Origin of the sequence: Providencia sp. 2.29 (genome assembly GCF_015832305.1) — a bacterium.
Lineage (GTDB): Bacteria > Pseudomonadota > Gammaproteobacteria > Enterobacterales > Enterobacteriaceae > Providencia > Providencia stuartii.
On record NZ_CP065420.1, the window covers coordinates 3,799,727 to 3,915,069 of the forward strand.

The 115,343-nt window shown below is 42.2% G+C and carries 112 protein-coding genes (2 of these 112 running past the window's edge); 53 read left to right on the plus strand and 59 right to left on the minus strand.

The features are described 5' to 3' along the window. The 4 genes from sspA to zapE form a co-directional block, all read right to left on the minus strand. On the minus strand, positions 1-177 hold the start of the coding sequence (gene sspA / locus I3B46_RS17905) for a stringent starvation protein SspA (protein ID WP_004925425.1). It extends 465 nt beyond the left edge of the window; only the first 177 of its 642 coding nucleotides appear in the window; its start codon is at positions 175-177; its stop codon lies off the left edge, out of view. Between the two features lie 634 nt (positions 178-811). After that, on the minus strand, positions 812-1,204 hold the full coding sequence (gene rpsI, locus I3B46_RS17910; protein ID WP_004258235.1) for a 30S ribosomal protein S9: 393 nt from the start codon (positions 1,202-1,204) through the stop codon (positions 812-814). A 15-nt stretch (positions 1,205-1,219) separates the two neighbouring features. Continuing rightward, positions 1,220-1,648, minus strand: coding sequence for a 50S ribosomal protein L13 (rplM, locus tag I3B46_RS17915; RefSeq protein ID WP_004925433.1), 429 nt, complete (start codon positions 1,646-1,648; stop codon positions 1,220-1,222). 276 nt (positions 1,649-1,924) lie between these two features. Continuing rightward, positions 1,925-3,058 (minus strand): cell division protein ZapE, encoded by a 1,134-nt coding sequence (zapE, locus tag I3B46_RS17920; RefSeq protein ID WP_036943068.1) that lies wholly within the window; start codon positions 3,056-3,058, stop codon positions 1,925-1,927. A gap of 221 nt (positions 3,059-3,279) precedes the next feature. Here zapE and zapG point away from each other — a divergent pair, with 221 nt between their 5' ends. The 3 genes from zapG to degS all read left to right on the plus strand — a co-directional run bounded on the left by zapG (position 3,280) and on the right by degS (position 6,767). After that, positions 3,280-3,684, plus strand: coding sequence for a Z-ring associated protein ZapG (gene zapG, locus I3B46_RS17925; RefSeq protein ID WP_004925439.1), 405 nt, complete (start codon positions 3,280-3,282; stop codon positions 3,682-3,684). Positions 3,685-4,120: 436 nt separating this feature from the next. Then, positions 4,121-5,515, plus strand: coding sequence for a Do family serine endopeptidase (locus I3B46_RS17930; protein ID WP_164457004.1), 1,395 nt, complete (start codon positions 4,121-4,123; stop codon positions 5,513-5,515). 187 nt (positions 5,516-5,702) lie between these two features. Next, positions 5,703-6,767: an outer membrane-stress sensor serine endopeptidase DegS gene (degS, locus tag I3B46_RS17935; protein ID WP_004925447.1), complete on the plus strand. Its 1,065-nt coding sequence runs from the start codon at positions 5,703-5,705 to the stop codon at positions 6,765-6,767. 94 nt (positions 6,768-6,861) lie between these two features. Here degS and murA read toward each other — a convergent pair whose 3' ends face one another. From murA to mlaF, 7 genes are all read right to left on the minus strand, one after another. After that, the gene (gene murA, locus I3B46_RS17940) at positions 6,862-8,124 is read right to left on the minus strand and encodes a UDP-N-acetylglucosamine 1-carboxyvinyltransferase (protein WP_004925449.1); all 1,263 of its coding nucleotides are present in this window, start codon (positions 8,122-8,124) and stop codon (positions 6,862-6,864) included. Between the two features lie 157 nt (positions 8,125-8,281). Then, positions 8,282-8,536 (minus strand): BolA family iron metabolism protein IbaG, encoded by a 255-nt coding sequence (ibaG, locus tag I3B46_RS17945; protein ID WP_004925453.1) that lies wholly within the window; start codon positions 8,534-8,536, stop codon positions 8,282-8,284. Between the two features lie 140 nt (positions 8,537-8,676). Further along, positions 8,677-8,967 (minus strand): lipid asymmetry maintenance protein MlaB, encoded by a 291-nt coding sequence (gene mlaB / locus I3B46_RS17950; protein ID WP_004925456.1) that lies wholly within the window; start codon positions 8,965-8,967, stop codon positions 8,677-8,679. A 4-nt stretch (positions 8,968-8,971) separates the two neighbouring features. Continuing rightward, the gene (mlaC, locus tag I3B46_RS17955; protein WP_004925458.1) at positions 8,972-9,598 is read right to left on the minus strand and encodes a phospholipid-binding protein MlaC; all 627 of its coding nucleotides are present in this window, start codon (positions 9,596-9,598) and stop codon (positions 8,972-8,974) included. Between the two features lie 34 nt (positions 9,599-9,632). Next, positions 9,633-10,142 carry an outer membrane lipid asymmetry maintenance protein MlaD gene (gene mlaD, locus I3B46_RS17960; protein WP_004925461.1) on the minus strand — a complete coding sequence of 170 codons (510 nt, stop codon included), beginning with the start codon at positions 10,140-10,142 and terminating at the stop codon, positions 9,633-9,635. A 3-nt stretch (positions 10,143-10,145) separates the two neighbouring features. Continuing rightward, complete coding sequence (mlaE, locus tag I3B46_RS17965; RefSeq protein ID WP_004925463.1) at positions 10,146-10,928, minus strand: lipid asymmetry maintenance ABC transporter permease subunit MlaE; 783 nt, start codon at positions 10,926-10,928, stop codon at positions 10,146-10,148. Positions 10,929-10,934: 6 nt separating this feature from the next. Next, positions 10,935-11,738 (minus strand): phospholipid ABC transporter ATP-binding protein MlaF, encoded by an 804-nt coding sequence (mlaF, locus tag I3B46_RS17970; RefSeq protein ID WP_004925466.1) that lies wholly within the window; start codon positions 11,736-11,738, stop codon positions 10,935-10,937. Positions 11,739-12,221: 483 nt separating this feature from the next. Here mlaF and kdsD point away from each other — a divergent pair, with 483 nt between their 5' ends. The 11 genes from kdsD (at position 12,222) to rnk (ending at position 20,055) form a co-directional block, all read left to right on the plus strand. Then, entirely contained in the window at positions 12,222-13,190 is a 969-nt protein-coding gene (gene kdsD, locus I3B46_RS17975; protein ID WP_014657575.1) for an arabinose-5-phosphate isomerase KdsD, read from the plus strand. A 12-nt stretch (positions 13,191-13,202) separates the two neighbouring features. Next, a complete protein-coding gene (kdsC, locus tag I3B46_RS17980; RefSeq protein WP_014657574.1) occupies positions 13,203-13,763 on the plus strand; it encodes a 3-deoxy-manno-octulosonate-8-phosphatase KdsC in 561 nt (186 codons plus the stop codon). Between the two features lie 15 nt (positions 13,764-13,778). Then, positions 13,779-14,372, plus strand: coding sequence for an LPS export ABC transporter periplasmic protein LptC (gene lptC, locus I3B46_RS17985; RefSeq protein WP_004925475.1), 594 nt, complete (start codon positions 13,779-13,781; stop codon positions 14,370-14,372). After that, positions 14,356-14,904 (plus strand): lipopolysaccharide ABC transporter substrate-binding protein LptA, encoded by a 549-nt coding sequence (gene lptA / locus I3B46_RS17990; RefSeq protein ID WP_004925478.1) that lies wholly within the window; start codon positions 14,356-14,358, stop codon positions 14,902-14,904. The genes lptC and lptA overlap by 17 nt, the downstream gene beginning before the upstream one ends. 5 nt (positions 14,905-14,909) lie before the next feature. After that, a complete protein-coding gene (lptB, locus tag I3B46_RS17995) occupies positions 14,910-15,635 on the plus strand; it encodes an LPS export ABC transporter ATP-binding protein (RefSeq protein ID WP_004925481.1) in 726 nt (241 codons plus the stop codon). Between the two features lie 45 nt (positions 15,636-15,680). Beyond that, a complete protein-coding gene (rpoN, locus tag I3B46_RS18000; RefSeq protein ID WP_004925484.1) occupies positions 15,681-17,126 on the plus strand; it encodes an RNA polymerase factor sigma-54 in 1,446 nt (481 codons plus the stop codon). Between the two features lie 22 nt (positions 17,127-17,148). Beyond that, positions 17,149-17,436 (plus strand): ribosome hibernation promoting factor, encoded by a 288-nt coding sequence (gene hpf / locus I3B46_RS18005; protein ID WP_004925485.1) that lies wholly within the window; start codon positions 17,149-17,151, stop codon positions 17,434-17,436. A 260-nt stretch (positions 17,437-17,696) separates the two neighbouring features. Continuing rightward, complete coding sequence (gene ptsN / locus I3B46_RS18010; RefSeq protein ID WP_004925489.1) at positions 17,697-18,164, plus strand: PTS IIA-like nitrogen regulatory protein PtsN; 468 nt, start codon at positions 17,697-17,699, stop codon at positions 18,162-18,164. A 168-nt stretch (positions 18,165-18,332) separates the two neighbouring features. Beyond that, positions 18,333-19,184 (plus strand): RNase adapter RapZ, encoded by an 852-nt coding sequence (gene rapZ, locus I3B46_RS18015; RefSeq protein ID WP_004925493.1) that lies wholly within the window; start codon positions 18,333-18,335, stop codon positions 19,182-19,184. Then, a complete protein-coding gene (gene npr / locus I3B46_RS18020) occupies positions 19,184-19,456 on the plus strand; it encodes a PTS phosphocarrier protein NPr (RefSeq protein ID WP_004925495.1) in 273 nt (90 codons plus the stop codon). The genes rapZ and npr overlap by 1 nt, the downstream gene beginning before the upstream one ends. 188 nt (positions 19,457-19,644) lie before the next feature. Beyond that, positions 19,645-20,055, plus strand: a complete 411-nt coding sequence (gene rnk / locus I3B46_RS18025; protein WP_004925498.1) for a nucleoside diphosphate kinase regulator — start codon at positions 19,645-19,647, stop codon at positions 20,053-20,055. A gap of 196 nt (positions 20,056-20,251) precedes the next feature. Here rnk and pmbA read toward each other — a convergent pair whose 3' ends face one another. Next, positions 20,252-21,592, minus strand: coding sequence for a metalloprotease PmbA (gene pmbA, locus I3B46_RS18030; RefSeq protein WP_014657572.1), 1,341 nt, complete (start codon positions 21,590-21,592; stop codon positions 20,252-20,254). Positions 21,593-21,765: 173 nt separating this feature from the next. Between pmbA and yjgA the strand changes: the two genes are divergently transcribed. Next, positions 21,766-22,311, plus strand: coding sequence for a ribosome biogenesis factor YjgA (gene yjgA, locus I3B46_RS18035; RefSeq protein ID WP_004925504.1), 546 nt, complete (start codon positions 21,766-21,768; stop codon positions 22,309-22,311). Between the two features lie 56 nt (positions 22,312-22,367). Here the strand turns inward: yjgA and I3B46_RS18040 are convergent, their stop codons facing one another. Next, a complete protein-coding gene (locus tag I3B46_RS18040) occupies positions 22,368-23,924 on the minus strand; it encodes a leucine-rich repeat domain-containing protein (protein ID WP_174822187.1) in 1,557 nt (518 codons plus the stop codon). Between the two features lie 490 nt (positions 23,925-24,414). Between I3B46_RS18040 and I3B46_RS18045 the strand changes: the two genes are divergently transcribed. Next, positions 24,415-24,747 (plus strand): low molecular weight protein tyrosine phosphatase family protein, encoded by a 333-nt coding sequence (locus tag I3B46_RS18045; protein ID WP_004925512.1) that lies wholly within the window; start codon positions 24,415-24,417, stop codon positions 24,745-24,747. Between the two features lie 173 nt (positions 24,748-24,920). After that, the gene (locus tag I3B46_RS18050; RefSeq protein ID WP_014657568.1) at positions 24,921-26,504 is read left to right on the plus strand and encodes a hypothetical protein; all 1,584 of its coding nucleotides are present in this window, start codon (positions 24,921-24,923) and stop codon (positions 26,502-26,504) included. Positions 26,505-26,545: 41 nt separating this feature from the next. On the opposite strand, the gene I3B46_RS18055 is transcribed toward I3B46_RS18050, so the two are convergent. From I3B46_RS18055 to I3B46_RS18105, 11 genes are all read right to left on the minus strand, one after another. Next, positions 26,546-27,142, minus strand: coding sequence for an RBBP9/YdeN family alpha/beta hydrolase (locus I3B46_RS18055; protein ID WP_014657567.1), 597 nt, complete (start codon positions 27,140-27,142; stop codon positions 26,546-26,548). 59 nt (positions 27,143-27,201) lie between these two features. Then, positions 27,202-27,489, minus strand: coding sequence for a barstar family protein (locus I3B46_RS18060; protein WP_004925519.1), 288 nt, complete (start codon positions 27,487-27,489; stop codon positions 27,202-27,204). Positions 27,490-27,501: 12 nt separating this feature from the next. Continuing rightward, a complete protein-coding gene (locus tag I3B46_RS18065; RefSeq protein ID WP_004925521.1) occupies positions 27,502-27,987 on the minus strand; it encodes a ribonuclease domain-containing protein in 486 nt (161 codons plus the stop codon). A gap of 14 nt (positions 27,988-28,001) precedes the next feature. Then, the gene (tldD, locus tag I3B46_RS18070; RefSeq protein WP_104873209.1) at positions 28,002-29,447 is read right to left on the minus strand and encodes a metalloprotease TldD; all 1,446 of its coding nucleotides are present in this window, start codon (positions 29,445-29,447) and stop codon (positions 28,002-28,004) included. Between the two features lie 5 nt (positions 29,448-29,452). Next, positions 29,453-30,307, minus strand: a complete 855-nt coding sequence (gene nit1 / locus I3B46_RS18075) for a deaminated glutathione amidase (RefSeq protein ID WP_004925524.1) — start codon at positions 30,305-30,307, stop codon at positions 29,453-29,455. Further along, the gene (yhdP, locus tag I3B46_RS18080; protein ID WP_071821175.1) at positions 30,307-34,101 is read right to left on the minus strand and encodes an AsmA2 domain-containing protein YhdP; all 3,795 of its coding nucleotides are present in this window, start codon (positions 34,099-34,101) and stop codon (positions 30,307-30,309) included. Before yhdP ends, nit1 begins: the two co-directional genes overlap by 1 nt. A 22-nt stretch (positions 34,102-34,123) precedes the next feature. Further along, positions 34,124-35,593: a ribonuclease G gene (gene rng, locus I3B46_RS18085; protein ID WP_004925530.1), complete on the minus strand. Its 1,470-nt coding sequence runs from the start codon at positions 35,591-35,593 to the stop codon at positions 34,124-34,126. After that, a complete protein-coding gene (locus I3B46_RS18090; protein ID WP_004925534.1) occupies positions 35,590-36,177 on the minus strand; it encodes a Maf family protein in 588 nt (195 codons plus the stop codon). Before I3B46_RS18090 ends, rng begins: the two co-directional genes overlap by 4 nt. A gap of 40 nt (positions 36,178-36,217) precedes the next feature. Continuing rightward, complete coding sequence (mreD, locus tag I3B46_RS18095) at positions 36,218-36,706, minus strand: rod shape-determining protein MreD (protein WP_004925536.1); 489 nt, start codon at positions 36,704-36,706, stop codon at positions 36,218-36,220. 39 nt (positions 36,707-36,745) lie between these two features. Then, on the minus strand, positions 36,746-37,714 hold the full coding sequence (gene mreC / locus I3B46_RS18100; protein WP_004925539.1) for a rod shape-determining protein MreC: 969 nt from the start codon (positions 37,712-37,714) through the stop codon (positions 36,746-36,748). Between the two features lie 87 nt (positions 37,715-37,801). Continuing rightward, a complete protein-coding gene (locus I3B46_RS18105) occupies positions 37,802-38,845 on the minus strand; it encodes a rod shape-determining protein (protein ID WP_014657562.1) in 1,044 nt (347 codons plus the stop codon). 632 nt (positions 38,846-39,477) lie between these two features. Here I3B46_RS18105 and acuI point away from each other — a divergent pair. The 11 genes from acuI to fis all read left to right on the plus strand — a co-directional run bounded on the left by acuI (position 39,478) and on the right by fis (position 48,161). Next, positions 39,478-40,461 carry an acrylyl-CoA reductase (NADPH) gene (gene acuI, locus I3B46_RS18110; protein WP_036943050.1) on the plus strand — a complete coding sequence of 328 codons (984 nt, stop codon included), beginning with the start codon at positions 39,478-39,480 and terminating at the stop codon, positions 40,459-40,461. A gap of 231 nt (positions 40,462-40,692) precedes the next feature. Then, positions 40,693-41,136: a type II 3-dehydroquinate dehydratase gene (gene aroQ, locus I3B46_RS18115; protein WP_004925554.1), complete on the plus strand. Its 444-nt coding sequence runs from the start codon at positions 40,693-40,695 to the stop codon at positions 41,134-41,136. Positions 41,137-41,175: 39 nt separating this feature from the next. Then, positions 41,176-41,652 carry an acetyl-CoA carboxylase biotin carboxyl carrier protein gene (gene accB, locus I3B46_RS18120; RefSeq protein WP_004925558.1) on the plus strand — a complete coding sequence of 159 codons (477 nt, stop codon included), beginning with the start codon at positions 41,176-41,178 and terminating at the stop codon, positions 41,650-41,652. Positions 41,653-41,664: 12 nt separating this feature from the next. Further along, positions 41,665-43,011 (plus strand): acetyl-CoA carboxylase biotin carboxylase subunit, encoded by a 1,347-nt coding sequence (gene accC, locus I3B46_RS18125; protein WP_004925561.1) that lies wholly within the window; start codon positions 41,665-41,667, stop codon positions 43,009-43,011. Positions 43,012-43,150: 139 nt separating this feature from the next. Further along, positions 43,151-43,507 (plus strand): YidH family protein, encoded by a 357-nt coding sequence (locus tag I3B46_RS18130; protein ID WP_004925566.1) that lies wholly within the window; start codon positions 43,151-43,153, stop codon positions 43,505-43,507. Between the two features lie 8 nt (positions 43,508-43,515). After that, the gene (locus I3B46_RS18135; RefSeq protein ID WP_004925569.1) at positions 43,516-43,818 is read left to right on the plus strand and encodes a DUF202 domain-containing protein; all 303 of its coding nucleotides are present in this window, start codon (positions 43,516-43,518) and stop codon (positions 43,816-43,818) included. Between the two features lie 141 nt (positions 43,819-43,959). Continuing rightward, positions 43,960-44,202, plus strand: coding sequence for a YhdT family protein (locus tag I3B46_RS18140; RefSeq protein ID WP_004925572.1), 243 nt, complete (start codon positions 43,960-43,962; stop codon positions 44,200-44,202). Next, a complete protein-coding gene (panF, locus tag I3B46_RS18145; RefSeq protein WP_004925575.1) occupies positions 44,192-45,655 on the plus strand; it encodes a sodium/pantothenate symporter in 1,464 nt (487 codons plus the stop codon). The genes I3B46_RS18140 and panF overlap by 11 nt, the downstream gene beginning before the upstream one ends. A 17-nt stretch (positions 45,656-45,672) precedes the next feature. Further along, positions 45,673-46,557, plus strand: coding sequence for a 50S ribosomal protein L11 methyltransferase (prmA, locus tag I3B46_RS18150; protein ID WP_004925579.1), 885 nt, complete (start codon positions 45,673-45,675; stop codon positions 46,555-46,557). Positions 46,558-46,874: 317 nt separating this feature from the next. Next, positions 46,875-47,840 (plus strand): tRNA dihydrouridine synthase DusB, encoded by a 966-nt coding sequence (gene dusB, locus I3B46_RS18155; protein WP_014657558.1) that lies wholly within the window; start codon positions 46,875-46,877, stop codon positions 47,838-47,840. A gap of 24 nt (positions 47,841-47,864) precedes the next feature. Continuing rightward, entirely contained in the window at positions 47,865-48,161 is a 297-nt protein-coding gene (gene fis, locus I3B46_RS18160; RefSeq protein WP_004258438.1) for a DNA-binding transcriptional regulator Fis, read from the plus strand. 140 nt (positions 48,162-48,301) lie between these two features. On the opposite strand, the gene I3B46_RS18165 is transcribed toward fis, so the two are convergent. Next, on the minus strand, positions 48,302-49,549 hold the full coding sequence (locus I3B46_RS18165) for an aromatic amino acid transporter (protein ID WP_036943041.1): 1,248 nt from the start codon (positions 49,547-49,549) through the stop codon (positions 48,302-48,304). A 64-nt stretch (positions 49,550-49,613) separates the two neighbouring features. Beyond that, on the minus strand, positions 49,614-51,017 hold the full coding sequence (locus I3B46_RS18170) for a tryptophanase (protein WP_014657544.1): 1,404 nt from the start codon (positions 51,015-51,017) through the stop codon (positions 49,614-49,616). Positions 51,018-52,195: 1,178 nt separating this feature from the next. On the opposite strand from I3B46_RS18170, the gene I3B46_RS18175 reads away from it, so the two are divergent. Further along, a complete protein-coding gene (locus I3B46_RS18175) occupies positions 52,196-52,912 on the plus strand; it encodes a UTRA domain-containing protein (RefSeq protein ID WP_004925662.1) in 717 nt (238 codons plus the stop codon). A gap of 112 nt (positions 52,913-53,024) precedes the next feature. Here the strand turns inward: I3B46_RS18175 and I3B46_RS18180 are convergent, their stop codons facing one another. The 7 genes from I3B46_RS18180 to hutU all read right to left on the minus strand — a co-directional run bounded on the left by I3B46_RS18180 (position 53,025) and on the right by hutU (position 62,323). After that, on the minus strand, positions 53,025-54,707 hold the full coding sequence (locus I3B46_RS18180; RefSeq protein ID WP_104873207.1) for an electron transfer flavoprotein-ubiquinone oxidoreductase: 1,683 nt from the start codon (positions 54,705-54,707) through the stop codon (positions 53,025-53,027). 12 nt (positions 54,708-54,719) lie between these two features. After that, positions 54,720-55,670 (minus strand): electron transfer flavoprotein subunit alpha/FixB family protein, encoded by a 951-nt coding sequence (locus tag I3B46_RS18185; RefSeq protein ID WP_004925668.1) that lies wholly within the window; start codon positions 55,668-55,670, stop codon positions 54,720-54,722. A gap of 14 nt (positions 55,671-55,684) precedes the next feature. Continuing rightward, on the minus strand, positions 55,685-56,440 hold the full coding sequence (locus I3B46_RS18190; protein WP_040132462.1) for an electron transfer flavoprotein subunit beta/FixA family protein: 756 nt from the start codon (positions 56,438-56,440) through the stop codon (positions 55,685-55,687). 110 nt (positions 56,441-56,550) lie between these two features. Continuing rightward, positions 56,551-58,017 (minus strand): purine-cytosine permease family protein, encoded by a 1,467-nt coding sequence (locus I3B46_RS18195; protein WP_004925674.1) that lies wholly within the window; start codon positions 58,015-58,017, stop codon positions 56,551-56,553. A 265-nt stretch (positions 58,018-58,282) separates the two neighbouring features. Beyond that, positions 58,283-59,422 (minus strand): acyl-CoA dehydrogenase family protein, encoded by a 1,140-nt coding sequence (locus I3B46_RS18200; RefSeq protein WP_104873206.1) that lies wholly within the window; start codon positions 59,420-59,422, stop codon positions 58,283-58,285. Continuing rightward, complete coding sequence (locus I3B46_RS18205) at positions 59,419-60,603, minus strand: CaiB/BaiF CoA transferase family protein (protein WP_004925680.1); 1,185 nt, start codon at positions 60,601-60,603, stop codon at positions 59,419-59,421. Before I3B46_RS18205 ends, I3B46_RS18200 begins: the two co-directional genes overlap by 4 nt. A gap of 52 nt (positions 60,604-60,655) precedes the next feature. Then, complete coding sequence (gene hutU / locus I3B46_RS18210) at positions 60,656-62,323, minus strand: urocanate hydratase (RefSeq protein ID WP_104873205.1); 1,668 nt, start codon at positions 62,321-62,323, stop codon at positions 60,656-60,658. A gap of 493 nt (positions 62,324-62,816) precedes the next feature. Between hutU and I3B46_RS18215 the strand changes: the two genes are divergently transcribed. Beyond that, the gene (locus I3B46_RS18215; RefSeq protein WP_104873204.1) at positions 62,817-63,758 is read left to right on the plus strand and encodes a hypothetical protein; all 942 of its coding nucleotides are present in this window, start codon (positions 62,817-62,819) and stop codon (positions 63,756-63,758) included. Between the two features lie 48 nt (positions 63,759-63,806). On the opposite strand, the gene livF is transcribed toward I3B46_RS18215, so the two are convergent. From livF to I3B46_RS18240, 5 genes are all read right to left on the minus strand, one after another. Then, a complete protein-coding gene (gene livF, locus I3B46_RS18220) occupies positions 63,807-64,508 on the minus strand; it encodes a high-affinity branched-chain amino acid ABC transporter ATP-binding protein LivF (RefSeq protein WP_004925693.1) in 702 nt (233 codons plus the stop codon). After that, positions 64,508-65,275, minus strand: coding sequence for a high-affinity branched-chain amino acid ABC transporter ATP-binding protein LivG (livG, locus tag I3B46_RS18225; RefSeq protein WP_004925696.1), 768 nt, complete (start codon positions 65,273-65,275; stop codon positions 64,508-64,510). Before livG ends, livF begins: the two co-directional genes overlap by 1 nt. Next, positions 65,272-66,555 (minus strand): high-affinity branched-chain amino acid ABC transporter permease LivM, encoded by a 1,284-nt coding sequence (locus I3B46_RS18230; protein WP_004925698.1) that lies wholly within the window; start codon positions 66,553-66,555, stop codon positions 65,272-65,274. Before I3B46_RS18230 ends, livG begins: the two co-directional genes overlap by 4 nt. Further along, positions 66,552-67,478, minus strand: a complete 927-nt coding sequence (gene livH, locus I3B46_RS18235; RefSeq protein ID WP_014657532.1) for a high-affinity branched-chain amino acid ABC transporter permease LivH — start codon at positions 67,476-67,478, stop codon at positions 66,552-66,554. The genes I3B46_RS18230 and livH overlap by 4 nt, the downstream gene beginning before the upstream one ends. A gap of 89 nt (positions 67,479-67,567) precedes the next feature. After that, positions 67,568-68,677, minus strand: a complete 1,110-nt coding sequence (locus tag I3B46_RS18240) for a branched-chain amino acid ABC transporter substrate-binding protein (RefSeq protein WP_004925706.1) — start codon at positions 68,675-68,677, stop codon at positions 67,568-67,570. A 505-nt stretch (positions 68,678-69,182) separates the two neighbouring features. Between I3B46_RS18240 and panM the strand changes: the two genes are divergently transcribed. Together panM and I3B46_RS18250 are read left to right on the plus strand one after the other, a co-directional pair. Further along, positions 69,183-69,587, plus strand: a complete 405-nt coding sequence (gene panM / locus I3B46_RS18245; protein ID WP_014657531.1) for an aspartate 1-decarboxylase autocleavage activator PanM — start codon at positions 69,183-69,185, stop codon at positions 69,585-69,587. Between the two features lie 4 nt (positions 69,588-69,591). Beyond that, a complete protein-coding gene (locus I3B46_RS18250) occupies positions 69,592-69,978 on the plus strand; it encodes a VOC family protein (protein WP_104873203.1) in 387 nt (128 codons plus the stop codon). Positions 69,979-70,071: 93 nt separating this feature from the next. Here the strand turns inward: I3B46_RS18250 and rpoH are convergent, their stop codons facing one another. The 4 genes from rpoH to ftsY all read right to left on the minus strand — a co-directional run bounded on the left by rpoH (position 70,072) and on the right by ftsY (position 74,721). Continuing rightward, positions 70,072-70,950: an RNA polymerase sigma factor RpoH gene (rpoH, locus tag I3B46_RS18255; RefSeq protein ID WP_004925718.1), complete on the minus strand. Its 879-nt coding sequence runs from the start codon at positions 70,948-70,950 to the stop codon at positions 70,072-70,074. 206 nt (positions 70,951-71,156) lie between these two features. Next, positions 71,157-72,134 (minus strand): permease-like cell division protein FtsX, encoded by a 978-nt coding sequence (gene ftsX / locus I3B46_RS18260; protein WP_004925722.1) that lies wholly within the window; start codon positions 72,132-72,134, stop codon positions 71,157-71,159. Further along, positions 72,127-72,792 (minus strand): cell division ATP-binding protein FtsE, encoded by a 666-nt coding sequence (gene ftsE, locus I3B46_RS18265; protein WP_004925727.1) that lies wholly within the window; start codon positions 72,790-72,792, stop codon positions 72,127-72,129. The genes ftsX and ftsE overlap by 8 nt, the downstream gene beginning before the upstream one ends. A 6-nt stretch (positions 72,793-72,798) precedes the next feature. Then, positions 72,799-74,721, minus strand: coding sequence for a signal recognition particle-docking protein FtsY (ftsY, locus tag I3B46_RS18270; protein WP_163762173.1), 1,923 nt, complete (start codon positions 74,719-74,721; stop codon positions 72,799-72,801). 217 nt (positions 74,722-74,938) lie between these two features. Between ftsY and rsmD the strand changes: the two genes are divergently transcribed. Both rsmD and I3B46_RS18280 read left to right on the plus strand, forming a co-directional pair. Continuing rightward, positions 74,939-75,541: a 16S rRNA (guanine(966)-N(2))-methyltransferase gene (gene rsmD, locus I3B46_RS18275; RefSeq protein WP_169342330.1), complete on the plus strand. Its 603-nt coding sequence runs from the start codon at positions 74,939-74,941 to the stop codon at positions 75,539-75,541. Then, positions 75,531-75,815 carry a DUF1145 family protein gene (locus I3B46_RS18280; RefSeq protein ID WP_004925735.1) on the plus strand — a complete coding sequence of 95 codons (285 nt, stop codon included), beginning with the start codon at positions 75,531-75,533 and terminating at the stop codon, positions 75,813-75,815. The genes rsmD and I3B46_RS18280 overlap by 11 nt, the downstream gene beginning before the upstream one ends. A 5-nt stretch (positions 75,816-75,820) precedes the next feature. Here the strand turns inward: I3B46_RS18280 and I3B46_RS18285 are convergent, their stop codons facing one another. Next, on the minus strand, positions 75,821-76,174 hold the full coding sequence (locus I3B46_RS18285; protein ID WP_169342329.1) for a DUF2500 domain-containing protein: 354 nt from the start codon (positions 76,172-76,174) through the stop codon (positions 75,821-75,823). A gap of 106 nt (positions 76,175-76,280) precedes the next feature. Here I3B46_RS18285 and I3B46_RS18290 point away from each other — a divergent pair, with 106 nt between their 5' ends. The 3 genes from I3B46_RS18290 to I3B46_RS18300 all read left to right on the plus strand — a co-directional run bounded on the left by I3B46_RS18290 (position 76,281) and on the right by I3B46_RS18300 (position 80,694). After that, entirely contained in the window at positions 76,281-76,910 is a 630-nt protein-coding gene (locus I3B46_RS18290; RefSeq protein WP_004925743.1) for a lysoplasmalogenase, read from the plus strand. A 142-nt stretch (positions 76,911-77,052) separates the two neighbouring features. Beyond that, on the plus strand, positions 77,053-79,452 hold the full coding sequence (locus tag I3B46_RS18295; RefSeq protein WP_104873200.1) for a zinc/cadmium/mercury/lead-transporting ATPase: 2,400 nt from the start codon (positions 77,053-77,055) through the stop codon (positions 79,450-79,452). Between the two features lie 264 nt (positions 79,453-79,716). Next, positions 79,717-80,694 carry an Rpn family recombination-promoting nuclease/putative transposase gene (locus I3B46_RS18300; protein ID WP_036942981.1) on the plus strand — a complete coding sequence of 326 codons (978 nt, stop codon included), beginning with the start codon at positions 79,717-79,719 and terminating at the stop codon, positions 80,692-80,694. 68 nt (positions 80,695-80,762) lie between these two features. On the opposite strand, the gene tusA is transcribed toward I3B46_RS18300, so the two are convergent. Beyond that, on the minus strand, positions 80,763-81,017 hold the full coding sequence (gene tusA / locus I3B46_RS18305; RefSeq protein WP_004925753.1) for a sulfurtransferase TusA: 255 nt from the start codon (positions 81,015-81,017) through the stop codon (positions 80,763-80,765). A 168-nt stretch (positions 81,018-81,185) separates the two neighbouring features. Between tusA and I3B46_RS18310 the strand changes: the two genes are divergently transcribed. The 3 genes from I3B46_RS18310 (at position 81,186) to dhaL (ending at position 83,827) form a co-directional block, all read left to right on the plus strand. Then, the gene (locus I3B46_RS18310; protein WP_004925758.1) at positions 81,186-81,854 is read left to right on the plus strand and encodes a 7-cyano-7-deazaguanine/7-aminomethyl-7-deazaguanine transporter; all 669 of its coding nucleotides are present in this window, start codon (positions 81,186-81,188) and stop codon (positions 81,852-81,854) included. A 218-nt stretch (positions 81,855-82,072) separates the two neighbouring features. Continuing rightward, a complete protein-coding gene (dhaK, locus tag I3B46_RS18315; RefSeq protein WP_036942978.1) occupies positions 82,073-83,143 on the plus strand; it encodes a dihydroxyacetone kinase subunit DhaK in 1,071 nt (356 codons plus the stop codon). 63 nt (positions 83,144-83,206) lie between these two features. Next, positions 83,207-83,827, plus strand: coding sequence for a dihydroxyacetone kinase subunit DhaL (gene dhaL / locus I3B46_RS18320; protein ID WP_196993103.1), 621 nt, complete (start codon positions 83,207-83,209; stop codon positions 83,825-83,827). 45 nt (positions 83,828-83,872) lie between these two features. On the opposite strand, the gene I3B46_RS18325 is transcribed toward dhaL, so the two are convergent. The 4 genes from I3B46_RS18325 to glpA form a co-directional block, all read right to left on the minus strand. After that, on the minus strand, positions 83,873-84,391 hold the full coding sequence (locus I3B46_RS18325) for a GNAT family N-acetyltransferase (protein WP_036942971.1): 519 nt from the start codon (positions 84,389-84,391) through the stop codon (positions 83,873-83,875). A gap of 133 nt (positions 84,392-84,524) precedes the next feature. Then, positions 84,525-85,718: an anaerobic glycerol-3-phosphate dehydrogenase subunit GlpC gene (glpC, locus tag I3B46_RS18330; RefSeq protein ID WP_014657520.1), complete on the minus strand. Its 1,194-nt coding sequence runs from the start codon at positions 85,716-85,718 to the stop codon at positions 84,525-84,527. Further along, on the minus strand, positions 85,715-87,010 hold the full coding sequence (gene glpB, locus I3B46_RS18335; protein WP_036942968.1) for a glycerol-3-phosphate dehydrogenase subunit GlpB: 1,296 nt from the start codon (positions 87,008-87,010) through the stop codon (positions 85,715-85,717). The genes glpC and glpB overlap by 4 nt, the downstream gene beginning before the upstream one ends. Next, positions 87,000-88,655: an anaerobic glycerol-3-phosphate dehydrogenase subunit A gene (gene glpA / locus I3B46_RS18340; RefSeq protein WP_004925779.1), complete on the minus strand. Its 1,656-nt coding sequence runs from the start codon at positions 88,653-88,655 to the stop codon at positions 87,000-87,002. The genes glpB and glpA overlap by 11 nt, the downstream gene beginning before the upstream one ends. 428 nt (positions 88,656-89,083) lie before the next feature. Between glpA and glpT the strand changes: the two genes are divergently transcribed. Then, a complete protein-coding gene (glpT, locus tag I3B46_RS18345; RefSeq protein WP_004925781.1) occupies positions 89,084-90,433 on the plus strand; it encodes a glycerol-3-phosphate transporter in 1,350 nt (449 codons plus the stop codon). A gap of 99 nt (positions 90,434-90,532) precedes the next feature. After that, positions 90,533-91,609: a glycerophosphodiester phosphodiesterase gene (gene glpQ, locus I3B46_RS18350; RefSeq protein ID WP_036942962.1), complete on the plus strand. Its 1,077-nt coding sequence runs from the start codon at positions 90,533-90,535 to the stop codon at positions 91,607-91,609. Between the two features lie 44 nt (positions 91,610-91,653). On the opposite strand, the gene epmA is transcribed toward glpQ, so the two are convergent. Further along, positions 91,654-92,631, minus strand: coding sequence for an elongation factor P--(R)-beta-lysine ligase (gene epmA, locus I3B46_RS18355; protein WP_004925785.1), 978 nt, complete (start codon positions 92,629-92,631; stop codon positions 91,654-91,656). Between the two features lie 802 nt (positions 92,632-93,433). Here epmA and frdA point away from each other — a divergent pair. Genes frdA through frdD form a run of 4 tightly spaced genes read left to right on the plus strand, consistent with a single transcriptional unit; the run spans position 93,434 to position 96,736 of the window. Further along, positions 93,434-95,230, plus strand: coding sequence for a fumarate reductase (quinol) flavoprotein subunit (frdA, locus tag I3B46_RS18360; RefSeq protein ID WP_004925792.1), 1,797 nt, complete (start codon positions 93,434-93,436; stop codon positions 95,228-95,230). Beyond that, a complete protein-coding gene (locus tag I3B46_RS18365) occupies positions 95,223-95,957 on the plus strand; it encodes a succinate dehydrogenase/fumarate reductase iron-sulfur subunit (RefSeq protein WP_014657515.1) in 735 nt (244 codons plus the stop codon). Before frdA ends, I3B46_RS18365 begins: the two co-directional genes overlap by 8 nt. A 14-nt stretch (positions 95,958-95,971) precedes the next feature. Next, positions 95,972-96,367, plus strand: a complete 396-nt coding sequence (frdC, locus tag I3B46_RS18370) for a fumarate reductase subunit FrdC (RefSeq protein WP_004925800.1) — start codon at positions 95,972-95,974, stop codon at positions 96,365-96,367. A 15-nt stretch (positions 96,368-96,382) separates the two neighbouring features. Continuing rightward, positions 96,383-96,736 carry a fumarate reductase subunit FrdD gene (frdD, locus tag I3B46_RS18375; protein WP_004925804.1) on the plus strand — a complete coding sequence of 118 codons (354 nt, stop codon included), beginning with the start codon at positions 96,383-96,385 and terminating at the stop codon, positions 96,734-96,736. A gap of 790 nt (positions 96,737-97,526) precedes the next feature. On the opposite strand, the gene I3B46_RS18380 is transcribed toward frdD, so the two are convergent. The 3 genes from I3B46_RS18380 to I3B46_RS18390 form a co-directional block, all read right to left on the minus strand. After that, positions 97,527-97,853 (minus strand): cupin domain-containing protein, encoded by a 327-nt coding sequence (locus tag I3B46_RS18380; protein ID WP_060560751.1) that lies wholly within the window; start codon positions 97,851-97,853, stop codon positions 97,527-97,529. A 30-nt stretch (positions 97,854-97,883) separates the two neighbouring features. Continuing rightward, positions 97,884-99,182, minus strand: a complete 1,299-nt coding sequence (locus tag I3B46_RS18385) for an MFS transporter (protein ID WP_104873199.1) — start codon at positions 99,180-99,182, stop codon at positions 97,884-97,886. Between the two features lie 70 nt (positions 99,183-99,252). Further along, entirely contained in the window at positions 99,253-100,413 is a 1,161-nt protein-coding gene (locus I3B46_RS18390; protein WP_004925816.1) for a mandelate racemase/muconate lactonizing enzyme family protein, read from the minus strand. A 241-nt stretch (positions 100,414-100,654) separates the two neighbouring features. Between I3B46_RS18390 and I3B46_RS18395 the strand changes: the two genes are divergently transcribed. Continuing rightward, a complete protein-coding gene (locus tag I3B46_RS18395; protein ID WP_004925825.1) occupies positions 100,655-101,386 on the plus strand; it encodes a GntR family transcriptional regulator in 732 nt (243 codons plus the stop codon). Positions 101,387-101,671: 285 nt separating this feature from the next. Here the strand turns inward: I3B46_RS18395 and sugE are convergent, their stop codons facing one another. Further along, positions 101,672-101,986, minus strand: a complete 315-nt coding sequence (gene sugE, locus I3B46_RS18400) for a quaternary ammonium compound efflux SMR transporter SugE (RefSeq protein ID WP_014657512.1) — start codon at positions 101,984-101,986, stop codon at positions 101,672-101,674. A 357-nt stretch (positions 101,987-102,343) separates the two neighbouring features. On the opposite strand from sugE, the gene I3B46_RS18405 reads away from it, so the two are divergent. From I3B46_RS18405 to I3B46_RS18415, 3 genes are all read left to right on the plus strand, one after another. Then, positions 102,344-103,252, plus strand: coding sequence for an EamA family transporter (locus I3B46_RS18405; RefSeq protein ID WP_053109823.1), 909 nt, complete (start codon positions 102,344-102,346; stop codon positions 103,250-103,252). 328 nt (positions 103,253-103,580) lie between these two features. Beyond that, positions 103,581-105,674: a pyruvate/proton symporter CstA gene (gene cstA / locus I3B46_RS18410; RefSeq protein WP_014657510.1), complete on the plus strand. Its 2,094-nt coding sequence runs from the start codon at positions 103,581-103,583 to the stop codon at positions 105,672-105,674. A gap of 125 nt (positions 105,675-105,799) precedes the next feature. Further along, entirely contained in the window at positions 105,800-105,997 is a 198-nt protein-coding gene (locus I3B46_RS18415) for a YbdD/YjiX family protein (protein WP_004925837.1), read from the plus strand. A 78-nt stretch (positions 105,998-106,075) separates the two neighbouring features. On the opposite strand, the gene efp is transcribed toward I3B46_RS18415, so the two are convergent. Then, positions 106,076-106,642, minus strand: a complete 567-nt coding sequence (gene efp, locus I3B46_RS18420) for an elongation factor P (protein ID WP_004925840.1) — start codon at positions 106,640-106,642, stop codon at positions 106,076-106,078. Positions 106,643-106,685: 43 nt separating this feature from the next. Between efp and epmB the strand changes: the two genes are divergently transcribed. Further along, the gene (gene epmB / locus I3B46_RS18425; protein WP_004925842.1) at positions 106,686-107,714 is read left to right on the plus strand and encodes an EF-P beta-lysylation protein EpmB; all 1,029 of its coding nucleotides are present in this window, start codon (positions 106,686-106,688) and stop codon (positions 107,712-107,714) included. 47 nt (positions 107,715-107,761) lie between these two features. Here epmB and I3B46_RS18430 read toward each other — a convergent pair whose 3' ends face one another. From I3B46_RS18430 to I3B46_RS18445, 4 genes are all read right to left on the minus strand, one after another. Further along, a complete protein-coding gene (locus I3B46_RS18430; protein ID WP_014657509.1) occupies positions 107,762-108,106 on the minus strand; it encodes a DUF4156 domain-containing protein in 345 nt (114 codons plus the stop codon). 638 nt (positions 108,107-108,744) lie between these two features. Continuing rightward, positions 108,745-110,388 carry a chaperonin GroEL gene (gene groL, locus I3B46_RS18435; protein WP_004925846.1) on the minus strand — a complete coding sequence of 548 codons (1,644 nt, stop codon included), beginning with the start codon at positions 110,386-110,388 and terminating at the stop codon, positions 108,745-108,747. Between the two features lie 51 nt (positions 110,389-110,439). Beyond that, positions 110,440-110,733: a co-chaperone GroES gene (locus I3B46_RS18440; RefSeq protein ID WP_008914587.1), complete on the minus strand. Its 294-nt coding sequence runs from the start codon at positions 110,731-110,733 to the stop codon at positions 110,440-110,442. Positions 110,734-110,897: 164 nt separating this feature from the next. After that, on the minus strand, positions 110,898-111,410 hold the full coding sequence (locus tag I3B46_RS18445; protein WP_004925855.1) for an FxsA family protein: 513 nt from the start codon (positions 111,408-111,410) through the stop codon (positions 110,898-110,900). A gap of 507 nt (positions 111,411-111,917) precedes the next feature. On the opposite strand from I3B46_RS18445, the gene aspA reads away from it, so the two are divergent. Together aspA and I3B46_RS18455 are read left to right on the plus strand one after the other, a co-directional pair. Continuing rightward, the gene (gene aspA, locus I3B46_RS18450; RefSeq protein ID WP_004925857.1) at positions 111,918-113,342 is read left to right on the plus strand and encodes an aspartate ammonia-lyase; all 1,425 of its coding nucleotides are present in this window, start codon (positions 111,918-111,920) and stop codon (positions 113,340-113,342) included. 145 nt (positions 113,343-113,487) lie between these two features. Beyond that, positions 113,488-114,810 (plus strand): anaerobic C4-dicarboxylate transporter, encoded by a 1,323-nt coding sequence (locus I3B46_RS18455; RefSeq protein ID WP_004925858.1) that lies wholly within the window; start codon positions 113,488-113,490, stop codon positions 114,808-114,810. Between the two features lie 252 nt (positions 114,811-115,062). On the opposite strand, the gene I3B46_RS18460 is transcribed toward I3B46_RS18455, so the two are convergent. Beyond that, positions 115,063-115,343, minus strand: the 3' portion of a protein-coding gene (locus I3B46_RS18460; protein ID WP_072502743.1) for a glycerate kinase. 859 nt of this gene lie beyond the right edge of the window; the window shows 281 of its 1,140 coding nt (coding positions 860-1,140); its start codon lies off the right edge, out of view; the stop codon is at positions 115,063-115,065.

The window sequence follows — 115,343 nt, forward strand, 5'->3', positions numbered from 1 at the left end:
AACACTCTGGTATGGGTTTAGATCAATCAGATCTTGAGGCAGATGACCTTGTTCGACATGTTCAATCTCAACGCTAACCCCTTTCTCAGCCAAAACGATACGGACTTGATGACTAAAGATGTCGGTTGGCCCTGAAAATAATGTCATTACCGAACGTTTGTTAGGAGCGACAGCCATTAAAACCTCCAAGTTGCATAAAAATGAACTAAACTGTAATAAGTTTTTTAATAATTACGAGCCCGCTCATTTTAAAATCCCCTGTGCTAAAACTCTCATTTATCCATATTGAAAGCCAGCACAACCCTCTCGCAATAATGCTGCGAGAAATAAGAAAATAAAAAGCAGTCGCATATTCTAGCAGATTTTGTGCAACTTAGGGGGATGTTGATGAAAAAATCATAACTAAATGTCTTTTAAGACAAATAAAAACATAAAAAATAGAGCATTAACATACTTAATGAAAACTTACTAGCATATAAACCTTGAAGTTAACTCTAAAGTTATCACTTTCAGAAAGAAAATGGTTTTTCTCAAAAGTGAGTAAATTACCTAAAGATCAGTAATTGAGACTAACAATATACTGTTTGCATAATTTTTATATGCAATAGATTTATATTAGCGAATCACTTACCCTTTTTCACCACAATAAATAATATTCAATCTCTTCCAGCCTAAAAAGATAAAGCGTTACAACATATTGGATACCATTCCCCTAAAAGATCCGCTCCCCCACAACGATAAATTCAAGACAATAAAAAACCCGCCATAAAGACGGGTTTTGTCATCAATTTTATGCCCAAAGGGCAACAAATTAACGTTTGGAGAACTGTGGACGACGACGTGCTTTGCGTAGACCAACTTTTTTACGTTCAACAGAACGCGCATCACGGGTAACGAAACCAGCTTTACGCAAATCAGAACGAAGAGTCTCATCATAAGCCATCAGTGCACGAGTGATACCGTGACGGATTGCGCCTGCCTGACCTGAAATACCACCACCTTTAACAGTGATGTACAGATCCAGTTTTTCCAACATTTCAACCAACTCTAGCGGCTGACGAACGACCATGCGCGCAGTTTCGCGGCCAAAGTACTGTTCCAGTGTACGCTGATTGATTGTGATGTTACCGCTACCTGGCTTAATGAAGACACGAGCGGAAGAGCTTTTGCGGCGACCAGTGCCGTAGTATTGATTTTCAGCCATTGCCTATAATCCCGATTAAATGTCAAGAACTTGCGGTTGTTGTGCCGCGTGGTTGTGCTCGTTACCTGCGTAAACTTTCAGTTTACGGTACATTGCACGACCCAGAGGCCCTTTTGGCAACATGCCTTTAACCGCGATTTCAATCACACGCTCAGGACTGCGAGCAATCATTTCTTCGAAAGTCGCTTGCTTAATTCCACCTACATGGCCTGTGTGGCGATAGTAGATTTTGTCTTCGCGCTTATTGCCGGTAACAGCAATTTTTTCTGCATTCAGAACGATGATATAATCACCAGTATCCACGTGCGGAGTATATTCCGCTTTATGCTTACCGCGCAGACGGCGAGCCAATTCAGTTGCAAGACGACCTAAAGTTTTGCCATCTGCATCAACAACGTACCAGTCGCGTTTTACGGTCTCTGGTTTAGCTGTAAAAGTTTTCATTAAAACTTACCCAATATTGAAGTTACACGTTGGTGAACACTCATGTTCATAAGCTTTGTGAGGTTCACACGACTCTTGTCCAGCAAACCTACCCCTTCGAGCAGCCTAGCCGGCATTATGCGATATTTCTTGGGAAATAAGAAAATATCGCTGTAACGTGGGGTCGCAAGATTATAGAGAAGTCAGCAATAAAAATCGACCCCAAAACACATTTTTTTTCACCACGCGGTGAACTGCTTCTTTTTTGTGCGAATAGCATGCCGGCATTTAATCGACTTAAGCCAAATGCGGAATCTTTAAATACTCTTCGCTTTGCATTTCCTGTAAACGAGAAAGGCAGCGCTGATATTCAAAGGCTAATAAATTACCTTGGTACAGCGATTCCATCGGCACCTGTGCGTTAATGATCAACTTAACCTTACGCTCATAAAACTCATCCACTAACGCCAAAAATCGCCGTGCTGCATTTTCTTGTTTGGAATCTAACGCTGGCACATCATATAAAATGACAGTGTGATAACAATTGGCTAGATAAATATAGTCATTTTGGCTACGAGGCTCATCACACAATGCTTTAAAACCAATCGCAAGTACCCCTTCTGCGCTGCTGATAGCCTGCATTTTGCGATGATTCACTTCTAATACAGGTTGTTGTTCGCCTTGCTTACCTGCCAGCTTCACGAAAATTTCATTGAGATGCTGGCGATTTTCTTCATTTATTGGAGAGAGGAAAAGATGAGCCTGAGTTAATGTTCTTAGCCGATAATCAACCCCAGCATCAACATTCATCACTTCGCAATATTTTTTAATTTGTTCAATTGCAGGTAGAAAACGAGCGCGTTGCAGACCATTACGATACAGCTCATCAGGGATAATATTGGATGTCGCAATAAGCGTGATGCCTCGGGCAAATAGCCCCTCAAGCAATGTGCCTAAAATCATCGCATCCGTGATATCAGAGACAAAAAACTCGTCAAAACAAAGGACATCCGTCTGTTTTTTAAACTCATCAGCAATAATATCTAGCGGGTTTTCTTGACCTTGCAGAGCCATCAAGTCTTCTTGGACTTTTTTCATAAACCGATGAAAATGCAAACGAAGTTTCCGGTTTCCCGGTAAACTTTCATAAAACATATCCATAAGCCAAGTTTTACCTCGACCAACTCCCCCCCACATGTATAACCCTTGTACAGGTTCAGTCACAGCAGCATGCTTTTTGCCTAGTAGACGTTCTAAGCGCATTTTCAACCCAGAAGGCTTTTCCTTTTGTTCATTTGAAGAGGATGACGCGATCAGTTGCTGATAAATTTCATCTAAACGCTCTACAGCACGTTTTTGTACGTCATCAGGCTGGTAGTGACCTTCAGCAAGAGCCTGCTGATAACGCATAGTAGGAGACATCGGCGACATTAACTGAATAATCCTTAAAAAATTTTCGGTTTTTTTACCGTTATATGGTATACACTGCCCTTATTATAACCAGATTCATTTATTATTTAACGTCTAGTTAACGAATGCTAAATAGAGTAAGGAATTTCACCTTAGTATTCCACTCTTTAGTGATTAACAGGTATAGTTATAAGTAGCCAAGCTTAATTTCTGCGAACAGTGAAGTAAACGAAGGAGTCAGCATGACCTGGGAGTATGCACTAATTGGATTAGTTATTGGTTTCATCATCGGCGCATTAGTTGTCCGTTATGGGAACCCAAAACTTCGTCAACAAAAAACAGCACAAGCTGAATTAGACAAGAAAAACACTGAGCTAGAAGAGTACCGTAAGGAGCTAGTCGGTCATTTTGCTCGCAGTGCAGAATTACTTGATAATATGGCTCGTGATTATCGTCAGCTATATCAGCATATGGCTCAAAGCTCATCTGAGTTAATGCCAGATATGCCAGCGCAAGATAACCCGTTCAATTATCGCTTAACAGAATCAGAAGCGGATAATGACCAAGCACCCGTCAAAATGCCACCAAGAGATTATTCCGATGGGGCATCAGGGTTATTCCGTCCTATTGACGAAAAAGAGAAGTAATTATTCATTTATGCTCTAAAGTATTTGAGGGGCAGCGCGCGAACAATAGCTTCATACAGCAAGCTGCAACTTAAAATATAACGAGTCGAACCACCAGCAAAGCAATTTGCTGGTGGATACCAAATATCATTTTCTATTTACACTAAACCAACGAGTTTGCTGCTGTAAATTAATCAGTTAACTCTATTTCACAATATATCGTTTCATATTAAATATTTCTTTTTATTTCAAAACTGTATAGAAATTAAGTCCTCATCTACAATACATGTAAATAGATGTAAAATAATGGATAACCGCTACCCGTTGTATGAACTTTTGCGCATAATCCATGGTCATAGTTATCAGTAAAATCAAATCTGATATGAGAAAAATATCCTGATTGGTGTAGCAAGGCTACAACCTGATAAATTTTATTCTTGAGAGAATCTACGGAATGATGAAAAGAAAAAATTTCTTTCTCACTGCAGTCGCAATGAGCCTAGGGTTATCCCTTTCAATTTTACCTTCAATTAGCAGTGCTGCTTTGCCTGCGACATTACCAGCAACGGCACAAAGCCAAAATATGCCAAGCTTGGCACCTATGCTTGAAAAAGTACTGCCAGCGGTGGTGAATATCCATGTTTCTGGTACGCGCGTTCAAAATCAGCAGATCCCAGAAGAATTAAAATTCTTCTTTGGCCCAAATATCCCTTCACAACAACAAAGTGTTAGGCCATTTGAGGGCTTAGGCTCTGGCGTTATTATTGACGCACAACAAGGCTACATTTTAACGAATAATCACGTGATTGATGGCGCGGATAAGATCCAAATCCAACTGAATGATGGGCGTGAAATTGATGTCAAACTCATTGGTAAAGATGCGCAAACCGATATTGCGTTACTGAAAATCACCAATGCGAAAGATATCAAAAACCTTACCGCCGTTAGCATGGCAGATTCAGATAAACTCCGTGTTGGTGACTTTGCCGTTGCCGTTGGTAACCCATTTGGTTTAGGGCAAACAGCGACTTCAGGTATCATTTCGGCACTGGGTCGTAGTGGTTTAAACCTTGAAGGGTTAGAAAACTTTATCCAAACCGATGCTTCTATCAACCGCGGTAACTCCGGTGGTGCTCTGGTTAACTTAAACGGTGAATTGATTGGTATCAATACCGCAATCTTAGCTCCGGGCGGTGGTAACATCGGTATCGGCTTCGCTATCCCAAGTAATATGGCGAAAAACCTCAGTGAGCAGTTAATTAAGCACGGTGAAGTAAGACGCGGTATTTTGGGTATTAAAGGCACCGAAATGAATTCAGATATTGCTAAAGCCTTTAATATCGATGCTCAACGCGGCGCATTCGTCAGTGAAGTTCTGCCTAAATCTTCTGCCGCAAAAGCAGGCATTAAATCAGGCGACGTCCTCGTATCTGTTGATGGTAAACGTATCAACAGCTTTGCTGAGCTGAGAGCCAAAATTGGTACTAGCCAGATTGGTAAAGAGATCACGATTGGTTTGATCCGTTCAGGAAAACCAATGGATGTTAAAGTGGTTTTAGAAAACAATGAAGGCGAAGCCACTAAAGCGGAAAAACTGAGTGAATCATTACTTGGTGCAACATTATCTAACGCAACAGTTAATAACACCAAAGGTGTACAGATCGATAACGTAACACCTAAATCACCAGCAGCGGCTGTCGGTTTAGTGAAAGGTGACCTCATTTACGGTGTAAACGATGTTCGTGTCGAAACCATCGAACAGTTCCGTAAAGTCATTGATGCTAAACCACCAGTACTTGCTATGAAGGTTCTGCGTGGTGGTGAAACCTTATATCTGTTGATGAAAAACTAATTAGCCCTCTGTACTTCGAGTGAATGTCGGTTACATATGGCTTCCTTTAACTCGAAATATTTAGAGCGTTACACAAAATTGTTGTAAAAGATCAAAACAGGTACAGGACAAACTGCTGTGCCTGTTTTTTTATGTTATGCTCAAGTTCCCTTTATTAACATCAACAACCTGAATAATTCGATATCTTATGGTGAAAAAGCTTATCTGGGCAGCAATGCTAGGCCTATTAATCGCTATGATTATTATCGTTGCGGTTCCTTCCCTACGTCCTCAAGGCTTAGCAGATTTGCTTTATGGTAAAATAGATAGCGAACCTGTCAGTTATAATAAGGCTGTGCGTAAAGCCGCTCCAGCCGTTGTTTATGTTTATAGCAGCTCAAAAGGCAGTTTTTCTCAATCAGGCCGCGAATTGAAATCACTTGGCTCGGGTGTGATCATGAGTTCAAATGGCTATATCATCACCAATAAGCATGTGGTTGATAACCCTGATCAAATCTTAGTCGCCTTACAGGATGGCTCTATTTTTGATGCGCTATTAGTTGGCTCGGATGCTCTGACTGATTTAGCTGTACTAAAAATTGATGCAGAAAATCTTCCCGTTATCCCAATTAATAAATTCCGCGTCACCCATGTAGGCGATGTCGTGCTCGCTATCGGCAACCCATATAATATTGGTCAAACCGTCACCCAAGGGATTATCAGTGCAACAGGTCGTGTAGGGTTAAGCTCCACTCGGAGGCAAAATTTTTTACAAACCGATGCATCGATTAATTCAGGTAATTCAGGGGGAGCTTTGATTAATAGCGAAGGAGAGCTTGTCGGTATTAACACGCTTTCGTTCAGTGCAGGCCAAGGGGTTAGTTCAGAAGGCCTAAGTTTTGCTATCCCAACAGCACTGGCTACAAAAATTATGGAAAAACTGATCCGTGATGGACGAGTGATCCGAGGTTATATTGGGATCACCGCACGTGAATTACCGCAAATTAGAACCAACAACAACAATATCGATCAGATTAAAGGTTTGCGCGTTTTCCAAGTTGCTCCCAATGGCCCAGCGGCTAAATCCGGCATTCTCCAAGGGGATATTATTTTATCCGTCGATAATAAGCCTGCAATATCAGCCGCTGAAACGATGGACTTAGTGGCAGAGATCCGCCCCGGTAGCAAAGTACCAGTAAAAATCTTACGTGATGGTGAAGTAAAAGATGTCGATGTGATCATCGAAGAGATACCTGAAGGGCAAGCGGGCTAGGCTATTTTCTGAGAGTCTCCCCCACAGCAATACAAAAAAAAGTTGTTCAATTTGAACAACTTTTTATGTTTATCTTATCGCTCTCATCCACGAATTAATCGTCAGATTTGATCCGTTCGATATTCGCGCCTAAACCACGCAGCTTATCTTCAATATGCTCATATCCGCGGTCAATATGATAGATACGATCAACCGTTGTAGTACCTTCCGCGATACAACCTGCAATGACTAAGCTTGCTGATGCACGCAAATCTGTCGCCATGACTTGTGCTCCAGTTAGCTTTTCCACACCATGGCATAACACAGTATTACTTTCGATTTCAGCATGCGCGCCCATACGAATTAATTCAGGAATATGCATGAAACGATTTTCAAAAATTGTTTCTGTGATCATCCCTGCACCCTCAGCCACTAAATTCAATAGGCTAAATTGAGCCTGCATATCTGTTGGGAAGCCAGGATGCGGTGCAGTACGCAAAGTAACCGCTTTAGGGCGTTTGCCTTGCATATCAAGACTGATCCAATCTTCGCCTACCTCAATTTTAGCACCTGCTTCGCGCAGCTTCGCCAAAACGGCATCTAGTGTATCTGGACGAGCGTTACGGCAAACCACTTTCCCTTTTGAAACTGCTGCTGCAATAAGGAAAGTACCTGTTTCAATACGATCAGGCAGTACACGATAGGTACCACCACCTAGGCGCTCAACCCCTTCAATAACAATGCGGTCAGTACCAGCACCGGTAATTTTGGCACCTAATGTATTTAAGAAATTAGCCGTATCTTCAATTTCTGGCTCGCGAGCGGCATTCTCAATAGTTGTCGTGCCCTCAGCTAATGTTGCCGCGGTCATAATAGTCACCGTAGCGCCAACACTCACTTTATCCATGACAATACAAGCGCCTTTTAAACGCCCATCAACCGTCGCTTTCACATAGCCGTCTTCTAGGATAATGTGCGCGCCGAGCTGCTCTAAGCCTGAGATATGTAGGTCAACAGGACGAGCGCCAATCGCGCAGCCTCCCGGTAAAGAAACTTCCCCGTGACCAAAACGAGCGACTAGCGGTGCGAGAGCCCAAATGGAAGCACGCATGGTTTTGACCAGATCATAAGGTGCACAGTATTCAGTGACATTTCTGGCATCAACATAAATGGAACCATTACGTTCAACTTTCGTTCCGAGTTGATTCAGCAACTTAATCGTTGTATCGATATCCCTAAGCTTAGGTACATTTTGGATCTCTACCGGCTCTTCAGCCAACAGCGCAGCGAACAGAATTGGTAATGCGGCATTTTTCGCACCAGAAATTGTTACCTCACCTTCTAAGCGGGTAGGCCCTTTAACTAAAAATTTATCCATTCGGTTACTCTCGTATTCACACTCGCCATACTTCAAGTTGCGGATGTAATCGACTTCCTTAGTCCAGTGGCTTGCTAGAACTTCCTTTTATTGAGCGACGACAGGCAACGTGAAATATTTGGAGTATAGATTTTAAATACTGTTCGCGGATTTTTTATCAAAAACCGTTTAGCTTGCGGTCGCGAGCCCACTCTGCTGGGGTATATGCTTTTATTGAAAGCGCATGAATACGATTATCCGCGATATACTCCATTAAAGGGGCATAAACAGCTTGTTGCTGTTTGACTCTGCTCATATTTTCAAACATGGCACCGACGGCAATAACCTGAAAGTGGCTGCCATCACCATTAACAATTACCTCATCCAGAGATAGCTTATCCATCAATACTTGTTTTATTTCGTTGGGTTCCATATATGACTCAATTTTATAATCATTGGTTACGGGTATAAATAGACGTCTATCCTAAAGGATCCGTCACAATTCTTAAACCAAAGAAAACGCCTCTGGTGCACAAAAACACGCAGAGGCGCCTTTCTTTACACAAACTGACCTTAACTTAGCAATAATGACTTAACACCATAAAGCTCCATCAAGGTTGTTAGATTATCACTCATACCGACTATCTTCAGTGAGCGTTTTTCTGTTGCCAATTCGCCTTTTAGGCGCACTAGCATTGCTAGCCCTGTTGAATCAACGTGTTCCAAGCCCGAAACATCGATTTGCTCAACCTCAGCAAGTAATGATTTTCGCTTTTCCCAGAACACCAGCAAAGAGTCTCGGCCTAATGTGCCGGACAGTAACAATGCCGATGATGACTTTTCCCACGTAAGATCATGACTCATTTGATTATTTCTCTTCCAGCGTAATAGGTGCTTTCGCACTGATTTCTAACTGTTTTGTTAAGCCATCAATGCCTTGTTTACGCAGGATATCACCCCATTCGTTTTGTTTGGTCGTGATCATACTGACGCCCTCTGCAATCATATCATAGGCCTGCCAGTTACCTGTTTTACTGTTTTTGCGCCATTGGAAATCAAGGCGTACTGGTGGACGGCCATTTGGATCTATGATGGTGACTCGAATAGCAACAATGTTTTTATTCCCAATAGGTTGCTCTGGTGCTATCTGATAAGTTTGACCATGGTACATCGCGAGTGCTTGACCATAAACTTGCTCAAGATACGCTTCGAAAGCAGTAAAGTAAGCGTCACGCTGCGCAGGCGTCGCGTTCTTGTAGTAAGTGCCTAAGACTAAAGCCCCTGCATATTTAATTTGTACATATGGCAATAATTCTTCACGAACAATAGTTCTCAGGTAGTTAGGGTCTTTACGAATTTGCGGCTGCTCATTCTTTAAACGGGTAAAGGTTTTTTCAGCCGCTTCATCCATCAGCTTATACGGGTTGGTTTGATCTATCGCCATTGCAAATGGTGCAATCGCTAACATTGCTATCATCATTAAGCGCTTAAACATAAGTTATTCCTTCTAAATTCGTCTTAACATCGAATCAATTAGCAGCAGGAGCAGGTTGAGATTCAGCGCCTTGGCTATCGCCGCTCTTATACAAGAATTGACCTATCAAATCCTCTAAAACCATCGCAGGTTTGGTATCTTCAATACGTCCACCATCTTTCAATAATTCTGCATCGAGACCTTCACCATAGGGCCCGATATTCATCGCAATATATTGCTCACCGAGTAAGCCGGAAGTACGAATAGATAATGAGCTGGTATCAGGAATATTATTATATTCACTTAGTAGGTCAATTTTAACATCAGGCACATAGGTCTCTTTGTTAAGCGTAATGCTAGCAACGCGCCCAATCACAACGCCCCCCACTTTCACTGGGGAACCTTCTTTTAAGCCACCAATATTTTCAAAAGAGGCCGAAATCTGATAAGTCGATTGGCTACCGAGCGATTTTATATCCGCCACTTTTAGGCACAGAAAAATAATTGCCGCAATCGCTAGCAATATAAAACAACCTACCCATACTTCACTTTTTTTACTTTGCATGACTTAGTTCCCAAACATCAGTGCTGTAAGTACAAAATCTAGACCAAGAACCGCTAACGATGCATGGACCACGGTTCGTGTTGTCGCTTGGCTAATCCCTTCCGATGTTGGGATAGCATCATAGCCGTTGAACAACGCAATCCAAGTCACCGTTATGGCAAACACTAAGCTCTTGATAAAGCAATTTACAATGTCCATCCGCCAATCAACGGAGGATTGCATTGAGGCCCAAAAGAACCCTTCATCAATCCCTTTCCAATCAACGCCAACCAATGCACCACCTAGGATACCTACTGCAACAAATATCAGTGATAGCAATGGCATGCTAATAAAACCAGCCCAAAAACGCGGTGCTATCACTCGACGAAGAGGATCCACCGCCATCATTTCAAGGCTAGAAATTTGTTCTGTTGCTTTCATTAAGCCAATTTCAGCCGTCAATGCAGAGCCTGCCCGCCCTGCAAACAAAAGGGCTGTCACAACCGGACCAAGTTCACGCAACAAAGATAGTGCCACCATCATACCAAGGCTGGCTTCTGCGCTAAACGTTGTCAGAACTAAATAGCCCTGTAACCCAAGCACCATACCAATAAATAGCCCTGAGACAGCGACAATCAAGAGTGATTGCACACCAACAGCATATAACTGCTTAATTAATAATGGCCACTGCTTGGAAAACTCAGGTTTCCCAATTAATGAGCGAAATAGCATATAACCCGCTCGCCCAAAGGCCGAAAAAATTTCAATCCACCGACGTCCGAGGGCAGCAATTGCCTCTACTATCATCTTATTTTACCCTAATAAATCAGCCAGATAATCATTGGCGGGGAAACGGAACGGTACAGGCCCGTCAGCAATACCATCTAAAAACTGCCTAACACGCGGGTCTTGGTTGTTACGTAGTTCATCCCCCGTTCCTTTCGCAATCACATGCTGCTGAGCCACAATATAGGCTTTATCCGCAATGCTCAGTACTTCAGGAACATCGTGAGAAACCACAACACAAGTCACGCCTAACGCCTGATTAAGCTCATCAATCAATTTGACCAAAACTCCCATCGTAATGGGGTCTTGTCCAACGAAAGGCTCATCAAACATGATCAGTTCAGGATCAAGTGCAATCGCTCGAGCTAATGCAGCTCGTCTTGCCATCCCGCCTGATAACTCTGAAGGCATCAATTTCGCAGCACCACGCAAACCAACCGCCTCTAGTTTCATCATCACCGTTGTGTGGATCAATGACTCAGGTAAGTTGGTATGTTCACGCAGCGGAAATGCGACGTTATTGAACACATTCATATCCGTAAACAGCGCACCAGACTGGAAAAGCATGCTCATCTTTTTACGCGACTGGTACAATTTTGAACGTGATAACGCTGGAATATTATCACCATCAAACCAAATTTCACCTTGTTCTGGGCGTAACTGACCACCAATGAGACGTAATAAGGTGGTTTTACCAATCCCTGAAGGCCCCATAATTGCCGTTATCTTACCGCGTGGTACGGTTAGGTTAATATCCTCGAATATTTTCCGACTACCACGGGTAAAAGACATGTTACGTACTTCAATTAAGTTGTCTGTCTGTGCTTGCATTTGTTTGATAGCTCATTACACCATGAATTTTGTCTTTTAGACGCACCAAGAGCACGATCTTACAGAAAGATAAACCGAAAATCGTCTAATATCGCATCTGATTGTATTTATAGTATTATAACGTTCGAAATATGTCTGTTGATGTTCAAAATGTGTATTTATATAACTAAAAGGAACATAAAACAGTTCAACGACTTATAGTTAACCAGATTTTTACGCAATTAAAGCAGATAGCTCTTAGACTTTAAAAATTTGTTATCGTTTGAGAATACTAAAGTTTATCATCTTTTATTTGGTTTATGATGCTAATAAATGCAAAGCGCTCTTTGACTTAAGTTTTTGTTAATCACAACACCGTTAGTATTCATTAAAGTACAATGAATATTCGACTAATTTGACAAAGCACTTACTGATAGTAAGTATTCGTTATACAATTCGCGCTCGCTAATCCGATTAACTGAAAAGCTACGCATGGAACAGAAAATGTCAAACATCGATTTTCAGCAAGTAGGCAAAGAAGTTCTCCATATCGAAAGTGAAGGCCTAAAAAACTTAGAACAATATATCAACGATGACTTTACTCACGCTTGCCAGCGCATTTTTGCCTGCCAAGGGAAGGTTGTTGTGATGGGCATGGGGAAATCGGGACATATTGGGCGAAAAATTGCAGCAACATTAGCCAGCACAGGTACCCCTTCTTTCTTTGTTCACCCCGGAGAAGCCAGCCATGGTGACTTAGGGATGATCACCAATAAAGATATTGTATTGGCGATTTCTAATTCAGGAGAGTCAAGTGAGATCCTTGCGCTGCTGCCTGTTTTAAAGCGAATTAAAGTTCCGCTGATCTGTATGACCAATAATCCCAATAGCAGTATGGGCAAATATGCAGATATCCATCTATGCATCAAAGTACCAAAAGAAGCTTGCCCACTGGGACTTGCACCAACCACCAGTACAACAGCAACGCTGGTAATGGGGGATGCTTTAGCTATTGCGCTACTGACGGCAAGAGGCTTTACGCCAGAAGATTTCGCCCTTTCCCACCCAGGTGGCGCACTAGGGCGCAAACTTTTACTACTAGTTCGTGATTTAATGAACGTTGGCGATGATATTCCGCATATTCCTCAAACAGCAACGTTACGTGAAGCTTTAATTGAGATTACTCGCAAAAAATTGGGGATGACGGTTATTTGTGATGACGAAATGAATATTGCTGGTATTTTTACCGACGGTGATTTGCGTCGTATTTTCGACATGGGCATCGATCTTAATAATGCCAAAATCGCCGATGTAATGACCCGTGGTGGAATTAGAGTGTCACAGAATATGCTAGCAGTAGAAGCACTCAACCTAATGCAGTCTAAACATATTACTTCGTTAATGGTTGCTGAAGGTAATAAATTAGTGGGTGTCTTGCATATGCACGACCTCTTACAAGCAGGCGTGGTATAAAAAGGAATGATTATGGATCCGCACTATCAGGATACCTGTTATGGCCCAGTCGCCGAGACAGTATTGCAGAAAGCCGCTAAAGTTAAATTATTAATCTGTGATGTCGATGGTGTTATGTCTGACGGACTGATTTATATGGGTAATAACGGCGAAGAACTCAAAGCCTTCAATGTCCGTGATGGATACGGTATTCGCTGCTTACTCACCTCTGGTATCGAAGTGGCGATTATCACCGGTCGAAAAGCCAAATTGCTTGAAGATCGCGCGAAGACATTAGGGATTACATATCTTTACCAAGGTCAAAGCGATAAGCTTTTGGCGTATCATGAACTGTTAGATACACTGAAGATAACAGAAGAAGAAGCGGCCTATATTGGGGATGACCTTATTGATTGGCCTGTTATGGCAAAAGTTGGGCTATCGGCAGCGGTTGCTGATGCACATCCATTATTACTACCAAAGGCAGATTACGTCACACGTCTTGGTGGGGGTAAAGGGGCGGTACGTGAACTTTGCGACCTCATCCTTCTAGCGCAAAATAAACTGGAAGAAGCTAAAGGCTTATCGATTTAAAGAATAAAGACACCCATGAGTAACGCTAAAAAGTGGTTAATTATCCTGTTATCATTGATAGCACTTGGTCTGATCGGCTGGAACCTTGCCGGTCTTGACACAGACACGCCCACAAACAGTGTCCTTGATAACAGCCAACCTAATTATCAAACCGATGATTCAGTGACATTTGTCTATAATCCAGCGGGTGATTTGGCCTATAAATTAGTATCAGATAAAATTGATAATTATACGGCTGAAAAAATCACTTGGTTTGCTAACCCTGTTTTAACAACATACAACGAAGTCGGTGTACCCACTTGGACTGTACGGGCGCTAAAAGCCAAGTTAACAAATGATAGAGTGCTCTATCTGTATAACGATGTACAGGCCGATAGTTTAAGCCCGGATTCCCAAATCCAACGGATTTCAACCCAAAGTGCCGTCGTTAACCTGATAACACAAGATGTTTCATCAGATGACAAAGTCACTATTATCGGGCAAGGCCTTAATTCTACCGGTCTAAAAATGCGCGGTAACCTGCGCTCAAGAACCGCAGAGTTAATTGAAGATGTAAAAACACATTACGTGCTACAAAAAGAAGAGCAAAAAAATGAATCAAGTAAATAAAAAGCGTTTTATTCAAGGAGCCGTTGCCAGCGCAATTTTTGCTCTTAGCGTACCAGCTTCTGCATTAAAAACTGACACGCAACAGCCAATGACGATTAATTCAGTCAAGCAATCCCTTGATTTAGAAAAAAATGTCACCACATTTACTGATGATGTCGTTATTAAGCAAGGCTCTATTGATATCCGAGCAAATAAGGTGGTTGTGACGCGCCCTAGCAGTAATTCAGATAAAATTACGATAGAAGCGTTTGGTAACCCAGTGACCTTCTATCAATTACAAGATGATGGTAAGCCAATTAAAGGCCGAGCGTCAAAAGCACGCTATGAGGTGGATAAAGAGCTCCTCACATTAACTGGCAATGCTTATCTTGAGCAGTTAGACAGTAATATTAAAGGTGATAAGATCACCTATATCGTGCCAACGCAGCAAATGGAAGCGTTTAGTGACAAAGGGAAACGTGTCACGACAGTATTATTGCCATCACAGCTACAAGAAAAAGGCCCAGCGGCAAACAACGGAAAGAGTAAATAATCGTTATGGCGACATTAACCGCAGAGAATCTGGCAAAAGCCTATAAAAAACGCAAGGTCGTTGAAGATGTTAGCCTTGAGGTGAAATCTGGCGAAATTGTTGGTCTTTTAGGCCCTAATGGTGCGGGAAAAACGACCACCTTTTATATGGTCGTCGGCATCGTCCAGCGGGATGCAGGCAAAATTACCATTGATGGTGAAGATATTAGTCTCCTTCCGCTTCATGAACGTGCGCGCCGTGGTATTGGCTATCTTCCTCAAGAGGCGTCGATTTTCCGTCGTTTGAGTGTTTATGATAATCTAATGGCAGTGCTAGAAATACGCCATGACCTCAACACTGAGCAACGCAAAGAGCGTGCAGAAGAGTTAATGGAAGAATTTAGCATTACCCATTTGCGTGATAGCATTGGCCAATCGTTGTCTGGTGGGGAACGTCGCCGCGTAGAGATTGCTCGTGCATTAGCAGCAAACCCGAAATTTATTCTATTAGATGAACCGTTTGCAGGTGTTGACCCGATTTCGGTATTAGATATTAAAAAAATTATCCAACATTTACGTGATTATGGCTTAGGAGTACTCATCACTGACCATAACGTACGTGAAACGCTCGATGTTTGTGAAAGAGCCTATATTGTCAGTCAAGGGCACTTAATTGCTCATGGCACACCTGAAATGATCCTAGAAAACGAACAAGTAAAACGGGTATATTTAGGGGAAGGTTTCCGGTTGTAAGTCATTGGTTAAGCATTCAATTGAGGTGGAGATAAAAGCACATTCATGAAGCAAAGTTTGCAGCTCAGAATCAGTCAACAACTTGCAATGACTCCTCAATTGCAACAGGCTATCCGTCTGTTGCAACTTTCTACGCTTGAGCTACAACAAGAGATCCAACTCGCCCTAGAAACTAACCCGCTTCTGGAACAAGAAGAAAACACCTCTGACTTAGACTCCCTTGATAGTCTCGATATTCATACTGACAGCAGTGAAATCGATACTAAAGATGCCCTTGAAAAAAGTGATATGCCAGATGAGCTTCCTTTGGATGCGAATTGGGATGAAATTTATACTGCGGGTACGCCATCGGGTACAAATAATGACTATAGCTTTGATGAGTTACCCGTCTATCAAGGGGAAACCACACAGACGCTGCAAGACTATTTGTTATGGCAATCTGAATTAACGCCTTTTACAGACACAGACAGAGCGATTGCTACCGCGATTATTGACTCAATTGATGATTCTGGCTATCTGACAACGCCAATAAAAGAGATCCACGAAGGTATCAATAACCCAGATATCACACTTGAAGAAGTGGTCGCTGTTTTAAAACGCATTCAGCATTTTGATCCGCTTGGTGTGGCAGCACAAGATCTAAAAGAGTGCTTATTGATCCAGCTATCCCTTTACCCAAAAGATACTGACGGGCTAGATGAGGCTCGGTTGATTATTAGTCAACATATTGATTTACTGGCTAATCGTGATTTTCGCCAGCTCAGTAAACTCACCCGTCTAAAAGAGGATGCTTTAAAAACCGCTATTGACCTGATATTGACGTTGAACCCTAAACCGGGCCAATCTATCAATACCGGAGAGTCGGAATATGTTATTCCCGATGTTTTGGTGAAAAAAATCAACGGGCACTGGCAAGTTGAATTAAATACAGATAGCATCCCTAAATTAGGTATCAATAATCACTATGCTTCTTTGATAAAAGATTCCGTGAACGAAAGTGATTCACAATATATTCGTAGTCACTTACAAGATGCCAAATGGCTGATAAAAAGCTTAGAAAGCCGTAATGAAACTTTGTTAAAAGTGGCGACTTGTATTGTAGAGCAACAACAAGAATTCTTTGAGTTCGGTGAAGAGTACATGAAACCCATGATATTGGCAGATATTGCTTATCAAGTGGATATGCACGAATCAACGATTTCGAGAGTGACAACTCAAAAGTTTCTCCATAGCCCGCGAGGAATTTTCGAGTTGAAGTATTTTTTCTCTAGCCACGTCAGTACCGATACAGGAGGTGAAGCCTCTTCAACGGCAATACGTGCGTTAGTGAAAAAACTGGTTGCTGCTGAAAACCCAGCAAAACCATTAAGTGACAGTAAATTGACAAGCATGCTAGCCGAACAGGGCATTCAGGTTGCACGTCGAACTGTCGCTAAGTACCGTGAATCGTTATCTATTCCGCCCTCAAACCAACGCAAACAGTTGGTTTAATTGATAAAATAAGGAAGGTTGTATGGAATTTCAGATTACTGGACACAATATTGAAGTCACCCCTGCATTACGTGAAACTGTTGAGAAAAAGATCAGAAAATTGGAACAATTGTTTGATCGCATTAACGGTATTCAAGTCATTCTGAAAGTTGAAAAAGTTCAGCAAATTGCTGAAGCAACTGTGCAGGTTAATGGTGCTGAACTCCATGCGTCAGCGGAAGAAAGTGATATGTACGCTGCAATTGACCAACTGGTAGACAAACTGTCACGCCAATTAACTAAACATAAAGAAAAACTGAGACAACACTAATACATTTATGGTGAAATCACAGGTTGATTTCAGGCCTTCACCAGACCTTCAATGTTTAGTGGCGGTCATTAGGGATTGTAAAAATAAGCGTCGAAAGCCAAACGGTTGGTTTTCAACGTATGAAACAACGCGAACAACAGTATGCGTTCTCAGTTTGTTAACAACAATCCCAAATCATACTGTGGTGTATAACTAATAAATGGCTTAAACCAGATGGTGGCATACACCATCTGGTTTTGTAGTCCTAAGTGAACAATAAAATGAACAGTGATATAGAAATCCAATTAAGCGCCGTATTATCTTCAGCTTGTACACGCAATAACCTTACTTGTACTAGTAAAAAAAGAGCACTTGAGATTATTAGTGAACTGGCTGCCGCAGAGTTGGGATTACCGGAAAACACGGTATTTGAAGCTTTACTCACCAGAGAAAAAGTAGGAACAACAGGTATTGGCGGAGGAATCGCCATCCCTCACGGCAAGCTAGCAGAAGGTGAACATACACAAGCTGTTGGTGTTTTTTTGCATCTGGAAGAGCCAATCGCCTTCGATGCCATTGATAACCAACCTGTTGATCTGCTTTTTGCGCTATTAGTGCCCGCAGATCAGTGTAAAACGCATCTACACACTTTATCATTAATCGCGAAAAAATTAGCCGACAAATCTCTTTGTAAGCGTCTGAGATCGGCACAAAGCGATGCAGAGTTATATAGTATTATTACTGAGTAGCCTATAATTAAATAACTTCGTCATCACAGGGTTACATGTCTATGAAATTTTGATATTTTCTATATAGCTGTACTGACATAGACTGTGATGTTCTGATAAGTAAGCAAACGATCTATTCAACTATCGGGGTCCTATGATCACCGAAAAGAAACAAAAGGGAGTTAGCTCATGGTGCTGATGATTGTCAGCGGCCGTTCCGGTTCGGGAAAATCCGTTGCCTTACGTGCGCTGGAAGATATGGGTTTCTATTGTGTGGATAACCTGCCGGTTGTGCTGCTTCCAGAACTGGCCAATTCACTCGCAGATCGTAATATTTCAGCTGCTGTGAGCATTGATGTGCGTAATATGCCTGACAACCCAGAAATCTTTGAAGAGGCTTTAGGTAGATTACCTTCTAGCTTTTCGCCGCAATTGCTATTTCTGGATGCCGATCGCAACACATTAATTCGCCGCTATAGTGATACTCGTAGATTACATCCACTTTCGAGCAAAAACTTGTCACTTGAAAGTGCTATCGATGAAGAAAATGAGCTTTTAGAGCCTTTACGGTCACGCGCTGATTTAGTGATTGATACCTCAGAAATGTCAGTCCATGAATTAGCCGAGATGCTCAGAACGCGTTTGATGGGTAAACGTGAACGAGAGCTAACCATGGTATTCGAATCTTTTGGTTTCAAACATGGTATTCCTATCGATGCAGACTATGTTTTCGATGTGCGCTTTTTACCGAACCCACATTGGGATCCGAAATTGCGCCCAATGACAGGCCTCGATCGCCCTGTTGCCGCATTCCTCGATAGGCACACAGAGGTACACAACTTTATTTATCAAACACGTAGCTACCTTGAATTATGGCTGCCTATGCTTGAGACCAATAACCGTAGTTACCTCACGGTGGCAATCGGCTGTACCGGAGGGAAACACCGTTCGGTCTATGTCGCTGAGCAATTAGCTGATTACTTCCGTTCTCGTGGTAAGAATGTACAATCTCGCCACAGAACCCTAGAAAAACGCAAGTAATGACCTTAAAAGCGACAATCACATTAAAAAACCGGCTTGGTATGCATGCTAGGCCGGCAATGTTACTTTATGAATTAGTTAAAAAATTTAACTCTAAGGTTATTTTACGCAATAATAATCAGATTGAGGCTGAGGCCGATAGCGTTATTGCGATGTTGATGTTAGACTCAGAGCAAGGAAGTACCATTGATATTGAGGTTAGCGGCCCTGATGAGGATCAGGCTTTATCCGCGATTATTAACCTGTTCGAAAGTGGATTTGATGAAAGCTAGTATAATCCACCATTTATTTATGAACTAAATATCAATAATTTTACAAGTATTGGCTCAAAGATCGTGATCATGATCTCTTCCTTTTGGAGCTTGAAGAGCCTAATATTTTATACAATTTTATCACAGCGACACCCCCTACCTTATTGGGTGGGGGGTGTTTGCTTTGTACGTCTCTATTGGAGTGTGGTATGACAAAGCCAACAATTATTATCAATGATTTAGATGCAGAACGCCTAGATGCACTGTTGGAACAAGCAGCTTATGCGGGTACCCCAGTTGCTGACGCACTGAATGATGAACTTGATCGTGCAGACATCCTGTCACCACAGGAAATTCCTGCTGACGTCGTCACAATGAACAGTACGGTGCGTTTTCTTGATTTGATTAGCAATGAAGAACGCACACGCACTTTAGTTTACCCAGCCTCTTTAAAAGATAGTGCTGAGCAGCTCTCTGTTATGGCGCCAATCGGTGCGGCTTTGCTTGGTCTGCATGTTAATGATGAGATCAGTTGGGCATTGCCTAATGGTGTTGAAACACGCGTAAGAGTACTCGAAATTATTTATCAGCCAGAAGCCGCGGGTGAATACCATCGTTAATGGTATAAAATCGCCTAACTTAGCAATAACATCAATGTATTAAATAAGCAGGCTGACGTTAACAGAATAAAAAATGGGTTTCCCACGATAGGCTTTGCAGGCAAAGCGCTTGAAGCCACTTTATCAGGCAAAAAATAAATCTATTCTGTTTATTGATAAGGCACTTCAAAAGGAGTGCCTTATTCATTTGAGCAAATTACTCTCCCGCAATACTCATTTCAGGTAACAATACAGAGCCACACTGAATATTACTGCGAGTTTCAATATCATCGGCAATCGTGACGATATTTGCCCACATATCTTTTAAATTACCTGCTATTGTGATCTCGCTGACAGGATATTGGATCTCACCATTTTCCACCCAAAAACCGGAAGCACCACGTGAATAATCTCCGGTGATCCCACTGACCCCTTGCCCCATCAGTTCAGTAACAACCAGTCCTGTTCCCATTTGTTTTAGCAATGCTTCGAATGACAGCCCCTGACCAGCAATACGCCAGTTATGGATCCCTCCAGCATGCCCTGTACTTTGCAAGCCTAACTTTCTGGCTGAATAAGAGGTCATTAGCCACGTTTGCAACACACCATTTTCAATAATATTGCGCTCAGTGGTGCGAACCCCTTCACTGTCGAATGGCGATGACGCTAATCCACCGATTAAATGCGGCTGTTCAGTGATGGTTAACCAATCAGGTAAAATTTGCTTACCTAAGCTATCGAGTAGAAAAGAAGATTTGCGGTAAATACTACTTCCACTAATTGCCCCAACAAGATGACCAAACAACCCTGTCGCCACTTCAGCAGCAAAAATAACAGGTGCCTTCATCGTTGGCAGCTTTCTCGGTGAGAGGCGTGCCAATGTACGACGAGCGCACTCTTGCCCCACCCATTCAGGCGATTTCAAAGCACTTAAGCTGCGCCCGATGGTATAAGCATAATCACGTTCCATTTCACCATTTTGCTCTGCGATCACACAACTCGACATCGAATAACGGCTTGAGCAATAGCTTTGTAACATACCGTGAGAGTTACCAAAAACCCGCACGCCATAATGACCATTAAAGCTTCCCCCTTCCGTATTCACAATACGCGGGTCAACCTTAAGTGCCGACATTTCCGCTTGTGACGCCAATTTAATTGCTTCTTCAGGAGTGATATTACTGGCTTGGAATAGTTGTAAATCAGGGGCATCAAAGGCTAATAGTGACTTCTCAGCAGGGCCTGCACATGGGTCTTCCGATGTATAACGGGCAATGTCTACCGCAGCTTGCACTGTACGCTCAATCGCTTCGGGGCTTAAATCTGTTGAAGAGGCGCTCCCTTTACGTTGGTTGTGATAAACGGTGATCCCAAGTGCGCCATCACTATTGAATTCAACATTTTCGACTTCACCTTGACGGGTACTGACACTAATTCCAGTGCTTTTGTTCACAGCAACTTCAGCGGCATCACAACGACTTTTTGCAAAATGAAGCGCCCGTGCAACCGCCTCTTCTAAATTTTTACGTTGTTCGCTGACTTGTTCAGTTAAATTCATCGATTCAATCCACATAAAATGGGGGAAACCCGGCTTTTTTTACACCAACTCACAAATGTCGGGTGTCATCAGGGCTTTTTCCCAGTTACAATACATAATATATGAATGTTAACATCCACAACGCGGCAGGTCATGCAATTACACGCTGCGTTCTGTAAAAAGGAAATCGATATATGGCCAAACAGCCTGAAGACTGGCTGGATGATGTCCCAGCGCCGCAAGATGAAGACGATGATGAGATCATTTGGGTCAGTAAAAGCGAAATTAAACGCGATGCTGAAGTTCTCAAAAAACTGGGGGCCGAACTTGTTGAATTAAGCAAAAATGAACTTGAGCGCATTCCACTTGATGCTCAGTTACTCGATGCCATTGAACTGGCACAAAAAATCAAGCGTGAAGGTCGTCGTCGCCAACTACAATATATTGGTAAGTTGCTACGCTCTCGAGACGTTGACCCCATCACAGAGGCTTTAGATAAACTGAAAAATCGCCATAATCAGCAAGTTGTCATTCTGCATAAGCTTGAAGACCTGCGTACACGCCTTATTGAAAATGGTGATGATGTTATCGAAGAAGTCGTTGCTCTGTTTCCCCATACAGATAGACAACAACTTAGGGCATTGGTACGTAACGCTAAAAAAGAGCGTGAAGGCAATAAGCCACCAAAAGCCTTCCGCCAAGTTTTTCAATATTTAAAAGAGCTGTCCGAAAGCGCTTAAATCACCATCCCCTATACCACTCACAATATGCTATAGGGGATGATGTCAAAAATAGATTAAAAACTAACCCCTAAACATTGCCTTGCTTCTTTTATATCAACTTCATATTCACCCATAATGAATTTTTTAAGGTTCTCTCTGAGTACGATTGCATCAATAATTGTTTGATCTTCTAAGACACTATCAATAACCAATGTATTCCAATTTTTGACGGCTAATAGTGCTTGAACCACCTGATTACCATAGAACGGATTATCACTCTTTAGAAAATTAGCGATATATTGTAGCTTAGGAAGTTTTTGTAAAATATTGATATGACTTTCTTCCATATAGAGAATTGAAAAAGAGAGTTTTTTTAATTTTTTTAACTCAGAAAACTCATCAGGTAGCCATCTCATTTTATGATTATAACTCATATCCAAGTGTGTAAGATGTGTTGACTTGGTTAATGCAATTGGAAAAGTATCCATTAGACAATGGCTTATATTCAGTTCATATAATTTGGGTTGTGGTGCAGTAATATTGATATTTGCATTACCCGATAGCAGTAACACCTTTAAACTTTGAAGTGCTTTGTCGATAAGAAATAAGGTTTCTTCATCTTGAAAACCAAGATCTAAATATTCTAAATTGACTACCTGATATAAAATACAAGGGAACTCGGTAAAATTACAATGGCTTAACAGCAGTTTTTTCAGTTGATTGAGTACAGGTAGTCTTTCGGGTAAACTTGAAATAGTGTTAAAACTTAAATCAATGGATTCTATCTGATTGATATTTAATATGTCTATTGGAAATTCAGTCAACGAGCAGCACGCTAAATTAATGGATTTTAAATGGTCAGTCTGCATGCCCTTCAACGATAATTCTTTTAGCGGATTATTTGATAAATCTAGCTCTTTAATATTTTCAAGCTGAAATATTTCTTCGGGTATTTCTGTAAGATTTAGGTTAGACAAATTAAGTTTAGCATTTTTTGATGCTTTAAACTTATCTATTGCCTTCTGAACTTGACTTACTATATTACCATTTTTCTTAATCGAATTACCTTTTTTTATCGCCTCAATGATTTTATCTATTTTGATATTTTCTTCGGCGTCATCATAATACTTTCCAGATAATACGTCTTTTGCATGATACCTTAAATCTTGGAAACCTAAAAAGATACCTTTACTCCCCTTATCATAGATTGAAAAACAGTGGTCATCCGAAATAATATATTCCGCTGTGACTTTACCTGTTATATTTATCACTCCATGATTATAAATTCCTATCATGGTTTGCTCAACAGTCACATCCCCCTTGATGATAATACAAGCTCCCCCAAATGCTATGTTCTTAGCTGATACATTCCCTTTTACAATAACGGTTGGACCATAATCTACATTACTTTGAGTTAACGCATTTTCGATAATAAGGTCTTTTTCAAAAAGAATAATAGTCCCTCCCATCTCGTCTATATCATCAATTTCTAAAGAGTCCAATGTGACACTTTCTTTGACCCGTAAAAGTCGGCCGTTATAATAATCCTCAAGATAACTAGGTAGAAACTCGAGATGGTATTTTTTAACACAATCGGAAAAACTGATGTTTATTCTTTCAAAAAAATTCATTTCCCTTACCTTATTTAGCATTATTTTATTATAATAAATCTAGCTTTAGTCATAAATATTCAATTATCATTAACTTTGCGATAAATGTAAAATGATTAAACCCAATAACAGTAGAATAATCATTATTAGGATATAAATAACGTAATAATCCTAAAAAACGTTAACTATCTTGCATTTGCTTGATAGTCATACAATGTCTCCGTATGATACTGACGTTAATCATATTCTTACCCGTATTATCGCGGCTGCTATCCCCGATAACCTTATGTGGAAGATATGGATAATTCAAGAAATCGAGCATGGCGTAGAGCCAAAAATAGAATCCACTCGCCGCGAAAAAAACGAGATCGCTTTCCCGCTGAGAAAAATTGGAAACAGATGTATGGGCGTAGGAAAAAATTATTCGCGCGACACAGCTAGGTATGGCATACCCCCAAATCAGTAACAGACAGCTTGCTCTGAAAGGTTTGGAGGAAATACATAACAGTAAATGAATATTTTATTTATTTGTAGTCGTAACCAATGGCGTAGCCCAACCGCAGAGCAAATTTGGCGCCACCATCCAAGCTGGTCGGTACGCTCTGCTGGCACCAGTAGCAATGCAAGACGCCGAATTACCGCAGATTTGCTCCGTTGGGCTGATGTTATTTTTGTCATGGAACAAAAACATAAAGATCGGCTAAAAGCCAATTTTACTCGCCTACTCGAACACAAATCACTTTATGTACTCGATATTCCTGATGAGTATCAATACATGGACCCGCAATTAATTGAGATACTTAAAGATATTGTTCCAAGTTATCTCAGCGAGTTTATCCCGTAAGAAATGACGATAAGTGAAACCTTTTTTAATTACCCTTAAAGAAGGTTTTATCACAAAATTGATTGAGCCAACATCGAACCTACCGTGTTATCTATTTTATGATTAAAAAAACATTTTATTGGCTTATTCAATATAAAAACCCATAATTCAAACACAATAGGATGTTATCAAAAATGAAAAAATGGTTAGCCTCTCTTTTTAAAAAAGGACAAGAAAATTATCCTGTCGTTTGGAATACGAATATCACGCCAATCTATCAGCATTTATTGCCTTGGATAAACGAATTATCCCCACTCCCTGAATCACTGTCTGAGCTCCCAGATACAACTGAAGTCGATGAAAATACAATTCGTTGGGCTAATGGCGCTGAAGATGGTGTATTCAGCCACCACGGAATGGGGGCTTCTGAAATCACTGCTAGCGAAATTTACACTTCACTAAAAAGAGCGCTGGAGAAAAACGACAAAGAATCGGTTTATCATTTCTATCAGCAAGTCGCCGAACAAAGCCCGTTATCTTATATCGACGATCTAATCCATTTAATCGTCGATAAACAAGAGATCCATGCGCCAAAATTGGAAGCCTTTACCGACTGGTTACTCCACAATAGCCCCGATACTAATGTGGTTAAATTGGCCATTTCCTTTACTGTGTTTTTTCCAAGTGATGAACGCCTTAAGACACTTTATTGTCTTGCTTGCCATGATGAGTTCACGCTTTACACTATTATCCCAATCCATGCGATGCTCACATCCACATCTGACTATGATGCAATGTGGCTAAAGTTAGCAAAACGTGTTGAAGGCTGGGGGCGCGTACATCTTATTGAACATCTACCCGATGAAATAAGTGAGGAAACCAAGCAATGGATACTGACTACAGGCTATCAAAATAGTGTTATGGTTGAATATACCGCTTGGCACTGTGCAACCTATTGCCACTTGGCAGATGCATTAGAAACACAAAATGATAGCCAATTATTAGTAGCCTCATCCGATATTATTCAAGCGTTGCTAGGCGGTGGGCCGGCACGTGATATCAATGACTATGATGATGCTTTTCGTTGTTGCTTCAATTACTTGAGCCGCATTTTAGAACAAGATTATTTATTAGACTATTATTTTACTGTACTCGGCATTAATGATTATTTTCAAGAAAATAGCGAGAAATTTGAAAATAGCACAGCCATCACTTCATTAGCACAAACTATATTGGATAACCCTATATGGGATAAATTAATCGCTCAAGGTTTAAATAGTGATGATGATATCTTATTCCGTAATAGCACCAGTATAGCCAGAGCCCGTGGTCAAGATATCTTCCCTTATCTATACGAAAAACAGTTAAATCACCCTGAGAATGATTTGTGGTTTGAGTTAATGAAAACGAACGATATAGACCAAGTCAAACAAGTGATAGCCTTAGCAGAGCAGCAGCTCCCATTAGAAGCAATATCGACAGGGCCGAGTGATAGCCTTGGTCTTGGTGCTGGCTATGTACAACATGGAAAACTTGATTTTATTTTACAAGAATTACCGCGTTTTCCTGGTGTCGGTTTATCTATGATCCTCTGTGGGTTGCAAAGCCCTGTAGTGCGTAACCGTAATATGGCTCTTAGGGCATTAGCGAATTGGAAAAGAGAAGATTGGCCTCAAGACTTAGAGCCATTGCTGACTCAATGTCATGCCATTGAGCCGGATAACGAAGCCAAGGCAAGATTTGCAGCCCTCTTACGGGGCGAGCCACTTGAAGATTAATAAAATCAGGCTAGTTGACTTCAAACAGCCTGATTTTATATTCAGTTAAATTGAGTTTTTATTGAGTGAAGTAATGTTGGGAATTCTGTATACCCTTCTCTATCAAGGAAATGCCCAGCTTCTTCCTCAATAATCACTTCGGTTTGTAATGCCTTGGCGAGTGTTTGTGATGATTGTGGTGAAACGACCCAATCATTGGTAGAGATAATTGAAATCCTTTTATCTGCTATATCAATTAAATATGGGTAATCTAATCGGCTCAACGTGTGAGGCTTTAATTCAGGTAGTGTGCTTTGCTCCTGATCAAAACCCGCTACTAAAATATAGCCACCGACTTTATTGCCTTTTGCGACCTGCTGCTCTAAAAAGCGCAATACGGTCACACACCCTAGGCTATGCCCAATAAATAGGGTATTTTCATCAATCTCAATTGCTAAGTTTTTGAGATGTTGTTGCCACTTTAATGGCTCGGGTGATAGCGGTTCAGGCATTTCAGGTACATACACTAACGCGCCTAACGACGCTAACTCAGCCTTTAACCATGGAAACCAGTTTTTTTCTGGTGAAGCGGTATAACCATGCACAATGACAAACTTCTTACCTTTCAATGACTCATTTTGAGAAACGTCATTTGCCATTTTTATTTCTCCATAACCCTAATCAGTTGGCATATACTATACCATGCATAGTTTAATGGTTATTTAGAATTTTTCGTTATATCTAGGGCGAAAATAAACTCATCTTCCCACATATCTTGTGCATCATTCATTACATCAATAATATCCGAGAATTCTATCCGCTGAGTTGATGTCATGTGGCTAAAAACAATGGTAATAGGCAGCTCTAGCCCCGCAGAGACCATATCCCAAAGGGCATCAAGATTGTGACCAAACCAATTTGGCAGCGAGAACCGTTGTGAAAATTGCAAATAAAAGTCTTCAACTGTTTTGATCTGCCGAAAGTCAAAAACTATTTTTTGGTTCATCGCTGCTATCTCTTAGTTTACCTGCTGGAAGCTTTTATAGTGATCTGTAGTGACATAAATCATGCCATCGGAGGAGTATAGCAAACGGTCTGCACCGCGGTGCCCACAGTTGTAATTGATATCAGCCTCATACCATTGACGATTCGGAGCGATGGGTAACCGCTTCTCTCGATTAGAGAACCTATCTCCCCCAATCGCTTTCCCAGGTAGCACATCACACAGGTTCCCCTGTTTCGGCTCCCAACCAGCCTGACGAGCCGCTTTTTTCGTGATGTAAAAACTCGGCAATTGCTGATGTTTTTGCATATAGCTCACCACATTTGCCTGTTTGGTTAGTTCATCAATTTTCTGGGGATGCGGCTGTTGTTCTGTTGTTTGCGCTGGCACTGAAACAGGCCTTTCGGCCTGTTTTTTGTCTTGTTGTTCACCCGCATTAAAATATAAGCTAAGCGCGATCAAGACCGCCATCAACAGCATTGAAATAATCCGTTTATTCATTGCTTAATTCCAATTTATGCGGTGCCGCCAACAGTCATTTTATCCAATTTCAGTGTCGGTTGCCCAACACCAACAGGCACACTTTGCCCTTCTTTTCCGCACACACCCACTCCCTTGTCGAGCGCAAGATCGTTACCTACCATGGAGATTTGCTGCATTGCTTCAACGCCAGAACCAATGAGCGTTGCGCCTTTAACCGGAGAGGTAATTTTGCCATTTTCAATTAGATAAGCTTCAGAAGTTGAAAAAACAAACTTACCGGAAGTAATATCAACCTGACCACCACCAAAATTAGGTGCGTAGATGCCTTTATCCACGCTAGAGATAATCTCTTCAGGCGTTGACGTACCTGACAACATATAGGTATTGGTCATACGAGGCATTGGTAGGTGCGCATAAGATTCACGACGCGCATTTCCGGTTGGTGCGACCCCCATTAAACGTGCATTCAATTTATCCTGCATGTAATTTTTCAAAATACCATTTTCAATCAAGATATTATACTGACCCGGTACACCTTCATCATCGATGGCTAAAGAGCCTCGACGGCCTGCAATTGTGCCATCATCAACGACAGTACAAAGAGGAGATGCAACCAGCTCACCAATTTGCCCTGAGAAAACAGACGTGCCTCGACGGTTAAAATCACCTTCTAAGCCATGTCCTACCGCTTCGTGAAGCAATACGCCCGGCCAGCCTGCCCCCAATACAACAGGCATCATACCAGCTGGCGCTGCAATCGCTGACAGATTAACCAGTGCCATACGTACCGCTTCTTTCGCATACTGCTCTGCAAGCACTTGTCCTTGATGAATTTCAAGAAAATATTCGTAGCCATAGCGCCCGCCGCCGCCGCTAGCACCGCGCTCACGCTTACCTTCATGCTCCACCAGCACACTGACAGATAAACGAACTAATGGGCGAATATCGGCCGCTAACGTACCGTCCGTTGCTGCTACTAATACTTGCTCATAAACACCCGTTAGGCTTGCATTGACTTCGATCACTCGCGGATCTTCTGCTCTTGCAACCTGATCAATACGGTGCAATAACGCAATTTTGTCCTCTCGTGACAAGCTTTGCAGTGGATCCGTTTCTGAGTATAGCTTCTTGTAGCCCACTTCAGTCAAAATTTGTGATTTACCGTTACCTTGCTCGCTGACGATGCTACGTGCCGCAGTCGCGCTTTGCTGTAACGCCATCAACGAAACCTGATCGGCATAGGCAAATCCCGTTTTTTCGCCACTTATCGCTCTAACACCGACGCCTTGGTCAATGTTATAAGAGCCGTCCTTGATGATGCGATCTTCTAATACCCACGCTTCGTGGTAGCTTGATTGAAAATAGAGATCCGCATAATCAATTTTACGCTCAGATAACAAGCCTAGTGTGTCGTACAGTTTTTGATGGTCAAGACCATTGGCGGCCAGCAAATGTTCGCTGACAGAAGCTAAACTCATATTGGTTACTCTTTTATTGTGTCTTTTTTAATCAATGAAGTCAGTTGCGGCCTAAAGCGGTTATGTTTCACCACTCGGATTTGTTCCCGCATCCCACTTAAATTTTCAGTTTGAATATTTAAAACCGTCGATGCTACAGCATCAACGTTCTTTTTCATAACTTTACCCCAACCATCGACGGCTAAGGTGTGGCCCCACGTTCTGCGCGTACCATGTACACCAACTTGAGCGGGCGCTAATATAAAACATTGGTTCTCTATCGCCCTTGCACGCAGCAGTGGCTCCCAATGTGCTTTACCGGTATAACGCGTGAAAGCGGCAGGTACAGAGATAATCTCAGCCCCCTGCTCACGCAAGGCTTGGAATAAACCAGGGAAGCGGAGATCATAACAGATTGTCATACCTAATCGGCCTACAGGCGTATCAACCACCGTGATATGTTCACCACGCTGATAAATAACCGATTCATTATAGGTTCCCTGCTCATCTTCAATATTCACATCAAACATGTGGATCTTGTCATAACGCGCCTGAATCTGCCCTTGGGAATCAATTAAAATACTGCTGCTCGTAATGCGTTCAGGATCCTCACGGCTGATCAATGGCATTGAGCCAATTAAAATCCAGACATTGTAGCGCTTCGCCATATTGGCAATAGCTTCTTGTAAAGGGCCTTGCCCTTCTTTTTCGGCCTGTTTACGGTAAGTCGCCGCATCTGCGAACAACAAGGCATTTTCAGGTGTCAATACTAGCTCAACAGTCTCTGGCAACTGCTTAATTTGCTGCTCAATCTGTGCCAAATTATGTTTCGTATTTTTACCGCTGCATAACTGCAAAAGTGCAACATTGCCATTTTTCATTACTCTTGAGTCTCCTTTAGCTGACGCAATACTTCATCAATTTTGGGTTCATCCAAGCTTCCTGTCACACGGTAACGTATCACAGAAATTTTGCTCCATAGCGGACCTAATACTTTTGATGCAGCAAAAACCGCTGCACCCGCAATCGGGTTAACTGCAAATGCCGTTGCTACTCCTACTGTAGCAGATATTTCGGGCGTCACGACCGCTTCACCGTTAATTTGGCGTTTCACCAAATCAATTTCCCCACTTAACGTAATATCGGCAACTAACCCATCAATGTACACATCTTTTGCTGATAGAATACCATTACGGATCTTGGCATTACCTTTAATTGAGTCAAAGTCAAAGTCATTACTAAAGGTATCGCGAAAATCAAATTGAAGTTTGCGTAATAGTGCATCAAAACTCACTAGCCGTAACAGTTGGCCCGCTCGCCCTCCGCCCATTTTAGCGATCGCGCCTTTACCAAGCTTACTTGATAACGCGCCATTAAGGGTTGCAATATCTGGCGACCAAGGTACATCTTGCCAATTGAGTTCGAAATCAAGCGTATAAGGTGAACCGATAATAGGAACTAAAATACCATAGTAAGCGGCTGTTTCATCAAATTGCTCCCCACTTAAGGAGCCTGCAATTTGTGTACGGTTTTGTTTACCGCTTTGCCATAAAGCATCTAATTTTAATTGAGTGGCGCTATTACTTAATGTTCCACCACTTAGTTGCAATGTATTTCCTTGCGGCTTCAAGTGGGCACTCAATTTCCCTAATTTTTGTCCACCTGCCCAGCAATCTTGGCAATTAACCGTCATTTCAGGCCAATGGCTAAAGTTGAATGAGGAAGAGTCATTGCTACTGGTTGTTTGTTCCCCAGGGAATGCCATTGGGTTGTAATACAGGTAATCGATATTCAGCACCCAAGGCTGTTGAGCAAAAATCTGTAATTCCCCTTTAAGATTTTCGCTTGATACCTTAATTTGCTGCTCTTTAGCCAACAAGTTAAATGAGAGGTCTAAATTTTGCCATGCTTGTCCACCTAAAGACAGGGATGGTGTCTTCACTCTCACTGTTTCAGGTAAGCCAATATTTATCGATTTACCACCTTGATCTGCTGAAAAAAATGTATCGACTGTTTTTAACCATTGTGGGTTAGTAATCACTGGCAAATCAGCAAGTAGCATTGATGACTGCGGTAACTCTGGTGGCTTGCCATTCCATTTTGCCAGAGTGCCTTTTTCTAAACGTAATTGTGGTGCTCTCAGATCCCAACGCGTGTTGAAACCAATACGCCGACCAATATCACCGCCTATATTTAAATGTGTCGATGAGCCTTTAGCTGTTGCATTGACCGTCCCTAACTCTTTAAGTAAGCGATCGTCCAATGCAGGGAGGCGGCTCTTCAGTTTTTTTAAACCAGCGGAGAATTCCACGGCAAGAGCCATATCATCGGACGGCGAATGTGGAAGTGTAATTTCAATATGACTGTTCCAATCGCTGGTTCCCGCCACTTTTTGCTTTAATGAATCAGGCAATTGAGCAATTTTTGCTATATCCCAATTTCCCCCTAGATCCACCTTCACTTGGTAATCTTTAGGGTTATCAACCGTTGAAAAATTGACGTCGACAGGTTGCCCCAGCCATTGTGCTTTTAATTTATCACCGACCAAATCGCCGTTGTTAAATTTAAACTGCCCCGTCAACTCCGTGAGCTTACTGTCGATAGGCTTAATCAATAAATCATTTTTATTCAGATTGATATTCCCTTTCGCGTTAACTTCCTTGCCGTGTGCTAACGGAATAGATAAAGCGAGATCACCTGTTACCATGCCTCCAATTTGCAACTCATCTAACGTATTGCCAATCGAGCTTTTCAGTGGTGTCATACTAAAATACTGCTGTATTTGTGAGCCTGTACCCGCTAAATCAGCCTTAATAAATAGCATTTCATTTTGATAATTCGGAATATCAGCGGTTAGCTGTGTGGCTGTTGCTTCACCTAATTTGACACTGTCTGCACGCATTGCCAGACCTGAACGTTTAAAATCAAGGTTAATGTCTAAATTAGATAAAGCAGGCCAACCTTTATCATACTCAAAGGTCGCTTTGCGTAAGGGCACAAAGACTTGGAACTGGCCATCGTTCTGATTAAATGGGAAATGTTTAGGGTCACCCTTGAAGACGACTGTCGCATCTTTCGCTTGCCCTGCGATGATAGCGTTTGATAGGTAGTCCGCTAGGCTTTCCCCCATCAACTGTTGCGGGAAATAGCGCCACGCTTCTCCCGCATTATCAATATTGACGCCCGCTAAGATGCTCAGGTCAGTATCATCACTTTTTTTCGACTGATAAAAACTAAACTGCCCATTCGCCCATAATGAAGAGGCCTGTATATCCAGTTGGTCGCTCCACAACTTGAATTGATTGTCATCATTTTGCCAATACAGTTGTCCGCGTGCTTTATCAATTTGAAAAGGGGCTTTAAATTGAGGCTCATAGTCAACATAACTCTTATCTAATGTCGCAGAGAGAACCCCTCGCTGCGCATTCCCGACCAAGACACCCGTGAAGTGATCAACCGAAGGGAGTTGTTTCCATTTTTTCCAACTGACATCCTGCCAGTCCATATCAATTTGCGTGTGCTCAAGTTGATCGGGAGTAATATCTAGAGCAAAAACGGATAATAAACCTTTAGGTTGGCGATGCTGCCATTCTTGCACCGTTTCTGGCGTCACAAATGAAAAAGTAGGTAAGATTTCACTAAGCCGCTCTAACTCAATATTTTTAGCTCGGATCCGCCAGTGATCTTTTTGGTGGTATTTCATCGATGAAGGCAGGTAAAGTACCGAAACACTCCCATTCGGCCAAATATATTCATTGGTTTTTAATGTATCTAACTCAGGAATATTAAATAACCAGCCTTCCCCTTGCCTTCTCATGCGGATGAGTAAGTCATTAACTTGTAGGTTTTGCGCTAAAGGGGCTTCCCCCCAATTCGCTTCGCCTTGTCGTAACTGCAAGAGGCCGCTATCAATACGATTATTTTTGATGGTAACCCAAGAGGATAAGCTAAAATTGGCATCGCGCAGCCCAGTATTTTCACGTAACCAGCGACTTAACCATGGCTGCATATCTATATTGTCAGCTTGTAGATAAATGGTGCCGTCGCTCAAGATGCCGTTTTTATCTTTAATATCAATTTTGACTTGCAAAAAACCATGCTGCTTGTTGATCGTTTCTAAGCTAACAAACCCTTGGGCACGGTGGCGGCGTTGCTCATTCAACCAAGTTAATTCAGGTAAAATCAGGGTTGTTTTTTGCTCTGATGGCGTCAGAAAGGTCAGTTGGCTATTTTTGAGAGTAAAATGGTTAAATTGCTTTAGAAATAGCCCTTCAATACTATCACTATCAATGGGTTGTGCGCGGCCTTCAAAACTAAAAGGCACTTTATAATCGACATTGAGCTGGTAGAAAGTGATGTCACGAAAACGCCATGTTAAGGAAAGTAACGAGCTCCAAATATCGAGTTCAACGGCGATTTTGCTGGCTTTTGCATCGACTTCTTCATTGCGAACAACCACATCGGTTAAGGTCAGAACCGGCCCAAACGATTGCCATGCCCCCTCAATTTCACCTATTTGTAAGGTGATATCCGTGTTTTTTTCAATATAGCCAATGATATCTTGCCGGTAATAGTTGATATTCGGTAAGAAGAAACGTAGCCCAGTGAGCAGCAATGCACCAAGCAGCAGCACGATAGCCGTCGTCATCCATACTACCCGTGGCAGTCGTTTCACCCGTTTCTCCTTCACGTAAAAACTACATCATGATGACATCAAACTGTTCCTGACTGTATAACGATTCAGTCTGAACTTTAACCTGCTTACCGACAAAAATTTCCACTTCCGCAAGGGCATGAGACTCGTCACCAGTCAGTGCATCAACCACTGATTGGGAAGCATAAACTAAGAACCTATCTGCATCGATTGTGCGATGAACACGAACAATTTCTCGTAAAATTTCATAACACACGGTTTCAACCGATTTTACTGTGCCACGCCCTTGGCAAGTTGGGCACACATCACACAAAACATGTTCAAGGCTCTCCCGGGTACGCTTACGCGTCATTTCCACTAGCCCTAGCTGAGAAAAGCCATTGATCGTGGTTTTTACTTTATCTTTACTAAGCGCCTGCTCCAAAGAGGCTAAAACACGGCGACGGTGCTCGATATCACTCATATCAATAAAATCGATAATAATAATACCGCCCAAATTTCTCAGCCGTAACTGACGAGCAATCGCTTGGGTCGCCTCTATATTGGTGTTAAAGATGGTCTCCTCAAGATTGCGATGCCCTACAAACGCCCCTGTATTGATATCGATTGTCGTCATCGCTTCAGTTTGATCGATAATCAAATAACCACCTGATTTCAATTCGACTTTCCGATCCATCGCGCGTTGGATCTCGTTCTCTACGTCAAACAAATCAAAAATCGGCTGGTTACCTTGATACAATTCAAGCTTAGCTGTCATTTCAGGAACATATTCTTCAATAAACTCCTGTAACTCCTTATAGGTTAGACGAGAATCCACACGAATTCTATCTAATGAGGCCCCCGCAAAATCACGAATTATCCGGTAAGCGAGTGATAATTCGCCATAAATTTTGGTGCGAGTGACATTACGTTTCTTCCGTTCAATGACTTTAGCCCACAAACGTTTGAGAAATGCCGCATCTTGCTTCACTTCATCTTCACCCACCCCTTCAGCAGCGGTGCGTATGATAAAGCCACCATTTTCATCGCAATATTGAGACACGCACTCTTTTAAACGCTCACGTTCACTTTCACTTTCAATGCGCTGTGACACACCAACATGTGAAGCTCCCGGCATAAATACCAGATAGCGGGAAGGCAATGTAATATCTGTCGTGAGCCTTGCACCTTTCGTGCCTAAGGGATCCTTCACGACTTGAACAATCAAGTCTTGGCCTTGTTTAACAAGTTCAGCGATATCTCTAACATGGAAATTCTTTTGCTCATCCCCAGCAATGCACTCGGTATGAGGCATAATATCGGAGGCATGTAAGAAGGCAGCTTTATCCAGACCAATATCAACAAAGGCCGCCTGCATACCGGGCAACACACGGCTCACACGACCTTTGTAGATATTCCCTACAATTCCTCTTTTTGCTTCTCGCTCTACGTGGATTTCTTGCAAAATCCCACCATCAATATAAGCAACGCGCGTTTCAGATGGTGTAACATTTACTAGTAACTCAGCCGTCATGACATCCCCTTACCATCACTTAACGCTAAAAATCGTTGTATTAATTCATCTGTTTCTACTAACGGTAAACCAACAACTGCATGATAGCTGCCATTTATACGCCTTACATAACAGCCACCCTTACCTTGGATCCCATAGGCTCCAGCTTTATCCATAGGCTCCCCTGACTTTATATAATCCTGTATTTCAGTTAAAGATAACTCGCGGAACGTCACATCTGTCACAATCAATGCGCTGAGTGTGCGATCCATATCCGAGATTGCGACAGCCGTCATCACTTGGTGCGTATTTCCCGAAAGGGCTGACAGCATTTCTTGAGCATGCTGTTCATGGCGAGGTTTCTCTAGGATTTGATTATTAAGAACAACAATGGTGTCTGCCCCAATTACCGGGTATTTTTTAGGCGCTATTTTAACCCCCGCCTGTGATTTCTCCCGCGCCAAACGTTGAACATACGCTTCAGGAGTTTCACCCGGTTGCCATTGTTCCTCAACGTTGGGAAGCAAGATATCAAAATGATATCCTAATAGTTGCACAAGCTCTCTTCTTCTCGGCGAACCAGAAGCCAAATAAATATAACTCATAAAACGATATTCCAGAGATAATTGCCAGCCGGTAAAAATCTTAACACACTGAAAACTGACGACGAATTTTCCGTAATAGCAAAAACAGCCATGGCCACAGAATACCATTTACGAGACTATTCCAGAATACTTGAGGGTGGAATAATACCTGAGAAGAGACAAATTCAGCCCAAAAAACAGTCATATCCAGTATGATTGTCAGCAACACAATGATTAAGGCTTGCTGCCACAGCGCCATATTTCTCAGTAATTGGTATTTATAGGAGACAAGATAACAAATAATACTGTATGAAAGGGCGTGAACCCCCAATGCCGAACCTTGAATAGAGTCAACAATAATGCCAAGAATAAAGCTCGTTCCCACACTTACACGGTGCGGTAACGCCATAACCCAGTAGATAAGGATCAAAAGTAACCATGATGGCCGATAAAACGTAAATTGTTCCGGCCATGGGACCAATTGCAAAATCAATGCAATGAAAAAAGAAATCCAAATAATACTGCGACCATTACCGCGATATTCATCCATTTAACTAACCCTCTTTACCCATAGCCATTATACCTTCCTTTATGGTTGGGCTTCTTGAGACATTGATGGAGGTAACGGTGGACCCTGAATTTCACTCGGGTTTGGTAATACTTGTGGGAGCACCTTCATCAGACGCTCATTGGCAGCGCGATAGACCTCTGAAGGCTGTAATGGTGTAACGGCATCGTTATCATTACCCCATAATAGTAACAAATAGCGTAAGCGCTGCAACTCAGCACTTGGCCTTGCGCTAATAATCGTATAAGCCCGCTGAGTATCGTGCTTAACATTAGAGACAACGGCCACAGGGTAGCCTTCAGGGAAACGACCACCTAAACCGGATGTGACCAAAACATCCCCAACGCGAATATCCGTATTTTCAGGCAGTGGCTCTAACTGTAAGTCATCGGCACACCCCGATCCCGCGGCGATCACTCGGATATCATTACGTAATACCTGTACCGGTAGCGCATGGGTCGTGTCACAAATCAGCAAGACGCGACTATTAAATTGGCTAACACCAACGACTTGCCCTACAACCCCTTTATCACTAATGACGGGCTGCCCTTCGTACACATTATCATTTTCACCTTTATCGATAACGACTTGGTCTCGATAAGGCGTGTTCGCTCCCGAGATCACTTGTGTGACCATCATGTGTTCATCTTGACGGAGCGGTGAGCCAAGTAATTCTCTCAGGCGAGCGTTCTCTTGCTTTAATTGTTCGAGCAAAAGACTATCTGCTTTTTTCAACAACAATTCCTGACGCAATGCCTTATTTTCAAACTGGAGTTGTTCACGCGAGGAGAAATTTTCCGAAATATTATCAAGAAATTGACGTGGGCCATTAGCCAAAAAGTAAAATGGGCTAACCGCCGTGTCTAGATAGTTACGGATTTTATTGAAAGGCTCAAAGCGATGATCGATCACGACCAGTGCGATTGCGGCAATAACAGCAATAAAAATACGCAGCTGGAGCGATGGACCTCGCCTAAAAATCGGCTTCATGTATGGCTGTGTTTCACTAAGTTCGGAGGAACAAAAATAGGCAAATCAGCAGCCGGAGCCAAAGCCCCAGCTTGCCTATAGCGTTATTTAGTCATCGCTAAACAGATCGCCACCGTGCATATCAATCATCTCTAGTGCTTTACCGCCACCACGAGCAACACAGGTCAAAGGATCTTCAGCAACGATAACAGGTATACCTGTCTCTTCCATTAGTAAGCGATCGAGGTTACGTAGCAGAGCACCGCCGCCAGTTAATACCATACCGCGTTCTGAAATATCAGAAGCTAATTCAGGAGGGCACTGTTCTAATGCTAACATGACAGCACTAACAATACCGGTTAGTGGCTCTTGCAATGCCTCTAAAATTTCATTTGAATTCATTTTGAAGCCGCGCGGCACACCTTCAGCGAGGTTACGACCACGAACTTCTATTTCATAAACTTCATCAGTTGGGTAAGCAGAACCGATACCATGCTTAATACGCTCAGCGGTTGCTTCACCAATTAAAGAGCCATAGTTGCGACGAACATAGTTAATGATCGCCTCATCAAAACGGTCCCCCCCAATGCGAACAGAAGAAGAATAGACAACACCATTCAACGAAATAACCGCTACCTCGGTAGTACCACCACCGATATCAACAACCATTGAACCTGTCGCTTCAGAAACCGGCAACCCAGCACCAATTGCCGCAGCCATAGGTTCTTCAATTAAAAAGACTTCACGTGCACCCGCACTTAACGCAGATTCACGAATTGCTTTACGTTCAACTTGAGTTGCGCCAACAGGAACGCAGACCAGCACGCGAGGGCTTGGGCGAAGGAAACTATTGCTATGAACCTGTTTGATAAAATGCTGAAGCATTTTTTCAGTTAAGAAAAAGTCTGCAATAACACCATCTTTCATTGGTCTTATCGCTGAAATGTTACCTGGTGTACGCCCCAGCATTTGCTTAGCTTCACCACCAACAGCCGCGACGCTTTTTGGCGTACCTGAGCGGTCTTGGCGAATAGCGACAACAGAAGGTTCATTTAATTTTACGCCTTGTCCTTTGACATAAATAAGGGTATTGGCCGTACCCAAGTCAATTGACAAGTCATTAGAAAACATGCCACGAAATTTTTTAAACATAACGAAAGGGTTATCCTGCAAGCTGGGGACGAATAAAAACCCGTCTACTCTACCAACCACTTGAAGCTGTCTCAAGGCGTTAATGAGCCGCTTCGAAAAATATGGTTAATCCATCTGTTGTTACAGCACAAATGACTGTACATGCCTCTTTAGAAAACGAAGCAGATAACAACCTTTAAAAAGGGCCATTTATTGGTGAGTAAATTTAACTTATTTATGCATAAATTTATCAACAGACAATAGCACTTTGGTTGTTATATACGCCGTCTTCTCTTCCACCCTGTGTTGACAAGTTTTTATAGCTACAAGTTCAAATAATATTTTGTTATTTTTTTTATTGTTGCACATCGACTAGCTTCACAGCTAAACACGTGCATTTTCTGTATGTTAGTTCCATTACTCACTAAAGAAACTAGGTAATGGTACTTATTCACAAACAGAAATCTTCGTAACGTGATATTTTGCACGATAAAACAGTGTTTATGCCAGAAAAAATTACATTTTTACAAATTAATTACAATAGTAATGATACGAGCGTCACAACTCACTCGGTTGCGATAAAGTTGCCATGATAGATATCATTCATTATTCTTAAATTGACTAAAAAATCCCCTCAAAATTAGGAGCGAAGTATGAAAGCCCTCGTCCTACAGAAACACGATGACCAACTCACATCCGATATCCAATCCATTCCCACTGAACAACTTCCTGCTGGCGATGTTATCGTGGATATTTATTGGTCCACATTAAATTATAAAGATGCCCTCGCTATCAGTGGTAAGGCAGGGATTGTACGTCAATACCCCATGGTGCCTGGCATTGATTTCTCGGGTGTCGTACACCACAGCGAAGATCCTCGCTTTAGTGTCGGCCAACATGTTTTACTCACAGGCTGGGGTGTAGGCGAAACGCACTGGGGTGGACTGGCGACACAAGCTCGTGTTCCCGCAGATTACCTCACACCGCTTCCTGAAGATCTATCACTACGCCAAGCGATGATTATCGGTACGGCAGGCTTCACCGCTATGCTCTGTGTCAACGCATTAGAAGATGCTGGGATCACGCCAGAGAGAGGGGAAATTATTGTCAGTGGCGCTAGCGGCGGTGTCGGCTCTACCGCAATACAGCTTTTATCATCGTTAGGCTATGATGTCGTTGCCATCTCAGGACGCGCCGAAAACAGTGACTATTTGCAGCAAATAGGGGCAAAAAGAGTGCTACCACGAAGCCAATTTACCTCCCCGGCCAAACCACTTGATAAGCAACATTGGGCTGGTGCAGTTGATACGGTAGGCGCAGAGGTACTCGCGAATATATTAGCCCAAACACAATATAATGGTGCTGTCGCGGCTTGTGGCCTAGCCGGAGGATTTTCATTACCGACGACTGTCATGCCATTTATTTTGCGCAATATTCGCCTGCAAGGCGTCGATTCTGTTTACTACCCTGCCGCGAAGCGCTCCGCCGTTTGGCAACGCCTCACACAATTACTTCCTGAGTCATTTTATACACAGGTTACCTCAGAAATTACCTTAACGCAGTCCATTGAGTACGCACAAAAGATCTTAAAAAATCAGATAACAGGGCGTACACTGGTGAACATTTCGCGTTCATAATTTGAATTTGTGCGGAGATATTCAGAAATTTGGATTACCGCACAATTCAAAAAATAAATTCGGGTAATTTCTCTGATAAGACCAGTATTTTGCTGTCATATGCCACGAAATAATTATAATAGCGTTTTTTATCGATAAAGATTTCATTTATTTTTATGATAAAAGATGACAAACCGCCAACATCAGGTTATGTTGTCAGGTTATTGACATATCGTCGGAGTTAGCACCACAATGACAGAAGATATTCACATTTTACTCCTCAATGGACCGAATCTAAACCTACTTGGCACAAGGGAGCCAGAGAAATATGGTAATCAAACTCTGGTAGATATTGTCTCCAAGTTAACCGCAGAAGCGGAACAGCTAGGTGTAAAATTGAGTCATTTTCAGTCTAATGCAGAACATGAGTTGATTGAAAAGATTCATGCTGCAAAAGATAACGTAGATTTTATTCTGATTAACCCGGCGGCATTCACACATACAAGTGTTGCCCTACGTGATGCATTATTAGCAGTTGCACTCCCGTTTATCGAGATCCATCTGTCTAATGTGCATGCCAGAGAACCGTTTCGCCATCACTCCTATCTTTCCGATAAAGCTGTCGGTGTGATTTGTGGTCTTGGTGCTGACGGTTACAGTTTCGCGTTACAGGCAGCGGTTAACCGTCTGTCATAAATCAATTAAATCCAAATATAAGAGTACGGAATCATATCCATGGATATTCGTAAAATTAAAAAGCTGATCGAACTGGTCGAAGAGTCTGGTATTTCTGAACTGGAAATTTCTGAAGGTGAAGAATCAGTACGCATCAGTCGCGTTTCAGCTACTTCTCAGGTCATGACGGCTCCTCAACAATTTTATTCAGCGCCAGCAGCTCAGCCAGCATTAGCTACCGCTGTTGCACCTGCTCAAGAAGCGGCGGCGGCAGCCCCAGCTCCAGCAGCGGCTGCTGTTGCGGGCCACCAAGTTCGCTCACCTATGGTGGGAACTTTCTACCGTTCACCAAGCCCTGAAGCAAAACCATTTATTGAAGTTGGCCAAACTGTCAACGTCGGTGATCCACTTTTCATCATCGAAGCAATGAAAATGATGAACCAAATCGAAGCAGAAAAAGCAGGTGTTGTGAAAGCAATCCTGGCAGAGAACGGCGAGCCAATTGAATATGACCAGCCGTTGGTGGTTATCGAATAACGAGGCGTTTCCATGCTGGAAAAAATTGTCATTGCTAACCGTGGCGAAATCGCACTGCGTATTCTTCGTGCCTGTAAAGAGTTAGGCATTAAGACCGTAGCTGTGCACTCCGCGGCAGATAGTGATTTAAAACATGTGCTGTTGGCAGACGAGACTATTTGTATCGGCCCAGCAGCCTCCGCAAAAAGCTACTTGAACATTCCCGCTATCATTTCAGCGGCAGAGATTTCAGGGGCTCAAGCTATTCACCCAGGATATGGCTTCCTGTCTGAAAATGCTGATTTTGCTGAACAAGTTGAACGTTCAGGCTTTATTTTTATCGGACCAAAAGCTGAAACCATCCGCCTAATGGGCGATAAAGTTTCCGCTATCGAAGCGATGAAAATTGCCGGTGTTCCTTGTGTACCAGGTTCTGATGGTCCACTAGGCAGCGATACTGATAAAAACAAAGCTATCGCACAACGTATCGGCTATCCTGTTATCATCAAAGCCTCTGGCGGCGGCGGTGGTCGTGGTATGCGTGTTGTGCGTAACGAAAAAGATTTGGAATCTTCCATCAATCTGACGCGTGCAGAAGCTAAAGCGGCCTTCAATAATGATATGGTTTACATGGAAAAATACCTTGAAAACCCTCGTCATGTTGAAATCCAAGTTATGGCTGATGGTCAAGGCAATGCCATTTACTTGGCAGAGCGTGACTGCTCAATGCAACGTCGCCACCAAAAAGTTGTTGAAGAAGCCCCAGCACCAGGTATTACTCCTGAAGTTCGCCGCAATATCGGTGAGCGTTGTGCTAATGCTTGTATAGAAATTGGCTATCGTGGTGCAGGTACTTTCGAATTCCTCTATGAGAATGGTGAATTCTACTTTATTGAGATGAACACCCGTATTCAGGTTGAGCATCCAGTAACAGAGATGGTCACTGGCGTTGACTTGATCAAAGAACAGTTACGCATCGCATCTGGTTTACCATTATCAGTAAAACAGGAAGATGTTATCGTTCGTGGTCATGCGATTGAATGTCGTATCAATGCTGAAGATCCGAATACCTTTATGCCTAGCCCAGGTAAGATCACCCGTTTCCATTCGCCAGGTGGCTTTGGTGTTCGTTGGGAATCTCACATTTATGCAGGCTATAGCGTACCGCCATACTATGACTCAATGATTGGTAAATTGATCACCTACGGTGAAACACGTGAAATCGCCATTATGCGTATGAAGAATGCGCTTAATGAGCTGATCATCGATGGCATCAAAACCAATATTGAACTGCACCAAATGATCATGAATGATGAAAACTTCCAAAAAGGTGGCACTAACATCCACTATTTGGAGAAAAAACTCGGTATTCAGGAGTAATGACTGAAACACTGAGATTCACCTCTCATTCATCAAATACCGGAAAGTCACCTTTCCGGTATTTTTTTATCTCATAATCAAGCTATCATGAGTCACATACCCCAAACACCACCACGACAATCAACATAGTGAAAAAACCATGTCTTTTAAACGTAATAAGTGGAAAAACATTGGAAAAACGCCAGACTATCGATTCTCATTGGCGAATGAAAGAACATTTCTAGCATGGATCAGAACCGCGTTAGCACTATTAGCGGGTGCTATTGCCATTGAACAGCTCCTACATGAGGCTGCCGCCCCTTGGCTAAGAACCTTATTAGCGGTTTTTCTTGCATCTGCGGGGGGGATTACCGCCATTATGGCTCTTTATCGCTGGCGACAAAACGAAATCGCTATGCGCAAAGAGGAGCCGTTACAATACACCTCCTTTCTTACTATGATGACGCTATTCATTACCGTCATTGCCGTCATTTCACTCTTCTATGTTCTGCTATAGGCACTATCATGCGTGATCCTGGTTTACAGCCGGAAAGAACACAACAAGCCTGGAGCCGTACTTTGCTCCTGTTAGCAATCAATGGGTTATTGTTCTTACGACTAGGGCTAATACAGTCGTCATGGCTAGCGTTATTAGGAGCTGTCATTGCAATCGCCCTACTGTGCTTAATTAGCTTCAAAAGGAGTATTTCAACAGCGTATCAAAATAGTGGACTTAAGATAGATAGCTCACTTTTTCTTTATATTACGGCTTTTGCTATTTTTACTATGTCCATCCTATTGATTGTGCACCTGTTGGTAGATAAATAATACTTACTATCCTACATACTCAAAATTATCTTTGGTTGTAAACTAAGCACCTTGGCTTTCCTTGGTCTGTTTTTTTACACACATTCCTAGGTTTATCGTACAATCCCTGATTATTTTTATTTCTATGAGGGGGAAATACGTATGGATAAACGTTTTCTTCAATCAAACAGGGAAGCTCGCTGGTCACTCTATCTGACGCTCGCCTATTTAGTTGGTTGGGTTATTTGTGCCTATCTTCCGAGTAATGCGATTGGCTTGACAGGTTTACCTTTATGGTTTGAATGGTCATGTCTCATCCTACCGGTCATTTTCATTTTACTGTGTATTATGATGGTCAAAATTATTTTTAAAGATATTCCGCTGGAGGATAGGGATGCAGACTGAAGTTCTACTACCTCTAATTGGTTATCTTGCACTCGTATTCTTGCTATCTGTGTACGCTTATCGCAAACGCACAAAGGGAGAATTCCTCAATGAGTATTTTTTAGGGAATCGCTCTATGGGGGGTTTTGTGCTCGCCATGACGATCACAGCAACCTATGTCAGCGCCAGTTCATTTATCGGTGGACCAGGAGCAGCCTATAAATATGGGCTAGGTTGGGTACTACTTGCCATGATCCAGCTTCCTGCTATCTGGCTATCACTGGGTGTACTAGGGAAAAAATTTGCCATCTTAGCTCGCCGATACAATGCAGTAACACTCAATGATATGCTTTATGCACGTTACCAAAGCCGCTTTTTAGTTGGGTTTGCAAGTATCAGTTTGCTCGTCGCCTTTTTCGGCGCAATGACCGTGCAATTTATTGGCGGTGCACGACTACTCGAAACCGCTGCGGGTATCCCTTATACCTATGGCTTAATGATTTTTGGTATCTCTATCGCACTCTATACCGCTATCGGTGGCTTTCGAGCTAGTGTGCTCAATGATGCCTTACAAGGCCTCGTTATGTTGTTAGGTACGGTTATTTTGCTTGTTGCGATCATTTACCATGCAGGTGGGCTTGGCGCGGCAGTCGAAAAAATTCAGGCCATTGACCCTAAACTGGTTTCCGTAGAAGGTGCCGATGATATTCTTAGTGGCCCTTTCCTTGCCTCTTTTTGGATTTTAGTCTGTTTTGGGGTGATTGGTTTGCCACACACGGCTGTACGCTGTATTTCCTACAAAGACAGTAAAGCCGTTCACCGTGGTATCGTAATAGGCACAATCGTGATGGCAATACTCATGTTTGGTATGCACTTTGCCGGAGCCTTAGGCCGCGCCGTCTTACCTGATCTCACTATTCCAGATCAGGTTATTCCAACATTGATGGTGCAAGTGCTACCACCTTTTGCGGCGGGTATTTTCTTAGCCGCACCAATGGCAGCAATCATGTCAACTATCAACGCACAGCTATTGCAGTCATCAGCTACGATTGTAAAAGATATCTATTTAAGCGCCGCCCCCGAACAAATTAAGAATGAGAAAAAGCTCTCCCGCATTTCGAGTTTTTCAACCTTAATACTCGGTATCTTGCTGCTGTTCGCGGCATGGGATCCCCCCAAAATGATCATTTGGCTCAACTTGCTGGCCTTTGGTGGACTGGAGGCAGTGTTTTTATGGCCACTGGTTTTAGGCCTATATTGGCAAAAAGCCAACAGCAAGGGAGCGATTAGCGGTATGATTGTAGGCGGCGTCTCTTATGCTCTACTGGCATCATTTAAAATCGAAATCATGGGGTTCCACGCCATCGTGCCTTCACTACTATTTAGCTTGATTGCTTTTATAATTGGTAATCTTTTCGGTAAAAATCCAGTACAATCGGCGCCCAATGAGCAGGCTACGCCCGCAAAAAATTAAGTTAAAAGAGAATAACTATGCCTTGGATACAACTCAGACTCAACTCAACAGGCCAACAAGCCGAAGCTCTCGGCGATGAACTTATTGAAAGTGGCGCAGTGTCAGTCACCTTTCAAGATAGTCATGATACCCCTGTTTTCGAACCGTTACCGGGAGAAACACGACTATGGGGCGATACGGATGTTATCGGCCTTTATGATGCTGAAACTGACATGAACATGGTTGTGGCACAACTTGAAAACAGCCCTCTGCTCGAAAAAGGTTTTGTTCACAAAATCGAGCAACTGGAAGATAAAGACTGGGAAAGAGAGTGGATGGACAATTTTCATCCTATGCGCTTTGGGCAACGCCTGTGGATCTGCCCAAGCTGGCGTGATGTTCCAGATCCTAACGCAGTCAATGTCATGTTAGACCCTGGCCTTGCCTTTGGTACAGGTACTCATCCAACAACGTCGTTATGTCTAGAGTGGCTGGATGGACTTGATCTTGAAGGTAAAACCGTCATCGATTTTGGTTGTGGATCCGGTATTCTTGCGATCGCCGCATTAAAATTAGGTGCTGCACAAGCTATCGGGATCGACATTGATCCACAGGCGATTATCGCAAGTCGTGATAATGCGGAGCGCAACGGTGTCTCAGAACGCCTATCACTCTACTTGCCTAAAGACCAGCCAAAAGAGCTACAAGCCGATGTCGTGGTCGCCAATATCTTAGCTGGCCCATTACGTGAGTTAGCGCCTATGATAAGCGTATTGCCTCGTACAGGAGGTTTATTAGGGCTTTCAGGTGTCCTTGCTACCCAAGCAGAAGGGGTGGCCGATGCTTATCGTCAACTGTTTGAGATAGACCCTATCGCTGAAAAAGATGAATGGTGTCGTATCACTGGTGTCAAGCGTTTTTGACAAATTTATAATAAAAATCAGTGAATAATTTCTTTGAAATTAGGGCAGGAATAGATTATCTTATAGCTCAAATATTGTTCAACTGCTGGTGATATTCTATCCTGCTTGAGATTTGAACGGACTAACAGCGGTTTTCGTGTGTTTTTTTACAAACACACCTAACCCATTGTTATAAAAGACTAATAGTTGTATTTTGAAAAAATCAAGATAAAAAAGTTAGTGATAAATAACGGTTTGCTCAAAGTTTGTCCTTTCATATCTCGAAAAAAATGCGTAATATACGCGCCCTTGCAGTCACAGTATGGCCCCCTTTAGTTATGCGAATCGGACAATATCAGTTGAGAAACTGTCTTATTGCTGCCCCCATGGCAGGCATTACGGATAGACCATTTAGGTCACTCTGTTATGACATGGGTGCGGGGATGACGGTATCAGAAATGCTTTCTTCTAACCCACAGGTTTGGAAGACTGACAAATCGAGACTAAGAATGATCCATCGCGATGAACCGGGGGTGCGTTCCGTTCAAATAGCTGGCAATGATCCCGATGAAATGGCTGCCGCGGCTCAGATTAATGTTGAGAGTGGTGCCCAGATCATTGATATCAATATGGGCTGTCCAGCTAAGAAAGTGAATCGTAAGTTGGCAGGCTCTGCACTCTTGCGCTATCCCGATTTGGTGAAGTCTATCCTGTCGGCAGTCGTAAAAGCAGTAGATGTGCCTGTTACACTGAAGATCCGCACAGGTTGGTCACCTGAAGAACGAAACTGCATAGAAATTGCCAAATTGGCCGAAGATTGTGGTATTCAAGCGCTGACCATTCACGGCAGGACCCGTGCCTGTTTGTTTAATGGTGAAGCTGAGTACGACAACATACGGGCAGTTAAGCAGACTGTTGCCATACCGGTTATCGCCAATGGTGACATTACTGACCCGCTTAAAGCCAGAGCTGTCTTAGATTACACGGGGGCTGATGCCCTAATGGTAGGACGAGCAGCTCAGGGAAGACCCTGGATCTTTCGGGAAATCCAGCATTATCTGGACACAGGTGAAATGTTGCCCCCCATGCCTATGGCAGAGGTGAAGCGCATTATGATTGCGCACGTACAGGAGTTGCACGACTTTTATGGTCAAGGCAAAGGAGCCCGTATAGCGCGCAAACATGTCTCTTGGTATTTAAAAGAGCATGCACCTGATGACCAGTTCCGGCGCTCATTCAACGCCATTGAGGACGCCAGCGAACAGCTGGAGGTGTTGGAAGCATTTTTTGAATATTTTGCGTAAATAAAGATAAGAGCTGACAGAACTATGTTCGAACAACGCGTAAATTCTGACGTACTAACCGTTGCTACTGTAAATTCACAAGATCAAGTAACTCAAAAACCATTGCGTGATTCAGTTAAGCAAGCACTGAAGAACTATTTTGCTCAATTAAACAATCAAGATGTTAATGATTTATATGAGCTGGTATTGGCTGAGGTAGAGCAGCCTTTGTTGGACATGGTTATGCAATATACCCGTGGAAACCAGACCCGTGCAGCCCTGATGATGGGTATCAACCGCGGTACTCTGCGTAAGAAGCTGAAAAAATACGGCATGAACTAATCCTAGTCGGTTAATGCAGTGTTTTTAGAAGCACTTTCTGGTTCTCAGGAAGTGCTTTTTTATTATGGTTAAAGCCATAGTAAAAAGGCACAGCAAAATTGCTGTGCCTTTGACAGTTAGCATAAAAGGAGATTAAACAATTAACGATATATTGGTAGCAAATTAAACTGAGCAAGTAGCTGGCAAATAATCCCTACAACCCCAAACACAATGACCGCATATATTAACCCCTTCCCTCCCCATACTTTAAACGTTGATTCAGGAAAACGCTCTCTAGCTTTAAGTGCCATCACCGCAGGACAAATAATCGCCCAAATACAGGCCGCCATACCGGCATAGGCAATTGCAACTAAAAACCCATTAGGGAATAACATGCAGAGTATTAATGGAGGTAAGAAGCAAAGTAGTGCAGATTTCATACGTCCGGAGCTGTTATCTTGGAAATTCAACGATGCTAAGATGTAGTCAAATAAACCGATTGCTACCCCTAAGAATGAGCAAAATACGGCGCTGATTGAAAACCACAATAAAAATGTCGCAATATGCTTGCTATTCAGAACTGCGTAAAGTGACTCAATAAAAGCATCAAGATTGCCACCTTTATTGATGATGGTTAAAAACTCTGTTCTAGGTAAATTTCCCATCGTTCCTAATACCCATAGGAAATAGAGAACAAGGGCAAGAATACAACCGATGACACAGCTTTTTACCACTTTTCTTTCATTTTCATGGTACAGCTTATATAAACTACACACATTACCATGGTAGCCAAAAGAAGTGATTGCATAAGGAATGATAATAAAGACAAACGGTAAAAGAGAGGTTTGTGTATCTCCTGTTGGAAGTTTTAAAAGTAAATCCGTTTTTACTACAAAGAAAAGACCTGAGAAAGCTAAGACAAATAATACTATTTTTATCAATAAGAATATTGATGTTAAACGGCTAGCTCCAATACCACTCCACCAAATAGTTGCACCTAATATTAACGTAAAAATAATAAATATAATTCTTAAATTAATATCGAAGCCATAAATGGAGGCTGATTCTTTAATTACAGATCCAGCAGCAGATATATACGCATAGATTAAAATATAGAGAACAAAAATCAATGCTGCATTTGCAATATAACAGGCCCATTTAGGTAATAGTTCTTTTGATATAAAAAAGTAATTTGTTCCTGCTCCATATTTAGAAATACATTCGAGAATATATATCCCTGAATGAAACATAAAAAAACAAACAACGAATAGAACAATGACTGAATTTATAAACCATGCTCCTGCCATAATTGTGGGTAAGCTAAACATGCCCGCCCCTATCATAGCGCCACCGAGCACAAAGCCCCCTACCAATATGGAGGGTTCCTTCTTCTCTGACGAATTATTCATGGTTATTCACCTTAAAAATAAGGGTAAAGTTCCCGCATTGCACGGGAACCTGAAGTATTGACTATTATTTAATAGGTTTTAATCTAGCGGTAAAATGCCTTAATACGGGTGGCTCATATTCAAAATCCAGCCCTTTTAACGTTGCAAATCTATCTTTAAGGCCAATCAAGGCATCTGCGATATAGTCCATATGGTCGTTGGTATAAACACGCCTTGCTATAGTGAGTCGCATGAACTCCATATCAGCATGTTTCTGTTTCCCTGTTTCAGGGTCACGACCAAGTAAAAATGAACCAATTTCAACAGCACGAACACCGGACTCAAGATAAAGTGCATTAATCACTGCTTGGGCTGGAAATTGCTCGCTCGGTATTTGTGGAACTAACTTTTTACAATCAACAAATACCGCATGTCCCCCTGTAGGGTACTGAATAGGGATCCCCCCTTCACGTAAGCGATCACCTAAGTATCTCACTTGACCAATACGATAATGTAGATAATCCTCCCTAGTTCCTTCTTCAAGCCCTTGTACCATCGCCGCTATATCGCGTCCGGCTAAACCGCCATAAGTGACAAACCCCTCCATTGGAACACAGCGTTGCCTTGCTAAGGTGAAAATATTTTCATCATCTTTAATAGCAACTAAGCCACCAATATTTAATAGCGGGTCTTTCTTCGCAGACATGGTTAATGCATCGGCATATTTGTACATGTCAAAAATAACTTCTTTGATTGTGGCATCTTTATATTTTGGATCACGCTCTTTAATAAAATAGGCATTTTCACAAAAACGAGCGGAATCCATGACAACAAAGATATTATGCTGCTTAGCGATTTCATAGACTTCTTTTAAATTCGCCATAGAAACGGGCTGACCACCAGCACTATTACAAGTGACGGTAGAAACAATCGCGACAACGTTTTCAGCCCCATATTTAGCAATATTATCTTTTAACTTCTGAATATCAAAATTACCTTTCCAGTCATCATATGTTTCCGAATCGTAAGCCTTTTCGGTGACAATATTAATCGCTTTACACCCATTTAATTCAACATGTGCGGCTGTTGTATCAAAATGGAAATTAGAAATAAAGACTGGATTCTTAGCCCCTCCCTCCTGTTGTTTAGCTTTCAATAATACGGGGAACAACATATTTTCTGCACCACGCCCTTGGTGAGCAGGAATAGTGTAATCGTAGCCAAACATCTCTTTAACTTTATTTTTTAAATCATAATAGTTACGAGACCCTGCATACGCTTCATCCCCTGTGATCATCGCGGCCCACTGCTGATCACTCATTGCGTTAGTACCGGAATCGGTTAATAAATCAATATATACAGCACTACTCGGTAATAAGAATGGATTGTAGCCAGCTTCTTTTAATGCAGCTTCTCGCTCTTCCCTAGATGGAATACGAATATTTTCTACCATTTTAATACGGAACGGTTCTACGATTCTTTTAGCCATGATAATACCTTTAATTTTCATTAAATAATAAAAACAGAAATTCGTACTTATTATGAGTAATAAGATAACGATTAATTAAGAGAAAACGTTGGAATTATCGATGAGGAAAAAAGAAGGCTAAAGGAATATCAATATTGAACCATTTCTTCATATAGAAGAAACTCCTCGATATTACTAGCTTATGTAATGATAACATACTATGCCTCCTCAATTAAGGGATTAGTACTACCGTCGAGCTTAGATATATAACAACTATTTGGTTATTTTAATCTCTGTTGTCATTATATTATACACGCATCACAATATTGAATAATTTATCGACAACAACATGACGCTCATCACATTATTTATTGAAATCCAAAACCCGTAAAAATAAAAGCAACACACTGAATTTTATAACAATTTAATAAAAACATTAACAAGGAAATTTTATTATAGCTTGTTAAGATTTAAGTTTATTTTATTAAATTAAAGTAACATCTTACTTAAGTTAAAATAGATTTAAGTCAAATGAAATCAATAAAAATACCTTATGTCACTTAATAAAGTTTGGGATACGTTATTCATTATTTTTTATGTTTTGGCAAACTTCCCCCTTAATAAAACACCAAGTTCACCTATTATTGAGTCTGAAAAATAGTGTGTTTGTTCCCTGCATTACTCACGCCATAAGCTTTAAACGGCCTTTTGGTTGATGGAATAGCCAACTCAACCAATCAATTCGATCGATTTGCTTTCCGTACAACTCACCAATTTATTGCCACTTTTAAAATTTTTTCAAAAAATATTGCTATTTTTAATAACTTTCAAGAGTAAAAAAGAATACTAAATCAGATGCTATCAATCGAACCCTACTTTTGGGCTAACATACCGATAATCATACTCGGATAAAGTGGCATAAAAGTACTGCCCCCCATACGTAGAGCCTATCTTATTTATTAATATTTCACTATTATAGTCAGGGCGTGTTATGCACCTAATAAAAATTAGACTTTACTAATAAAATTCAGGTAATTACAGTGTTTCTTATTTTGAATAGCATTACGGTACTTTAATACACTTTTTTGTCACAATGATGCAGGTTTGCTGGTAAACTTGGGCAAACCGCCGATTAGGTATGGTAACAACTGAAGATTAACGGATTCTTCTAACACCTTATTATTAATAAAATAATCACGATGACTTCACAACCAGCATACAAGCAAATTCAATCTTATATTCTGCGTAGTATTGATTTAGGTATCTTCAAACCTGAAACTCAAATACCCACAGAGCTAGAGCTTTGCGCCCAATTTAATGTCAGCCGCATGACGGTGAATAAAGCCATTTCTGAGCTAAGCCAAAAAGGTATTCTGAATCGTATTGCTGGGAAAGGCACCTTTGTTGCGACCCAAAAGCATGAGCTGCCTGTAACCAAAGCTTTTGATATTTTTGATGAAATATCATTAAGCGGTAATAAATATAGCGGTCATCAATTACAACTTAAAATTATTACTGCTTCGCCTGAAATTGCGTTACAACTTGGAGTGATGGAAGGAAGTGATATCGGCTATTGCAAGGTACTCCATTTTGAAAATGACATTCCTTTGATGCTTGAGGAGCGTTATGTCAATCACGCTATCGTTCCTGATTTCGTCAAACAACACTTTGGCGATACAGAAACACCAAGTGGATACTTGCAGCGGCATTTTCCCGTTAGTGAAATGGAGCATACCATCGAAGCCGCTTTAGCGACTAAGGCCATTGCCCAATCCCTCTCTATTAAAGAAGGTTCCCCCTGCTTACAACTTAGCCGCCGTACCTGGACAGGCTCTATTTTAATTAGTTATGTCAATATGATAACAGCAGGCTCTCGTTACAAATTAAAGTTACATTCACGCATTGATACCCCATAACACATAAACAAAAAAATGGGGCAAATTCACAAAATGCCCCAAAGCGACTGATAAAATAAAGCACAACCACACCCGCGCTTCTATTGGCGGGAATACATCACAACAAAACCAGTTACATCCCTTGATAAATTGGCCCTTCTCCCCCTTGTGGTGCTGTCCAACAGATATTTTGTGTTGGGTCTTTGATATCGCACGCCTTACAATGCAAACAGTTTTGCGCATTGATTTGTAACTTTGGTTGTTCTTTTTCACTCACTATTTCATAGACCCCCGCGGGGCAATAACGGGTCTCTGGTGCCGCATATCGAGATAAATTAACGCTAATAGGTATTTGACTATCCTGTAATTTTAAGTGGCACGGCTGTTCTTCTTCATGATTAGTGTTTGATAGAAATACCGACGAAGGCTTATCAAAAGTCAAAATGCCATCCGGCTTGGAGTATTCAATCGGTTGAAAGTTTTTAGCCTCTTGCAAACTTTCATGGTCTGCTTGCTTTAGCTTTAACGTCCACGGTGTACGCCCCTTTAAAAGCAGCTGTTCTGCACCAAATAATAACGACCCTAAGTACAAACCTTTTTTCATATAGGGTTTGAAATTACGAGTTTGGTATAACTCACGATAGAGCCAACTCTGTGCAAATTTTTGACGATATTGTGTTTTAAATTCCGCATAATCGATAGATTGATCGCGCATTGATTCGAACAGGGCTTCTGCCGCAAGTGCACCGCTTTTCACTGCACAGTGACTACCTTTGATCCGAGCCGCATTCAAAAAGCCTGCATCATCACCAATCAATGCTCCTCCAGGAAAGCTCAGTTCTGGTAATGCGGAAAGTCCTCCAGCAACCAAGGTTCTAGCCCCATAACTCACTCGTTCGCCACCTTGTAAAAAAGCGCTAAACGCTGGGTGAGTTTTGAGACGTTGGAATTCATCAAACGGTGATAAATAAGGATTTTCGTAGTTCAGCCCTACCACTAAACCAACAGCAACCAGATTTTCACCATAATGATAAGCGAAGCCGCCACCATAAGTATTATTATCTAAAGGCCAACCAATTGAATGAACAACCAAACCGGCTTGATGCTGCTCTTTAGGTATTTGCCAAATTTCCTTTAATCCAAGACCATAGGTTTGCTTTCCACGGCCAGCTGATAAGTCAAAATGTTCAATAAGTTGCTTCCCTAATTGCCCACGGCACCCTTCTGCAAAAAACGTCATTTTTGCTAATAAATTCATGCCCGGTTGATACATTGAGGTTGGATTACCTGATTTATCAAGCCCCATATCCCCCGTCGTCACCCCTATCACTGAGCCTGACTCGCTGTATATAACTTCTGTTGCCGCAAAGCCCGCAAATACGTCGACCCCGAGCTGTTCGGCTTGTGATGCTAAGGCGGAACATACCCGCCCTAGACTACCAATTACATTTCCTTCATTTTTTAAACTGGTTGGTAACAGAGCAAGTGGTAACCGGTTCGCTTTATGCTCTTTTAGGAGCAAAAAGCGATCTTCAGTGACTGCCGTTAAGTCACTGGAGACAAAGTGCTGCCAGTCGGGTAGTAGCTCATCAAGGGCACGGGGGTCGATCACGGCACCCGATAGAATATGCGCTCCAATTTCAGCACCTTTATCGATCAGACAGACAGATAATTCACTGTTTTTTTCTAAGGCAAGTTGCTTTAAGCGGATTGCCGCAGATAGTCCCGCAGGTCCACCACCGACAATCAGGACATCAAATTCCATCGATTCGCGCTCTGGAGCCTCATTGATATTGACACTATTGTCGATAGTCATATTTCCCCCTAATTAGGCTAATGCTTTATCTAATTCAGGTAAGATCTCAAACAGATCACCAACAATGCCGTAGTCCGCAACTTGGAAAATAGGAGCTTCTGGATCTTGATTGATTGCGACGATCACCTTGCTCTCTTTCATGCCAGCAATATGTTGGATCGCCCCAGAAATTCCAACGGCAATATAGAGATCGGGGGCAACAATCTTACCTGTTTGTCCAACCTGATAATCATTCGGCACATAACCTGCATCAACAGCAGCCCTTGATGCCCCAACCGCAGCCCCTAATTTGTCGGCAATGGTTTCAAGCAAAGCAAAGTTTTCACCAGAACTTAGCCCTCTTCCCCCCGATATCACCACTTTTGCCGAACTAAGCTCAGCACGGCTCATTTGGGTTAAAGATTGGCTTTTCAGTTGAGATAATGGGTTAAAACTGTTTGCACAATAATCTTCGATGGCAGCCGCCGGCTGAGTTTCCGTCGTAGCAGAAAAAGCAGAGCTACGAATTGTTAACACCACTTGGTTCCCATTATTTTGTACTGTGGCTAATGCGTTGCCCGCATAAATAGGACGCACAAAGGTTTGTGCATCAATAACGTCAGTAATATCGGAAATCTGTGCAACACCTAGCGTTGCCGCTACACGTGGAGCAACATTTTTACCGTAAGTGGTCGCGGGAAAAACTAAATGACTGTAATGTTTAGCTATCGAAACCACTGAGTCAGTCACAGTTTCTGCGAGTTGATGAGTAAGCTCTACATGGTCGATAAGGATCACTTTTTCGACCCCTGCAATGCTAGCCGCCTGCTCTGCAACCCTAGCGCATTGGCTACCAGCAACGAGTAGATGCAATTGCCCTTGCCCTGCAAGGATCTGTTTAGCCGCTGTCACGCTATGGTATGTTGACGATTTAATAGTTTGGTTGTCATGTTCTACCACAACTAATACTGATAATTGGCTCATGGCGCTCTCCCCGATTAGATAACTTCTTTAGCTTGCAGTTCACTGACTAATGCTTTGACATCATTAAATAATGTGCATTGTCCTGTACGTTTTTTCGGCTCCGTAACCATCAATGTTTTTACTTGCCCTAATGGCGTAAAATCCAGCTCTGAAATATCGCGAACTTCAAGCGGTTTTTTCTTTGCTTTCATGATATTAGGGAGGGTTGCATAGCGAGGTTCATTTAAACGTAAATCGGTTGTCACTACCGCTGGTAACGCTAATGTTAATGTTTCTAATCCACCATCAATTTCACGAGTGACTTGCAGTGATGTACCATCAATTTCAATCAAGGAAGCAAACGTCGCTTGCCCACACTTAAGAAGTGCAGCCAACATTTGCCCTGTTTGGTTGCAGTCATTATCAATAGCCTGTTTACCAAGCAAAATTAAGTCCGGCTGCTCTGAAACCACCACCTGCTGCAATAAGCGAGCAATATCCAGTGGCTCTAACACTAAATCACTCGGCTTCTGAACCAAAATGGCTCTGTCGGCACCCATCGCCATCGCGCTACGCAGCGTTTCCTGTGAGTGAGCATCACCGATTGATACAACAACCACTTCATCCGCTTTTCCAGCTTCTTTTAGGCGCACCGCTTCTTCAACGGCAATTTCATCAAACGGGTTGATTGCCATTTTGACATTCGTTAATTCGACGCCTGAACCATCCGCTTTTACTCGTACTTTGACGTTGTGGTCAATAACTCTTTTAACAGCCACTAAAATTTTCATAATTACTCCTAATTACTCTCTGCCAGAAAGTGTTTTTCAGGCTGAGGGGAGCCTTAGCAGTGAATATTCACTGCTATCATCCCCTCTTATTTTTGTTTTAACGTGATTTGTTAATTAGCTGATTTGCTGTCCAGTATTTCATTTGACGACGGCAGTATTAGCCTATCTGCAACGGACATTGGCCATATTTTAATCGCAGCATAGTAGATAATACTGGTGGCAACGAGGCCCACAATCCATGAGATATCAACGCCTCCCAGCTTCTCTACTAATGGTCCGGTGTAAAAACCTGTCGCAATGAAAGGCAATTGAATCATAACGCCAATCACATAAGTGATGATGCCAACTTTATTCCAGCGCCCATAACGACCATTCGGGTTCGATAGCTGAGGCACGTCATAACGACCTTTCGTTACCCAGTAGTAGTCAACAAGGTTGATTGCGCTCCATGGGGTAAAAAATGCCAGTAAGAACAGTAGGAAAGCTGAAAATAGTTTTAGGAATGAATGTTGCCCAGCTAAGCCCAGAGCCGTTGAGAAGCTGACCATCAATATGATGAAAAACAGCCTTTGCCTGCGAGAAATTTGCTGCTTGCCACGGAAACCACAGAAGATGGCTGCCATCGACATAAAGCTACCGTACGCGTTTAGTGCAGTGATCGTCACCTTACCAAAGAAAATGCTGATATAGAGCAGCGCGGCAATAAGCCCTGTGCTACCCAGACCAACAATATAAGCCACTTCATGACCTGCGAATGCGTTACCGGCTAAAGCAGCAGCGAAGACGCCTAGGATCATAGATGCTTGAGTGCCAATCACCGTTCCCGAACCTACCGCTAAGAACGCTTTGATTGTCGGCGTTTTGGTAGGTAGATAACGAGAGTAATCGGCAACATAAGGGCCAAATGCAATTTGCCATGATGCTGAGAGTGACATTGCAAGTAAGAAATTGGTCCACGTGAAATGACGGTTTTCTAATAAAACCGAAACGTCATTCATATAAAACAAGCGGAAAAATAGATAAAAGAATGCAACTACACCGATCACACTGGCCGCTTTACCTAGCATATGGATGATACGATAGCCACAGATCGTAATCGCGATGATCACAGCACCGAAGATCAAGATACCGACCCAATCACTAACATTGAGCAATTGCCCAACGGCCTGACCCGCTAATACTGTGCCACTCGCTGAAAAGCCAACATACATCATGCACACAAGAAGGATCGGGATCACCGCGCCATAGACACCAAACTGAACACGGCTTGAGATCATCTGTGGTAACCCTAACTTTGGCCCTTGAACAGCATGCAGTGCCATCACTGCACCACCAAGTAGTTGCCCGATAAACAAACCAATTAATGACCAAAATACATCGCCACCTAACACGACAGCGAGTGCCCCAGTCACGATAGCGGTAATCTGTAAGTTTGCCCCAAACCAGAGAGTAAATTGACTTGATAATGTGCCATGCCGTTCTGATTCAGGGATATAGTCAATAGAGCGTGCTTCGATTAAAGGAACATTATCCTGCCGATGTTTTTTATCTGCGATTATGTCGTTTGAAACTGTCATGGTAACTCCTCTTTAAGCAAGGCTTGGCTTAAAGAATGGACCAATTTGTCGCAATGGTTGTCGTAGGATACAGCCATGAGACGTTAAGACGGATGTTATTGTTGTTTTATAAACTACCCGCCATTAAAAATTGAAATACATTCTTAAACCCGGTTGTTGTTGTGTTTTTAATTCCATGATCCTGTTATCAGGTCGTTCATCCTATTGCAGTTTTTACTCATTACGAGTGGACCCTGTCTGCCCACTCGCATTTCCCTATCTCACATTAAACAGCATCTAAAATCGCACGTGAGATAATGATTTTTTGGATTTCTGAAGTACCTTCAAAAATACGTAAAATTCTTGCATCACGTACATAGCGTTCTAAAGGTAGATCCCGAATATAGCCATAACCACCATGAAGCTGTAATGCTGCATCGGTAACAAAACCAGCACACTCCGCGGCAAATAATTTTGCTGTTGCCGATTGCAAGCTAAAACGTTCGCCTGAATCTCGACACTCCGCAGCACGCCATGTCAACATACGCGCGGCTTCTAATTGAGTATGCATATCTGCAAGTCGCCATTGTGTTCCTTGGTAAGCCGCTAATGGCTTTTTACCGATTTGGCGCTCTTTCACCCAATTTAAGGCACATTCCATGGCAGCACGAGCAATACCTAATGAAGTCGCCGCAACTTCCACGCGACCTTTATCCAACACTTCCATTGCGGTATGGAAACCTTTATTTTCTTCACCTAATAGCGCCGACTCAGGCAGCCAACAATTCAGAGCTAGTTCATAGATTGTACTCCCACGTAGCCCCATCGTTTTCTCAGGTGAAGAAAACTCGACGCCTTCAGTGCCCTTTGGGATCATAAATGCACTAATGCCACGAGCGCCGGCTTCTGGATTCGTTTTGGCGTATAACACGATAAAATCAGCTTCTTTGGCATTGGTAATGTAGTGTTTATTGCCACGAATTCGCCAACCACCATTTTCACGGGTCGCGATAGTACGCATGTCAGCAGGGTTTGATCCCGCCGCTGGCTCTGTTAGGCCAAACGCCCCTAGCATTTCACCGCTTGCCGCTTTCGGTAACCAATACTGTTTTTGCTCCTCCGTTCCCCCAATCAAAATTGAGTCTGTTGCGAGAAAGTGTGCCGTTAAAGCCGATGATGTTGATGCACAAGCCGCTGCCACTGCTTCCACGATCATACTCATTGCTATACTGCCAATGCCAAAACCGCCGTATTGTTCCGGTAAGTTGATCCCCCAACAGCCCATTTCACCCAGTGCTGCTAGGCTTTCTGCACAAAAGGTTTCTGTTTCATCGTAACGCTGCGCATTTGCTTGCAGAATATCCCGGCAAACCTTTTCAACAGCATCTACAATTGCTTGTTCTGTTTCATCAATTTGAAAGCTCATTGTATTGTCTCCGCATTTTTTATTGTGAGATTTGCCGATTTATAAACAGCATTCGCTTCACCTAAGCTAGGTGCCCTTTGCGTCACATGAGGTTTGTACCCATTAAAGAAAACAGGTTGAGACACTAATGGTGTTCCCCCATCATCAAGATGAGTAAGAACAGCACGTACCTTTGCATGTTCGCTCTGAGTTGCCTGCTGCAAATCATGGATTGGCGAAGCAGGAACCCCAGCGTTTAGCAGCAAATCACAAACTTCTTCGACCGTTTTTTGTGATGTCCAACGTTCGATTTCTTTTCGAAGTTCAGCCTGATAAAGCGTTCTTGTAGGATCGTCTTTATAACGAGGGTCATTGCGTAATTCAGGTTTCCCCATACACTCACAAAAACGCTGAAATAACTTTTCACTGGCGATAGCAATAACCACTAAACCATCCTGTGCCTGATAAGTATCAAACGGTGTGGATACAGGGTGTCGATTACCCACTAAGCTGGGCGCTGTACCATTTGCAAATAGGTTAGATAACCCTGTTAGTTGCATACTTAGCAGCACATCAACCATAGCAACATCAATATATTGTGCTTTTTCTTGGTGAGCTTCCCGTGCAAATAGTGCACTACTGATCGCCCAAGCAGCGAATATGCCAGCGCAAACATCACCTATCGATTCTCCACTACGGGTTGGACCTGTTTGTGGAAAGCCTGTCACACTCATTAACCCTGACATCGCTTGTGCCACAATGTCATAAGCGGGGTAATTAGCCAGTGGGCTATCTTGACCAAATCCGGAAATACTGGCGTAAATCAATTTTGGGTTGTGCTGTTTTAGGCTGTCAAAATCAATGCCTAACCTCGCGGTTACCCCCGGTCGAAAATTCTCAACGACGACATCACTCTCTTTGACTAACTGATAAAGGATTTCGCGGTCAGTCTCTGATTTTAGATCTAACTCAATACTGCGTTTGCCTCGATTAATCAGCCCGTAATAAACGCTCTCACCATCAATAAATGGCCCCAAATGGCGGCTATCATCACCATGATCAGGCACCTCAATTTTGATCACCTCAGCCCCTAAATCGGCCATCATGCCTGTGCAATAAGGACCGGCAAGTACGCGACTTAGATCAATAACTTTGATCCCTGATAGTGGCCCTACTCTTTTTGGCTTTGACATCGTATTCATACTGATCCCCTTCTAAATAAGGCCGCCCCTAATCTGAGGCAGGCCAAAGGTGCTACTTGACCATCGGCAAATTCAGACCTTGCTGTTTTGCACAATGTATTGCGATGTCATAACCCGCATCAGCATGGCGCATCACCCCTGTTGCTGGGTCATTATGTAAAACTCGTGCTAGACGTTTATCCGCGGCATCAGTGCCATCACAGACAATCACGACACCCGCGTGTTGTGAAAAGCCCATTCCGACACCACCACCGTGATGTAAACTCACCCATGTCGCTCCTCCCGCGGTGTTCAATAGCGCATTGAGTAAAGGCCAATCAGAGACTGCATCAGAGCCATCTTTCATCGACTCGGTTTCACGATGTGGGCTTGCTACAGAGCCTGAATCTAAGTGATCACGACCGATCACAATAGGCCCTTTTAACTCGCCATTTTTCACCATTTCATTAAATGCTCGACCCAATCTTTCACGATCTTTTAAGCCAACCCAACAAATACGAGCAGGCAGCCCTTGGAATGCGATGCGTTCACGGGCCATATCCAGCCAGTTATGCAAGTGTTTATCGTCTGGGATCAGCTCTTTTACTTTTTGATCTGTTTTATAGATATCCTCTGGATCACCCGATAATGCCACCCAACGGAATGGGCCAATTCCTTCACAAAATAGAGGGCGAATATAGGCAGGAACGAAGCCAGGGAAATTAAAGGCATTACTCACACCTTCATCTTTCGCCATTTGACGAATGTTATTACCATAGTCAAAGGCTGCTGAGCCACGTTTTTGCATAGTCAGCATAGCGTCAACCTGTACTGCCATACTCTTCTTCGCAGCTTTAGTCACTTCATCGACAGCAGTCTGTTGTTTTTCACGCCATTGCGCCAATGTCCAACCTTGAGGTAAGTAGCCATGAACGGGGTCGTGTGCGCTCGTTTGATCGGTTACTGAGTCTGGGGTAATGTTACGTTTTACCAATTCGCTGTAAACATCGGCAGCATTACCTAATAAGCCAACTGAAACTGGCTTACCGCTCTGTTTCGCTTCCTCAATATAGTGCAGCGCTTCATCTAATGAAGTGGCCTTTTTATCGACATAACGTGTTCTTAAACGAAAATCAATGCGGCTTTCATCACATTCAACAGCAATCATACTGAAGCCGGCCATGGTCGCAGCAAGAGGTTGTGCGCCCCCCATTCCACCGAGACCTCCCGTTAGGATCCAACGTCCGGCTGGATCACCATTAAAATGTTGCTTAGCTAAAGATACAAAAGTCTCATAGGTCCCTTGTACGATGCCTTGTGAACCAATATAGATCCAAGAGCCAGCCGTCATTTGGCCATACATCATTAGGCCTTTTTTATCTAGCTCATTGAAATGTTCCCAATTCGCCCAATGAGGGACGATATTTGAGTTAGCAATTAATACGCGGGGGGCATCAGGGTGAGTCGGGAAAACACCAACAGGCTTGCCTGATTGCACTAATAACGTTTGATCATCTTCAAGCGTTTTCAATACTTCTAAAATCTTGTCATAACATTCCCAATCACGAGCAGCACGTCCAATTCCGCCATACACCACTAGACTTTGCGGATGCTCAGCAACATCCGGATCTAAGTTATTTTGGATCATGCGATACACGGCTTCTGTCAGCCAGCTTTTGCAAGTTTTTTCGCTGCCACGTGGGGAGCGGATAACGCGTGTAGAGTCAGTACGGTTTAGCATCGGTGTATCCCCTATTTATCCTTTTTATGTAACTTTTTTGTAACAATCAATGATATTTCTCATTAGTCATTATTTTTTCACTGATAGATTTATTGATTTCAAACCTCCTTCAACTTATTGATATTCAATCAGTTGAAGTTATCTCAGCACTAATTTTCTATCATTTTTATCAAATCATTTATCTTGTTACCTTTAAATATATATACATTTAATTCACAAAGTATATACATTTAAATTTGAATTTTTGCACAAAGATTAGATAGCTAGGGAGGCGATGAGCTATACAATGAGTGATAGCTTGCTGTTTATTCGAAGGAAGATGTATAGACAACTAATTTAATATGCAGAAACAAGTAAATAGCTGAAATGCGAGACGCTTCACATAAACTAGTCATGAAAAGCCCACTATGAGCGATAGGATGCTCGATTATTGCAATCTTTCGCATCAAACCTATTGTAAGTTATCGCAAATAAATTTTATTGGTGATAACTTATGAAGATTAAAAATCCATTTTATAGCCTTACTTCTTGGCTCAATAACGATCACACTCATGAATCAAAAATAGCTAAAGTAAAAAATAGTGATCACTCTTTTCCTGTTAAAACTTCAAAAATAAACCAAGCTGAAAATACACATTGGCAACCTAAAATCACGGATGAAGAGTCTGCCATTGATTTTATTAATCAATATTTTCACCTACCAGAGAATATAGCAAATAAACCCGATACAAAGTTAAGTTTAAAGTCATTATCATTAGATAACCAAAAAGTTACTATTGAATTTAACAAAGAGATCTCCTCTTATTTCAATGAGGAAAATCAAGATAAAACAGATATTCTGATGACACAAAATGAATTGATTGCTGCATTAAACTATCAGATAAGGCGGTGGGGTAAAGGAGATGAAATTATAGAGGATGAAAATTCAAAAATAACAATAAAATCAGAAGATAAGATTTCATGCCTTGAGCAGATATCCCGTGATATAGGTGCAATGAAGATTATTTTCAAATCAGAGAATGGCTCGTCAATTGTATTAGATTCAATAAATGACATTTATTATGCTTTTAAAAAATTACCACCTGAGCACATTAGTCATCTATGTAACATTGCGAACCAAAAGCATATTTTAAACGCTTATATCGATATATATAACACAAATCAAAACCGTGATAAAATCAATATCTCTCAAAGAGAGAATAAAGGAACAGTCCAAATCGAAATAACGGAAAATGGATATTTAATAACATCCCATTGCCGTTATCAACTTGAACAAATTGAGCCTCAACGATTAATTTCCGGGTCTATTATTGAGATAAAGAGAGCAACTTGTTTCAACGTGAATAAAGATCATACGTTAAAATTTGATAATCTAGATAAGCTCACCATAAAGATTGAACTCGAAACCAATCCGACATTAATAAAAATACCTTAAACTATTAAGCCCCTTCAGTATCCAATAGAGGATATGAAGGGGGATTGTTTAGCCGCCTAAGTAGGCACTACGTACTGCTTCATTAGCGAGTAACGCTTTACCACTATCTTCCAATACAATACGCCCATTCTCAAGAACATAGCCGCGATCAGCCAGTTTTAATGCCTGATTGGCATTTTGCTCCACAAGGAAAATAGTCATTCCCGCTTCGCGCAGTTGCAAAATGGTATCAAAGATTTGCATGATAATGATTGGCGCTAGACCTAATGATGGTTCATCAAGTAGCAACAACTCAGGTTGACTCATCAGCGCACGACCAATCGCTAACATTTGCTGCTCACCACCAGACATGGTGCCAGAGCGTTGACTACGGCGCTCATGCAAACGCGGGAACAGCGTATAAACGCGCTCTATGCGCTCTTGATATTGTTGGCGATTAGCAAAAAAGCCCCCCATCGCTAAATTCTCTTCGACGGTCATTCGTGAAAAAACGCGGCGACCTTCGGGTACTAATGCAATATCTTCACGCATAATTTTCGCGGTCGGCAACTGAGTAATATCGACATCACGGTAGAGAATTTGCCCTTCTGAGGCTCGCGGGTCACCGCATAATGTGCTCAGTAGCGTCGTTTTACCCGCACCATTAGCACCGATTAATGTGACGATCTCCCCTTTTTGAATATTCAGGCTCACTTGATGTAGTGCTTGAATTTTTCCGTAATGGGCAGAAACTTGTTTAAATTCTAACATCAATAAGCCTCCCCCAAGTAAGCTTTGATCACATCAGGGTGCTGACGAATTTGATCAGGTGTTCCATTCGCCAAAGGCGTGCCTTGGTTCACCACATAAATGCGATCTGAAATTCCCATCACTAGCTTCATATCATGTTCAATCAATAAGATAGATACTTGGTGATGAGAGCGTAACTCAGCAATTAACTCATCAAGGTCATCAGTTTCTTTCGGGTTTAGGCCGGCCGCGGGTTCATCTAACATAAGAATTTCAGGCCGTGTCACCATACAGCGAGCTATCTCTAACCGACGCTGTTGACCATACGCTAAGTTACCAGCTTGACGGTTAGCAAATTGCAATAAATCGACCCTTTCAAGCCACTTTACTGCATTGTCGATCGCTTCTGATTCCGCTCGTCGAAAGGCTGGCGTTTTCAGTAACCCGGAGAAAATACCACTTTTCAAATGTTGATGTTGAGCAACTAACAGATTCTCAATCACGGTCATTTCTTTGAATAAGCGTACATGCTGAAAAGTTCGGATCACCCCAAGCCGAGCGATCGCCTGACCCGATAAGCCTTCCAAATGCTTTTCTCGGTATAGAATTGAGCCGCCAGTTGGCTTATAAAACCCGGTTAAGCAGTTAAAAATTGTCGTTTTTCCTGCACCATTTGGCCCAATCAAGGAAACGATTTCACCTTGATTTAAGCTCAGCTCAACGTTATTTACCGCTAATAGCCCACCAAAACGCATGGTTAGACCGTTGACTTGTAATAGAGGAGTCATACTTTTTCCCCCTCACTGGCGACTTGCTCGCTATTTTTTAGCTTCATTTGGCGACGTTTCATTGGTAATAGCCCTTGTGGACGCCAAATCATCATCAGCACCATCAATGCCCCTAATAGCAACATACTGTAAGCATTCAAATCACGCATCATTTCTCTTGAGACAACCAGTATAATCGCCGCTAATATCACCGATGTTTGTGAGCCCATCCCTCCGAGCACGACAATGGCTAGTACAAAAGCAGACTCAACGAAAGTGAATGATTCAGGGCTGATAAAGCCTTGGCGAGCCGCAAAAAGCGTTCCCGCAAACCCAGCAAAGGCAGCACTGATCGTGAAAGCGGTTAACTTGATCTTTGTCGGTGATAAACCTAAAGAGCGACAGGCGATTTCATCTTCCCGTAATGCTTCCCACGCCCGCCCTAAAGGCATACGTAATAATCGATTGATCACAAACAGCGTTAATAGCACCAGTAGCAGAGCCACAAAATAGAGGAAAATAATCCTATCGCCTGCGTTGTAATCAAGGCCAAAGAAATTATGGAAAGTATCCCAACCCTCTTTTGCTGTGCGGCTAAACTCTAAACCAAACAACGTTGGCTTAGGCAACTGGCTAATCCCGTTTGGTCCTCCCGTGATTTCCGTGTTATTGAGCAATAAAATACGCACAATCTCACCGAAACCTAAGGTGACAATCGCCAAATAATCGCCTCTTAGCCGCAATACAGGGAACCCCAATAAAAACCCAGCTAAGGCCGCTGTTAACCCAGCAATAGGTAGGCTTTCCCAGAAGCCAAACCCGTAATAATGGTTTAATAATGCAAAAGTATAAGCACCTATTGCATAAAACCCTGCATACCCCAAAACCAGTAAGCCTGATAGCCCGACAACCACATTCAAACCAAGGCCTAACATCACATAAATTAAGGTTAATGTAGCAATATCGACGCTACCTCGAGAAACAACAAAAGGCCAAATAATTGCAGCAATAACAATAACTAATGCAAGGATCTTTTGCCTCGCTGTCGAGCCATCAAAATCAGGTATAGACCACGATTGTTTCGGAACACCTTGCCACACTCTCACCAATGAAGGGCGTATTAGCTGAAAAATAAAGATCACTGCAATCCCTGCAAAAATCCAATTCCAGCGTACCGAATCACCACTTGAAACAACCAGTTTCGTGCCATCAAGTGTCAATTGCAGACCCATCATAAAGACAGAGAGAATAAAGAACATCACAGACGCGACAATGGCATTAATCCAATTTTCTTTTCTCATACTTTCTCGACCTCCGGGCGCCCCAGAATGCCGGTTGGCATGATCAGCAATACACCAATTAATAAACCAAATGACACAACGTCTTTATATTCCGTGCTTAAATAAGCCGATGTCATTGCTTCCGCAACACCGAGAATGATGCCTCCTAGCATAGCGCCAGGAATACTACCAATTCCCCCCAGTACGGCTGCGGTAAAGGCTTTCATTCCAGCCATAAAACCGATATAAGGGTTTATGACCCCATAAAACTGCCCAAGTAGTACTCCCGCTACCGCTGCCATTGTGGCACCAATCACGAAAGTTAATGAAATCACTCGGTCTGTGTTAATGCCTAATAAACTTGCCATTTTTAAATCTTCAGCACAGGCACGACACGCCCTTCCCATACGGGAATAGCGGATAAATAGGGTCAATGCCAACATAGCAAGTAAGGTAACCACCCAAATGGTCAGCTGCATTTTTGTAATGCTCGCTTCAAAGCCATCGCTTTCGCCTAATACCCACTGACCTGTGATCAAACTCGGTAATGCCAGATCACGTGATCCCTGTGACAAGCTGACATAGTTTTGTAGGAAAATTGACATTCCAATTGCAGAGATAAGTGCAATCAACCTTTTTGAATGGCGAACAGGCCGGTATGCGACGCGTTCAATACTCCAACCATAGGAGCTTGAAACAACAATCGCAGCCACGAATGCCGCAGCAATAAGGATCCAACCAACATCAATACCTAGCATCATTAGCCCAGCGATGACAATGAAGGAGACATAGCTACCAATCATGTAAACTTCACCATGAGCAAAGTTGATCATACCAATAATGCCATAAACCATTGTGTAGCCAATCGCTATCAATGCATAGGTACTGCCCAAGGTTAAGCCATTGAGGAGTTGTTGGATAAAATAAAGAATTTGATCTGACATAGGACTATCCTTTAATACTACCATCCCTAAACAGGGCAGAAGCCGGAAGTTGGTAAGCCAACTCCCGGTTCAGCGCCTGAATAGTGAAATTACTTCACTGCAGTGGATGTACCATCCGCATGCCATTCAAATACGCCAAATTCAAAACCTTTCAGGTCTCCATTAGGCTGCCAAGTCAATGACCCCATCACTGTGTCGACTGGATTTGCTTTTAGATCCTTAACCAAATCTTCTGGCTCTCGGCTCCCTGTACGCTCCATTGCTGTCGTCAAGCCTTGAATTGCCGCATACGTAGTCCAAACGAACGGACCGGTTGGATCTTCTTTTTTCGCTTTAATCGCATCCACAATAGGTTTGTTAGTTGGGACTTGGTCATAGCGTTTAGGCAATGTTACTAACATCCCCTCTGAAGCTTCCCCAGCAATATTTGAAAGTGATGAGTTACCTACTCCTTCTGGGCCCATAAAGCGAATATTCAAACCCGATTGCTTCGCTTGACGTAAAATTTGCCCCATTTCTGGGTAGTAGCCACCAAAATAGACAAAATCCACATTCTCTTTTTTCAGTTTGGCTACCAGTGCAGAAAAGTCCTTATCGCCCGCGGTGATCCCTTCAAACATCACTTCTTTAACACCCGCTTTGTTTAGATTTTCACGGACAGAGCGCGCCAAACCTTCACCGTACTGCTGTTTGTCATGAACAACAGCGATACGTTTTGGTTTGATCTCATCGACAATATATTTCGCTGCGGTAGGGCCTTGGTCTGAATCTAGACCTGTTGTACGCATGATCATTTGATAACCACGCGTGGTTAGATCAGCATTGGTTGCAGCCGGCGTGATCATGATAATCCCTTCATCCTCATAAATATCGGATGCAGGTTGTGTTGAAGAAGAGCAGAGATGACCAATAACATAACGAATCCCATCATTGATCACTTTGTTAGCAACAGCGACAGCTTGTTTTGGGTCACAAGCATCATCATATTCAACTGCAACTAAAGTATCGCCGTTGATCCCACCTTTTGCATTAATATCAGCGACTGCTTGGCGAGCACCAGTGAACTCCATGTCGCCATATTGGGCAACAGGGCCAGACATAGCACCAACAACTGCGATCTTCACCTCTTTAGCCCATATCGGCTGGCTAAACACCATCGCAATCGATCCTGCCAGTAACATTTTATTCATTTTTTTCATTCTGTCGTCCCCATCTTCTGTGGTTCTGCATGTTTGTGTTTGATTTATAGTCAATTATTATGATTGGCATTATCGAATGCCTAATATTTAAAAACATAGCCAATAAGGCTATATATTTCATGACATTAAACAAGATAAATATGCTAAATAGCAAATGTATATGGCAGGTAATTACATAATCAGCAGAATAAAAATCTAATGTTATTACGTGGGTTTTTGGTAAATGCCAGTGTTATATTCTAGTTAAATTTAAATTAATCCGAGCTAAACTCGGAAGATCAACCAAGACAAAATCTTCATCTCTAAAATCAAAAAATCGGTTACAGATCACTCTGTCGATGAGTGTGAATGAAAAATAAGCAAAGGGCATACTCTAAATAATGCGAGTTGCAGCTTGGTAGCCATTAAGCATATCCTTAATGACAAACATGGCTATGTGATTACATACAGCAGCAATAATCAATGAGTTACAGCTTGGTGTCTCACTAATATAGATAGAAAGATTATGAAATTAACAATCATTCCTTTGGTCAATCCTACTGAGCAACAATATCTTGACCTGTACAAAATCTGGCCTGACCAGAAGCCAGACCAACTTGCTCATCAATGCCAATCAGAGCAAAAAATCTATGCGGCACGCTTTAATGATCGCCTATTAGCCGCAGCCAAAATTCATCGAGAACAACACAAAGGTACTATCTACGATTTTTTAGTGCGCGAGGTCACTCGTCGCCGTGGCGTAGGGCTCTATTTACTCGACGAAATATGCCGACAAGAGCCTCAAATAACTCATTGGTATTTCAGCTTAGAGGGGGTTTTAGATGCGGATAAAATCGTGATGGAGCAATTTTTATTAGCTTGTCGCTTCACACCAACGCAAGAAAGTCATCGATGGGAAAAACGAGTTTAATACTATGAAATTAAAGCGGATTCACCATGTTGCCATCATTGCCTCCAATTATGCTGCCAGTAAACATTTTTACTGCAAAATTCTTGGATTAACCTTATTAGAAGAGCATTATCGAGCAGAGTCTGATTCATGGAAAGCAGATTTAGCGCTCGACAACCAATACCAAATTGAATTATTTAGTTTTCCTACGCCACCAGCTAGACCAAGTTACCCTGAAGCTTGTGGTTTGAGACATTTGGCGTTTAGTGTGGACGATCTTGACGGATGGATTGAATATTTAAAGCAGCATAATGTTGATTGTGAATCACCACGAATCGATCCCTACACACAAAAAAGGTTTACTTTTTTTGCCGATCCGGATGGACTCCCCTTAGAATTATACAGTGAATGATACAGTGAATGATACTGCGTATTCTGCATTTATTGCCCCGCGCGTGGCGGCGACAATAAATGCAGTAACAGTGAATCAGGAAGGAAATCGATTTTAATAACTCTCTTCTTCGCCTTCTTCCATTGCGGCACGCAATTTTTTCATGGCATTTTTTTCGAGCTGACGGACTCGTTCGGCAGAAACGCCATATTTATCGGCTAATTCCTGTAATGTTGTCTTATTATCATCATCTAGCCAACGAGCACGAATAATATCTTGGCTACGCTCATCTAATGAATCTAATGCGTCGGCTAACCGATCTGTTGCGTGACTTTCCCAATTGTCCTCTTCGATAGAGCCTGCAAAATCAGATGATTTATCTTGTAAGAACAGTACGGGTGCAATAGGTTGCCCTAAATCACCGCTATCATCATCATCAGACATATCAAAAGCCATATCTTGAGCCGCCATGCGTGATTCCATTTCACGTACATCCTTGGTACTCACGCCCAGCTCTTTAGCCACCATATCAACTTCATCTTGATTAAACCAACCGAGACGCTTTTTATTTTTTCTCAAGTTAAAAAATAACTTACGCTGCGATTTTGTTGTCGCGATCTTAACGATACGCCAATTGCGCAACACGTATTCATGAATTTCAGCTTTGATCCAATGGACCGCAAAGGAAACTAGGCGAACACCAATTTCAGGGTTAAACCGACGCACTGCTTTCATCAGGCCGATATTCCCTTCCTGAATTAAATCTGCTTGCGGTAAACCGTAACCTGCGTAGCTACGAGCAACATGTATCACAAAACGTAAGTGCGATAAGATCAGTTGCTTTGCCGCATCCAGATCACCATGGTAATGCAGCCGTTCAGCAAGTTCCTTTTCTTCCTCAGCGGTGAGCATAGGATAAGCATTGGCAGCCCGCATATAAGCTTCAATACTTCCCTGCGGAACAAGTGCTAATGATTGCATGTCTTTGGTCATTCAGATCCTCTTTGAAAAATAAAGAAAAGAGATTAATTTGATGCGATATATAAGATTAGAAAACCGTAGTTTACCAGTTTTACTGAGTTAAATAAATTCTACTTGTGCGATAGCGACAGGTTAATATCAGACAAACCAAGACTTCAAAAGTTCCCAAGCTGTGCCATTTTTATCGGCATAGCGATAAACTATGCCGATAAAAAGGATTATTCAGGCGTAAAATGACGTAAGTGCTGGACTGTCGCTAGCCAAGCTGCCACCCAACCAATCATGGCTGACATAAGGATCACTAATAAAGATTCCTCCCATAGCAAGCCTTCTATATGAAATTGCGTACCAAAAACACTCGCAACTTGTGCTACAACATCGGATAACTTCCACACCAGTAGCGCTGACATAATCAGCGATACTACCGCGCCCAGTGCCCCCATTAACAAGCCACCGTGTAAAAATGGCCGCATAATAAAGCCATCTGTCGCACCGATGAGCTTCATCACATTGATGGTGTCTCGACGCGCAAAAATATTCAAACGCACACTATTACCAATAACAAGGAATAGTGAAATGATCATTAGAATACCAATCACCGAAGCGACTTGCCCGACAAGTTGTGTTAATGCCGCCAACCGAGAGAACCAGCTATCGTCCATACGAACTTCTTCAATGCCATTAACTTGGCTTACTCGATCACGCAGTGTTGTTAACACTTCAGAACTTTGAAAATCCAATTTTGGCGTAATAATTGCCACAGCAGGTAATGGGTTTTCCTCTAGCATGTCTAAGGCGGTACTAAAACCAGACCAACTACGGAACTCACTCATCGCTTGGTCGCGAGATAAGTAGTTTACGTGCTCTACCCCATCAAGCGCTTGCAACTGAGTTACCACATTTTGCCCACCTTGTTCATCCAGCGATTTATCAAGGTAAACAGTTAATTGTGGTGTTGGATACCATTGAGCAGCTGCTTGAGCCACATTTTTCCAGACAATATAACAAAGGCTTGGTAAGGTCAGAGAAATCGCAATGACCATCACCGTTAAAAAGGTTGCTAACGGCTGTCTTAACATATCCGCCAATGTATTCAACCAAGCATAGCGCCATTGTTCACGCCACCCACCTTTCAATGCCTTACTTTTTGATTGCATAGGGCGTTCAGACTTAGATTTGCGAACGTGTTTAGCCATGTTGACCTCCGATCATTCTCCCTTCACTCAGAGTCAGTACACGGTAATTACGCCTCTCAATCAAAGCAACATCATGGGTTGCCATGAGAACCGTCACTCCAACACGGTTGAATTCTTCAAATAACCGCATGATCCCCTCTGATAGTTCACCATCAAGGTTCCCCGTTGGCTCATCCGCAAGTAACATGGTTGGTTTGTTTACGACAGCACGCGCAATCCCAACTCGCTGCTGCTCACCACCCGACAACTGAATTGGAAAATTTTTCGCTTTATCAAGTAGACCCACTTTGTCCAATGCTGCTGAAACTCGTCTGCGAATATCTTCGGAACTTGCGCCCGAAATGATCAATGGCATTGCAACATTGTCGTACACCGTTCTATCAAATAACAGATGATGATCTTGAAAAATCATCCCAATTTGCCGACGCAAAAAAGGGATCTCCCGATTTTTCAAACGACTGATATCATGGCCATTAAACAATATATGCCCAGCACTCGGGCGCTCAATACCACAAATAAGCTTCAGTAGCGTACTTTTACCAGCTCCTGAGTGACCAGTAAGAAAAGCCATTTCCCCTGGTTGTAGATGAAAATCTACCCCTTGGAGAGCCTGCCGGCCACCTCGATAAGCTTTACTGACGTGTTCAAAGCGAATCATCGAAAATTATTCCTCTCGGGCAAATAGAGCCTCGATAAAGTCATCGGCTTTAAATGGACGTAAGTCTTCAATACCCTCACCAATCCCGATATAACGAATAGGAATACCGAATTGATCAGCAATGGAGAAGATCACACCACCTTTTGCTGTGCCATCGAGTTTAGTCAATGTGATACCTGTCAGACCTACAGCATCATTAAAAAGTTTTGCCTGACTGACAGCATTTTGTCCAGTACTTGCATCTAGTGTTAGCATAATTTCATGTGGCGCTTCTTCATCCAGTTTTTTCATCACTCGGACAATTTTTTTCAATTCTTCCATCAGATGTGCTTTGTTTTGTAAACGCCCAGCAGTATCTGCAATCAGAACATCCACGCCTTTAGCTTTAGCTGATTGGATTGCATCAAAAATGACTGATGCAGGATCGGCGCCAGTATGTTGCGCAACAACAGGGATACGGTTACGTTCCCCCCAAACTTGTAATTGCTCAACAGCCGCCGCGCGGAAAGTATCCCCTGCCGCTAACATGACGGTTTTACCTTCAGATTGATATTGGCGAGCTAATTTACCTATCGTGGTCGTTTTACCAACACCATTGACCCCAACCATAAGAATAACATAGGGTTTCTTGTCTTCAATGACTAGCGGTTTATCCACTCCCGCTAAAATATCAGACATTTCTTCACGCAATTTACTGTATAGCGCCTCTGCATCTTTTAGCTCTTTACGGCTTGCGTGAGCGGTCAGGTTATCAATAATTTTACGTGTTGTATCAACACCCACATCGGCAATCAATAATTGTTCTTCTAATTCATCAAAAAGATCATCATCAATTTTCTTGCCAGTAAATAACCCAAGAAAACCTGAGCCTAAATTTTGACGTGTTTTCAGTAGCCCTTTCTTTAATCGAGCAAAAAAACCTTCCTTTTTAGGTTTTTCTTGCTCTGTTTGTTTCGGCTCTTCTTGCTCACTCAGAACCTCATCGCGTAACGCGACGATATCTTGAGCTTCCAGCTTAGCTTGTTCTTCTGCTTGGTGCTGACGTTCTGCTTCTTCCTCAGCTAAACGTGCTGCCTCTTGGCGTTGGCGTTCTGTCTCTTCTTCCGCCGCTTTGGCTGCCGCTAGTTCAGCTTGGTGCTGGCGCTCAGTCTCTTCCTCAGCTAAACGTGCTGCCTCTTGGCGTTGGCGTTCTGCCTCTTCTTCCGCCGCTTTGGCTGCCGCTAGTTCAGCTTGATGCTGACGCTCTGCTTCTTCCTCTGCTAAACGTATCGCCTCTTGGCGTTGGCGTTCTGCTTCTTCTTCCGCCGCTTTGGCTGCCGCTAGCTCGGCTTGATGCTGACGCTCTGCTTCTTCCTCTGCTAAACGTGCCGCCTCTTGGCGTTGGCGCTCCGCTTCTTCTTCCGCCGCTTTGGCTGCCGCTAGTTCAGCTTGATGCTGACGCTCTGCTTCTTCCTCTGCTAAACGTATCGCCTCTTGGCGTTGGCGCTCCGCTTCTTCTTCCGCCGCTTTAGCTGCCGCTAGTTCAGCTTGATGCTGACGCTCTGCCTCTTCCTCAGCTAAACGTGCCGCCTCTTGGCGTTGGCGTTCTGCTTCATCTTCCGCCGCTTTGATTGCGGCTAGCTCGGCTTGGCGCTGACGCTCTGCCTCTTCCTCTGCCTTTTTAATAGCAGCTTGGTCTGCTTGATACTGACGCTCTGCGGCTTCTTCAGCCGCTTTAATTGCAGCCTGCTCCTCTGCTTTTTTCTCTTGATACTGACGTTCAGCTTCTTCTGCCATTTTTGCAGCATCAATGTCTTGTTTTTGCAGCTCTATCTCTTTGTCTGCATCTATCTTTTTTTGTTGTTCTGCTTCTTGCTGTTGAGCCTCTTTCTCGTCTTTACGACCAAAACCCAACCATGAGAAAAAGCCTTTTTTCTTGTCTTTAGCCATCAGCCACTACACTCCTCGCGGTAAAAACATGGCGCTTCATAATTAAATCGCAATAAAATTACATGCAGTCTATCATTTCATCGCGCCGCAACACATATCTGAAAGAAAAATCATGACAATTTAATCTGATTTTTTAAGTTAAAACTGTGAAAATGGCGCGTTACAATAAGACAACGCATTTTATAAAGCTCAACAAAACTGAGTAGCAATGGATATTATGGCAAAAAAACCACAAAGCGCCTCTTTAGGTCAGATACGCATTATCGGTGGCAAATGGCGCGGGCGAAAGCTCCCTGTTCGTGATAGTGAGGGCTTACGTCCCACTACAGATAGAATCAAAGAAACTTTATTTAACTGGTTAATGCCTATCATACGTGAAGCTCGTTGCCTTGACTGCTTTGCTGGTAGTGGTTCATTAGGATTTGAAGCACTATCACGCTTTGCCGATAGTGTGACGTTTATTGAATTGGATAAACAAAACGCCCAGTTACTAACAGAAAATAAAGCGCGCCTGCAATCTGATAATGCTAACATTATCAACGGTAACAGCCTTGAAATACTGGGTCAAAATGGTACACCTTTTGATGTTGTATTTATTGATCCTCCTTTTCGTAAAGGACTCTTAAGCGACACTATCCAGTTGTTAGAAAAAAACCAATGGCTGGCAGATGAAAGCTGGATATATGTTGAGTCAGAGGCGGAGTCACCACTTACTGACATCCCCACTAATTGGCAACTGCATCGTGAGAAAATTGCGGGGCAAGTGGCTTATCGTTTATTTATTCGCCATTCAATTGAGGAAAACAGCCATGCTAGTTAATGCAGGTCGAGTGCTAATGATTTGCGTTTGGGGGTTTATGATATTTAATCTAATCCAGCCTTTTCCTAAGCCATTTAAATATTTTATGGATATTGCCATGATATTTATGATTGTTATGCATGCACTGCAAACTGTCCTCCTGAAAGCAACACTCGCTAAAGGAGAAAAATTATCCGGCTGGTTACAGACCCGAATTTTTTTCTTCGGTGTCTTTGAAATGTTAGCAATGCAAAAAAAGCAAAAACAAGCGCTTGAGAATAATAAGAAAGAATAATTAGGTTATTCGTCAGGCTCAAAACTTAAGAATCGGGTTCCTTGCATACGGAGCGTTCCTTGGCGACCCTGTTCAATAGCTTGATATTGAGATTCACTGACGATCACTTTAATCACAGCCGTATTATTTAGTGGTTTAAAATAGACCTCATAACGAAAGGTTTCAGGTGAAACCACATCCCGTTCACGGGAACGCATATTGGGATAAGGGTAATCTTTTTTACTATCAACAACCACCGAATAACTGACTGGCACAGCATTATCATTGATCTCATTTTGCTTGCGTTGGTCAAAAAAGCGCTTTGTTGCCAAGACAGCAATAACCGCCAATACGATAATAAGTAAGATAGGTTTATTCATAAAGTTAACATTGTGCTTAAAGTGTTCATCAGTATAGTTTATCTTAATCATACAGAAGGAACACCACCCTAGTTGCTTCATTCATTGAATTTATAAGGATGTGTTTATGATTAGTTGGCCATTCCTTGCAGTACTTTTTTCTGGTTGGCTGTATGTTGATGCAGCATATCGTGGCCCTGAGTGGCAACGTTGGTTATTTCGTCCCGTCACACTGATACTGTTATTGCTCTGGGGCTGGAATGCAGATTTTCTCACCACACAAGGATATTTGATCCTTGCTGCATTGGCAGTTTCATTACTCGCCGATATGATGAGAATGTTTTCAAGTGAGCGCTTACTTGCATCTGTAACCTTGCTGTTTGTAAGTTATCTTCTTTATACCATCAGTTTTGGTATGCAGTTAGATTTCAGCCTATATCTCCCTTGGCTCCCAATACCTCTGATTATTGCAGCTATCACTTTAGGTGTAATTTGGACAAAACTCAAAGAGTTACAGGCAATGATCTTTGCATTATTAATCATGAGTATGATTATGGCTTGGGTAGCCGGTGACCAATTCTTTGGCCTAGGTCGCGATTACAACTTCTCAATCATGGTCGGGGCATTTTTGCTGTTTATTTCTAACTGTATTTGGCTAATTGCTCGTTTCCGCTTTCCTTTTAAAGCGTCGAAAGCCATTGTCGCGGCCCTCTATTTCCTCGGACAATTCTTCATTATCCGCGCGGTTTATTTATAACTTTCTTCACTGCCAATTGATAAAATTCTCAAATAGCATTTTTTATCAATTGGCATCCCCTAATCTATTTGACTCTGGAGTAGACTCCAAAGTATAGACTTATCAATATTGATTAAGGTCATTGTTTGATAAGGGGGCGCATATGCACTCACACAACCATAAAGAAGTACATCAACATAATAGCGCTTGCTGTTCGAGCAGCAGCTGCTCTTCAACTGCGGTTCAAAACAGTAAAAATGTAAGTAATGACTCACATACTCACGAACACGATACTGTCGAGAAACATCCTGACGATGATGAGGAGGCTCATCAGCACCAGAGCTGCTGTTCAACCTCTCATCAAGCACATGATCATCAAGAACATGAGCATAGCCATCAGCATACGGCATGTTGTAGTTCTTCAAGTGAGCTGCAAAATGATGTTGCACCTGCACAAGCCGCAGGGCAACGTTTCAATTGGATAATTCGCGGTATGGATTGTCCTAGCTGCGCTCAAAAAATCGAAAATGCGGTAAAACAAATCACTGAGGTAAAACAGGCTAAAGTCCTATTTGCCACAGAAAAACTCGTTGTTGATGCCGATAAAGATATTAGTTCCGCTGTCCGCGCAACCGTAGAAGCGGCTGGCTATGAGCTATTAGATGTTGGTATCAATAGCGCTGCTGCTATTACACCTCCGCCTAGCCTATTAAGCGAGTCGAAGCCTGTGATCATCTTAGCCATCTTAATGGCTATTAGCTGGGGGGTGGAGCGCATTAACCCTCAAATTGGTCTCATTGCTTTTACACTAACGACTTTATTTGGCCTTTATCCCATTGCGCGTAAATCATTACGTTTGATCCGTACTGGTACACCTTTTGCGATCGAGACCCTGATGACTGTCGCCGCTATCGGTGCCATCTTTATTCAGGCAACAGAAGAAGCCGCGATGGTTATCTTACTATTTATGTTGGGGGAAATGCTGGAGTCTTACTCTGCTGGTCGAGCACGACGCGGTGTCAGTGCTCTTATGGCACTTGTACCAGAAGAAGCTTTATTAATTAAAAATGGTCAGAAAACCACAGTTCCAGTCTCACAGCTACGTCCAGGTGATATCATTGAAATTGCACCCGGTGGTCGCTTACCAACTGACGCGGAATTGATCTCCGGCTTCGCCAGCTTTGATGAAAGCTCACTCACGGGTGAATCTGTTCCCGTCGAACGTAATGTTGGCGAAAAAGTAGCGGCAGGCTGCTTATCTGTCGATCGCACAGTACAGATGAAAGTGGTTTCAGAGCAAGGGCAAAACGCGATTGACCGTATTTTGCAATTGATTGAGGAAGCTGAAGAACGTCGAGCACCAATTGAACGTTTTATCGACCGCTTTAGTCGTATCTATACTCCACTGATCATGCTATTTTCAGCATTAGTCGTGGTGATCCCTCCCGTATTCTTTGGCGCACCATGGGAAACGTGGATCTACAGAGGCTTAACCTTGCTGCTGATTGGTTGTCCATGTGCTTTAGTGATTTCTACACCTGCGGCAATCACCTCTGCGTTAGCAGCCGCCACACGTCGTGGTGCATTAATTAAAGGCGGTGCAGCGCTCGAACAGTTAGGTTCAGTCACCACTATTGCACTAGATAAAACAGGAACGTTGACGGAAGGTAAACCTCATGTTACTGATTTGGTTCCTGTCGACGGTATAACTGAAAATGAACTAGTACAAATCACTGCATCTGTTGAGGCAGGCTCTCATCATCCTTTAGCAAAAGCCGTTATAAATAAGGCAGAAGCCTTATCAATTAACGTCGTTGAAGCCGAAAATCGTAAGGCTCTCGCAGGGAAAGGGGTTGAAGGTTATCTTAATGGTAAACATGTGTTAGTGAGCGCCCCAAGCCGTTTGGATAGCCCACTTGATGGGATTTGGCAAAATCGAGTTGAATTACTAGAGGCGGAAGGCAAAACAGTCGTTATCACACTGGAAAATAACCGAGTCATCGGCTTAATCGCGCTGCAAGATACATTACGAAGCGATGCGATAGATGCCATGAGTATGTTAAGGGCTTTGAATGTTAATGCGGTGATGCTAACAGGCGACAATCCTCGCGCAGCCGCAGCTATAGCTGGTCAACTAGGTATGGAATACCGTGCAGGTTTACTGCCTGAAGATAAAGTCACTGCTGTGATGGAATTAAACCGTAACCATAGCACTATGATGGTCGGCGATGGTATTAACGATGCCCCAGCCATGAAAGCATCAAGTATTGGTGTAGCAATGGGTAGTGGAACGGATGTTGCTTTGGAAACTGCCGATGCTGCCTTGACTCATAACCGTTTAACTGGATTACCTGAAGTGATTGCTTTATCACAGTCCACTCGTAAGATTATTCGTGAAAATATCACAATAGCCTTAGGGTTAAAGGCAATCTTCCTAGTTACCAGCCTACTGGGAATAACAGGGCTTTGGGTCGCTGTTCTTGCTGACTCAGGAGCAACAGCTTTAGTGACAGCAAATGCGGTACGTTTACTAAAAGTAAAACTACCACAAATTAAAAAATAATATTTATTGTATTATTAAAGAAGCGCCATAACGGCGCTTCTTTGTTATAAATAGAACGTTTAATCATTATTATCTAGTAAACTATCATTTCTTACATTTTAATTTTTATTAAATAGTAATAAAAACTTTAAATACAACAAGTAATGAGATGTCACTTATAAAAAATAAATTATTTTTTCACGTTAAATTAGGAGTAACTTTTTTCTATTTTATCTCTATATTCGCTAATATCTTCGTAACATAAGGACATTGATGAAGGCGAGTATGATACAAAAAGCCCCTACAACACCACATGATGCCGCTTTTAAAGGTTTTTTAACCCAAATAGATAATGCTCGCGATTTTTTCGACATTCATTTGCCAGAACATATTCGGTCTTTATGTGACTTTAATACATTAGCACTTACTAACTCTTCTTTTATCGATAAAAAACTGCGCTCTCGATTATCTGATGTTCTTTATACTGTACAAACAGAAGTTGGTGATGGCTATCTTTACCTCCTTATTGAACATCAATCAACACCTGATAAATTAATGAGTTGGCGCTTAATGCATTATTCATTTTTGGCAATGAATCAACACCTTCAGCAAGGCCATAAAAGTTTACCACTCGTAGTACCTATTTTATTTTACCATGGAGATAGCTCCCCCTATCCCTATTTGAAAACATGGACTCACTGTTTTTCTTGGCCCGAACTCGCTGATGAACTGTACTTTAATCCATTTCCATTAGTGGATATCACTGTTATTGATGACAATGAGTTAGTTAATCATCGAAAGATTGCAGTAATGGAACTTGCATTGAAGCATAAAAATCTACGTGACGAATATCAGCAAGTGACTAGTCTGCTCGCCCAAGCATTAAATAGGCACTATAATAGTGAGCAAGATACCAGCATTATTATTAATTATCTGCTCACTACGTTAGATTCATCTCAGTATTTTGAACAAATAATTCAACAGTTAATTGAACAAATCGAAAACCATCAAGGTGTTGCTATGAATATCGCTCAACGTTTAAAAGATAAAGCCAAACTAGAAGGTAAGATTGAAGGTAAGATAGAAGGTAAGATAGAAGGCAAGATAGAAGGCAAGATAGAAGGCATGCAAAAAGCCAGGCATGAAAATGCACTTTCACTCCTAAAAAATGGTGCAAGCTTCGAACTTGTGATGAAGAGCCTAAATTTTAGCTATGAGGAGTTACAACTTATCATTCAAGAGGATAAGGGCACTTACCAGTAATAATGCCATATTCGTGCGATAGCCTTTAAGCTCACCGCACGCAAGCAGCCTATTTAACTAAAAAAGGCTTACAGGCCTTCCGTTTTTTTACGTAACAAATAACGGTATGGGGTTTGTTCCGTTTCAACTGCCAGCAATTCATGCTCCATAAAACGGCAAAAACCGGGGATATCACGTGTAGTTGCAGGATCATCTGCAATGATGAGTAAAGTATCGCCAGCATTCATTCCTCGAACAGTTTTACGAACTAGCATAACTGGCTCAGGGCAACGCAAACCAAGTGTATCAAGAGTTTTAGTGGCATTTAAAAATAAATCAGACATAACTACGCTTCTAAAAAATAAAAGATGCTCTAATTATATAATAAAATTATCCTCTCTGACGTAACAGTTTTGCTTTTGTTGCGCAACAAGCGTATTATGCGCACTTCCCAATGTCGGGAAAGTTTTTTATGGGTTCCCTCACCCCATTGCTACTTAAAAAGGTACAATATGTTTTCATTCACAGCACAGCAAAAAGCCAGTGCATTAATTTGGCTGTCTTTATTTCATATTTTAATTATTACCTCTAGTAACTACCTTGTACAGTTGCCGATTAATATTTTCGGTTTTCACACTACATGGGGAGCGTTTACCTTTCCATTTATTTTCTTAGCAACTGATCTTACTGTACGTATTTATGGTGCACCACTTGCACGTCGGATCATCACTGCGGTCATGTTGCCTGCTCTACTCATTTCCTATGTTATATCAGCTCTATTTTTTCAAGGTGAATGGCAAGGAGTAGCAGCATTAAATACATTTAACTTATTTGTGGCTCGAATTGCCGCTGCTAGCTTTATGGCTTATGTTCTTGGGCAAATAATGGACGTCAGTGTGTTCAACCGATTACGTCAAAATAAACGTTGGTACGTTGCCCCCGCCTGCGCCATGTTCTTCGGTAATTTAATTGATACCATTGCCTTTTTCTTTATTGCATTTTATCAAAGCAGTGATCCTTTTATGGCTGCGAATTGGGTAGAAATTGCCTTAGTTGACTATACCTTTAAGCTATTTATTTGTATGCTATTTTTCTTACCTGCTTATGGTGTTTTACTCAATTTTATTTTGAAGACATTTTTTGCCAAAACTGCCGAGCAAAAACTCGCCAATCAACATTAGTGCAACTGCGAAGGGGAAATAGTACTCCCCTTCGCTCACCTCTGAAAAATTACCGATCTAACTCTCATTTTATTGGTTTTATTCATCAATAATCTCACAGCCGTGATAGTCTGGTTGCACAATCGAAACGATCCGCGCCAATTCCGTTTTAATTCAACCAAAAAAGAACACAAACGAACAGAAATAACCATCACTCTCTATCTTTTGGAGTTTATAAGATGAAAAAACTGATTAACCGTGTTGAAGATATTATAAGTGAAGTCAATCAAGGGCTTATTGCTGCTCATCCTGAATTACGTTTGAATGTTGACCCAACCTACCTCGTTCATAGTAATACACCTATCAAAGGCAAAGTTGGCCTACTTTCCGGTGGGGGTAGCGGTCATGAGCCGATGCATAGCGGATATATTGGTCAAGGAATGTTAGATGGGGCATGCCCAGGAGAGATGTTTACATCCCCGACACCAGACCAAATGATGGAATGTGCAATGGCCATCGATAGCGGCGAAGGTGTATTAATGATCATAAAAAACTACACTGGTGACGTCCTAAATTTTGAAACGGCCGCTGAACTCTTACACGATGCAGGGATCAAAATCGCTACCGTATTAGTTGATGATGATGTCGCAGTAAAAGATAGTTTATACACCGCAGGACGCCGAGGTGTCGCTAATACCGTTTTGATGGAAAAAATACTCGGCGCGGCAGCGACCAAAGGATATTCTCTTGAGCAATTAGTGGAACTAGGCCACAAGATCAATAATCATGGTTATAGTTTAGGTGTTGCCTTACAAGCCTGTACCGTACCCGCGGCAGGAAAACGCTCATTTGAACTTCCGGATAACGAAATGGAATTTGGCGTGGGGATCCACGGAGAGCCCGGCATTGAACGGCGCAAATTTACTAATTTAGACGATACTGTCGATCAAATGTTTGAAACTTTGCTCGAAAACGGTCACTACGAACGCATAAGCCGCCAATGGGATCGTGAAAATGGCTGCTGGCAAGAGCATAAACACACTAAACACCCTCTGAAAAAAGGCGATCGCGTAATTGCATTAGTTAATAACCTTGGCGCCACACCATTATCTGAGTTGTACGCTGTGTACCACCGACTACAAACTTGTTGTCACGATTTTGGTTTGACTATTGAACGTAGCCTTGTCGGCTCCTATTGCACCGCACTTGATATGCAAGGCATCTCAATTACGCTATTAAAAGTGGATGATGAAGACTTAATGTTATGGGATGAACCAGTCAATACCCCGGCTTTACGTTGGAAGTGTTGATAACACAAAACTTCTACTCCCAATAACCAATAAATTAAGCAGTAAAAATGGAGCCAAAACATCATGAACTTAACACAACCGCAAATTTATTATTGGTTGATACAGTGTTCACAAACTTTTGCTGATGAACAAGATCGGCTTACCGAGCTAGACACCGCTATTGGTGATGGCGACCATGGACTCAACATGCATCGTGGTTTTCAGAAAGTAGCCGAAAAATTACCTTCTGTTGAAGACAAAGATATTGCTACCTTACTGAAAACCACCGGAATGACACTCTTATCTAGTGTCGGTGGCGCAAGTGGTCCACTCTTCGGCACATTTTTTATTAAAGCTTCGCAAAGTGCTGCTGGTAAAGAAAATTTAAGCATTGCTGATTTAGCTGAGCTGTTCAAAGCAGGAACAGAAGGTGTTGTATCACGAGGCAAAGCCGAACCTAATGATAAAACCATGTGCGATGTTTGGTGGCCTGTTTGTGAATCACTTGAAAAAGCGACTTCACAAACCTTAAATGAAGCAATAAGTGCGGCTGTAGAAGCAGCAAAACAAGGTGTGGCATCAACAATCCCTATGCAAGCACGAAAAGGCCGAGCCAGTTATTTAGGTGAACGCAGTATAGGCCATGCAGATCCTGGTGGAACATCAGTGTTGCTACTGCTGGAAACTTTACAGAAATCACTTTAACTCTCCATCACGCTGGTATAGTTTACTCACCACCAGCGTGATGTTTTATCGATTTAATTCATAACAAATATCATCATACACAAAACCATTAATCTCATAGTTTGCAGTAATCACTTTTTGTTTAGAAAATCCGTTTTTAACCAACACTTTTTCAGAAGCAATATTACCTTCGGTCACTACTGCTATAAATGTGCGAATTTGTGCATAATCAGGGGATGATAACAGCATTTTCAGAGCCGACGTCGCAATGCCCTTACCTGAAAAAGTAGGGTCAATCAAATAACTAATTTCACCAACTCGCTGTTGATTTACTAATGATAAACAAAAGCCAATCAATCCCATAGGCCGGTGAGTTTCAATATCTTCAATCACTAAACATAGCCAATGTTCAGAATGTAAATTCCATTCGATTAATCGACTTTCAAACGCGGCAAGAATTTCTTTTTCTGTTTTTGGGTTAGAAATAAAACGTAAAACATCGAGGTTCGTATACAGTTGAAAAAAGAAGTCCTTATCTTCTAGCGTCAATTTTCTAAGTCTAAAGGAGGGATCCGTGTCTAACATGTCAAACCTATCATTATGCATTAAATCATAAGGTTACTACGGCATGATAGAATATGGCAGTACTATTACAAAAAAGGGAGAAAGGTGGGCTCCTTTCTCCCTAACGGGTTAACTAAACAGCTCATTATTTTTATTATAATGCTTTGGCTAACAGGCTTATCGGGTGTTCACATTTTTTACTGGTCGACATCTCTATCTGCCATTTACAGGTTTCGCAATCTGTAATCACCATATCAACCCCACTGTCTTCAATTTGGCGAAATAACCCTGCGCCAATCCCTTGAGAAACTTCATAGTTTTCTTTTTTAAAGCCGTATGTTCCTGCAATACCACAACATTGAGAATCGAGTACGATCAATTCAACGCCAGGTACACGCTTAATCAACTCCAATGTGTATGATGTCCAACCCATTTTTTCCATATGACAAGGCGTATGATAAGCCACTTTCAGAGGTGTATGCTTGAGTTTAAGCTCTCTGCCTTGCTCTAATAAGCGATAGATATAACGTGTTGCTAATTCAATGTTATCGCGCATTTGTGAGGTATCGACATCTAAAACATGTGTATACTCATCACGGAGTGTAAAAGTACACGTCGATGACGTTGCAACAACCGGAATATGTTTCTCAAGGATGGTTTCTTGTAGCGATTCTAAATTAACATTTGCTTGCCGCTTAGCTTGTTTCATAAAGCCATTCGCAATTAACGCCACACCACAACATTTTTCGCGTTTTAATAGTTGAACGCCAATTCCCATTCCATTAAACACTTTAATTAAGTCTTTACCGAGCTGTGGATGGTTATAATTGACATAGCAACCATGGAAAAAGGCAACTTGCTCTGCAAATTTTTGTTGTTCCGCCGCTTGTTTTGCATACCAACGTCTAAATGTTCCAAAGGAATATTTAGGCAACTCCCGACGATGGTCAATTTTTAAAGCTTTATCGAGAATTTGACGAACTGGTTTTAGCCCCGTGATGGTATTTACCACTGGAGCAAAAGGTGTCGATAGTGATCCCATTAAATCGGTATGACTGAGTATTGCATCACGTAATTTCGGCTTTTGTTGGCTGTATGTATTACGAGCACGAGCAATAATATCGCCTATTTTAACATCCGATGGGCATGCAACTTCACAACGTTTACAGTTAGTGCAATATTTCAATGCCTCATCATATAACATTGGATCTTTTAAACGTAAACGCTCACCATCAGGACCCGCTTGTTTTGGCCCAGGATATAACGGATTAACTTTCGCTACAGGGCAATAGGTCGTACAAACAGTACATTTAATACAACTTTCAAAGCTTGCATCCTGAATACTCATTGCGCCACCTCCGCCTGCATGGCTCTTTGTCGTTCAAAATAGCCCACAATTTCATTTGCTGCATGTAAGCCACTTATCAATGAAACTCCCGCACCACAACCTTCAGTTAAAGGGTCAAAACCGCCTAAAACCGCGCCTGCCACATAGAGATTTTCGAAAGTTTGCCCCTCTTTTTGTGCCCGTAGATACTCATCTGTTTGAACACCAAACGTCATATATGGCTGTGAAGCAAAAAATGCTTTATTGGTCCACTGTGCACGCTGAGGAATATGGCATAAATCAAGGTTCATTAATGGCTCATAAATACGATCGAACTCAGCAACAAGCCCATTATTAAAAAAACTGCCGGTGGCTAAGACAAACTGAGAAGCCTTGAGTGAAATATCACCATGATTACGTGTATTCACTGATTCTATGCGTGACCCAATACAATTCACTGAAGTCACCTTATCACCCGGCATGATGATCCCACCTTGACGGCGAAATTGACGTAACAGCATCTCATGCAATCGGATCCCCAGTAATGAAGGGGGTAATGTAGGCAACAAGTAGATGGGTTTACCAAGCTGCTTTTGTAGCTCAAGCAAAGGCTCTTCACTATCTAATCCGATACACGCTGGCATAAAAATAGTATCAGAATCAACGACTAGTGGTGCTATTTCAGCCACTATTTGCGCCATGTTTTCAGGCCTATCTAACCAACGTGCCACATTGATAGCTCTAAATTCGCTGGGGTTTTCTCTAAGTCTATCAAGGAGCGGCAAATGAACATAATAAGCACTCGCACTGACTCCCTCTCTTTGCAACTCATCAGACACCATTTGCGGCTGAAAATCTAAAAAACCTTCAATACCAACAACCGCTATTTTTCCCATATCCTTTTTTTTATGGAGGTTAACTGTAGGCACAAACTCAGGACTCAACCATGTTAGGCGCTTATGACCCAATGGCGTTATGCGATAATGATTTTCATCGCTAGAACCTTTAAGTTTCACGCCACTTTGCTGTAATAGTGTCTTTGCAAGATGAGTGAGTTTAATCACCGAAAGTTTACCAAGCCGGCTATACGGGTGTTCTGGCGCCTGCTCACTCAGTTTATCTAGGGCATCTAATGGTTTTTCTACGCTTTGGCCATCGGGTAAATGCGTTAATAAATCCAAAGATCCAGATGAAAAGTGCAACGCATTTTGCCCTGCGCTCACAATGGCACAAGATAAACCTGATTGAGTTAAGCGAATACCACAGATAAGCCCAGCGAGCCCCCCGCCCATCACGACTGCATCATATTTCATGGTCAGCCTCCTCGTTAGAAACCTTATCTAAGGTACTTTCATTCATGCCACATAAGCCATGGTAAACCCAACTAGTAAATTCACTTTCTCGCAATGCATCCCCCCAAGCGATAGGTCTTACGCCTTTCCAACGCTCATTCAAAAAATGTCCTAGCTGCTGTTCGGTTTCATGTGGTGTTGTCACATTAAAACGGTTTAATAACCCAGCGGCTCGGCAAGCACATAACTCACCTTGGCATGTTCCCATGCCAACGCGAGTCCGACGCCGTAAATCAAGTAAGTTATTAACTGTTAATGAGTTAACAGCATAACGTACTTCACCTGCGGTAACCGCTTCACATTCACAAACAAGGCTCTTATCTAGTCTATCGGTCGTTAATATCGCGGTAGCACGGTCACCATGACGATAGACTGCAGAACCACGAATGGGGGCTGGAATTGAAATAACGTTACGCAGTGCTTCTTCAGCACTATGTTGCGACCCTGGTAAAGGGGCATCTGCTGTAGTGCATTTGGCGGTATGCCCTAATTTTTCACACACTTTATCTGTTGCCCATTCAGCCATGAGGCGATAAGTCATTAATTTACCACCAGTAATTGTGATAAAGTTTTCAAGGCCATCGCGTTTCGCATGGTCCAACAACACAATACCGCGACTCACATTACGACCAGAAGGATCATCATCGCTGGCAACTAATGGCCTAACCCCCGCATAAGCGCGCAATATGCGTGTTTTCGCTAATGCAGGTGAGAGCATTGAACCTTCGCGGATCAAAATATCGACCTCTTCCGGTGTCACATACATATTATCAATTTGATCATATTCGATATGTGTCGATGTTGTGCCGATCAGTGAAATCGTATCTCCAGGTACCAAAATATCCGCATCAGCAGGCTTGCGGCAGCGGTTAATAACCATGTTATTTAATCGGTGGCCTAAGATCAGAAGCGCACCTTTTGCAGGGAACATTTTGATTTTCAGATCTGCGTATTCTGCGATTTTTTGTCCCCAAATCCCCCCAGCATTAACCACAATTTCAGCATAAATATCATATTGTTGTTTAGCTTGATGATCGTAAACTGTTACACCGCGTACTTTATCACCTTCTCGAATTAGTCCGATGACTTCATGATAAGTGAGCACTTTCGCACCATGTTCGCGGGCATCCAGCATATTAGCTGCGGTTAAACGAAAAGGATCAACAGTACCATCAGGCACTCTCACAGCACCGATCAATTGGGGATTGACTGACGGCTCAAGGCGGATCGCTTCTGCGGGGTCGAGAGCATGAGCATCAATACCTGCCGCTTGGCAAGCTTGAATAAATTGCTGTTGGTATTCGAGAGAATCTTCAGGCAACGTAATAAATAAACCGTCAGTCTTCTCAATACAATGATGTGCAATACGTTTTAGTATCTTGTTTTCTTCAATACACTCTCTTGCTGATTCCCCGTCCGTGACAGCATAGCGAGCACCACTATGTAGCAAGCCGTGGTTGCGTCCTGTTGCGCCTGTTGCAATATCATGCCTTTCGAGTAAAACTGCTTTCAATCCTCGGCGGGCGCAATCACGAGCAACACCTGCACCTGTTGCGCCACCACCGATAATGATGACATCCGTTTCAGTCACAGATGAGCCATTCATGTCGCATTCCTCACATTAATCAACATTACTTTTAGTATGGTCTATTTTTATAATCTATAACTAAATATAGACAAGAAACGTGCTTGATGTTTGATAAGGAACAAAAACGAAAGCAATCAAACCAAAATTAGCGATAAAAAGACAAAATTCGTGATGTTAATCACAATAATTTCATCTGTTATGGTTTCTTTTCCTCCTTAAATGACTTTAACTATGCCTCCCATAAATAAAACAGATATTTGTGCAGTAGATTACAGATAAAATGTTTTTTTATGACTATCATAAGAGCACTTATGAAAGAAATTGCTCGAAATTAAATTCGAATACTTTCGTTTTTATCACTCTATCAAGAATAAACACTCACAGTCTTTTATATAGAAATATAAGAGATAAGAGTAAATAACGATTAATAAGCCATCGGAGGCTATATGTTAAGCATTTTTAAGCCAGCACCTCATATATCGAGGTTGCCAGCAGAAAAGATAGATCCAGTCTATCGCCGACTACGCTGGCAAATCTTCATGGGAATTTTCTTTGGTTATGCAGCCTATTATTTGGTAAGAAAAAACTTCGCCTTAGCGATGCCTTACCTTGTTGAACAAGGCTTTTCCAAAGGCGATCTGGGCTTTGCATTATCAGGGATCTCTATCGCGTACGGTTTTTCTAAATTTATTATGGGGTCTGTATCAGACCGCTCTAACCCACGGGTATTCTTACCGGCAGGCCTAATCCTTGCCGCAGTCGTCATGCTCATCATGGGCTTTGTACCATGGGCAACCTCTAGCATCATGGTCATGTTCGCGTTGCTGTTCCTATGTGGTTGGTTCCAAGGTATGGGCTGGCCTCCTTGTGGTCGTACCATGGTTCACTGGTGGTCACAAAAAGAACGTGGAGGTATTGTTTCTGTTTGGAACTGTGCTCATAACGTAGGGGGTGGTATTCCTCCTCTACTATTTATGCTAGGTATGGCATGGTTCAACGATTGGAAAGCGGCTCTGTATATGCCAGCATTCGCAGCAATCCTTGTTGCAATGATTGCTTTTGCTCTCATGCGTGATACGCCGCAATCATGTGGTTTACCACCAATCGAAGAGTATAAAAATGACTATCCACCTGACTACAAAGAGTCAGATGAAAAAGAGTTAACGGCAAAAGAGATCTTCATGAAGTATGTGTTCCCGAACAAACTGTTATGGATGATCGCAATTGCTAACGTCTTTGTTTACCTATTACGTTACGGTGTGCTTGATTGGTCACCTACCTATCTACGTGAAGTGAAACACTTTGCAATGGATAAATCCTCTTGGGCCTATTTCCTATACGAATATGCAGGTATTCCGGGTACGTTGATCTGTGGTTGGATGTCGGACAAAGTGTTCCGTGGTAACCGCGGAGCAACAGGCGTCTTCTTCATGCTCTTAGTTACAATTGCTACGATTGTATTCTGGCTGAACCCTGCTGGTAACCCAAATGTTGATATGGCTTGTATGCTAATCATCGGCTTCTTAATCTACGGCCCTGTTATGTTGATTGGTCTACATGCCCTTGAACTTGCACCGAAAAAAGCAGCGGGGACTGCTGCTGGCTTTACGGGTCTATTTGGCTACCTTGGTGGCTCCGTTGCGGCAAGTGCTATCGTTGGTTATACCGTTGACTACTTCGGTTGGGATGGTGGCTTTGCCGTCATGATCGGTGGCTCTGCACTCGCTGTAGTTTTACTCTTTATTGTGATGATTAGCGAATCTAAACACAAACGTGAATTAGCGAAAATGAACTAACACTTCATTAAAGATTCACGTTAACGCACTAAGCTCTGGGCTATATCAAAAAACGATATAGCCCTTTTTTTACCAAAAAAGTGACAAGGAGATACAATCATGCACTTCCCATTAAAAACATTGGTGGCAAGTATGGTTTTAGTGATGTCAGCTTCAGCGGTGGCACAAGCCGCCGAGAAAGTCGTGATCGCACACCGTGGTGCCAGTGGTTATCTACCAGAACATACATTACCAGCAAAAGCGATGGCTTATGCGCAAGGCGCTGACTTTCTTGAACAAGATTTAGTCATGACTAAAGACAATGAGTTAGTAGTACTTCATGACCATTACCTTGATCGCGTGACAGACGTCGCTGAGCGTTTTCCTAATCGAGCACGTCAAGACGGCCGCTATTATGCTATCGACTTTACTCTTGATGAAATCAAATCATTAAAGTTCACTGAAGGGTTTGATATTGTCGATGGCAAGAAGGTTCAGAGCTACCCTAACCGCTTCCCCATGGGCAAATCTGATTTTCGGATCCATACCTTCCAAGAAGAAATCGAATTTGTTCAAGGTCTGAATAAATCGACAGGGAAAAATATTGGTATCTACCCTGAAATTAAAGCCCCTTGGTTCCACCAGCAAGAAGGCAAAGATATTACGAAAAAAACACTCGAAGTCTTGAAACAGTATGGTTATACCGATAAAAACTCGAATGTTTACCTTCAATGCTTTGATGCAAATGAACTCAAGCGTATTAAGAACACCTTAATGCCTGAAATGGGGATGAATTTAAAACTTATCCAGCTGATTGCCTACACTGACTGGAACGAAACACAAGAACAGAAACCAGATGGAACTTGGGTTAACTATAGTTATGATTGGATGTTTAAACCCGGCTCAATGAAGGAAGTCGCTAAATATGCAGATGGTATTGGTCCTGACTACCATATGTTGGTTAGTGAAGATTCAACACCTAACAATATTAAGCTAACGGGTATGGTAAAAGATGCCCATGCCAATAATATGGCAGTACACCCTTATACTATCCGGGTCGATAAATTGCCAAAATACGCTAAGGATGGACAACAACTCTTTGATATTATCTACAATCAAGCTGACGTAGATGGTGCATTCACTGATTTCCCTGACTTAGGTGTACAGTTTCTCCAAAAACAGAAACAGCATCCATAATCACTAAAAAGCAGATTGCAGCCCTTTGGCTGCAATCTACACTGTTAAGCGATTGTGACAGGGAAAGCAATCACATCACTGATCTTTTCAGCCTTTAACGCAATCATAATCAAACGATCGACGCCAAGAGCCACACCAGAGCACTCAGGTAAGCCATGGGTTAGCGCAGCAAGCAAATGCTCATCAATTGGATGAACAGGCAACCCCAAGGCTGCACGTCGACGGTTATCTTGCTCAAAACGCTGGCGTTGCTCTTTCGCGTCGGTTAATTCACGAAAGCCATTCGCCAATTCCATACCTTTAAAATAAACTTCAAAACGTTCTGCAACACGATGATCTTCAGTACTAATTTCTGCTAAAGATGCTTGAGTTGCAGGAAAATGATACACCACAACTGGTTTTTCTTTACCGATATGAGGCTCTACGCCCATCGTAAATAACAGTTGCAACAGTGTATCTTTATCTTCTTCGTGCTCAGCGACATTACTCAAATCCAACCGAGCAGCGACTTCTTTTAACTCGCTTTTTTCTGCCGAGAGAGGGTCGATATCTAAATGACGTAAAAAGGCTTGTTGATAAGAAAGTAATTCAGCACTTTCACAATCCAGCACCTGTTGAAGCAAGTCATCCACTTCATTAATTAAACGGTACATATCATAATGTGGGCGATACCATTCAAGCATCGTGAACTCAGGGTTGTGGTGTCTCCCTGCTTCCTCATTACGAAAACTACGACAGAGTTGGTAGATTGGTCCACTGCCCGCTGCCAATAAACGTTTCATGTGGTATTCGGGGCTGGTCATCAAATAGAGATCGATCCCTTGTGCTGCACCGGGCCCCACAAAGCGGGTATTAAAAGGTACAAGGTGAATATCTGTGATGGTCGCCTGACTCATGGCAGGAGTTTCAACCTCAAGCACACAGCGCTCTGTAAAAAAACGTCTAATTTCAGCGATGATTTTTGCTCGCTGTAGTAGGTTAGCGATGGGTGCGCTTGGCTGCCAGTCCGCTACTTCACTCATTAATATAACTCCAAAATAAACACAGTCGTGCAGTTTACTCACCTCTTGCCTGACAAACAATCCATTCGCACTAATCAAATGTAATTGATGTATAAGCTGCCGTAATAATCGCTGTAGACAAACAAAAATATAGCAAGGTGAGCGAAATAATGCGTGATTATCCTCGGCTTCAATCGATTAAGCAAAAAAACGTTTTTATACCATTAATCCTTAAGTCAACTTGAGAAAGCAATCATGATTATTTCTAATATGATGTTAACCTGATGTTATAAATGACATTCATTATTAATAAACAAATAGGTTATTATTTCGTGAAAGGAAACGTCAGAAATAACAGCACAAACATACTGTATTTAATTTTTGTGTAAATCTTTAGGACAAAAAATACAAGCTAACAACATTTTTGTTATTATTCTCTTTAGGCCAGTCGATTCCCAATCGTACAAATAGATTTCCCCTCCATCCATTTTGCTAAAGATGATGGTAATTATTTGAATTTATGTTTTTTTTACTCATCACCATACTTAAAATGCCACGCATGAAAAAACAATTAATAAAAACTTGGCATAGATCACACTTTATAGGCTAAATCACCTAAAACCCCCCTCTATATCAAATTTATCATGAGGACTATTCGCTATAATTCAAAGCATGATAAGTCATTATTAGCTATTATATTATTTACTATTAAAAAAGAGAGTTTTTGCAGTATCACATTACGTGGCACTGACAAGCAGATAGCTAAGTATCAAAAGTATTTAAAAGAATTTATCAATTTACACTTGAACAATGGAGAAGCGCAGTGCAAACCTTCAATGCCGATCTAGCGATTATCGGGGCCGGGGGCGCAGGCTTACGTGCAGCGATTGCTGCCGCAGAAGCAAATCCCAACATCAAGATTGCTCTGATCTCAAAAGTTTACCCTATGCGTAGCCATACCGTGGCTGCCGAGGGGGGATCAGCCGCAGTAACTCAGGCCCATGACTCCTATGACTATCATTTTAATGATACGGTTGCTGGTGGAGACTGGCTGTGTGAGCAAGATGTCGTCGAATATTTCGTCGAACACTGCCCAACAGAAATGACTCAACTGGAACTATGGGGCTGTCCATGGAGCCGTAAACCAGATGGTTCAGTTAACGTCCGTCGTTTTGGCGGTATGAAAATTGAACGTACATGGTTTGCAGCCGATAAAACTGGCTTCCATATGCTCCATACCCTCTTCCAAACCTCATTAAAATATCCTCAAATTCAACGCTTTGACGAACATTTTGTCCTAGATATCATCGTCGATGAAGGCCAAGTTCGCGGTCTTGTCGCACTCAACATGATGGAAGGCACAAAGGTTCAAATCCGTGCCAATTCTATCGTCATGGCAACTGGCGGTGCTGGACGTGTTTACCGCTATAATACTAATGGTGGTATTGTAACTGGTGATGGTATGGGCATGGCTTTCCGACATGGCGTACCACTGCGTGATATGGAGTTTGTTCAATATCACCCAACTGGCCTACCTGGTTCTGGTATCTTAATGACAGAAGGTTGCCGCGGCGAAGGCGGTATTCTTGTCAATAAAGATGGCTATCGCTATCTACAGGATTACGGAATGGGCCCCGAAACGCCACTCGGTAAACCTGAAAACAAATATATGGAACTCGGTCCTCGTGACAAAGTTTCACAAGCGTTCTGGCATGAATGGCGTGCTGGCCGCACAATTAGTACCCATCGTGGTGATGTTGTCTATCTAGATTTACGTCATCTTGGTGCAGAAAAACTACATGAACGCCTACCTTTCATTTGCGAACTAGCAAAAGCTTATGTCGGTGTTGACCCAGTCACTGATCCAATTCCTGTTCGTCCGACCGCTCACTATACGATGGGGGGTATCGAAACAGATCAAAACTGTGAAACTCGCATCAAAGGCTTATTTGCTGTTGGCGAATGTTCTTCTGTCGGTCTCCACGGTGCAAACCGTTTAGGCTCTAACTCATTAGCTGAGCTTGTTGTATTCGGTCGCTTAGCGGGTGAGCAAGCCGCAAAACATGCAGCAGAAGCAACCCCAGCGAATGCAAATGCTATTGAAGCACGTACTCGTGATATCGAAGATAATCTGAACAAACTTCTCAACCAAAAAGGTAAAGAAAGTTGGGCGAAAATCCGTGATGAAATGGGTATGTCAATGGAAGAAGGCTGCGGTATTTACCGTACCCCTGAATTAATGCAAAAAACCATTGATAAGATTGCAGAGTTGAAAGAGCGCTTTAAACACGTTGAAATTACCGACCATAGCAGCGTTTTCAATACCGATCTGTTGTATACCATTGAGCTTGGATTTGGCTTAGATGTTGCCGAATGTATGGCACACTCCGCACTCAATCGAAAAGAGTCTCGTGGTGCACACCAACGTCTCGACGAAGGCTGCACTGAACGTGATGATGTGAATTTCTTAAAACACACATTGGCATTCTATAACCCAGAAGGCGCACCTCGTCTTGAATACAGTGATGTGAAGATTACTAAATCTCAGCCAGCAAAACGTGTTTATGGTGCAGAAGCTGAAGCTCAAGAGAAGGCAAACAAGGAGCAAGCTAATGGATGATATGAAACACTTAAAAATGGAGATCATGCGCTACAATCCTGAAACGGATAATGAGCCCCATTTAGTGGCATATGATGTCCCTTATGATGAGCAAACCTCATTGCTGGATGCTTTAGGTTATATCAAAGATAACCTTGCGCCTGATCTGTCTTATCGCTGGTCTTGCCGTATGGCGATTTGTGGTTCTTGCGGCATGATGGTTGATAATGTTCCCAAACTAGCGTGCAAAACTTTCCTACGTGACTACCCTGAAGGGTTGAAGGTAGAACCGCTAGGCAACTTCCCGATCGAGCGTGATCTGGTGGTTGATATGACTCACTTTATTGAGCGCTTAGAAGCTATCAAGCCTTATATCATTGGTAACGATCGTAAGCCTTCAGAAGGTCCGAATAAGCAGACTCCGGCACAGATGGCAAAATACCATCAGTTCTCTGGATGCATTAACTGTGGCTTGTGCTATGCCGCTTGCCCACAATTCGGCCTGAATCCTGAATTTGTTGGTCCTGCTGCAATTACCTTGGCTGAGCGCTACAACTTAGATAACCGTGACCACGGAGCAAAAGAACGCATGCCATTATTGAACGGTGATAATGGTGTCTGGAGCTGTACATTTGTAGGCTACTGCTCTGAAGTCTGTCCTAAGCATGTTGACCCAGCAGCTGCAATCCAGCAAGCGAAAGCAGCCAGCGCGCAAGACTTTATTATCGCCATGCTGAAGCCACGATAAGGAGAATTGAAGTCATGACTACAAAACGTAAACCCTATGTAAGGGAAATGAAGGGCGACTGGTGGCAAAAGTTAGGTTTCTACCGCTTTTATATCGTACGTGAAAGTACCTCCGTTCTTCAGCTATGGTTTAGCCTTTTAGTGTTATTCGGCGTATTCGCATTAAAAGGTGGTCCAGAATCTTGGGCAAGCTTTGTTGGATTTTTAAGTAATCCAATCGTCATTATTATCAACATTATTACACTGGCTGCGACGCTCCTTCATACCACAACATGGTTTAATCTAGCTCCAAAAGCCGTCAGTATTATCGTTGGTGATAAAAAAATGTCACAAGAGCCAATTGTTAAAGGTTTTTGGGCATTAACGATCTTAGTTACGGCAGCGATTTTAGCGATCGCACTGCTATTTTAATCAACGGAGGATCTGATGAATCTAACGCCTAAACGTTCCGATGAACCGGTTTTCTGGGGATTATTTGGTGCCGGTGGTATGTGGAGTGCCATTGTTGGACCTGCTATCATCATTCTCTTGGGAATATTAATCCCATTAGGTGTTGCACCTGAAATGCTAAGCTATGAGCGTATTGTCGCATTCTGCCAAAGTTTTATCGGGCGTATTTTCTTACTGCTCATGATAATTCTACCAGTATGGTGTGCTATGCACCGTATTCACCACACACTGCACGACTTTAAAGTGCATGTCCCAGCATCAAAATGGGTATTTTATGGTGGTGCGGCGATTATTAGCGTGATCGCTATTATTGGTGTCATTGCTCTGTAACAGCTTTACTGATCCCTCATATGCCTCACCGCTATGAGGGATTTTTCATTATACTGCCTCTCATCTCCCTTTCTATTTCCACGTTATTAAGCCGCTCTCTGGCTACTGTAATGACCGTTTCTTTATCAAAACTAGCGATTTCAATAAATCTGCTATGGCATGAATGATTACCCTACATGGTGCTATCCAAACTAGATTTGGCGATACCTGTATTATCCACTATTGCGTAAATCAATATGTTCGACGCAACGGCTTAACCCAACACTAGGGTGTCCTATTGGCACTCAACATCTTGGGCTATTATTTTTCTCACCAATTCTCGGGAAATGGCCCAATAAATAAGAGCATCATCCTATTCTTTTGCTCCCTGTTACAGAGTCTCATTGATAACAGATGTAACAGCCTTCTCAACCTACTGAGAGATTTAATTAATAAGGTGCCGCATTCCTGTTAAGTTAATTGCTACATCTAGTATCGGCAAGATTACCAGACAATATTCACCTTATTCACCGTTTATGATTATCCCCATTTTTATGCTTACTTTTTTATGTTTGACTTGTTGTCTTGAATCAGCGAAAAATCAATAAAGAAGAAAAATAACATATCTGAGATATCACGTTAGTGTATTTCCCTCAATGATAAAACTGCTTTGATTATTACTGGTTGTGTTTTTTATCATGTAATGAATGGGTCAATTTTAATTATTAAAAAATAGAGAGGGGATCCCAATTTTAGACATTGAGATCCCCTCTATTTTATCAATAGATTTTTAATCATTTAGCAAAATGATTTAATTATCTAAAAAGTCTTTTCTCATTGGTACGAATATATCTAAAATTTCACCATTAGATAAACACTCACAGCGATGTTTCTCATTTGAAGGAATATAAACAACATCGCCTTCTCCAACTTCTTTAGTCACATGCCCCACTTGATATCTAAATTTCCCTTTGAGTATATAACTCATTTGTTCATGTGGATGAGCGTGTAAGTCACCTGATGTACCGGTTGTGAAAGATAATCTTGCTATCATCATATTTTCACTGCCAGGGAACAACTTACGTCGCGTACCTGAGGCAATGTTTTTTGCCTCTATTTCCTTATCGAAAATAAACATTATGACCTTAACTTTAAATAATATAGCTGTTTAATTTGATTTTTCTAACGATTCATTATCAGGCGTAATCGGCTTAATATTTCTTAACATCACTAAATAAACCAATGCCCCTATTGCACAAGCAATACCAGATACAATTAATGCCCAAATAAACGAACCGGTTGCTGCAATAATATATCCAGTCACAATAGGTCCTAAAATACCGCCACAGTTAGAAACAGCGCTTTGCATTCCACCTAAGACCGACGTCATATTTCGTGGTGCAACATCTCCTGGTAAAGACCATATTGCTGAGGCTGCAAATGCGAGTGCCGCATAAGATAAGCACAGTAAAAACATCATTAAAGTAACAGATTCAACTAACCCCGAAAATGCGATACTGGTTGCAATCAGCATGCCGCCCACAATCGGTAATTTACGAGCAAGGTTGATATTATTATATTTAATATACAGATAATCTGTCGTCCAACCACCCAGCCATTGACCTGCGATCCCACATAGTGGTGGTAACATGGCAGCAAATCCCATTTCTTCTAAACTCATGCCTCGTTCCATCATTAAATAAGCAGGGAACCAAGTAATAAAGAAATAAATGGCGTAGTCCAACATAAAGAAGCCGATACACATAGCTTGTACATTGCGATAACGGATCAACTGATACCACTTCATCGGCTGGATATTATCAATACCATCTTTTTTAATTTGCCCATCACGAATATAAGCAAGTTCTTCAGCACTAATTTTTGGGTGTTGTTCAGGATCGTGATATACCTTTAACCATGCAAAAACCCAGAGAATCCCTAATGCGCCGCAAATAATAAATGCTGATTCCCAGCCCCATTTTGCAATGATCCACACCACTAATGGCATTGCGAACGCTGTTCCAAACTTAGAACCACTATCAAATAATGCCGTTATTCTGCCGCGTTCACGATCTGGAAACCATTTTGCCGCAATACCACTATTACATGGATATGCTCCCGCTTCCCCCATTCCCATTAGAATTCGCGTGGAAATAAAACTCAGTGGTGTTTTGGCTAATGCTGTGGCGGCCGTTGCTAATGACCACCACAACACAGACCCTGCCAACGTTTTTCTTTGACCATATTTATCCGCAATAAAACCCGCTGGTATTTGGCATAATGCATAACTCAAGAAAAACGCCGACATTATCCATCCCATCATCTCTGGCGAAATTTGCAGTTCTTCTGAGATAGTCGGTGCTGCTGCAGACATAACAGTTCTATCTAAGTAATTAATAACAATCGCAAGCGTCATTAATATCGCTATCGAAAACCTTATTTTTGTACCTTTGTTCTTATTTTTCATCGTAACCATACCTTTTAATAAGGAGAGGAAACCAGATAGTGTTGTCACTATCTGGCTTATGTATATGAAGTTACTTAAACAAACGCTCTGGATTAACTGTGAATTTCGCTAATTTATCGATGTCTAGCTCAATACCAAGCCCCGGTAATTTTGGGATCGTTAAATACCCTTGCTCATCCACTTTAAATGGTGTTTTAACAATGCCATCAATATATTGGCTACCACCGATAAACTCGACAAAATCCACTTGTGGGAAGGCTGCTGCCATTTGTAAGTCGGCCGCCAGCCCCATTGCGGTATTCCAACCGTGTCCAACATACTTAACACCAAACTCATCAGCCAGCCATGCGATTCGACGTTGCTCTGAAATGCCGCCCACTTTCGTCACGTCAGGTTGAACAATATCGAATGCCCCCTGAGAGAGCCATGGTAAGAAAGATTGACGACGGGTTAACACTTCACCACCCGCAATCGGCACTGGGCTTTCTTTACGCAGCACTTTAAAGTCCTCAAGGTCATCCGGACGTAACGCTTCTTCAAACCAACCAACTTGATATTCCGCTAACATATGCGATGTTTGGATTGCCCATTTCAAGCCATTTGGCCAATATGCATCACTTGCGCCCGCATCAACTAACAAGTGTGATTCGTAACCTGCCGCATCCCTTGCTGCCTCAACAATTGCTCTATCTAATTTGGCATCATTGTTACGTCCAAATGGGCCCCAACCAATTTTAAATGCTTTAAAACCAAGCTTTTTATAATCAGAGATCACGTTGAACATCGTCTCTGGTTCTTCCATGAGTAAAGAGCAATACGGCTGTACTTTGGAACGATAATTACCGCCAAGTAACGTACTTACGGGGAGTCCTGTTGCTTTACCTAAAATGTCCCACAATGCAATATCAATGCCGCTAATCGTATGTGTTAACGTTCCCCCGCGCCCCATCCAAAATGTATTTTGTCTAAGTTTTTCAGACACTCTTTCTGGCTGTAATGCACTTTCACCAATACATAAAGATGCTAGTACAGGGATGGCGGCTTCAACTAAGCGACCATCAGTGAATACGCTGCCGTACCCCGTGATGCCAGCATCAGTGTGCACCGCAATAATGGCGTGGATCGAATCTTCTGGTTTGATTTCATTGGACCATCCCCCTTTTGGGCTCTCCCCAAATAAAGGCACGGCAACAATTTCAGTAATTTTTATATCTTCAAGCATGTTGTTCATGTCTTTTCCTTCTCTTGCTTAACTGAATTTGAAGCATTTAACAACATTGTAATATTGTATACAATATTCAATTGTTGAATATGTGATCCATTCTGGGTTTATCTCCCCCTCGAAAAAATATCGCAATAGTGGGTTTTTTATTGGTTTATTGCTGGCCAATGTGATAATTTTGATGCATTAAAGGCGCAATCAACTACCAATTAATTCTTTGATTAGTAACAAATTTAATAGGCTAAACATCATGACAGTTGGAAAAGGGCAACAATCGCAGAAAATCACCTCGCAAGAAGATTACTGGAAGCCAATCAAAGCAAGGACACTCACTGATGATGTGGTAGATAAAATTGTTGAGGCGGCAACCCGTGGATTTATCCTGCCAGGGGATCGCATTGTTGAAAAAGAAATTGCAGAAAAAATGAATGTCAGCCGTGTTCCTGTTAGAGAAGCCTTAAGAGTATTAGAAAGCCAAGGGATCGTGATTAATGAGCCATTTAAAGGCATTCGAATGGCCCCTGTTTCAGAAGAGAGGCTGGATGAACTGATCGAAGTCAGAATTCTATTAGAACGACAGGCTATTAAAACCTTTATCGCCAAAAATAAGCATTTAGATCCACAATCTATCGAACAGTTAAACCAGTGTATTGTGCAAATGGCGCGAGCAGCAAAATTAGCGGATAGCTATGAATTCTCGCTTTGTGACGTGAATTTCCACCGAACATTATGCCAATTAAGCGGTAACAATACCCTAACCGCATTATGGGAAAACGTCTCTAAGCAGTTGACCATTATCATTGGGATATCAACCTTTACCAAGCCTATGGAAGAAATTATTGATGAGCACAAAGTGCTATTAGATAAAATACGCTCAGGGGATCTCAATATTCTAGAAATTGAAATCAAAGAGCATATTCGCAATCAAAATAAAGAGATTAACTTCAATCAAGCTATTGATAAAAAAAGAGAACCCAAGTAAGTAAACCTAGCATAGCTTCCTGATAAAGAGGCAGTGTTAATGAGCACACAAGTGAAAACACCTAGCACCTAACCCGAAACAGAGCATGTTGACTAATGAATAAATGTCTCAGGGAAATTATTTCTACAGGATTTGGAAATATAACGGCGAATTTGGGATCTTCAACGTACTAAAGAACACAAACATCTAGTCTATATTTTTCGGTACATTTTCACTGATTGAAACTTTATCATCTCCCGTCAATACGGGCGCCTATTTGCCCCCGTATTGACGAGTATATTTATTTTAGCTTGAAACTTTTAAGCCAATTAAACCAATAATAATTAACCCAAGGCTAAGTAAGCGGAATATATTGGCTGATTCCCCCAAGAAAATAATCCCGACAATGGCCGTACCAACAGCACCTATACCTGTCCATATTGCATAAGCGGTTCCTGCGGGCAAATCACGCATTGCATAAGCTAATAACCCCATACTCGCAATAATCGCGACGATTGTAATAATACTTGGGGTAAGACGTGTAAAACCGTGAGTGTATTTTAGGCCAACGGCCCAAACAACTTCTAATAAACCGGCAAATAAGAGGATGATCCAAGCCATTGCTTTTCTCCCGAATGTAACCGGGGTCGTCCCCATTATTTAATTAACGTGTGCACTCATCCATATTTGGCTTACAGTATTGTCGACTAAGCCCGATTGTATCGGTTTATATGCTTCTATTGTCGTTCTACTGCACTTCAAACGGTTTAGAGTACATATTCAGGTCGTCCTGAAAACGTGAAGTGAAATATCATTATAAATCCTCAATTTCCCCAACTCAAGTAATAAAAAATAACAAATTAGCTGCAATCAACAATAGAAATTTACATATTTGTACTGTATTAAAATTTCTATCGCGAAATTATACAACCAGAGGTAGAGTAGAAAGCTTCACTTACGACAGCCATTGAGAGTAGCATGAGCTTCAAAGATATATTACTCGCCCTGTGTGTGGTTATCATTTGGGGTGTTAACTTCGTGATCATTAAGCTCGGCGTTACCGCGCTTCCACCATTATTATTAGGGGCATTGCGTTTTATATTCGTGGCATTTCCCGCTATTTTTTTCTTTAAACGCCCAAAGATCCCCTTCAAATTATTACTCTTATATGGGTTAACGATTAGCTTTGGTCAATTTGCTTTCCTCTTTTGTGCCATTCGTGTCGGTATGCCCGCTGGGGTCACATCCGTTATTTTACAATCCCAAGCCTTTTTCACCTTACTCTTAGGTGCCGTCATCTTAAAAGAATCTCTACAAGCCACCCATTTCATAGGAATGTTAATTGCCGTCGTTGGGCTAACAATATTGGCTAAAGGTGCAACAGCCGGCGGCTTGGATGATATTCCATTATTAGGATTAACTTTTACGCTAATCGCAGGGCTTTCATGGGCATGTGGTAATATCACCAATAGGATGATTATGCACAATCAGCAAGAGGAAAAATGCAGTGCACTCTCCTTGGTCAGTTGGAGTGCTCTTATCCCTATTATCCCTTTCTTAATAAGCTCATGGCTATTTGAAGGTGAAGAGGCCATTGTACAAGGCCTATCTGATTTTAATTGGCCAGTATTTGGCACCATCATTTACCTTGCTTATCTATCTACTTTTGTGGGTTATGGTTTGTGGGGTGTTCTATTAGGTCGCTATGAAGCTTGGCGGGTTGCTCCTTTTTCTCTGTTGGTGCCCGTATTCGGCCTAAGCAGCAGTGCATTATTCCTTGATGAGCATATAAATAGCATACAATTTGCTGGGTTGATACTCATCATGTTTGGGCTGATTATTACCTTATTTGGTAAAAAGCTCATCCAACGGATCAGAAGCCATTAAGCCAAACTAGGCAGGGTATAGACTTTCAAGCTCTGCCTATGATTTCGCTCTTTATATGCACCAACTACACCAGCGTATAATAGCAATATAAAGAAAATAAATAGCATTTCTCACAAATCAATCGCTTTCCCTCTAGCTGAAATCGAAATAAAATCCAGTTAACTGCTATTATTTAGTGATATTAATAACAGTTATGAAATTTATTTTTACTCACTGTTAGGTTTCACGTTTTAGCTATCTTGCCTTTCCGTTAACTCTAGCTATATGTGTCAGTAATCTGCAAATACAAAAATGCAAACGGCTTAATAATAAAACGGATGGGATGGCTATGGGTAAACAATTAATTTGGATTGTGCTAGCGATATTAGGCGCTTTTGCTCTCGGTTATATCGCATTAAATCGAGGCGAGCAAATTAATGCGCTATGGATCGTCGTTGCAGCGGTTTGTGTCTATTTAATCGCATATCGTTATTACGGACTGTTTATTGCTAAAAAGGTACTACAAGTCGATTCAACACGAATGACACCCTCTATCCGTCATAACGATGGCTTAGATTACGTTCCGACAGATAAAAAAATTCTCTTCGGTCACCATTTTGCAGCAATTGCAGGGGCAGGACCACTGGTAGGCCCGGTATTAGCTGCTCAAATGGGGTATCTGCCAGGCATGTTATGGCTGCTAGCAGGGGTCGTATTAGCGGGTGCGGTTCAAGATTTTATGGTGCTTTTTGTGTCGACTCGTCGAGATGGCCGCTCACTGGGTGAATTGGTTAAAGAAGAGATGGGGAATACTGCGGGCATCTTAGCCCTTATCGCTTGCTTTATGATTATGGTGATTATCCTTGCAGTGCTTGCGATGATCGTCGTCAAAGCCCTTACACACAGCCCATGGGGCACCTATACAGTCGCCTTTACCATTCCTCTTGCGATATTCATGGGAATATATACCCGTTATATTCGCCCTGGTCGTATTGGTGAAGTGTCTATTATTGGTCTGGTATTCCTTGTATTTGCAATTATTTCAGGTGGCTGGGTTGCCGAAAGTGAAACATGGGCACCGTATTTTGACTATACCGGTGTGCAACTGACATGGATGCTTGTTGGATATGGGTTTGTTGCCGCAGTTCTGCCTGTTTGGCTACTGCTGGCACCTCGCGATTACCTTTCTACCTTTTTAAAGATTGGTACCATCATCGGGTTAGCCATTGGTATTCTTATTTTAAACCCCAATTTAGAAATGCCAGCGCTGACCAAATATATTGATGGCACAGGCCCTGTCTGGGCAGGTGATCTGTTCCCGTTTTTATTTATTACTATTGCTTGTGGTGCTGTTTCTGGTTTCCATGCTTTAATTTCATCAGGAACAACCCCCAAAATGCTTGCGAATGAGAACCAAGCTTGCTTTATCGGCTATGGCGGCATGTTAATGGAATCGTTTGTCGCGATTATGGCATTGGTTGCCGCTTGTGTGATTGATCCCGGTGTCTATTTTGCCATGAACAGCCCTATGGCGATGTTAGCACCTGCAGGTACTGAAGATGTCGTCGCTTCGGCTGCACAAGTTGTCAGTAGCTGGGGCTTCCAAATAACACCTGAGCAGCTAACAAATATCGCCAATGAGGTCGGTGAAAACAGCATTATTTCTCGAGCAGGTGGAGCTCCAACACTGGCGGTAGGCATGGCCTATATCTTACACGGCGCCCTCGGCGGTTTAATGAATGTGTCGTTTTGGTATCACTTCGCTATCTTGTTTGAAGCGCTGTTTATTTTAACGGCTGTCGATGCGGGAACCCGTGCGGCACGCTTTATGCTACAAGATTTATTAGGCGTGATCTCACCTTCTTTGAAACGAACCGACTCACTTCCTGCAAACCTAATTGCAACAGCATTATGTGTACTTGCATGGGGGTATTTCCTTCATCAAGGTGTTGTTGACCCACTCGGTGGTATCAATACACTCTGGCCACTTTTTGGTATCGCAAACCAAATGCTAGCAGGTATGGCCTTAATGCTCTGTGCTGTAGTCCTGTTCAAAATGAAGCGTCAACGCTACGCATGGGTTGCTTTAGTGCCTACTGCGTGGTTGCTTATTTGTACAATGACCGCAGGATGGGAAAAAACATTCAGTGAAGATGCGCGCGTTGGTTTCCTCGCTGTAGCCAATAAATTCCAAGCAATGATTGATAGTGGAAATATCCCATCGCAATATACTGAGTCACAACTAACACAGTTGATTTTTAATAACCGTTTAGATGCTGGGTTAACAATTTTCTTTATGATCGTTGTCGTGCTACTCGCGATATTCTCAATCCGTACAGCATTAAAAGCATTGAAATCTTCTGAGCCAACAGCGAATGAAGTTCCATATGAACCAATGCCAGCTAACTATCAGGAAATTGTTGCGAATACACGCCATCACTAATTCATCGTGTATGGACAAGATACGCTTAGATTCAACGAAAACGAGCCACCTCATCCTATTTGTGGCTCGAGTTTTCAAATAACGCTCAAGCGCTCTAAAGTTAGAAGCGAAGTAAGGAGATTAAGATGTTTGGTTCACTCGGCAATGCGGCTCGTTACCTTGGGCAAGCAGCCAAAATGATGATTGGTGTGCCTGATTATGACAATTACGTTGCTCATATGCGACTTAATCATCCAGATCAAACACCAATGACATATGAAGAGTTCTTTAAAGAGCGCCAAGATGCTCGCTATGGTGGAAAAGGCGGGTTTAAGTGCTGTTAAATTCAGCTTCTCTTTTTGGGTAAAAAAAACCGTAATGTCTTACAACATTACGGTTTTTTAGCTTCAAGCAAACAGGTATTATTTCACGCGTGAAACGTATTCGCCTGAACGAGTATCAACTTTGATCACTTCACCAATCTGAACGAACAGAGGAACTTTAACCACTGCACCCGTGCTTAAAGTCGCTGGCTTACCGCCAGTACCCGCTGTATCACCTTTCAGACCTGGGTCAGTATCTGTGACTTCTAACTCAACAAAGTTAGGTGGAGTCACCGCGATTGGGCGGCCATTCCACAGAGTCAAGATACAATCAGCTTGGTCGATCAGCCATTTAGCGTTATCACCAACCGCTTTTTCGTCCGCTGCAAGCTGTTCGAAAGTTTCGTTGTTCATGAAATGCCAAAACTCACCGTCGTTATAAAGGTAAGTTAAGTTCATATCCATGACATCTGCGGCTTCGACAGAATCAGTAGACTTAAATGTTTTTTCCAACAGTTTGTTAGAAATCAGTTTACGAATACGAACACGTGCAAACGCTTGACCTTTACCCGGTTTAACGAATTCACTATCAAGAATTGCACAAGGTTCGCCATCTAACATGATTTTAAGACCTGAGCGGAATTCATTGGTACTATAAGTAGCCATGGAGATCCTCTAATTTATACACTAAAAATGGCATAGCCAAAAAATGGTCGATATTGTAACTCAAAATACCTCATCCAGAGAAGTCTGGATACAACAACTTGCTGAAGCAATCACTAATCCTGATGAATTGCTTCAAATACTGGGGCTAGAAAGCCATCAAGCATCGAAAGATGGCAACGACGCACGTAAATTATTTCCATTACGTGTACCAAGGCCGTTTATTTCGCGCATGAAAAAAGGCGATCCACAAGACCCTCTGCTATTGCAAGTATTAACTGCAAAAGCAGAATTTGATACCTATCCGGGGTTTTCTACAGATCCATTAGATGAACAAAATAATGCGATCCCCAGTTTACTCCACAAATATCACAACCGAGCATTGATGTTGGTGAAAGGGGGCTGTGCAGTAAACTGCCGTTACTGCTTCCGCCGACATTTTCCTTATGAAGATAATAAGGGAAACAAAAATAATTGGTTGATAGCTGTGGATTATATAAAAAACCACACTGAACTCAATGAAATCATCTTTTCAGGGGGTGATCCCTTGATGGCAAAAGACAGTGAACTGGATTGGTTAATTGGGCAACTCGAAGCGATCCCCCACATTAAGCGGCTGAGGATCCACTCTCGTTTACCTGTAGTGATCCCCGAACGCATTACCACTAACCTGTGTCAGCGACTTGCCCACTCACGTCTTCAAGTGATCATGGTAACGCATCTCAACCATGCTAATGAGATAGATGATCACTTTAAAGCCGCGATGCAAAAATTAAAAAATGCCGGCGTGACCTTACTCAATCAAAGCGTACTGTTACGTGGGGTGAACAATGATGCAGATACATTGGCGAATTTAAGTAATGCGCTATTTGATGCGGGTATCCTGCCGTATTACTTGCATGTTTTAGATAAGGTGCAAGGGGCTGCGCATTTCTTAGTGAGCGACCAAGAAGCTAGGTTGCTAATACAACAATTGCTTGGGAAGGTTTCTGGCTATTTGGTGCCAAAATTAGCACGGGAGATTGGCGGAGAGCCGAGTAAGACGTTACTCGACCTAAACCTAAGACAGTGCTGAAATAAAACGCCCGCATCGTCTATACGATCGGGCGTCAGATATTCATTTTAGGGGCACTTATAAACTTGGCCGACCATTTTACTATCAACTGGGATAAAACTAGAGAGGATAGTTTCACTTGGGCTAGTCGCACCAAAAATCACATTTCCGCCCATTGCGCCTGCTTTATTACGCAGATCATTTGCCGCGCCGCGCATAGAGCTTGATTCACTATTGACACCGCTCAACCAGTTGCTTTGAGTTCCTGTGACTTGACCAAGAAGCTGGCAATCACTTCCAGGTTGGTTTTCAACAAAACGAACTTGTGAGCCCGCCGCAGTTAAATTAGTTGTTGTCGAACAACCTGCTAAAAGTAGTAATGCAGCAGCACCAAGCAATACTTTAATACGCATGTTTTCCCTCATTTATCATAGTGTTTTTGCAGCTGGTTTGAGAACCACTCATTCCCTTCTTTGTTCAATATACCGTTGCTATTAACGGCATCATTGAATTGATCTTCATTAGCGCTACTAAATTATAGTCACTCGAGCGCCTATTTACAGCCAAAATTCGCCAGATCTATATTGAGAGATATGGATAACGGTTCAAAGTATCAACAAAGGCATGACCATAAAATTTGCCCACCCTCGTCAGCAAACAAAGCTTACCATAAAACGCGTATACTCTAAATAATTCGAAACATCACATGAAATATAAAGAGCCTATAACGCTTTCACCTTTGGTTACTCACCAAACCACCTTTTGCCTTACTCCAAATATAACCTGCCGCACGGTCTTTGCGCAAAAATAAATGCACAATTATACAATTAGCAAATTCAAGGGCTTTTACTCAAAATAAGCGTATCGAAATCTTTCGCGTCATTTTAGATTATCGATATTCTTCACTTTAGACATTCGGTCGGCCTACCATCAATCAACTCAAACATATTTATTCATATAAAAAACCGGTATTGTCGGTTAATACCAACAATACCGGTTAGAAGGCTTAACAGTTCTTATTGACTGTGTGAGCGTGATGCGGCCAATTGGCTTACATCATACCGCCCATTCCACCCATACCGCCCATGCCTGCAGCACCTAAATCAGGGCCTTCATCTTTAGGCATTTCAGTAATCATCGCTTCAGTTGTGATCATCAGACCAGCGATAGATGCAGCGAATTGCAATGCAGAACGAGTTACTTTAGTTGGATCCAAGATACCCATCTCGATCATATCACCATAAGTGTCAGTTGCTGCGTTGTAGCCTTCGTTGCCTTGAACTGCTTTAACTTTGTTAACAACAACAGAAGCTTCTTCACCTGCGTTAGTGACGATTTGACGCATTGGTGCTTCCATCGCACGCAGTGCAACGCGGATACCCACGTTTTGCTCTTCATTATCGCCTTTCAGTGAAGCCAGTTTAGCGGCAACACGTACCAGTGCAGTACCACCACCAGCAACAACACCTTCTTCAACCGCTGCGCGAGTTGCGTGCAGCGCATCGTCGACGCGAGCACGTTTTTCTTTCATTTCAACTTCAGTTGCCGCACCAACTTTAATTACAGCAACACCGCCAGCTAATTTAGCAACGCGCTCTTGCAGTTTTTCACGGTCATAATCAGAAGTTGATTCTTCGATTTGTTGACGAATTTGTGCAACACGACCTGCGATAGCAGACTCTTCACCAACACCATCAATGATAGTTGTTGTGTCTTTGTTGATGACGATACGTTTTGCTTGACCCAGATCTTCTAATGTCGCTTTTTCAAGCTCCATACCGATCTCTTCAGAGATAACAGTACCGTTAGTCAGGATAGCGATATCTTGCAGCATTGCTTTACGGCGATCACCGAAACCAGGTGCTTTAACCGCAGCAACTTTCACGATACCACGCATGGTGTTAACAACCAGTGTCGCAAGTGCTTCGCCTTCAACATCTTCAGCGATGATCAGAAGTGGTTTGCTCGCTTTAGCAACGCCTTCTAATACTGGCAGCAGTTCACGGATGTTAGATACTTTTTTATCAACTAACAGGATGAATGGGTTTTCCAGTTCAACAACACCCGTTTCTGGCTTGTTGATGAAATAAGGAGACAGGTAACCACGATCGAACTGCATACCTTCAACAACATCCAGTTCGTCTTCCAGACCAGTACCTTCTTCAACAGTGATAACGCCTTCTTTGCCGACTTTATCCATTGCTTCTGCAATTAACTTACCAACGGTTTCGTCAGAGTTTGCAGAAATTGTACCAACCTGTGCGATAGATTTAGAGTCTGAACATGGAACAGACAGTGCTTTCAGCTCTTCTACAGCTGCAACTACTGCTTTATCAATACCACGTTTCAGATCCATCGGGTTCATACCCGCTGCAACGGCTTTCAGACCTTCAGTAACAATAGCTTGCGCCAGAACTGTTGCAGTTGTTGTACCATCACCCGCTGCATCGTTAGCTTTAGAAGCAACTTCTTTCACCATCTGTGCGCCCATGTTCTCGAATTTATCTTCTAATTCGATTTCACGTGCAACAGAAACACCATCTTTAGTGATAACTGGTGAACCAAATGATTTATCAAGAACCACATTACGGCCTTTAGGGCCCAAAGTTACTTTAACTGCATCTGCTAGAATATTCACACCACGAAGCATTTTTACGCGTGCGTCATTACCAAATTTAACGTCTTTAGCTGCCATTATTTCTTTCCTTTAAATTCTTTTCGTTAGTTGAGAAGATCTAAGTGAAAATTACGCTTCAACAATCGCGAGGATGTCACTTTCTGACATGATCAGCACTTCTTCGTTGTCGATTTTTTCAGCTTTCACGCCATAACCGTCGTTAAAAATAACGATGTCGCCGACTTTCACATCCAACGCTTTGATTTCACCATTTTCAAGGATGCGACCATTACCAACGGCGAGGACCTCACCACGCGTAGATTTACCTGCTGCAGTGCCAGTCAGAACGATACCGCCTGCAGATTTTGATTCAACTTCTTTACGCTTGACGATAACACGGTCATGCAATGGACGAATTTTCATTAATAGTTCTCCTATAAATAAAGTCCACACTAGGTAAAAGGACGATACCAGTATGCCTAAATAAACCAGTACCATGTTTCAGCAGATTGGGGCTAATTGGAGTGACTTCAAGGGGGGAAGATAAAATTTTTTTGTTTTTACCTTCCCTATTTTAATGGGGGCTCTTACTTATAGCGGTTATCTTTTTCTGATTCGTTAGAATCATCGGATTTATCGAGTTTATATGATGGATCATCCTGTTTACGTTGGAATTCCCCTTCAAATGTATCCCCTTGTTGAAATGGATTGTTACGCCCTGCACTAAAACCATTTCCAGTTTGGGAAAAACGGATATGTGGAATCAAACGCATGACGAACAATTTTTGCACAGGAGGTAACAATAACAGCAAACCAATAAAGTCAGTAAAGAACCCTGGCAGGATTAATAAGAAGCCAGCAAGCACCAACGCAACACTTTTAATCATTTCTGCTGCGGGGCTTTCACCTGCTGCCATTTTTTGCTGGATCTGCATGACATTTTTCATTCCCTGATTTTTGACCAGAGAAATTCCCAAACAAGATGTCAACACAACCAGTATGAGTGTTGCCAATACCCCAATTTCTGAAGCAACACGAACGAATATGACGGACTCAATATAAATGAGAAGACATATCAATATTAGCGGTAACCAGCGCACAAGTTCTCCTTTATTTCAATCAGCTATCTCCTTCGTTCTTCTTATTGCTCAAGTATCGACCACTCTCTATTCGAGTCATGTTCTCAGAGAGTTTGCCACCTATTCACACCCAGAAGTTCGTTGGATATAGGTTAGTTCTCGCCTCTTGGAAAACCTTTGTGAACTGTATCTAAGAGACAAACAACAACATTCGCTTTTTCACATAGTATAGACATAATGATGGAGGTCACTATAACGCTTTTCAACTCATGGAGATTTCTAATTTTTTTGGTTTCATCTGTGAGTATGTTCACATATTTTGAAATCTGTTTCATAAATCAAACTATATAGTGATCTAGGTTCAAGGTAATCATTAAAGAACCGCATATCATCTACTCATAAATCAGTAGATCATCATGCTGATAATGGAGTAACAGGTGTTTAACACCTAGAATGTTTTGTTTTACGGTATATATTTTTTAAAAGCGCATAATAGACAGTAACTGTAATCTAATTAAGAAGGTTCTCATGTCAAACAATACTCGTATCGAAGAAGACCTGTTAGGTCAGAAAGAAGTCCCATCTGATGCCTATTACGGTGTTCATACTCTGCGTGCGATTGAAAACTTTTATATCAGCGACCGCACCATTAACGACGTGCCAGAATTTATTCGCGGCATGGTAATGGTTAAAAAAGCGGCAGCAATGGCGAACAAAGAACTTCACACTATTCCACGTAACATTGCAGATACCATTATCAAAGCATGTGATGTTGTACTGGATACCGGTAAATGCATGGACCAGTTCCCTGTTGACGTATTCCAAGGTGGTGCAGGTACATCACTAAACATGAATACCAACGAAGTCCTTGCAAACATTGGTCTTGAACTGATGGGTCATAAAAAAGGTGAATATGAATACCTAAATCCTAATGACCACTTAAATAAAAGTCAGTCAACCAACGATGCCTATCCGACAGGTTTCCGTATCGCCGTATACAACTCCGTTGTAAAACTGATTGAATCGGTTGAATACCTGAAAAAAGGTTTTGAGAAAAAAGCAGAAGAATACAAAGACATTCTGAAAATGGGCCGTACCCAATTGCAGGATGCTGTACCAATGACCGTTGGTCAAGAATTCCATGCCTTTGCAACGCTCTTAAAAGAAGAAGAGAAAAACCTAAAACGTAGTATTGAATTACTGTTAGAAGTGAACTTAGGTGCAACGGCAATCGGTACAGGTTTGAATACTGCGCCGGGCTACCAAAAATTGGCTGTTGAGAAATTAGCAGAAGTGACTGGCTTACCTTGTGTACCGGCAGAAGACCTGATTGAAGCGACATCTGACTGTGGTGCATACATCACCGTTCACGCTGGCCTAAAACGCCTTGCCGTTAAGCTATCTAAAATTTGTAATGACTTGCGCTTACTGTCTTCTGGCCCACGTGCAGGCCTCAAAGAGATCAATCTGCCTGAATTACAAGCAGGTTCTTCAATTATGCCAGCAAAAGTTAACCCAGTTATTCCTGAAGTGGTTAACCAAGCTTGTTTCAAAGTTATCGGTAACGATGTTTGTGTTACAATGGCAGCTGAAGCGGGTCAGCTACAGTTGAACGTAATGGAGCCAGCTATCGGTCAAGCGATGTTTGAATCCATTTCTCTGATGAACAATGCGTGCCGTAACTTAGTTGAAAAATGCATTAACGGTATCACAGTGAACAAAGAAATCTGTGAAGCGTTTGTTTTTAACTCTATCGGTATTGTTACTTACCTGAACCCATTCATTGGTCACCATAATGGTGATATCGTAGGTAAGATCTGTGCTGAAACAGGCAAGAGTGTCCGTGAAGTCGTTCTGGAGCGCGGCCTACTGACCGAAGAGCAGCTGGATGATATTTTCTCTGTTGAGAACCTAAAACACCCAGCTTATAAAGCGAAAAGATTTGATGACTAATCGTTTATGCTAACCATAAATAACTCTTAAAAATCAAGGCACGCCTCTCCTTCGGAAAGCGTGCCTTTTTAGTTTTATGCACACACAAAAAATTAACACTACAGTTTCATATTTTTAATTTTAAATTTGTCGAGGAGTAAACACTATGTTAGCCGTAGAATTTATCATTGTTCTGCTGGCCATATTTTTGGGGGCCCGTCTCGGTGGGATAGGTATCGGCTTTGCCGGTGGCCTAGGTGTACTGGTACTCGCTGCTATTGGCGTAAAACCAGGTACTATACCATTTGACGTTATCTCTATTATTATGGCTGTGATCGCTGCCATTTCTGCAATGCAAATTGCAGGTGGACTTGATTACTTAGTCGATCAGACAGAAAAACTACTGCGTCGTAATCCTAAATACATCACCATCCTTGCACCAATCGTGACCTATTTCCTAACCTTATTTGCTGGTACAGGGAATATCTCTTTAGCAACTTTACCCGTCATTGCAGAAGTGGCAAAAGAACAAGGCGTCAAACCTTGCCGCCCACTTTCAACTGCGGTTGTTGCAGCTCAAATTGGTATTACAGCGTCCCCAATCTCAGCGGCAGTTGTGTATATGGCCTCTGTAATGGAAAACTCCGCCATGGTCGGTGCAGGTAACACTGTTAGCTATATTACGTTGCTCGCTATTTTACTGCCATCCACTTTCCTTGCTATCATTTTGATGTCATTCATCATCTCTTGGACGTTTAACTCGAAACTGTCTGATGATCCTGTTTACCAAAAACGTTTAGCAGAAGGCTTAGTTGAACTGCGTGGTAGCCAAGTTAAAGCTATCAAACCTGGTGCAAAATCATCTGTATTTTTGTTCTTGCTAGGCGTTGTCGGTGTTGTTGTCTACGCTATTATCAACAGCCCAAGCTTAGAAATAGTCAAAACACCATTGATGAACACCACTAATGCTATCTTAATCATTATGCTGAGTGTAGCGACCCTCATCACTATTTTATGCCGAGTCAATACAGACGCGATCCTTAACTCAAGTACCTTTAAAGCCGGTATGAGCGCATGTATCTGTATTTTAGGTGTTGCATGGTTAGGTGATACATTCGTACAACATAATATTGATTGGATTAAAGCAACAGCGGGTGACCTGATCCATGAACATTCATGGATGCTAGCCGTGATCTTCTTCTTCTGCTCAGCTCTACTGTACTCACAAGCTGCAACAGCAAAAGCGTTGATGCCTATGGCACTCGCGCTTCATGTTAGCCCACTGACAGCTATCGCATCATTCTCAGCAGTATCTGGTCTGTTTATTCTACCAACATACCCAACACTGGTTGCTGCTGTACAAATGGATGATACCGGAACCACACGCATTGGCCGTTTCGTCTTTAACCATCCATTCTTTATTCCGGGCACTATTGCCGTGATCTTAGCTGTTACCTTCGGTTTCCTATTCGGCGGTATGATCCTGTAGTTATTGGATATTCTACCCATACAAAAACCCGCAATATTTTGCGGGTTTTCTTTTAAAAACTAAATAGCGTTGCACGGATAACCCAGACCGTATCCTACTAGCAGATTTATTCATACGCCATTGCACAGATAGCAGGGCATGTTTAGATTTGAATGTGCAGTCATCAAGCCATAAATCGCTATCATTCACCTCATAAAAGCAATTAAGTCATCAAAACAGCTATCCGTGATGAATTAACCTATCGTCGCGCGATTAAAGCTTCTGCCCTATTTTTAACACCTTCGCCACATTATAAGCAGTCTGCTGTAAATTAATGGCGCCTTCATTTAATGCTTCGTCGAGCGCACATAAGCGAGGCAATATGCTAAAGAAAGCATCAATGCCTTCTTGATGTAAAGCGTCCACACCTTTCCCTAACACACCACTTAATGCTATCACTGGAACATGGTATTTTGCCGCCACTTTGGCAACACCAATCGGTGCTTTCCCCCCTGCGGTTTGCCCGTCCATACTCCCTTCACCAACGATCACTA

Excerpts from the sequence above, each read along its gene's own strand:
- rpsI (WP_004258235.1), bottom strand. The coding sequence starts at position 1,204 with ATGGCTGAAAATCAATACTACGGCACTGGTCGCCGCAAAAGCTCTTCC.
- rplM (WP_004925433.1), bottom strand. The coding sequence starts at position 1,648 with ATGAAAACTTTTACAGCTAAACCAGAGACCGTAAAACGCGACTGGTAC.
- zapE (WP_036943068.1), bottom strand. The coding sequence starts at position 3,058 with ATGTCGCCGATGTCTCCTACTATGCGTTATCAGCAGGCTCTTGCTGAA.
- zapG (WP_004925439.1), top strand. The coding sequence starts at position 3,280 with ATGACCTGGGAGTATGCACTAATTGGATTAGTTATTGGTTTCATCATC.
- I3B46_RS17930 (WP_164457004.1), top strand. The coding sequence starts at position 4,121 with ATGAAAAGAAAAAATTTCTTTCTCACTGCAGTCGCAATGAGCCTAGGG.
- degS (WP_004925447.1), top strand. The coding sequence starts at position 5,703 with ATGGTGAAAAAGCTTATCTGGGCAGCAATGCTAGGCCTATTAATCGCT.
- murA (WP_004925449.1), bottom strand. The coding sequence starts at position 8,124 with ATGGATAAATTTTTAGTTAAAGGGCCTACCCGCTTAGAAGGTGAGGTA.
- ibaG (WP_004925453.1), bottom strand. The coding sequence starts at position 8,536 with ATGGAACCCAACGAAATAAAACAAGTATTGATGGATAAGCTATCTCTG.
- mlaB (WP_004925456.1), bottom strand. The coding sequence starts at position 8,967 with ATGAGTCATGATCTTACGTGGGAAAAGTCATCATCGGCATTGTTACTG.
- mlaC (WP_004925458.1), bottom strand. The coding sequence starts at position 9,598 with ATGTTTAAGCGCTTAATGATGATAGCAATGTTAGCGATTGCACCATTT.
- mlaD (WP_004925461.1), bottom strand. The coding sequence starts at position 10,142 with ATGCAAAGTAAAAAAAGTGAAGTATGGGTAGGTTGTTTTATATTGCTA.
- mlaE (WP_004925463.1), bottom strand. The coding sequence starts at position 10,928 with ATGATAGTAGAGGCAATTGCTGCCCTCGGACGTCGGTGGATTGAAATT.
- mlaF (WP_004925466.1), bottom strand. The coding sequence starts at position 11,738 with ATGCAAGCACAGACAGACAACTTAATTGAAGTACGTAACATGTCTTTT.
- kdsD (WP_014657575.1), top strand. The coding sequence starts at position 12,222 with ATGTCAAACATCGATTTTCAGCAAGTAGGCAAAGAAGTTCTCCATATC.
- kdsC (WP_014657574.1), top strand. The coding sequence starts at position 13,203 with ATGGATCCGCACTATCAGGATACCTGTTATGGCCCAGTCGCCGAGACA.
- lptC (WP_004925475.1), top strand. The coding sequence starts at position 13,779 with ATGAGTAACGCTAAAAAGTGGTTAATTATCCTGTTATCATTGATAGCA.
- lptA (WP_004925478.1), top strand. The coding sequence starts at position 14,356 with ATGAATCAAGTAAATAAAAAGCGTTTTATTCAAGGAGCCGTTGCCAGC.
- lptB (WP_004925481.1), top strand. The coding sequence starts at position 14,910 with ATGGCGACATTAACCGCAGAGAATCTGGCAAAAGCCTATAAAAAACGC.
- rpoN (WP_004925484.1), top strand. The coding sequence starts at position 15,681 with ATGAAGCAAAGTTTGCAGCTCAGAATCAGTCAACAACTTGCAATGACT.
- hpf (WP_004925485.1), top strand. The coding sequence starts at position 17,149 with ATGGAATTTCAGATTACTGGACACAATATTGAAGTCACCCCTGCATTA.
- ptsN (WP_004925489.1), top strand. The coding sequence starts at position 17,697 with ATGAACAGTGATATAGAAATCCAATTAAGCGCCGTATTATCTTCAGCT.
- rapZ (WP_004925493.1), top strand. The coding sequence starts at position 18,333 with ATGGTGCTGATGATTGTCAGCGGCCGTTCCGGTTCGGGAAAATCCGTT.
- npr (WP_004925495.1), top strand. The coding sequence starts at position 19,184 with ATGACCTTAAAAGCGACAATCACATTAAAAAACCGGCTTGGTATGCAT.
- rnk (WP_004925498.1), top strand. The coding sequence starts at position 19,645 with ATGACAAAGCCAACAATTATTATCAATGATTTAGATGCAGAACGCCTA.
- pmbA (WP_014657572.1), bottom strand. The coding sequence starts at position 21,592 with ATGAATTTAACTGAACAAGTCAGCGAACAACGTAAAAATTTAGAAGAG.
- yjgA (WP_004925504.1), top strand. The coding sequence starts at position 21,766 with ATGGCCAAACAGCCTGAAGACTGGCTGGATGATGTCCCAGCGCCGCAA.
- I3B46_RS18040 (WP_174822187.1), bottom strand. The coding sequence starts at position 23,924 with ATGAATTTTTTTGAAAGAATAAACATCAGTTTTTCCGATTGTGTTAAA.
- I3B46_RS18045 (WP_004925512.1), top strand. The coding sequence starts at position 24,415 with ATGAATATTTTATTTATTTGTAGTCGTAACCAATGGCGTAGCCCAACC.
- I3B46_RS18050 (WP_014657568.1), top strand. The coding sequence starts at position 24,921 with ATGAAAAAATGGTTAGCCTCTCTTTTTAAAAAAGGACAAGAAAATTAT.
- I3B46_RS18055 (WP_014657567.1), bottom strand. The coding sequence starts at position 27,142 with ATGGCAAATGACGTTTCTCAAAATGAGTCATTGAAAGGTAAGAAGTTT.
- I3B46_RS18060 (WP_004925519.1), bottom strand. The coding sequence starts at position 27,489 with ATGAACCAAAAAATAGTTTTTGACTTTCGGCAGATCAAAACAGTTGAA.
- I3B46_RS18065 (WP_004925521.1), bottom strand. The coding sequence starts at position 27,987 with ATGAATAAACGGATTATTTCAATGCTGTTGATGGCGGTCTTGATCGCG.
- tldD (WP_104873209.1), bottom strand. The coding sequence starts at position 29,447 with ATGAGTTTAGCTTCTGTCAGCGAACATTTGCTGGCCGCCAATGGTCTT.
- nit1 (WP_004925524.1), bottom strand. The coding sequence starts at position 30,307 with ATGAAAAATGGCAATGTTGCACTTTTGCAGTTATGCAGCGGTAAAAAT.
- rng (WP_004925530.1), bottom strand. The coding sequence starts at position 35,593 with ATGACGGCTGAGTTACTAGTAAATGTTACACCATCTGAAACGCGCGTT.
- I3B46_RS18090 (WP_004925534.1), bottom strand. The coding sequence starts at position 36,177 with ATGAGTTATATTTATTTGGCTTCTGGTTCGCCGAGAAGAAGAGAGCTT.
- mreD (WP_004925536.1), bottom strand. The coding sequence starts at position 36,706 with ATGGATGAATATCGCGGTAATGGTCGCAGTATTATTTGGATTTCTTTT.
- mreC (WP_004925539.1), bottom strand. The coding sequence starts at position 37,714 with ATGAAGCCGATTTTTAGGCGAGGTCCATCGCTCCAGCTGCGTATTTTT.
- I3B46_RS18105 (WP_014657562.1), bottom strand. The coding sequence starts at position 38,845 with ATGTTTAAAAAATTTCGTGGCATGTTTTCTAATGACTTGTCAATTGAC.
- acuI (WP_036943050.1), top strand. The coding sequence starts at position 39,478 with ATGAAAGCCCTCGTCCTACAGAAACACGATGACCAACTCACATCCGAT.
- aroQ (WP_004925554.1), top strand. The coding sequence starts at position 40,693 with ATGACAGAAGATATTCACATTTTACTCCTCAATGGACCGAATCTAAAC.
- accB (WP_004925558.1), top strand. The coding sequence starts at position 41,176 with ATGGATATTCGTAAAATTAAAAAGCTGATCGAACTGGTCGAAGAGTCT.
- accC (WP_004925561.1), top strand. The coding sequence starts at position 41,665 with ATGCTGGAAAAAATTGTCATTGCTAACCGTGGCGAAATCGCACTGCGT.
- I3B46_RS18130 (WP_004925566.1), top strand. The coding sequence starts at position 43,151 with ATGTCTTTTAAACGTAATAAGTGGAAAAACATTGGAAAAACGCCAGAC.
- I3B46_RS18135 (WP_004925569.1), top strand. The coding sequence starts at position 43,516 with ATGCGTGATCCTGGTTTACAGCCGGAAAGAACACAACAAGCCTGGAGC.
- I3B46_RS18140 (WP_004925572.1), top strand. The coding sequence starts at position 43,960 with ATGGATAAACGTTTTCTTCAATCAAACAGGGAAGCTCGCTGGTCACTC.
- panF (WP_004925575.1), top strand. The coding sequence starts at position 44,192 with ATGCAGACTGAAGTTCTACTACCTCTAATTGGTTATCTTGCACTCGTA.
- prmA (WP_004925579.1), top strand. The coding sequence starts at position 45,673 with ATGCCTTGGATACAACTCAGACTCAACTCAACAGGCCAACAAGCCGAA.
- dusB (WP_014657558.1), top strand. The coding sequence starts at position 46,875 with ATGCGAATCGGACAATATCAGTTGAGAAACTGTCTTATTGCTGCCCCC.
- fis (WP_004258438.1), top strand. The coding sequence starts at position 47,865 with ATGTTCGAACAACGCGTAAATTCTGACGTACTAACCGTTGCTACTGTA.
- I3B46_RS18165 (WP_036943041.1), bottom strand. The coding sequence starts at position 49,549 with ATGAATAATTCGTCAGAGAAGAAGGAACCCTCCATATTGGTAGGGGGC.
- I3B46_RS18170 (WP_014657544.1), bottom strand. The coding sequence starts at position 51,017 with ATGGCTAAAAGAATCGTAGAACCGTTCCGTATTAAAATGGTAGAAAAT.
- I3B46_RS18175 (WP_004925662.1), top strand. The coding sequence starts at position 52,196 with ATGACTTCACAACCAGCATACAAGCAAATTCAATCTTATATTCTGCGT.
- I3B46_RS18180 (WP_104873207.1), bottom strand. The coding sequence starts at position 54,707 with ATGACTATCGACAATAGTGTCAATATCAATGAGGCTCCAGAGCGCGAA.
- I3B46_RS18185 (WP_004925668.1), bottom strand. The coding sequence starts at position 55,670 with ATGAGCCAATTATCAGTATTAGTTGTGGTAGAACATGACAACCAAACT.
- I3B46_RS18190 (WP_040132462.1), bottom strand. The coding sequence starts at position 56,440 with ATGAAAATTTTAGTGGCTGTTAAAAGAGTTATTGACCACAACGTCAAA.
- I3B46_RS18195 (WP_004925674.1), bottom strand. The coding sequence starts at position 58,017 with ATGACAGTTTCAAACGACATAATCGCAGATAAAAAACATCGGCAGGAT.
- I3B46_RS18200 (WP_104873206.1), bottom strand. The coding sequence starts at position 59,422 with ATGAGCTTTCAAATTGATGAAACAGAACAAGCAATTGTAGATGCTGTT.
- I3B46_RS18205 (WP_004925680.1), bottom strand. The coding sequence starts at position 60,603 with ATGAATACGATGTCAAAGCCAAAAAGAGTAGGGCCACTATCAGGGATC.
- hutU (WP_104873205.1), bottom strand. The coding sequence starts at position 62,323 with ATGCTAAACCGTACTGACTCTACACGCGTTATCCGCTCCCCACGTGGC.
- I3B46_RS18215 (WP_104873204.1), top strand. The coding sequence starts at position 62,817 with ATGAAGATTAAAAATCCATTTTATAGCCTTACTTCTTGGCTCAATAAC.
- livF (WP_004925693.1), bottom strand. The coding sequence starts at position 64,508 with ATGTTAGAATTTAAACAAGTTTCTGCCCATTACGGAAAAATTCAAGCA.
- livG (WP_004925696.1), bottom strand. The coding sequence starts at position 65,275 with ATGACTCCTCTATTACAAGTCAACGGTCTAACCATGCGTTTTGGTGGG.
- I3B46_RS18230 (WP_004925698.1), bottom strand. The coding sequence starts at position 66,555 with ATGAGAAAAGAAAATTGGATTAATGCCATTGTCGCGTCTGTGATGTTC.
- livH (WP_014657532.1), bottom strand. The coding sequence starts at position 67,478 with ATGTCAGATCAAATTCTTTATTTTATCCAACAACTCCTCAATGGCTTA.
- I3B46_RS18240 (WP_004925706.1), bottom strand. The coding sequence starts at position 68,677 with ATGAAAAAAATGAATAAAATGTTACTGGCAGGATCGATTGCGATGGTG.
- panM (WP_014657531.1), top strand. The coding sequence starts at position 69,183 with ATGAAATTAACAATCATTCCTTTGGTCAATCCTACTGAGCAACAATAT.
- I3B46_RS18250 (WP_104873203.1), top strand. The coding sequence starts at position 69,592 with ATGAAATTAAAGCGGATTCACCATGTTGCCATCATTGCCTCCAATTAT.
- rpoH (WP_004925718.1), bottom strand. The coding sequence starts at position 70,950 with ATGACCAAAGACATGCAATCATTAGCACTTGTTCCGCAGGGAAGTATT.
- ftsX (WP_004925722.1), bottom strand. The coding sequence starts at position 72,134 with ATGGCTAAACACGTTCGCAAATCTAAGTCTGAACGCCCTATGCAATCA.
- ftsE (WP_004925727.1), bottom strand. The coding sequence starts at position 72,792 with ATGATTCGCTTTGAACACGTCAGTAAAGCTTATCGAGGTGGCCGGCAG.
- ftsY (WP_163762173.1), bottom strand. The coding sequence starts at position 74,721 with ATGGCTAAAGACAAGAAAAAAGGCTTTTTCTCATGGTTGGGTTTTGGT.
- rsmD (WP_169342330.1), top strand. The coding sequence starts at position 74,939 with ATGGCAAAAAAACCACAAAGCGCCTCTTTAGGTCAGATACGCATTATC.
- I3B46_RS18280 (WP_004925735.1), top strand. The coding sequence starts at position 75,531 with ATGCTAGTTAATGCAGGTCGAGTGCTAATGATTTGCGTTTGGGGGTTT.
- I3B46_RS18285 (WP_169342329.1), bottom strand. The coding sequence starts at position 76,174 with ATGAATAAACCTATCTTACTTATTATCGTATTGGCGGTTATTGCTGTC.
- I3B46_RS18290 (WP_004925743.1), top strand. The coding sequence starts at position 76,281 with ATGATTAGTTGGCCATTCCTTGCAGTACTTTTTTCTGGTTGGCTGTAT.
- I3B46_RS18295 (WP_104873200.1), top strand. The coding sequence starts at position 77,053 with ATGCACTCACACAACCATAAAGAAGTACATCAACATAATAGCGCTTGC.
- I3B46_RS18300 (WP_036942981.1), top strand. The coding sequence starts at position 79,717 with ATGATACAAAAAGCCCCTACAACACCACATGATGCCGCTTTTAAAGGT.
- tusA (WP_004925753.1), bottom strand. The coding sequence starts at position 81,017 with ATGTCTGATTTATTTTTAAATGCCACTAAAACTCTTGATACACTTGGT.
- I3B46_RS18310 (WP_004925758.1), top strand. The coding sequence starts at position 81,186 with ATGTTTTCATTCACAGCACAGCAAAAAGCCAGTGCATTAATTTGGCTG.
- dhaK (WP_036942978.1), top strand. The coding sequence starts at position 82,073 with ATGAAAAAACTGATTAACCGTGTTGAAGATATTATAAGTGAAGTCAAT.
- dhaL (WP_196993103.1), top strand. The coding sequence starts at position 83,207 with ATGAACTTAACACAACCGCAAATTTATTATTGGTTGATACAGTGTTCA.
- I3B46_RS18325 (WP_036942971.1), bottom strand. The coding sequence starts at position 84,391 with ATGTTAGACACGGATCCCTCCTTTAGACTTAGAAAATTGACGCTAGAA.
- glpC (WP_014657520.1), bottom strand. The coding sequence starts at position 85,718 with ATGAGTATTCAGGATGCAAGCTTTGAAAGTTGTATTAAATGTACTGTT.
- glpB (WP_036942968.1), bottom strand. The coding sequence starts at position 87,010 with ATGAAATATGATGCAGTCGTGATGGGCGGGGGGCTCGCTGGGCTTATC.
- glpA (WP_004925779.1), bottom strand. The coding sequence starts at position 88,655 with ATGAATGGCTCATCTGTGACTGAAACGGATGTCATCATTATCGGTGGT.
- glpT (WP_004925781.1), top strand. The coding sequence starts at position 89,084 with ATGTTAAGCATTTTTAAGCCAGCACCTCATATATCGAGGTTGCCAGCA.
- glpQ (WP_036942962.1), top strand. The coding sequence starts at position 90,533 with ATGCACTTCCCATTAAAAACATTGGTGGCAAGTATGGTTTTAGTGATG.
- epmA (WP_004925785.1), bottom strand. The coding sequence starts at position 92,631 with ATGAGTGAAGTAGCGGACTGGCAGCCAAGCGCACCCATCGCTAACCTA.
- I3B46_RS18365 (WP_014657515.1), top strand. The coding sequence starts at position 95,223 with ATGGATGATATGAAACACTTAAAAATGGAGATCATGCGCTACAATCCT.
- frdC (WP_004925800.1), top strand. The coding sequence starts at position 95,972 with ATGACTACAAAACGTAAACCCTATGTAAGGGAAATGAAGGGCGACTGG.
- frdD (WP_004925804.1), top strand. The coding sequence starts at position 96,383 with ATGAATCTAACGCCTAAACGTTCCGATGAACCGGTTTTCTGGGGATTA.
- I3B46_RS18380 (WP_060560751.1), bottom strand. The coding sequence starts at position 97,853 with ATGTTTATTTTCGATAAGGAAATAGAGGCAAAAAACATTGCCTCAGGT.
- I3B46_RS18385 (WP_104873199.1), bottom strand. The coding sequence starts at position 99,182 with ATGAAAAATAAGAACAAAGGTACAAAAATAAGGTTTTCGATAGCGATA.
- I3B46_RS18390 (WP_004925816.1), bottom strand. The coding sequence starts at position 100,413 with ATGAACAACATGCTTGAAGATATAAAAATTACTGAAATTGTTGCCGTG.
- I3B46_RS18395 (WP_004925825.1), top strand. The coding sequence starts at position 100,655 with ATGACAGTTGGAAAAGGGCAACAATCGCAGAAAATCACCTCGCAAGAA.
- sugE (WP_014657512.1), bottom strand. The coding sequence starts at position 101,986 with ATGGCTTGGATCATCCTCTTATTTGCCGGTTTATTAGAAGTTGTTTGG.
- I3B46_RS18405 (WP_053109823.1), top strand. The coding sequence starts at position 102,344 with ATGAGCTTCAAAGATATATTACTCGCCCTGTGTGTGGTTATCATTTGG.
- cstA (WP_014657510.1), top strand. The coding sequence starts at position 103,581 with ATGGGTAAACAATTAATTTGGATTGTGCTAGCGATATTAGGCGCTTTT.
- I3B46_RS18415 (WP_004925837.1), top strand. The coding sequence starts at position 105,800 with ATGTTTGGTTCACTCGGCAATGCGGCTCGTTACCTTGGGCAAGCAGCC.
- efp (WP_004925840.1), bottom strand. The coding sequence starts at position 106,642 with ATGGCTACTTATAGTACCAATGAATTCCGCTCAGGTCTTAAAATCATG.
- epmB (WP_004925842.1), top strand. The coding sequence starts at position 106,686 with ATGGTCGATATTGTAACTCAAAATACCTCATCCAGAGAAGTCTGGATA.
- I3B46_RS18430 (WP_014657509.1), bottom strand. The coding sequence starts at position 108,106 with ATGCGTATTAAAGTATTGCTTGGTGCTGCTGCATTACTACTTTTAGCA.
- groL (WP_004925846.1), bottom strand. The coding sequence starts at position 110,388 with ATGGCAGCTAAAGACGTTAAATTTGGTAATGACGCACGCGTAAAAATG.
- I3B46_RS18440 (WP_008914587.1), bottom strand. The coding sequence starts at position 110,733 with ATGAAAATTCGTCCATTGCATGACCGTGTTATCGTCAAGCGTAAAGAA.
- aspA (WP_004925857.1), top strand. The coding sequence starts at position 111,918 with ATGTCAAACAATACTCGTATCGAAGAAGACCTGTTAGGTCAGAAAGAA.
- I3B46_RS18455 (WP_004925858.1), top strand. The coding sequence starts at position 113,488 with ATGTTAGCCGTAGAATTTATCATTGTTCTGCTGGCCATATTTTTGGGG.